Annotated in this window: 75 protein-coding genes, 9 tRNA genes and 2 riboswitches; of the genes, 74 read left to right on the top strand and 10 right to left on the bottom strand. The window is 47.9% G+C overall.

Annotated elements, in window-relative coordinates:
* Window positions 1–74: 74 nt before the first annotated feature.
* From HP568_RS21805 to guaA, 13 genes are all read left to right on the top strand, one after another.
* Window positions 75–151 (top strand) — tRNA-Met (locus HP568_RS21805).
* Between the two features lie 5 nt (window positions 152–156).
* Window positions 157–233, top strand: a tRNA-Asp gene (locus HP568_RS21800).
* A gap of 35 nt (window positions 234–268) precedes the next feature.
* Window positions 269–344: transfer RNA gene (locus HP568_RS21795), tRNA-Phe, on the top strand.
* An 18-nt stretch (window positions 345–362) separates the two neighbouring features.
* A tRNA-Thr gene (locus HP568_RS21790) sits at window positions 363–438 on the top strand.
* Between the two features lie 4 nt (window positions 439–442).
* A tRNA-Gln gene (locus HP568_RS21785) sits at window positions 443–517 on the top strand.
* A 5-nt stretch (window positions 518–522) separates the two neighbouring features.
* A tRNA-Lys gene (locus HP568_RS21780) sits at window positions 523–598 on the top strand.
* A 66-nt stretch (window positions 599–664) separates the two neighbouring features.
* A tRNA-Leu gene (locus HP568_RS21775) sits at window positions 665–746 on the top strand.
* Between the two features lie 51 nt (window positions 747–797).
* Window positions 798–873 (top strand) — tRNA-Gly (locus tag HP568_RS21770).
* A 7-nt stretch (window positions 874–880) separates the two neighbouring features.
* A tRNA-Arg gene (locus tag HP568_RS21765) sits at window positions 881–957 on the top strand.
* 196 nt (window positions 958–1,153) lie between these two features.
* Window positions 1,154–2,107: an AAA family ATPase gene (locus tag HP568_RS21760; protein ID WP_048030955.1), complete on the top strand. Its 954-nt coding sequence runs from the start codon at window positions 1,154–1,156 to the stop codon at window positions 2,105–2,107.
* Between the two features lie 14 nt (window positions 2,108–2,121).
* Window positions 2,122–3,327, top strand: coding sequence for a DUF58 domain-containing protein (locus HP568_RS21755; protein WP_048030957.1), 1,206 nt, complete (start codon window positions 2,122–2,124; stop codon window positions 3,325–3,327).
* Window positions 3,328–3,331: 4 nt separating this feature from the next.
* Window positions 3,332–5,566 (top strand): transglutaminase TgpA family protein, encoded by a 2,235-nt coding sequence (locus tag HP568_RS21750; RefSeq protein WP_048030959.1) that lies wholly within the window; start codon window positions 3,332–3,334, stop codon window positions 5,564–5,566.
* Between the two features lie 20 nt (window positions 5,567–5,586).
* Window positions 5,587–5,689, top strand: a riboswitch (purine riboswitch).
* Between the two features lie 158 nt (window positions 5,690–5,847).
* Entirely contained in the window at window positions 5,848–7,386 is a 1,539-nt protein-coding gene (gene guaA / locus HP568_RS21745; protein WP_048035672.1) for a glutamine-hydrolyzing GMP synthase, read from the top strand.
* Window positions 7,387–7,452: 66 nt separating this feature from the next.
* On the opposite strand, the gene HP568_RS21740 is transcribed toward guaA, so the two are convergent.
* Window positions 7,453–7,938 carry an NTF2 fold immunity protein gene (locus tag HP568_RS21740; protein WP_173630205.1) on the bottom strand — a complete coding sequence of 162 codons (486 nt, stop codon included), beginning with the start codon at window positions 7,936–7,938 and terminating at the stop codon, window positions 7,453–7,455.
* 137 nt (window positions 7,939–8,075) lie between these two features.
* Window positions 8,076–8,177, top strand: a riboswitch (purine riboswitch).
* Window positions 8,178–8,354: 177 nt separating this feature from the next.
* Between HP568_RS21740 and HP568_RS21735 the strand changes: the two genes are divergently transcribed.
* From HP568_RS21735 to HP568_RS21550, 38 genes are all read left to right on the top strand, one after another.
* Window positions 8,355–9,731 carry an NCS2 family permease gene (locus HP568_RS21735; RefSeq protein ID WP_048030963.1) on the top strand — a complete coding sequence of 459 codons (1,377 nt, stop codon included), beginning with the start codon at window positions 8,355–8,357 and terminating at the stop codon, window positions 9,729–9,731.
* Window positions 9,732–10,025: 294 nt separating this feature from the next.
* Window positions 10,026–11,327 (top strand): histidine--tRNA ligase, encoded by a 1,302-nt coding sequence (locus tag HP568_RS21730; protein WP_173630204.1) that lies wholly within the window; start codon window positions 10,026–10,028, stop codon window positions 11,325–11,327.
* 59 nt (window positions 11,328–11,386) lie between these two features.
* A complete protein-coding gene (locus tag HP568_RS21725; RefSeq protein ID WP_173630203.1) occupies window positions 11,387–12,883 on the top strand; it encodes a M1 family metallopeptidase in 1,497 nt (498 codons plus the stop codon).
* A 19-nt stretch (window positions 12,884–12,902) separates the two neighbouring features.
* On the top strand, window positions 12,903–14,441 hold the full coding sequence (locus HP568_RS21720; protein ID WP_173630202.1) for a M1 family metallopeptidase: 1,539 nt from the start codon (window positions 12,903–12,905) through the stop codon (window positions 14,439–14,441).
* A 181-nt stretch (window positions 14,442–14,622) separates the two neighbouring features.
* Complete coding sequence (gene purE, locus HP568_RS21715) at window positions 14,623–15,111, top strand: 5-(carboxyamino)imidazole ribonucleotide mutase (RefSeq protein ID WP_012684280.1); 489 nt, start codon at window positions 14,623–14,625, stop codon at window positions 15,109–15,111.
* Complete coding sequence (gene purK, locus HP568_RS21710) at window positions 15,108–16,271, top strand: 5-(carboxyamino)imidazole ribonucleotide synthase (protein ID WP_173630201.1); 1,164 nt, start codon at window positions 15,108–15,110, stop codon at window positions 16,269–16,271. The genes purE and purK overlap by 4 nt, the downstream gene beginning before the upstream one ends.
* Window positions 16,268–17,563 (top strand): adenylosuccinate lyase, encoded by a 1,296-nt coding sequence (purB, locus tag HP568_RS21705; RefSeq protein WP_048030972.1) that lies wholly within the window; start codon window positions 16,268–16,270, stop codon window positions 17,561–17,563. Before purK ends, purB begins: the two co-directional genes overlap by 4 nt.
* Window positions 17,564–17,741: 178 nt before the next feature.
* Window positions 17,742–18,314, top strand: coding sequence for a GNAT family N-acetyltransferase (locus HP568_RS21700; RefSeq protein WP_048030974.1), 573 nt, complete (start codon window positions 17,742–17,744; stop codon window positions 18,312–18,314).
* 277 nt (window positions 18,315–18,591) lie between these two features.
* Entirely contained in the window at window positions 18,592–19,107 is a 516-nt protein-coding gene (locus HP568_RS21695) for a sigma-70 family RNA polymerase sigma factor (protein WP_056494538.1), read from the top strand.
* Window positions 19,108–19,763: 656 nt separating this feature from the next.
* Window positions 19,764–20,462 (top strand): response regulator transcription factor, encoded by a 699-nt coding sequence (locus HP568_RS21690; RefSeq protein WP_173630200.1) that lies wholly within the window; start codon window positions 19,764–19,766, stop codon window positions 20,460–20,462.
* Window positions 20,459–21,475 carry a sensor histidine kinase gene (locus HP568_RS21685; RefSeq protein WP_048030979.1) on the top strand — a complete coding sequence of 339 codons (1,017 nt, stop codon included), beginning with the start codon at window positions 20,459–20,461 and terminating at the stop codon, window positions 21,473–21,475. The genes HP568_RS21690 and HP568_RS21685 overlap by 4 nt, the downstream gene beginning before the upstream one ends.
* Window positions 21,476–21,704: 229 nt before the next feature.
* Window positions 21,705–22,475: an ABC transporter ATP-binding protein gene (locus HP568_RS21680; RefSeq protein ID WP_007729857.1), complete on the top strand. Its 771-nt coding sequence runs from the start codon at window positions 21,705–21,707 to the stop codon at window positions 22,473–22,475.
* On the top strand, window positions 22,450–24,336 hold the full coding sequence (locus HP568_RS21675) for an ABC transporter permease (RefSeq protein ID WP_048030983.1): 1,887 nt from the start codon (window positions 22,450–22,452) through the stop codon (window positions 24,334–24,336). The genes HP568_RS21680 and HP568_RS21675 overlap by 26 nt, the downstream gene beginning before the upstream one ends.
* A 70-nt stretch (window positions 24,337–24,406) precedes the next feature.
* Entirely contained in the window at window positions 24,407–24,877 is a 471-nt protein-coding gene (locus tag HP568_RS21670; RefSeq protein WP_173630199.1) for a nucleoside deaminase, read from the top strand.
* A 243-nt stretch (window positions 24,878–25,120) separates the two neighbouring features.
* Window positions 25,121–25,597, top strand: a complete 477-nt coding sequence (locus HP568_RS21665) for an Lrp/AsnC family transcriptional regulator (protein WP_048030987.1) — start codon at window positions 25,121–25,123, stop codon at window positions 25,595–25,597.
* A gap of 119 nt (window positions 25,598–25,716) precedes the next feature.
* A complete protein-coding gene (locus HP568_RS21660) occupies window positions 25,717–27,279 on the top strand; it encodes an ABC transporter substrate-binding protein (protein WP_173630198.1) in 1,563 nt (520 codons plus the stop codon).
* A gap of 41 nt (window positions 27,280–27,320) precedes the next feature.
* Window positions 27,321–28,277 carry an ABC transporter permease gene (locus tag HP568_RS21655; protein ID WP_056494553.1) on the top strand — a complete coding sequence of 319 codons (957 nt, stop codon included), beginning with the start codon at window positions 27,321–27,323 and terminating at the stop codon, window positions 28,275–28,277.
* Complete coding sequence (locus HP568_RS21650) at window positions 28,277–29,107, top strand: ABC transporter permease (protein ID WP_056494555.1); 831 nt, start codon at window positions 28,277–28,279, stop codon at window positions 29,105–29,107. The genes HP568_RS21655 and HP568_RS21650 overlap by 1 nt, the downstream gene beginning before the upstream one ends.
* Window positions 29,108–29,142: 35 nt before the next feature.
* Window positions 29,143–30,117: an ABC transporter ATP-binding protein gene (locus tag HP568_RS21645; RefSeq protein ID WP_173630197.1), complete on the top strand. Its 975-nt coding sequence runs from the start codon at window positions 29,143–29,145 to the stop codon at window positions 30,115–30,117.
* Window positions 30,114–31,100: an ABC transporter ATP-binding protein gene (locus HP568_RS21640; protein WP_173630196.1), complete on the top strand. Its 987-nt coding sequence runs from the start codon at window positions 30,114–30,116 to the stop codon at window positions 31,098–31,100. Before HP568_RS21645 ends, HP568_RS21640 begins: the two co-directional genes overlap by 4 nt.
* A 20-nt stretch (window positions 31,101–31,120) precedes the next feature.
* Window positions 31,121–31,702, top strand: coding sequence for a chromate transporter (locus tag HP568_RS21635; protein ID WP_048030999.1), 582 nt, complete (start codon window positions 31,121–31,123; stop codon window positions 31,700–31,702).
* Window positions 31,699–32,229: a chromate transporter gene (locus HP568_RS21630; RefSeq protein ID WP_048031000.1), complete on the top strand. Its 531-nt coding sequence runs from the start codon at window positions 31,699–31,701 to the stop codon at window positions 32,227–32,229. The genes HP568_RS21635 and HP568_RS21630 overlap by 4 nt, the downstream gene beginning before the upstream one ends.
* A 323-nt stretch (window positions 32,230–32,552) precedes the next feature.
* Complete coding sequence (ggt, locus tag HP568_RS21625) at window positions 32,553–34,163, top strand: gamma-glutamyltransferase (RefSeq protein WP_048031001.1); 1,611 nt, start codon at window positions 32,553–32,555, stop codon at window positions 34,161–34,163.
* 233 nt (window positions 34,164–34,396) lie between these two features.
* Window positions 34,397–34,768, top strand: a complete 372-nt coding sequence (locus HP568_RS21620; RefSeq protein WP_048031002.1) for a response regulator — start codon at window positions 34,397–34,399, stop codon at window positions 34,766–34,768.
* 282 nt (window positions 34,769–35,050) lie between these two features.
* Window positions 35,051–36,103, top strand: coding sequence for a glycosyl hydrolase family 8 (locus tag HP568_RS21615; protein ID WP_173630195.1), 1,053 nt, complete (start codon window positions 35,051–35,053; stop codon window positions 36,101–36,103).
* A complete protein-coding gene (locus tag HP568_RS21610; RefSeq protein ID WP_173630194.1) occupies window positions 36,084–36,953 on the top strand; it encodes a GGDEF domain-containing protein in 870 nt (289 codons plus the stop codon). Before HP568_RS21615 ends, HP568_RS21610 begins: the two co-directional genes overlap by 20 nt.
* Window positions 36,919–38,706, top strand: coding sequence for a polysaccharide deacetylase family protein (locus HP568_RS21605; protein ID WP_173630193.1), 1,788 nt, complete (start codon window positions 36,919–36,921; stop codon window positions 38,704–38,706). The genes HP568_RS21610 and HP568_RS21605 overlap by 35 nt, the downstream gene beginning before the upstream one ends.
* Window positions 38,699–39,985, top strand: coding sequence for a glycosyltransferase family 2 protein (locus tag HP568_RS21600; RefSeq protein ID WP_048031009.1), 1,287 nt, complete (start codon window positions 38,699–38,701; stop codon window positions 39,983–39,985). Before HP568_RS21605 ends, HP568_RS21600 begins: the two co-directional genes overlap by 8 nt.
* Before the next feature lie 3 nt (window positions 39,986–39,988).
* On the top strand, window positions 39,989–42,253 hold the full coding sequence (locus HP568_RS21595; RefSeq protein WP_173630192.1) for a cellulose biosynthesis cyclic di-GMP-binding regulatory protein BcsB: 2,265 nt from the start codon (window positions 39,989–39,991) through the stop codon (window positions 42,251–42,253).
* 289 nt (window positions 42,254–42,542) lie between these two features.
* Entirely contained in the window at window positions 42,543–42,962 is a 420-nt protein-coding gene (locus HP568_RS21590) for a response regulator (RefSeq protein ID WP_048031013.1), read from the top strand.
* The gene (locus HP568_RS21585; protein WP_048031016.1) at window positions 42,959–45,163 is read left to right on the top strand and encodes an NAD-dependent epimerase/dehydratase family protein; all 2,205 of its coding nucleotides are present in this window, start codon (window positions 42,959–42,961) and stop codon (window positions 45,161–45,163) included. The genes HP568_RS21590 and HP568_RS21585 overlap by 4 nt, the downstream gene beginning before the upstream one ends.
* Complete coding sequence (locus HP568_RS21580) at window positions 45,156–46,154, top strand: hypothetical protein (protein ID WP_048031018.1); 999 nt, start codon at window positions 45,156–45,158, stop codon at window positions 46,152–46,154. Before HP568_RS21585 ends, HP568_RS21580 begins: the two co-directional genes overlap by 8 nt.
* Window positions 46,155–46,234: 80 nt before the next feature.
* On the top strand, window positions 46,235–48,058 hold the full coding sequence (locus HP568_RS21575) for a DUF2194 domain-containing protein (protein WP_173630191.1): 1,824 nt from the start codon (window positions 46,235–46,237) through the stop codon (window positions 48,056–48,058).
* Between the two features lie 3 nt (window positions 48,059–48,061).
* On the top strand, window positions 48,062–49,468 hold the full coding sequence (pelF, locus tag HP568_RS21570) for a GT4 family glycosyltransferase PelF (protein ID WP_048031021.1): 1,407 nt from the start codon (window positions 48,062–48,064) through the stop codon (window positions 49,466–49,468).
* Between the two features lie 5 nt (window positions 49,469–49,473).
* Window positions 49,474–50,874 (top strand): exopolysaccharide Pel transporter PelG, encoded by a 1,401-nt coding sequence (pelG, locus tag HP568_RS21565; RefSeq protein WP_048031022.1) that lies wholly within the window; start codon window positions 49,474–49,476, stop codon window positions 50,872–50,874.
* A gap of 31 nt (window positions 50,875–50,905) precedes the next feature.
* Window positions 50,906–52,630 carry a CotH kinase family protein gene (locus HP568_RS21560; protein ID WP_048031023.1) on the top strand — a complete coding sequence of 575 codons (1,725 nt, stop codon included), beginning with the start codon at window positions 50,906–50,908 and terminating at the stop codon, window positions 52,628–52,630.
* Window positions 52,627–53,361, top strand: coding sequence for a polyphosphate polymerase domain-containing protein (locus HP568_RS21555; RefSeq protein WP_173630190.1), 735 nt, complete (start codon window positions 52,627–52,629; stop codon window positions 53,359–53,361). Before HP568_RS21560 ends, HP568_RS21555 begins: the two co-directional genes overlap by 4 nt.
* 22 nt (window positions 53,362–53,383) lie before the next feature.
* A complete protein-coding gene (locus HP568_RS21550; RefSeq protein ID WP_047072385.1) occupies window positions 53,384–54,070 on the top strand; it encodes a DUF4956 domain-containing protein in 687 nt (228 codons plus the stop codon).
* Between the two features lie 71 nt (window positions 54,071–54,141).
* Here the strand turns inward: HP568_RS21550 and HP568_RS21545 are convergent, their stop codons facing one another.
* From HP568_RS21545 to HP568_RS21535, 3 genes are all read right to left on the bottom strand, one after another.
* Window positions 54,142–55,536 carry a DUF4832 domain-containing protein gene (locus HP568_RS21545; protein WP_173630189.1) on the bottom strand — a complete coding sequence of 465 codons (1,395 nt, stop codon included), beginning with the start codon at window positions 55,534–55,536 and terminating at the stop codon, window positions 54,142–54,144.
* Between the two features lie 33 nt (window positions 55,537–55,569).
* Complete coding sequence (locus tag HP568_RS21540; protein WP_173630188.1) at window positions 55,570–56,721, bottom strand: response regulator; 1,152 nt, start codon at window positions 56,719–56,721, stop codon at window positions 55,570–55,572.
* A 133-nt stretch (window positions 56,722–56,854) separates the two neighbouring features.
* Window positions 56,855–57,238, bottom strand: coding sequence for a thioredoxin family protein (locus HP568_RS21535; protein WP_235617601.1), 384 nt, complete (start codon window positions 57,236–57,238; stop codon window positions 56,855–56,857).
* 144 nt (window positions 57,239–57,382) lie between these two features.
* On the opposite strand from HP568_RS21535, the gene HP568_RS21530 reads away from it, so the two are divergent.
* The 16 genes from HP568_RS21530 to HP568_RS21455 all read left to right on the top strand — a co-directional run bounded on the left by HP568_RS21530 (window position 57,383) and on the right by HP568_RS21455 (window position 70,766).
* On the top strand, window positions 57,383–57,838 hold the full coding sequence (locus HP568_RS21530) for a prepilin peptidase (protein ID WP_048031027.1): 456 nt from the start codon (window positions 57,383–57,385) through the stop codon (window positions 57,836–57,838).
* Between the two features lie 96 nt (window positions 57,839–57,934).
* On the top strand, window positions 57,935–58,765 hold the full coding sequence (locus tag HP568_RS21525; protein WP_048031028.1) for a CpaB family protein: 831 nt from the start codon (window positions 57,935–57,937) through the stop codon (window positions 58,763–58,765).
* 3 nt (window positions 58,766–58,768) lie between these two features.
* Window positions 58,769–59,926 carry a CpaE/TadZ family protein gene (locus HP568_RS21520; RefSeq protein ID WP_048031029.1) on the top strand — a complete coding sequence of 386 codons (1,158 nt, stop codon included), beginning with the start codon at window positions 58,769–58,771 and terminating at the stop codon, window positions 59,924–59,926.
* Window positions 59,927–59,954: 28 nt separating this feature from the next.
* A complete protein-coding gene (locus tag HP568_RS21515; protein ID WP_048031031.1) occupies window positions 59,955–61,343 on the top strand; it encodes a TadA family conjugal transfer-associated ATPase in 1,389 nt (462 codons plus the stop codon).
* On the top strand, window positions 61,321–62,247 hold the full coding sequence (locus HP568_RS21510; protein WP_173630187.1) for a type II secretion system F family protein: 927 nt from the start codon (window positions 61,321–61,323) through the stop codon (window positions 62,245–62,247). Before HP568_RS21515 ends, HP568_RS21510 begins: the two co-directional genes overlap by 23 nt.
* Window positions 62,248–62,251: 4 nt before the next feature.
* Complete coding sequence (locus HP568_RS21505; protein ID WP_048031034.1) at window positions 62,252–63,187, top strand: type II secretion system F family protein; 936 nt, start codon at window positions 62,252–62,254, stop codon at window positions 63,185–63,187.
* A 100-nt stretch (window positions 63,188–63,287) separates the two neighbouring features.
* Complete coding sequence (locus tag HP568_RS21500; RefSeq protein WP_048035675.1) at window positions 63,288–63,500, top strand: hypothetical protein; 213 nt, start codon at window positions 63,288–63,290, stop codon at window positions 63,498–63,500.
* A 129-nt stretch (window positions 63,501–63,629) separates the two neighbouring features.
* Window positions 63,630–65,063 (top strand): vWA domain-containing protein, encoded by a 1,434-nt coding sequence (locus tag HP568_RS21495; RefSeq protein ID WP_173630186.1) that lies wholly within the window; start codon window positions 63,630–63,632, stop codon window positions 65,061–65,063.
* A 30-nt stretch (window positions 65,064–65,093) separates the two neighbouring features.
* Window positions 65,094–66,236: a hypothetical protein gene (locus HP568_RS21490; RefSeq protein ID WP_173630185.1), complete on the top strand. Its 1,143-nt coding sequence runs from the start codon at window positions 65,094–65,096 to the stop codon at window positions 66,234–66,236.
* Window positions 66,237–66,251: 15 nt separating this feature from the next.
* Entirely contained in the window at window positions 66,252–67,106 is an 855-nt protein-coding gene (locus HP568_RS21485; RefSeq protein WP_173630184.1) for a hypothetical protein, read from the top strand.
* An 8-nt stretch (window positions 67,107–67,114) separates the two neighbouring features.
* Window positions 67,115–67,852 carry a hypothetical protein gene (locus HP568_RS21480; RefSeq protein WP_309142234.1) on the top strand — a complete coding sequence of 246 codons (738 nt, stop codon included), beginning with the start codon at window positions 67,115–67,117 and terminating at the stop codon, window positions 67,850–67,852.
* 34 nt (window positions 67,853–67,886) lie between these two features.
* Entirely contained in the window at window positions 67,887–68,288 is a 402-nt protein-coding gene (locus HP568_RS21475) for a TadE/TadG family type IV pilus assembly protein (protein ID WP_048035676.1), read from the top strand.
* Window positions 68,289–68,957: a Tad domain-containing protein gene (locus tag HP568_RS21470; protein WP_048031044.1), complete on the top strand. Its 669-nt coding sequence runs from the start codon at window positions 68,289–68,291 to the stop codon at window positions 68,955–68,957.
* Between the two features lie 26 nt (window positions 68,958–68,983).
* Window positions 68,984–69,184 carry a hypothetical protein gene (locus HP568_RS21465; RefSeq protein ID WP_235617602.1) on the top strand — a complete coding sequence of 67 codons (201 nt, stop codon included), beginning with the start codon at window positions 68,984–68,986 and terminating at the stop codon, window positions 69,182–69,184.
* A 32-nt stretch (window positions 69,185–69,216) separates the two neighbouring features.
* Entirely contained in the window at window positions 69,217–69,417 is a 201-nt protein-coding gene (locus tag HP568_RS21460; RefSeq protein ID WP_017249694.1) for a hypothetical protein, read from the top strand.
* Window positions 69,418–69,452: 35 nt separating this feature from the next.
* Complete coding sequence (locus tag HP568_RS21455) at window positions 69,453–70,766, top strand: VWA domain-containing protein (protein ID WP_173630183.1); 1,314 nt, start codon at window positions 69,453–69,455, stop codon at window positions 70,764–70,766.
* Window positions 70,767–70,843: 77 nt separating this feature from the next.
* Here HP568_RS21455 and HP568_RS21450 read toward each other — a convergent pair whose 3' ends face one another.
* Window positions 70,844–71,413, bottom strand: a complete 570-nt coding sequence (locus tag HP568_RS21450) for a putative periplasmic lipoprotein (RefSeq protein WP_254551401.1) — start codon at window positions 71,411–71,413, stop codon at window positions 70,844–70,846.
* 207 nt (window positions 71,414–71,620) lie between these two features.
* On the opposite strand from HP568_RS21450, the gene HP568_RS21445 reads away from it, so the two are divergent.
* Window positions 71,621–72,397, top strand: a complete 777-nt coding sequence (locus HP568_RS21445) for a DUF169 domain-containing protein (protein WP_048031050.1) — start codon at window positions 71,621–71,623, stop codon at window positions 72,395–72,397.
* On the opposite strand, the gene HP568_RS21440 is transcribed toward HP568_RS21445, so the two are convergent.
* Both HP568_RS21440 and HP568_RS21435 read right to left on the bottom strand, forming a co-directional pair.
* Window positions 72,394–72,915 carry a DinB family protein gene (locus HP568_RS21440; protein ID WP_173630182.1) on the bottom strand — a complete coding sequence of 174 codons (522 nt, stop codon included), beginning with the start codon at window positions 72,913–72,915 and terminating at the stop codon, window positions 72,394–72,396. The two genes, HP568_RS21445 and HP568_RS21440, sit on opposite strands and share 4 nt — an antisense overlap.
* A 65-nt stretch (window positions 72,916–72,980) precedes the next feature.
* Window positions 72,981–73,928 (bottom strand): helix-turn-helix transcriptional regulator, encoded by a 948-nt coding sequence (locus HP568_RS21435; RefSeq protein WP_048031054.1) that lies wholly within the window; start codon window positions 73,926–73,928, stop codon window positions 72,981–72,983.
* 143 nt (window positions 73,929–74,071) lie between these two features.
* On the opposite strand from HP568_RS21435, the gene HP568_RS21430 reads away from it, so the two are divergent.
* The 6 genes from HP568_RS21430 to HP568_RS21405 all read left to right on the top strand — a co-directional run bounded on the left by HP568_RS21430 (window position 74,072) and on the right by HP568_RS21405 (window position 81,040).
* Window positions 74,072–74,947 (top strand): M15 family metallopeptidase, encoded by an 876-nt coding sequence (locus HP568_RS21430; protein WP_048031056.1) that lies wholly within the window; start codon window positions 74,072–74,074, stop codon window positions 74,945–74,947.
* 5 nt (window positions 74,948–74,952) lie between these two features.
* Entirely contained in the window at window positions 74,953–76,005 is a 1,053-nt protein-coding gene (gene vanG / locus HP568_RS21425; RefSeq protein ID WP_173630181.1) for a D-alanine--D-serine ligase VanG, read from the top strand.
* A 3-nt stretch (window positions 76,006–76,008) separates the two neighbouring features.
* Window positions 76,009–76,809, top strand: coding sequence for a M15 family metallopeptidase (locus tag HP568_RS21420; protein ID WP_048031058.1), 801 nt, complete (start codon window positions 76,009–76,011; stop codon window positions 76,807–76,809).
* On the top strand, window positions 76,793–78,946 hold the full coding sequence (vanT, locus tag HP568_RS21415; RefSeq protein WP_173630180.1) for a serine racemase VanT catalytic subunit: 2,154 nt from the start codon (window positions 76,793–76,795) through the stop codon (window positions 78,944–78,946). The genes HP568_RS21420 and vanT overlap by 17 nt, the downstream gene beginning before the upstream one ends.
* Window positions 78,947–78,988: 42 nt before the next feature.
* Window positions 78,989–80,089 (top strand): sensor histidine kinase, encoded by a 1,101-nt coding sequence (locus tag HP568_RS21410; protein WP_173630179.1) that lies wholly within the window; start codon window positions 78,989–78,991, stop codon window positions 80,087–80,089.
* 366 nt (window positions 80,090–80,455) lie between these two features.
* On the top strand, window positions 80,456–81,040 hold the full coding sequence (locus HP568_RS21405; RefSeq protein WP_173610691.1) for a hypothetical protein: 585 nt from the start codon (window positions 80,456–80,458) through the stop codon (window positions 81,038–81,040).
* A 794-nt stretch (window positions 81,041–81,834) separates the two neighbouring features.
* Here the strand turns inward: HP568_RS21405 and HP568_RS21400 are convergent.
* The 3 genes from HP568_RS21400 to HP568_RS21390 form a co-directional block, all read right to left on the bottom strand.
* Window positions 81,835–82,950, bottom strand: a complete 1,116-nt coding sequence (locus tag HP568_RS21400) for an aminopeptidase (RefSeq protein WP_048031063.1) — start codon at window positions 82,948–82,950, stop codon at window positions 81,835–81,837.
* A gap of 96 nt (window positions 82,951–83,046) precedes the next feature.
* Window positions 83,047–84,246, bottom strand: a complete 1,200-nt coding sequence (locus HP568_RS21395; RefSeq protein ID WP_173630178.1) for an iron-containing alcohol dehydrogenase — start codon at window positions 84,244–84,246, stop codon at window positions 83,047–83,049.
* Between the two features lie 93 nt (window positions 84,247–84,339).
* A partial coding sequence (locus tag HP568_RS21390; RefSeq protein WP_254551399.1) for a methyl-accepting chemotaxis protein occupies window positions 84,340–85,112 on the bottom strand: 773 nt, incomplete at its 5' end.

Below are 85,112 nucleotides of genomic sequence, written 5' to 3'. Positions count from 1 at the left end.
ATATTAATGGACAAGGAAGGTCAGCTAAAAACGCCACGTCCTGTGGCAAACTGACACTCAGTCGTCCTAACTATCGCGGGATGGAGCAGCTCGGTAGCTCGTCGGGCTCATAACCCGAAGGTCGCAGGTTCAAATCCTGCTCCCGCAACCAAATATGGAGCTGTGGTGAAGTTGGAGTTCACGCCGGTCTGTCACACCGGAGGTCGCGGGTTCGAGTCCCGTCAGCTCCGCCATTTTTCTTAAAGAATGGCGAAGATCAATCATAAATGGCTCGGTAGCTCAGTCGGTAGAGCAGAGGACTGAAAATCCTCGTGTCGGCGGTTCGATTCCGTCCCGAGCCACCACTAATTAAATTTAACAGCGCCGGTATAGCTCAATTGGTAGAGCACCTGACTTGTAATCAGGGGGTTGTGGGTTCAAGTCCTATTGCCGGCACCACCATTGGGGTATAGCCAAGCGGTAAGGCAACGGACTTTGACTCCGTCATTCCTAGGTTCAAATCCTAGTACCCCAGCCATTTGCGAGCCATTAGCTCAGTTGGTAGAGCATCTGACTTTTAATCAGAGGGTCGAAGGTTCGAGTCCTTCATGGCTCACCAGTTTTTTGTTGAATAAACAAAGCTGCGTGATAGTAACAGTAATGCCTTTTCTGTTCTAAGTAAAATGCGGGTGTGGCGGAATGGCAGACGCACCAGATTTAGGTTCTGGCGGGCAACCGTGGGGGTTCAAGTCCCTTCACCCGCACCATACTATGACAGAAAGCTTTGCCCTCAGTACAAACCACATAAGATGTAACATGCGGACGTAGCTCAATTGGTAGAGCGTCGCCTTGCCAAGGCGAAGGTCGAGGGTTCGAGACCCTTCGTCCGCTCCATTTATTTGTGCCCTTAGCTCAGCTGGATAGAGCGTTTGACTACGAATCAAAAGGTCGGGAGTTCGAATCTCTCAGGGCACGCCATATTTCATATGAAACCGAAGAGTAGGAATAGATCCTACTCTTTTTTTTATAATGACTTGTGTATTTTTGCAAATTTTAAGCATTTTTCCCTTGTATCTCCTATTTGCATCCATTACTTTAGAATTACGCTGAAAGCATGGAGGAACAGCTGTTACAAACCTGCGGAAGAATATCATGGAACAGGAGTTGTATCAACATGAACCCTATCAAATTGGAACAAGTAAATCCTGCAATAGCCAGTTTAATCGATAATATAGAAAAAGTATTGATTGGTAAACGCTCTGTAATTGAGCTGATGGTAGCGGCTGTTCTAGCGAATGGTCACGTTTTGCTCGAAGATGTACCAGGCGTTGGGAAGACCATGATGGTACGTGCATTGTCCAAATCAATCAGCGGTGAGTTTAGACGAATTCAATTTACCCCAGATTTGTTGCCAACGGATGTGACAGGGGTTGCTATCTTTAATCAAAAAAGTCTGGAGTTTGAGTTCCGTCAAGGGCCGATTTTTGCAAATGTCATTCTTGCAGACGAAATTAACCGGACTTCGCCAAAAACACAATCCGCACTCTTGGAAGCAATGGAAGAGCGATCGGTAACAATCGATGGTGCTACGTATCGATTGGCAGAGCCGTTTTTTGTGATGGCTACACAAAACCCATTAGAGTATGAAGGGACCTTCCCATTACCTGAAGCTCAATTGGACCGATTTTTCATGCAATTAAGCTTGGGGTATCCAACAGTAGAGGAAGAAATGCGGATGTTGTCCAGATTCTCTACGGCGAATCCATTGGAAGAGCTTCAGCCGGTTATAACCACAGCGGAGCTTGCGGAACTTCAACGCCAGGTATCGACGATCAAGGTATCGGAAGGAATAAAAGAATACATCGTGCGTCTGTGTCATCGTACGCGTGAGCATCATCATATTTATCTAGGCGTGAGCCCGCGCGGTTCCCTTGCTCTTTTCCGGGCTGTTCAGGCGTTGGCCTTCGTTCGTGGACGTGACTATGTCATTCCAGATGACGTGAAGGAGCTAGTTCCAGTAGTGTTTGCACATCGTATGATTGTGAAACCAGAAGCAAGACTGGAAGGAGCAACCGTAGATCGGGTGTTGGCTATGATCTTGTCTGAGACCCGTGTCCCGGTAAGCTAAGGCGGTGATTGCAGATGAGAAAGCAAAGGTGGGGTAGGCTCAAGGCAATCGCATTAGTCCTGATCACTTATGTATTCGCAAAATTTCAAGGCGGCTTCTCAAGCTGGTTTCTTTTCTATAGTAGTTTGGTGTTTCTCCTGTATGAAATTGTCGCTTATGTACTCATGTTCACGAAGCTAGAAGTCGAACGTGAACTAGATCGCAATCGTCTACAGGATGGGGAAGATGTCATTGTAACGATACGTCTACGCCGAAGAATTTGGTTTCCGCTTGGATGGAATATGATTATGGAGCCATTGCCGGCGAGACTGGCTGGTGTGTATGAGCCGCATCGACAACTGATATTCCCGTGGTTCAAAAGGGAAGTCGAGTTTCGATATGTTATACCCAATGTACCACGGGGATACTATCGTCTCGATGAATGTGTAGTGAGCGGTGGGGATTTTTTCGGATTTTTTGAGCGCCGCAAAGTTTATTCGATTTCTCAGGAGTTTCTCGTTTATCCAAAATACAAAGAATTGACCCATTGGGCCCTGGGGGATGGGAGCTTTAGTGGGACTGTGCATGTTTCCCATCGACGGTCTGATGACGTAGCAGCAGTACGCGGCGTAAGAGATTATCATCGGGGCGATCGCTTGAGCCAAATTCATTGGCGAGCTTCTGCACGGGGGACGGGTCTAAAGACGAAGGAGTTTGAGCATCAGGCGATGAATCAGGCGGTCTTTTTCCTTGATGTAGAGAAGGCGAGCTACCAAGGGAAGCCTGTGCACTTGTTCGAAACAGCAGTGAAGCTAGCCGCGAGTCTGATCGCCTACGCCAATAGGAATCAATACCATTATGGGCTCGTGTACAAGCAAGCAGAACGCATATCGATACCACCAGGTCTGTCCCATGCCCATTTCCTCAGAGTTTTTGATCAATTAGCTCGTGTCGCGCCAGAAGGACAAGAGTTATTTGCAAGAATTGTGGGAAGAGAAGCATTGGAGCAGCCTCAAGGTGTTACTTTGATCATTATTACACCGCATGTAGAAAAAACGTTGATCAGTCGTTTGGTCACACTCGCTCAAAAAGGCAGACGCGTGCAGTTGTTTCTCATGCAGAGCGAGTTAACGATTTCGCAGGAACAAAAGCAAGCGTTGCAGCTGCTTGGCGCAAACAAAGTAACATGTACGTCTATTCACATGGATGATCAAGAGTGGAAACGGATAGGAGGTGCATAGACTCATGAGCGTTTGGAAGCGTCCAACGATTTGGGAATGGGTCTTGGCCCTTCTTCTGTTCCTGATGTTAAGAGAGTGGCTTATTCCTCTACAGACATTAACCGATACGGGCGTTCTGTGGCCGTTTTATGCGATTGTGGCTGGCGTCATTATTATTGACCTGTTGATCCCTTATCGGTGGCTAACCTTGCCGATCAAGGCTATAGGGCTAATGGTGCTTTTGCATGCTACTTTATTTGACAAACCGTTTTTTGACACGGAATGGATTGGTGCATTGTACAGGCAGATGATACACGATCTTCCGTTAGCGTTTCAACAGGATTGGGCCAGCATGTCGATCTTGTCGCGGAATACCATGTTTGATCTCGTTTTGGTGTTGTTAGCGACGATGTTAACGTATCTGGTGCTGGAACAACGGCAAGGCTTATGGTTTGTCTTTTTGACGGAACTGTATTTGGCGGTGTTGGATACGTTTCTCCCGTATGATGCCAGTGCAGGGGTTGTACGGACGCTGACCATTGGTTTCCTGATGCTGGCCATTAGCCATCTGATGAAGATGACGAACATGGCGACACTGACAGGGAAGAGAAGCCGCATCATGCTCAACTCGCTGCTGGCTTCGGTGATGGTCATTATGGCTTGTATAGGCATCGGTTATGCTGCACCGAAGACAGGACCGTCATGGCCTGATCCGATCGCCTTTTTAACAGGGAAAGGAAACGATACCCCTGTTGGTGTGATGAAAAAAGTAGGATACGACAACAACGATGAACGGTTGGGCGGTCCTTTCCTGCAAGATAACACATTAGTATTTATTGCAAAGACGAACGAACGCAGCTATTGGCGTGGTGACTCGAAGGACGTGTATACGGGAGTTGGCTGGGAAAAAGGCGATAGAGAGTACGAGTCAATCCTGGACCCGCAAACCTATACATGGGAAAATACGCTGTTCCAAGGGCTTGAAACGAAGAAGGTACAAGCGACATTAGAATTTAAGGGCCCGCAGCAATTCCCGACTGTCTTTTATCAAGGTCAGCTGAAAAAGGTGAGCAACTACGCTCCACCAGAGGCAACCGTTGTTTATGACAAAATGAATCAGCAATTGGAAGTACGGGCAGGAAAAATCAACTTGGTTCAGCTGAGTGAGAAAAACGGTCGGCCAGAGTACGGCCCTAATCCGCTTTTGCTCAAACTGAATCAATACAAGGTCGAGACAGAGGTACCGATTGTCAGTGAAAAGGCCGTGACAAATGCGGGGACGAACTATCCGGATGATATCAAAGAGCGCTATTTGCAAGTGCCAGCCTCGGTGCCTCCGCGAGTGAGAGAGCTTGCTGCAACGATTACCAAGGACGCGAAGACTCCTTATGACAAAGTGAGAGCGATCGAGAATTACTTGCGCTCAAGTGGAAAATATAAGTATGAAACGAAAGACGTTCCAGTCGCCGCAGAAGGTCAGGATTTTGTCGATCACTTCTTGTTTGACAGCCTTCGAGGGTACTGTGATCATTTCTCCACCTCGATGGCGGTTATGCTGCGTACTCTGGATATTCCGACACGTTGGGTCAAGGGCTTCGCACCTGGTGAACGAGTGGGAACGGATGCGTTTAACTACGAGACTGTAGAAGTGCGTAACAAGGATGCTCACTCGTGGGTAGAGGTATACTTCCCGGGGGTTGGTTGGGTTCCTTTTGAAGCGACGAGTACATTCATGTCACCTGTTCGTTTTAATTACGATCTGGTCACCTCAAAGCCGGAGATCCCTATCCCGTTGCCAAACATGGAGAATCAAACGGACATCGATCGTGGGAATGGACGTTTCAATGAGTTGGAAGAGGGCGACAGCCCAGCAGGCAGTTGGATTAAAATTCCATGGCAAGTAAACGCGGGCTTGGCAGTAGCCGCTGTCGTGGCAGGAATTATCGCCTGGCGTCGCAGACAAGACATCCAGCTATGGTGGATGCGCAGACAACTGAATCAAGAGCGAAGCAGTGAGTTCCCGGATCGGTACCATCTGCTAATGCGAATGATGGAGCGAGTCTACACGCGCAGACAGCCAGGAGAAACGTTGCGCGAGTACGTGGGCAGGATGACCCTGCCGGCAGACAAGCGACAAGACCTGCGCTATTTGACAGAGCTGTACGAACGTACCGTGTATGGCTACAAACAAATGGAACAAAAGGCAAGAACAATAGCAGAGCAAATACTCGAACGGTTAATCCGTCAATTGAAGCCTTGAACAATGCCGTTTCATCTGCTAGAATGACGATCAATGAGACTCGTATAATGATCAGGAATAGGGCCTGAAAGTTTCTACCGCTAGACCGTAAATTTGGCGACTACGAGGAGAGCACATCGGATTTTTGTACATGCAAACCGCACATGTGTACACAAGCTGGGACGTTGCCTCCGTATTGTTTATCGGAGATAGCAGTCCCGGCTTTTTTGCAAATATGCGACAACTTCGCATGGCATGCCGACACTTGCACGTCCTGTATGTTACAGGAGAAGGGGGATATGATGGACAAGTCAATGGAAATGGTCGTCGTACTCGATTTCGGAGGCCAGTACAATCAGTTGATCGCGCGCCGTGTACGCGATCTGGGTGTTTACAGTGAATTGATACCGTTCAATACACCTGTTGAAAAGATTAAAGAGATGAATCCAAAAGGGATTATTTTCTCTGGCGGACCTGCCAGCGTGTACGAAGAGGGAGCACCAACTGTAGACCCTGCAATTTTTGATCTGGGCTTGCCTGTATTGGGTATTTGCTACGGTATGCAGTTGATGAGCCATTTGACGGGCGGAAAAGTAGAACGCGCAGGTAAACGTGAGTACGGAAAAGCTGAATTGCGTATGCAGCAAAAACACAGCTTGTACGACAAGTGGGATGCGAACGAAATCGTGTGGATGAGCCACTCTGACAAAGTAGTGGAGCTCCCAACCGGATTTGTCATTGATGCGGTAAGCGACAGCTGCCCAGTAGCCGCGATCAGCAACCCTGAGCGTCAGTTGTATGGCGTACAGTTCCATCCGGAAGTAGTTCATACGGCAAAAGGTACTGAGTTCATCGGAAACTTCCTGTTCAACATTTGTGGATGTGAAGCGACTTGGAGCATGACGACGTTCATCGAGGACGAGCTGGTTCGCATTCGTGAAACAGTCGGCAACAAGCAAGTACTGTGTGCGTTGAGCGGTGGTGTGGATTCTTCCGTAGTAGCAGCACTGATTCACAAAGCGATTGGCGATCAATTGACGTGTATGTTCGTTGACCACGGTCTTCTTCGCCAAGGGGAAGCAGAAGGGGTAATGGAGACATTCTCTGAGAAATTCTCCATGAAAGTGATCAAGATCGATGCTCGCGAGCGTTTCATGAGCAAGCTCAAAGGTGTATCTGACCCAGAGCAAAAGCGCAAAATCATCGGTAACGAGTTCATTTACGTATTCGATGAAGAAGCTGCGAAGCTGACAGATATGGACTTCCTGGCACAAGGTACGCTGTACACCGATATCGTGGAGAGCGGGACAGCAACTGCACAAACGATCAAATCGCACCACAACGTAGGCGGTTTGCCAGAAGACATGAAGTTCACGTTGATTGAACCATTGAAAACATTGTTCAAAGACGAAGTACGCAAACTGGGTACAGAGCTGGGCTTGCCAGATGAGATTGTTTGGCGTCAGCCGTTCCCAGGACCAGGCCTCGGCATTCGTGTTTTGGGTGAAGTGACGGAAGAAAAACTGAAGATCGTTCGTGAATCCGATGCGATCTTGCGTGAGGAAATTGCCAAGGCAGGTCTTGATCGGGAAATCTGGCAGTACTTCACGGCTTTGCCAAACATGACGACCGTTGGTGTAATGGGAGATGTTCGTACGTATTCTTACACAGTAGGGATTCGTGCGGTAACGTCCATTGATGGTATGACTGCTGACTGGGCGCGCATTCCGTGGGATGTATTGGAGAAAATCTCTGTGCGTATCGTGAATGAAGTAGACAATGTAAACCGCATTGTGTATGATGTAACGTCCAAACCACCAGCAACAATTGAGTGGGAATAGGAGCAAAAAATGACTCTCTTTTATTTGCGTGATTGGCGAATAAAAGAGAGTTTTTTTATGCAAAAATTATCTCGTTCCATACATCATAAGAAGCTCTCCATTTTCTTTTGCCAGAGCAATATAAATGACCCCGCCTAGCCATCCCGGAGGAAGAGTTCCTTCGATAATCCAAGCTTCTGCAATAGGGTTGAAGCTGATAGCGAAGGGAGTTTCCTCCAAAAACTGAGAATAGTGCTCCGCTAAATAGGAGAAGATTACCCTGGCAACTGCATGTTCATCTGTAAGCTCACCAAAAGCAAATTCATCTCCAAACCGATTTTGCTTGCGAAGAGTGTCGCGATCTGCGAAATAGAGTTCAAACCGCCCCAATAAATTCTCATCATACAAATCACGTTCTACCAGGCCATATTCGATGACCTTTTCCTTTTGGTGAACGTTGTGCTTGCTCTTTTTCTTATCGTCGATCCGTATGGTAATTCGATTGACTCGAAGCCGGTCACGTTCTCGTTCCTGCTCCGCTATTATTTGCTCCCAAGCATCCATAAAGCTCATTTTGGATCTCCTCCATCTAATTATGAAGTATAACACAGGCTTTCTTAGAAAATATCCGGATATTAAGCTCTTTCCAAAAATGAACGTTCGTATTTTCGTTGACATTCCCTATGTCACCTGATACACTTCTCAATGTGAGCAGGTAATATAGGAAGGTTCGTATATTCTTGAGAATATGGCTCAAGAGTTTCTACATGGTCGCCGTTAACGACCTGGCTACGAACAAAATGTCATCGGGATCTGATTTTGTTATTATATTTGGAATTATTCCCGGAGTGTTTTGTTTGATGGCCAGGCGCATGATAAGAGCGTCTGGGCCTTTTTTTTGTGAAAAACGTCTCGACGTTTTTCGTTTACGGTCGGCAAAAAACAGATAGACTGTTTTTTCAACAAGATTAGTATGGGGGGACTTATAGGTGCGGAAGTATTTCGAGTTTGACAAGCTAGGCACCAATTACCGTCGCGAAATCATCGCGGGTATCACTACTTTTTTGGCAATGGCATATATCTTGGCTGTCAATCCATTCATTCTCAGTGGGGCTGATCTGCCGCCAGATTTGAAAGCAAACTATCCTGAATTTGGGGCTGTCTTTACCGCAACGGCGTTGGCTGCTGCTCTCGGTACACTGTTAATGGGTATTCTCGGACGTTTGCCGATCGGTCAAGCTCCGGGGATGGGATTGAACGCATTTTTCACTTATACCGTCGTTCTGACGATGCAAATTCCTTGGCAACAGGCTTTGGCTGGCGTATTCCTCTCTTGTACGATCTTTTTGATCCTGTCTCTGACAGGGGTTCGTGAAGCGATCATCAAAGCGATTCCACAAAGCTTGAAATACGCAGTTTCGGCAGGGATTGGTCTTTTTATCGCGTTTATCGGTTTGAAAAACGCGGGTATTATCGTCGCAAATGATGCGACCTTCGTAGCACTGGGGCATCTGACCTTCTATCACGAGGGCATGAAGCCGGAAGCAATTTTGGCAGCGAAAAATGCATTGCTTGCTGTGTTTGGTCTGATCGTGACGGTCATTCTGCTTTCTCGCAAAGTCAATGCAGGTATCTTTATCGGAATGTTGATTACGGCGATTACCGGGATGTTTTTCGGACTGGTGAATCTGCCTGAGCAAGTCGTTTCTGCACCACCGAGCCTTGCTCCTACATTCGGTGCTGCGTTCCAATATCTCGGTGATCCATCTGCATTGTTCACCGTGAATATGCTGATTGTTGTTTTGACGTTTTTGTTTGTAGACTTTTTCGATGCGACGGGTACGCTCTTGGGTGTAGCCAACCAAGCGGGATTGCTTCGCGAAGACGGCAATTTGCCACGTCCAGGAAAAGCACTCGCTTCCGATGCGATTGCAGGTATGGCAGGTGCGGTACTCGGAACTTCTACCACTACGGCTTATGTTGAATCGACAGCAGGGGTAGCGGCAGGCGGACGCTCCGGATTTACGGCAGTTGTGACAGGGATCATGTTCCTTCTGGCGTTGTTCTTCTCGCCGATTCTCGCAATTGTGACACCAGCGGTTACAGCACCAGCGCTCATTATCGTCGGTGTTCTGATGGCTTCTCACATTGCAAAAGTGGCTTGGGATGACCTGGATGAAGCGTTCCCTGCATTCCTGACGATTTTGTTGATGCCATTGACTTACAGTATTGCAACAGGGATCGCGACAGGCTTCATCGTTTATCCGGTGATGAAGGTAATGAAAGGCAAGGCTCGCGAAGTACATCCGGCGATGTATGTGCTGTTCTTCGTCTTCCTGGCGTACTTCATCTGGTTGCGCGAATAGGATTTTTTGGGAATCAAGCTCTTCGTCCGCTGGACGGGGAGCTTTTTTTGCGCTATGATAGGAAAAATCTTTTTTCACGGAAGGATGGACCGATTCCCATGACAGGTCTCAACATGTTCCTTCAACAGCATCACCACACGTAGAGCGTTTGTATCTTCGGAAATTTTTCCGCAGGTGCAAGCGCTTCTTGTGCTTCGTGCCTGCGGTGGTGTATTTAGGAAGCCATGCGGGCAGGAAGTTGCCTTGCATGGCTTTTTTGGTTTTCTCTATCTGAAAAAAGAAAGGGTGTTATTCATGGAAAACGAAGTATTAAAAACGGTAAAAGGCACCAAAGATTTCATGCCGCAGGAGCAAATGCAACGAAACTGGATTCGACGGACGCTCGAAGCAGTATTCGAGACATACGGCTGCAAACCGTTGGAGACGCCTATGCTACAGCACTACGAATTGCTAGCATCCAAGTACGGTGGCGGGGATGAAATCTTGAAGGAAGTGTATCGCTTGAGCGATCAAGGAGATAGAGAGCTTGGGCTACGCTATGATTTGACCGTACCGCTGACGAAGGTGGTGGGCATGAATCCTGAGATGCGGATGCCGTTCAAGCGGTATGAGATCGGAAAAGTATTTCGGGACGGTCCAGTAAAAACCGGGCGCTTGCGCGAATTCATTCAATGCGATGTCGATATCGTGGGAACGACATCGGTGCTGGCTGAAGCAGAATTGCTCAGTATGGCATTTGAGGCATTCAAGCGGCTGGGGCTCGACGTGTACATTGAGGTCAACAACCGCAAGCTGTTATCTGGGGTACTTCAGGAGCTGGGAGTCACCGTAGAGCGGGCCGGGGATGTCATGCTGTCGCTGGATAAGCTCGAGAAAATCGGCGTGGACGGAGTGCGTGATGATTTGCGGGAGCGAAACGTCGAGGAGTCACTCGTTTTGGCGATTACATCTTTCCTGCACGAAGGTGTGATTACCCTGGATCTGTTGGCAGAGCGTTTTTCAGCCCCGCTTGTTCAGGAAGGGATTCGGGAGCTGCGCGATATGCTTGCCTATATAAAAGGAGCGGGTGTGGGTGGGGAGCTTCGTTTCTCGCCATTTTTAGCAAGAGGCTTAGGGATCTACACAGGGATTGTGTATGAGATCTTTTTGCAGGATGGAAGTATTACGTCCAGTATCGGCAGTGGGGGACGTTACGATCAGATTATCGGTCGGCTTTTGGATGATGGAAGAGAGTATCCCGCTGTAGGGATTTCGTTTGGCTTGGATGTCATTCTTGCAGCGTTGGCAAATCGCAATACGGAGGAGCAGAGAGCTGCCGATGTATTCGTCATTCCCCTCGGGACAGAAGCATCCAGTCTCGGCTTGGCCAATCGATTGCGCGAGAGCGGCATCAGAGTCGAGCTGGAGCTGACTGGTAGACGGCTGAAAAAAGCACTCGATTATGCAAACAAAGAAGGCTTTGCTTTTGCCTTGATCTATGGGGAAAACGAAGTGAACAGTGGGCAGGTCGTCGTCCGAGATATGCGAGAGGGAACGGAACAGCCGGTTCCTTTGGAGTTGGTTGAAAAGTGGCTGTCCGACAAGCTATCAGGGTAAAGCGGAAAGATAGTCTTTTTCTTCCATTTTTTGTACAGTAGAGAAAAGGGGGAGATGGCGTGAAGAAATGGGTCTCAATGGCCGGTTGTAGCTTATTGTTTTTGACGTGGATGTTGCCTGTAAATGCTGAGGAGGGTACTGCGCTTATGCGTAAACCACTCTATCAGGCTGATATGCGAATTGATCCTATCAAGAAAGAAGTAGCAGGAACCGTAACGATTACCTTTTGGCCAAAAGACCCTACTCGTGCCTATCTCCATCTTTACCCGAACGTATTTACAGAAGAGCATCAAGGCATGCTATGGGAGGAACTTTTAGGCAATGCCCCAATGCCTGGCTCATACACTAATAAAAAGCTCCTGGTCGATGGAGTAGCGGTTGTCGGTAAAAAGACGAACGACCTGAACATCCTCGAAGTGCCTCTAGAAGGACAGACGGGCCCACGAAAGATTGTGTTGGAGTTCGAGATGACTCTTCCGCGAAACGACGGCAGGATGTCGTACGATGACCAATCGATCTGGCTGGGGAACTGGCTTCCGGTTCTTGCGGTGTACGACAAAGAAGGATGGCATCTCGATTCGTACGAGCCTGTCGGTGATCCATTTTACAGTGAGAGCGCAGATTATGAAGTGAGCGTGACGCTGCCAAAAGACTATCAATTGGCGAGCACGGCGCCAGACAGGGCTGCGAAGCAGGTATCTGCTCGTGAGGGAGAAAAGACAATACAGCTCGGTGCAGAAAACGTGAGGGATTTTGCCCTGGTCGTTATGGATGCCTCCTATCAGCGAAGGGAAACGAAAGTGGGAGAAACAGCCGTCCGAACATGGTGGCGGAAAACAGATGATCCGGCAAGTGCTGAGCAGATTCATGAAGCAGCAGTGAAGTCTCTCGCCTATTTTCATGATCAATTGGGTGCCTATCCATATCCCGAATACGATGTGGTAAGGACTGGTGGCGCGATTAATGGAATGGAGTACCCAGCATTGGTCTTTCTCGATGGGCGTCATTTCTTTTCCGGGGAAGAAACAGGTATCGTCACGGTTGTCCATGAGACGGCACATCAGTGGTTTTACGGCTTGCTCGGAAATAATCAGGTAAAGGAAGCGTGGCTGGATGAGGGATTCACGGAGTACGTGACGCTCTCGTACTTATCTCGGCAAGACCCGCTGTTGGGAGCAGAACGGGTGCGCAGACGGCTGGAGCAGGGCACCTCTGTTCAGTATTACGTGGCAGAGGAACTGCGTCCTTGGCAAGCGCTGTCAGCATTCCCAGATAATCAGAGTTATAGCGATCTCGTCTATTCCCGACCGTCCTCGATGCTGTGGCTATTGCAGGGAGCGTGGGGGGAAGAAAGGGTACATGACGTTTTGAAGCAGTTTGTTGAGAAGTACCGTTATCAGGTTGTGACCGGAAAGGATTGGGAAGCCTTTCTATCTGAGATGGCAGGAGAAGATGCGAGTGCTTTCTTGGATTATTGGTTGAAAGTAGACATGTCCCAGCAGGAACAGGCAGCAGCTTGGCTGGAGCGCCAACGTCTCAAGCATCAGAAGAAGTAATCGAAGGCAGGGGATTACGATGTGGCGGAAGCATTGGGTGGTCATCGTGGCAGTAGGAGTCGTTTTGACTGTATTCTTGACCATCCGTCCTTGGACAGGGCAGGCAGGCTTAGATGCTCAGGAGATTGTGCCGATTGGTCAAAGGCAGGCTGCAGTCACTTACAAGGCCGACGTACAAATCGATATGAACAAGCACGTGGTGAAAGGCATGCTGACGGCTCGCTTTGTCCCACAAGATGACCAAGCTTTTTTTCATTTATATCCCAATGCTTTTTCTGCGAATGCTGCTCTCAGTGGAGAGAACTGGGAGGTTGTGCTGGGCAAACAGCGTGAGCCCGGTGGTATCAAGATAAGCGAAGTACGGGTAAACGGAAAAAGTGTCGGCGTACAGTATGCAGGAAAGACCAAAACGCTTTTACAAGTGCCCCTTCCTGCAAGAACAACGTCTGCTGAGACGGTAGTGGAGATGAATTTTCAGCTCGAGGTTCCTTATAACAACGGGCGAATGTCTTACCATGATCATGCGATGTGGCTGGGCAACTGGCTCCCAATCCTGGCGGTAAAGGATGCAGGAGGCTGGCGGCTCGATCCTTATTCTGCGATTGGCGATCCTTTTTACTCGGATGTGGCGAATTATCATTTGCGTGTGCAATTATCAGAGGGGTACCAGCTTGCTACGAGTGGATTGGAGAGCGTGGCTGTCATCACCGAGACGAGACCCCAACGGCTAAAAATCTATGAGGTGGACGCCTGGAACGTTCGGGATTTTGCCCTTGTCGTTATGGACGAAACGTACCAGCCCATATCTGGCAAGGTCGGAGAAACCATCGTACGTACGTGGGTGCAGAAAAGTGATGACCCGCAAAACGTAGAACGAATACATGAGACTGCCAGGGAGTCACTCGATTATTACGGAAAACAGTTCGGGGTGTATCCGTATAAGGAATATGATGTTGTCAAAACAGGCGGCTTCTTTGGCGGGATGGAGTACCCGAGCCTCGTTTTTATTGCCCAGGAGTATTTTGAGCGGAGCGATGGCATGGGGGAAGCGGTCGTAGCGCACGAAACGGCACATCAGTGGTTTTACGGGTTGGTCGGAAACGACGAGGTGCGAGAGGCTTGGCTGGATGAGGGGCTGACGGATTATGCGACGATGGTATTTTTACAGCAAAAGTCCCCCGCACGTTCACAAGCGTATATTCAGATGCGCCTAGGCCAAGCACGTGCAGCGGAAGGATATGCGAATCAAGGAGTCACAGCGAAGTCGTCCGTGGAGGCTTTTCCAGACTGGAGGAGCTATAATGACCTCGTCTACGGGCGAGCGGGTGCCATGTGGTGGAACTTGAAAGAAGAATGGGGGGTCGAACGACTGCATCAGGTGTTGCGTCAATATGTACGGGATCATCAATACAAGCAGGCGAATGGGGAGCAAATTACAGCGCTATTGACTGCAACTGCGGGGGCGGATGCCAGTCCCTATTTGGATTATTGGCTTCGGGTTGAGCTAGAGAAAGCCAAAGCGGCAAACAATTGGGTAGAAAAAGGCAAACACGAATAATTTTTGATCTTTCATTTTTAAATGTTCGGAAACGAGGTTGACAGGCAAACTTTCTCCCTGCTACACTGAATACGTTGAGTGAAAACGAGTTCGAATAGCCCAGGCGATGAGAGCGGCGCGAAAAGCCGTTAGTCGGTTGGGTTTTCTTCTGATGTTACAAAACGTAGGGGGCGAATGGTTCATGCTACAGCCTTTGGTAGGAGTCATTATGGGTAGTACGTCAGACTGGGAAACAATGAAGGAAGCTTGCGCAATCTTGGACGAATTGCAGGTACCGTACGAAAAGAAGGTCGTGTCTGCACACAGAACGCCAGACTTGATGTTTACGTATGCCGAGACCGCGAAAAGCCGCGGTTTGGAAGTCATTATTGCGGGTGCTGGCGGGGCAGCTCATTTGCCAGGAATGGTAGCGGCCAAGACAGAGTTGCCTGTTATTGGTGTCCCGGTGAAATCATCCAACTTGAATGGTCTCGACTCGCTTTTGTCGATTGTGCAAATGCCAGGTGGCGTGCCTGTAGCGACAGTTGCGATCGGAAAAGCTGGAGCCATCAATGCAGGGCTATTGGCTGCGCAAATTTTGGGGATCAAATATCCAGACGTACAAGAGCGGTTCGTGCAAAGACGTGATGATGTACGCAATAAGGTGCTGGAGGCTAGTGAACTCGAATGACAACCAAAGACCGTAAGCAAATCAAACCAGGATCGACCCTAGGAATACTCGGTGGAGGACAGCTTGGACGGATGATTGCTCTTGCGGGACGAGCTATGGGCTACCGTTTTGTCACAATGGACCCGACAGCAGACGCACCATGCGGCCAAACGGCAGATCGGCAAATTGTTGCCAGCTACGATGATGTAGAAGCAGCGATGCAGCTTGCCTCGGTCAGTGATGTCATCTCTTATGAATTTGAAAATGTGGATGCGCAGGTCGCTGAAGTGTTAGAGAGCCGCGCTTACGTACCGCAGGGAAGCCGCCTTTTGCGTATCACCCAAAACCGGATTCGGGAAAAGACCGCCATTCGCGAGATCGGCATCCCTGTTGCTCCGTTTTGTGTCGTGAATAGCCTGGAGGATTTGCAGGACGCCGTGCGTGAACTGGGACTGCCTGCTGTTATGAAGACGGCAACTGGCGGGTATGACGGTAAAGGACAATGGGTATTGAGAAGCGAGGCTGAGCTGGCGGAGGCGTATGAAACGTTGTCCAAAGCAGGTACAGAGCTGATCGTGGAACAATTTGTACCATTCCAAATGGAGCTGTCTGTTATTGCTGCACGCAATCCTGCGGGAGAACTGGCTGTTTTTCCTGTGTCAGAAAATATTCATCAGGAAAACATCCTGCACCTGAGCATCGTACCCGCTCGTATTTCGGCTGAAGTAGCAGCCCGTGCGGAAGAAATTGCTCGCACGATTGTAGAAAAGCTGGATGTGATCGGACTCATTGCCGTTGAGCTGTTTTTGACCGAAGATGGTCAGTTGTATGTGAATGAATTGGCACCTCGACCGCATAACTCTGGGCATTTTACCATGGATGCTTGTGTCACCTCGCAGTTTGAGCAGCATGTTCGGGCGGTTTGTAATCTGCCTTTGGGATCTACAGAGTTGCTCTCGAGCGTTGTGATGGTTAATATTTTGGGAGAGCATCTACAGCCTGTGATCGATCAGATCGACAAGCTGCCGCACACTGCCAAGCTCCATTTGTACGGAAAAGCAGAGAGCAAGGCCAAGCGAAAAATGGGGCATATCAATGTGCTCGCCCCTACTGTAGAAGAAGCGCTCACCCTGATTGATGAGCTGAAAATCTGGACGAATACATCGGAGGTATTATCATGATCGAACGTTACTCCCGACCGGAAATGCGCGCCATTTGGACGGAAGAAAACAAATTCAAAGCGTGGCTGGAAGTAGAAATTCTCGCGTGTGAAGCATGGTCCAAGCTGGGCGTCATTCCTGAGGAAGACGTGAAAAAGCTATGGGAAAAAGCTACTTTTGACATGAACAGAATCTATGAGATCGAAGAAGAGACACGCCATGATGTGGTGGCGTTTACCCGTGCGGTATCGGAAACCTTGGGCGAAGAAAAGAAGTGGGTGCATTACGGACTAACTTCTACAGATGTGGTGGATACTGCGCTGTCTTACCTGCTGCGTCAGGCGAACGAGATTTTGGAGAAGGATATCGAAGACTTCATCGAGATTTTGGCAGACAAAGCTCGTGAGCACAAGGATACGGTTTGCATGGGCAGAACGCATGGTGTGCATGCGGAGCCTACGACTTTTGGCTTGAAGCTGGCCCTGTGGCATGAAGAAATGAAGCGCAACCTGGCGCGTTTTCAGGCTGCGAAAAAAGAAGTGGCGTACGGTAAAATCTCTGGCGCAGTAGGAACATACGCAAACATCGATCCGTTCGTGGAAGCATACGTGTGCGAGAAGCTGGGACTGTCGGCAGCGCCTATCTCGACCCAAACCTTACAGCGTGATCGCCACGCCGAGTACATGGCAACATTGGCATTGATCGCAACATCTTTGGAGAAATTTGCGACAGAAATTCGTGGTCTGCAAAAGAGTGAAATGCGCGAGGTGGAAGAAGCCTTTGCCAAAGGACAAAAAGGTTCTTCTGCAATGCCGCACAAGCGCAACCCAATCGGCAGCGAAAACATTTGCGGTCTGGCTCGTGTTATCCGCGGTCACATGCTTACGTCTTATGAAAATGTTTCCCTCTGGCATGAGCGGGATATTTCGCACTCCTCTGCGGAACGCGTGATTTTGCCAGATGCGACGCAAGCGTTGAACTATATGCTGCGCCGTTTCATGAACATCGTGAAAAACTTGACGGTATTCCCTGAGAACATGAAGCGCAATATGGACCGTACCTTTGGATTGATCTACTCGCAGCAAGTGATGCTCAAGCTGATCGAAAAAGGCATGAGCCGCGAGCAAGCCTATGATACAGTACAGCCTCGTGCGATGCAGGCTTGGGAAGAGCAACGTTCCTTCCGTGCGATCGTCGAGGAGGATGCAACGGTCAGCTCTACACTGTCCAAGGAAGAGCTGGATGAGTGCTTTGATTACCGTTACCACCTGAAGCATGTGGATACGATTTTCCAACGTCTCGGATTGATTTAAATGCAAGCGCCCTCGAATTATTTCGGGGGCGTTTCTTTTTATATAGTAGCCTCGGTGGGGGAGAAGCGCAGCTTTTTGTAAAAAGCTTGACAGTGAATTCAAGACTACCTTCAATTGTCAATGAGTGGTCAAGCGGCTACTATTATTGGAAACTCATACTGATAGAAGGAGGACTAATATGAATCCACTACTGCTCTCTTTTCCGGAACACTTTGAAACTCAGCGATTATTGATTAGAGCACCGCAATGGGGGGATGGTCAATTTGTAAATGAAGCCATACGTGAGAGTGTAAATGAGATGCGCCCCTGGCTTCCGTTTGTAAAAAACCTCCCATCTATTGACGATTCGGAAGCCTACGTGCGTAAGGCCAGGCTCAATTTTCTAGAGCGCACAGACTTAGTGCTACATATATTCGAAAAGAATACAGGGCAGTTTGTGGGCAGTAGTGGGCTCCATCGCTTTGATTGGTATGTACGCAAATTTGAAATTGGATATTGGCTACGCACATCGCGTACTGGTGAGGGTCTAATGACAGAGGCAGTAAAAGGTGTCGTTGCCTTTACCATTTCAGAGTTGGAAGCTAACCGCCTTGAAATTCGCTGTGATACTCGGAATAACGCAAGTATAGCTGTAGCTAAGAAGGCAGGTTTTACGTTGGAGGGTACTTTACGCAATGTGAACCGACATGACTCAGGAGAACTGACTGATACCCATATCTTTTCATTAGCAAAAGGTTATGAATATCATTGATAACTGAGTTAACGGATGTGAAAGTATCAGTCTAATCCCCCCACCAAAAACGGTTTTGAAGACAACTTAAAAAATTCCTTAAGAAATTTTTTAAGATTTCTTTTGAAAGTTGTAACCGAAATGAAACCTCTTCCGTACCTACTTGTGCGAGCTTACAACGAGCCCATAAGTACCTTACAAAAGTGTAAGCTTCCTGAAATATAACTCGATGGTTCCTGCTTCGTTTCGACCGTACAATGAAATCAATTCATACGGATCACGAAACGGGAGATCGATTATGACAACAGCAATCATGTATCCAAAATTAAGTCACCAACAAATTTACGAAGATTACTCTGCTAAAATATATCGCTATTTCCGCTACCGGGTAAAAAACGTCTGGGATGTGGAAGACCTGACAACGACTGTGTTTATCAAGGTGTACTCCAAGCTTGAGCAGTACGATGGCCGCCATCCTTTTGGCGCCTGGATTTTCCGAATTGCGCACAATGCTTTGATTGACTATATGCGCAAGAAGCGGGAGAGTCCGGTAGATCAGGACACATTTAGCAATATGGTCGCAACAGATAAGCTGCCGGAGGAGTGCCTTCTGAATCAGGAGACAACCGAGGGCTTGTGGGATAAGGTGCACACGCTGACAAAGGATCAGCGCAATGTGATTGCCCTGCGCTATCTCGGAGATTTGCGAATGAATGAGATCGCGGAAATTTTGGGTAAGACAGAGGCTTCGGTGAAAATCCTGCACTTCCGTGGGATTAAGAAGCTACAGCAATTGATGGAGAATCAAGCATAAAGGGGGGACATCAGTCCTGCCCTTTTTTCTATTGAGGAGCTGTAGTGGAGAGAAGAATATTTCCATGCTAGGCTCCGGGCTCCGTCCTGCTGGGGGATGAGACTGTCCGCTTCGAAGGAATTCGCGGGGAAACACAAAAGTGGTAGCCGCTTCGTAGCACGGGCACGGTTGCGTTTCTTTTGCCCGCGAATCCCATCTCCGCTCAGTAGGACTCCACAAGTCACTACGCCTGGAAATATTCTTCTCTGGCGTTACTGATGGCATTCTTCAATCTATTAAGGCATTTAAATCGGATCACACGGAAAGCTCGTAGAGGAAACAGGAGAAATAAGCGAAGATCTTAGGGACACCGACCGAGACGCAATGCAAAAAGCGAAACACGCCTTTAAGCGTCCACCTCTGACACACATCCTGAGAGGACAACTTTGGACGCGGTTTCGCTTTTTGCATGGAGTCGGGCAGAGGGTCCCCCAGGGGGTGTCCCTAGAATCTGAGCGTTTTCTCCTGTTTCCTCCCCTCCACTACAGCAACGTACTAGCCGTTTTTTGAGTAGACATCTAAGTGCGAGAAACGCTAAAGGCTTGGCGTAGTCTAGTTTTCTAATGGTATAGTAAAGAATAAAATGGAGGAGACTCAAGACGAGAGGAGTATGAGTGATGTCCACAATTATGATTGTAGAAGACGACCCGAAAATCAACCGGCTGCTGCAAGAACAACTGGAAAAATACGGATTTCAAACAGTCAATGTTGAACATTTCGATAGAGTCATGGAGGTATTTACCCAAGGTCGTCCTGATCTGGTTCTGTTGGATGTGAATCTACCGAAATTTGATGGATTTTATTGGTGCCGGCAAATGCGCCAAGAGTCCAACTGCCCGATCCTGTTCATCTCAGCACGAGAAAGTAAAATGGACCAGGTGATGGCCTTGGAAAATGGGGCTGATGACTATATCACAAAGCCGTTTGACTACGATGTGGTCTTGGCCAAAATCCGCAGTCAGCTACGCCGTGCTTACGGACAATATGCTCCGCAAGAAGGGGAGCGTACAGTTGAGGTAGCGGGGCTCAAGCTGTTTTTGGAGCGAATGGAGCTGTCCATGTACGATACCAAAATCGAGCTGAGCAAAAAGGAAGCGTTACTGCTCGAAGCCTTGATGAATCAACATCCACGTGTCGTCAGCCGTGAGCGATTGCTAGAAAAGCTGTGGGATGAACAGTTTGTCGATGAAAACACGCTGAATGTCTACATCACACGCGTGCGCGGCAAGCTAAAGGACTTGGGCTTAGAGGGAGCTGTCGAGACAGTTCGCGGTTCTGGATATCGCCTACGTGCGACTTGGGAGGAAGGGCAATGAAGCTGTTCCTTCGAGATCAATGGCCATTCGCAGCGTTTTTTCTCGTCCAATTGATCTTATTGATTATGATTTTTGCGATGGATGGGTACTGGAATGAATCATTGATGATCTACGTCATGTTTTTATCTGTTTTTTTCGCGGGGGCTTTTCTCGCCATCCGTTATTTGTCTCACCGCGCAATCTATCAGCGACTGAGCAAGCCGGTAGAGTCATTAGAGGAGCTGACCCAGACATACGGGAATTCACCGTTGTGCCGCGCGATGGATGACATCAGTCAGGAGCAATACCGACTCTACAAAGAACAGCTTCATGCCTACGAAAACAAGCAACGGGACCATACGACGTTTATTCAGCAGTGGGTTCATCAGATGAAGACGCCGATTTCGGTTATTCATCTGTTGCTGCAAAATGAAGACGATCCAACAGCCGAAAGCGTCCGTGAAGAAGTGGACCGGATCAAGCGTGGACTGGAAACCGTTTTGTACATAGCTCGCCTCGACCGTTTTGAACAGGACTTCCTGATTGAGCCCGTAACGCTGCGTTCTTTGGTGCAGAATGTGTTGGCTGAAAACAAGCGGCTGTTTATTCGCAACCAAGTGTATCCTGAGGTAAAAGTGGATGAAAGTTGGCGAGTGGAATCGGACGATAAGTGGCTTGCTTTTGTACTCAACCAATTGTTGACGAATGCCGTTCGTTATTCAGCAGGGAAAAGCAACAAGGTCACCATTCGTGCGTATGAACGCGGAGCACATGCCATACTGGAAGTGCAGGATTATGGAATCGGGATCCCTAGCGAAGATATTCGTCGCGTGTTCAAGCCGTATTTTACAGGAGAAAACGGGCGCAAATACCCTGAATCCACCGGGATGGGGCTGTACTTGGTGAAAGAAATTTGCGGGCGGCTCCATCATGGGGTGGAAATGGAATCAGAAGTGGGCGAGGGGACAACCGTACGTATTGTCTTGTCTGCCGTCGTCCCAACCTTACAAGAAAGTAAGATAGCTGAAAGTTAATTCGATAGTTGCACTATGCGCACTTTCGTATAGTTGAAGAGGTAGTTCAAAAAGTCGTCTTTTGATCACGAAGTAATTAGGAAAGCTGATACGACATCGAAAGAGGTGTTCACCTTTAAAGTCCGGTGCTCATGTAGATTCCTACACTCTGCTCCTCCTTTTGCAGGTTCTCTCCTCTTTCTCGGTGCTGAAAAGACGAATTTGAAAGTGCAAGAAAGGGGAATGGCGCATGGAAATGCTTGCTGTAAATAGCTTAAGTAAAATATACGGGGGCAAGGTAACCTACCGCGCGCTGACCGATATCGATTTTTCGATTCGCAAGGGCGAATTCGTCGGTATTATGGGCCCCTCAGGCAGTGGCAAGACTACGCTATTAAACATGATCTCCACCATTGATACACCAACCTCTGGTGCGGTTCTTTTGAACGGTACGAATCCGCATCATTTAAAAAAAGATAAACTGGCTCTGTTTCGTCGCCGTGAGCTCGGCTTTGTGTTTCAAGATTTCAATCTCTTGGACACGTTGACGATTGGGGAAAACATCGTGTTGCCACTTACTTTGGACAATGAGAAAGTATCGGTCATGGAAGAAAAGCTGCAAAGTGTTGCAGAGAAGCTAGGGATTCAGGACATTTTGGAAAAGCGGACCTTCGAGGTGTCTGGGGGACAACGCCAACGGACGGCAATTGCCAGGGCGATCATTCATTCCCCATCGCTTTTGCTCGCTGACGAGCCGACAGGAAATCTTGATTCCAAGTCTTCACGCAATGTGATGGAGACACTGGAAGCGATCAATAAGAGGGACAATACCACCATGATGATGGTGACGCATGATGCTTTGGCGGCCAGCTATTGCCATCGGGTGATTTTTATTAAAGACGGACAGCTCCATAACGAGATGTATCGTGGTGAAAGTCGACAGGTATTCTTCCAGAAAATTATTGACTCATTGTCGTTTTTGGGAGGGAACACCTATGACCTTTCGACAATTCGCGTGTAATAACGTTGTACGAAATAAACGGATGTACGCTGCGTTTTTCATGAGTAGCGTTTTTTCTGTCTTAATCTTTTTCGTTTATGCGATGTTCATTTTTCATCCGGAAATTATCGGACAGGAGATCCATGAATCCGTAGCCACTGGGATGATGGCGGCTGAGTACGTCATTTTTCTGTTCTCCTTCTTTTTTCTCTTTTACTGTGTTGGCGCTTTCCTGAAAAAGCGGGAGAAGGAGTTCGGCATCCTTTTTATCCAGGGCATGACACCGTTACAGCGGAATACGCTGATATTTATGGAAAACATGCTGATTGGGATTGTCTCGATTGCCATCGGGATTGGGCTTGGGTTGGTTCTCGCCAAGCTGTTTTTCCAATTCGCGGGATTTTTGCTGGATGTAAAAGCACTCGGGTTTTACTTCCCGTGGAAAGCGATCGGTTTGACAGTGGTGGCGTTTCTCATCTTGTATGCAGCCATTTCACTGTTTACCGTCCTCGTGCTGCGAAGCCGTAGTCTGTTGGATCTGTTGCAAGGAAGTGGTCGGCCTAAGCGTGAGCCGAGGGCATCGTTAGTGCTGTCTCTGGTCGCAGTAGCTTTGTTGGGAATGAGCTATGCCTTAGCCCTCACGGCTGATGGCGTGAATGTGCTCGTGCTGATGCTTCCGGTCATTGCGCTGACGACTGTAGGAACGTATCTGTTGTTTACTCAGTTAAGCGTCATCTTCATCGATTTTCTGAAGAAGCGTCGCGTTTTCTATTGGAAAGGTACGAATCTCCTGACGCTCTCTGATCTGGCCTATCGGATGAAGGATAACGCTCGGATGTTCTTTTTGGTCAGCATCGTCTCTACCGTTGCTTTTTGTGCGATTGGCACGCTGGCAGCTTTGGCTGGATCGATTCAGATCACGGTGATGAAAACACATCCGTTTGCGTTTGAATACCAGTCCAAACAAAGCGATGCGGAGAGAGCGCAGCATCTGGCGTTAATCGAAACGAGCTTGCAGCAAAGTGGCTTTTCCTTCGAAAAATATCAAGTGGCAATGCGAGTTTTGCCAGATATGGTTCAGGAGGAAAGGGTCGGAGTAGTCAAGCTGTCTGACTACAACCGGCTGGCGGTAGCATCCAATTCGACTGTACTCGAAATGACGAATAAAGAGGCCTTCGTACTGCTCAATTGGATTGGTGATTCGGTAGCGAGCAAAACGCTGCAAGTGGGGAAGGCACAGCTCGCAGTCAAAACGGATACGAATATGACTCCATTGATCAGAGGGATTGAATTTGAGCGATTGGTTGTCGTACCGAATCAGGTGTATGACCAGCTTCCGAAAATGAAGGAAGAAAAGCGCTTTGTTTACGAGGTGCCAAGATGGAAGGAAACGCAGGATCTTAGTCTCAAGCTTCAGGAAGATATTCCTCATTTCGAAGAAAATTATTCGTTTTCAGCTCGTGCGCCCTACTACCACACCATGAAACAAATGGCGAATATGGGACTCTTTATCGGATTGTTTGTGGGCGTGTTGTTCTTTGTAGCCGCAGCAAGCTTTCTCTATTTCCGTCTGTACACGGATCTGGAATACGACAAGCGGCATTATGGAGCGCTTTCCAAGATTGGACTCACGGATGCGGAATTGACGCGGATCGTCACGACCCAGGTTGCCCTGTTGTTCTTCGTGCCGATTGTGGTAGCCATTATTCACAGCATGGTGGCGTTCGTTTCCCTGCAAAGCTTGTTGAAGCTAATTCTTGTCGCGTCTGTGGTCAAACCGACCGCGATTGTCCTATGCAGCTTCGTTGTTGTTCAAGGTGTGTATTTCTGGATCATTCGAAACCGTTACTTGTTCCATTTAAAGCAATCAATGAACCGCTAATGACTTTTCCATCATGTCCAGATGCGCATGGACATAGGATAAAAGGAGACGGATGCGAGGGGGCAGGCGGATGGAACAAGAGGCATGGATGGGTCAAGCCGTACAGATTGCGTTTGAAAATGTACGTGATAAAATAGGCGGACCGTTTGGAGCCATTGTCGTGAAGGAGGGGCAGATCATCGGGCGAGGGCGCAATGAAGTGACGACGAGTAATGACCCTACGGCACATGCTGAAATTCAAGCAATTCGGGAAGCATGTCGTCATCTCCAAACCTTTCAGTTAAACGATTGTGACCTGTATACGAGCTGTGAGCCGTGTCCGATGTGTCTGGGAGCCATCTATTGGGCCAGACCGCGCAATGTCTATTACGCTTGCACGAAAGAAGATGCGGCGCATGTCGGTTTTGATGATCAGTTTATTTATGAGCAGATAGTTCTCCCTCATGAGGAGCGCAGCATTCCTTTTCAGAGAATCAATCTTGCAAATAGACAGAGTCCATTTGAAGCATGGTCTCTATCTCAGGACCGTATCGAATATTAATAAAGAGCCTCTCCTGTGTGGAGTAGGCTCTTTTTCTTCGTTTTATTTATAGCAAGAATAGATGGAAAGAAAAAAATAAAATGAAAATGCTTTCAAAATGAAATTTTCAGATAAAGGTATTGCACTATGTCGAAAATCGTATTATAGTAACAACAATCATTATGGAATTCGACCTATTTTCATAAAATATAGCTGTAATAAGGTTGGATTATGCTGAAAAAAGACGAATAAAGGTGTGTTTATATGGAAGAAACTTTTCGAAGATCACTTTATCCTGATTTAGATGACATCGACTATGGGATCATTCGGGCCTTGCAAGGAAATGCGCGCTTGCCGTTTACACAGATTGCGAAGGACCTCGGGGTCACGGAAAAGACGATTCGCATGCGCGTTCAGCAATTGCAGGACGAAGGCGCCCTGAGTCTGGTCGGTATTGTCAATCCAGTCAAGGCAGGGTTTCACGTACAGGCGATGATTCAAGTGGCTGTGGATGCGGAAAAGCTGGACGATGTGGTTGCTGCGTTAACGGAAACCGTAGAGATCAGGCTCATCGTACTCACTTCTGGTGAATATCAGCTTTTCACACAGGTGCTCGTAACAAGTAACGAAGAATTATCGCAATTTTTACTCAAAAAGCTACACAAAATTCCTGGTATCTCCAAAACGAATGTCATTAACGAACTGAAAATACTGAAGTCCAAGTATAACTTTATCCGTTAAGCACGAGTGACCTTGGAAGGGGGAATGCCATCGGACGAAAATCCGCTGGGATGATGAAATGAATGACGAACGATTCTGAGAAGAGACTAGAGAAAATATGAGAGAAAAGGGGTCATCCTATGTTTTCGACCAAAGTGAGCAAAGCGATGCTCAGTGCTGTTCTGGGGACAGTTTTATTGGTAACAGGCTGTGGAGGAGGAAATAGTGCGACTACAGATAACGGTAAAGCTGCAACAACAGCACCAGCCTCCGGCAAAAAAGTACTGAATATTGGGTTAAAGGCAGACCCGCCATCAATGGACCCAAACACTTCGACTTCGCTGTACGACCGTCAAGTATACGCGAGCCTCTATGACAAGCTGTTTGATATCGACTCAGAAGGAAAAATAGTGCCAATGCTGGCGGAATCGCATGAAGTAACGCCAGACGGCAAGACCTATACATTGAAGCTAAAGCAAGGCGTGAAATTCCACGATGGCACCGAGTTTGACGCTGAGGCCGTGAAATTCAACTTCGAGCGCAACATGAACGATGAGAAGTCTCGCCGGAAAGGCGAATTGAAATTCGTAGATTCGGTTGCCGTAGTGGACAAGCATACCGTAAAAATCCAGATGAAAGAGCCTTTCGCTCCATTCTTGTCCGTATTGACTGACCGTTCGGGCATTATGGTATCGCCAAAAGCAGTGAAGGAACATGGCGATCAATACCTCAATCATCCGGTTGGTACAGGCCCATACGTATTTGTAGAGCAAGTAAAAGGCGACCACGTGACGCTGAAGAAAAATGAAAACTACTGGAATGGTCAAGTGAAGATCGATGAAGTGAACTACAAAGTATTCACGAATGGAACAGCGAAAGTACAAAACCTGCGCTCCGGCATGCTGGATATCATCGATGATACCCCTGTAAAAGAAATCCCTGCCATCAAGGGCGATGCGAACCTGCAATTGGTTGCGGAATCCGGCATGGGTTACCAAGGTCTTTACTTGAACAACTCTCGCCCGCCGTTTGACAACAAGTATCTCCGTCAGGCTGTGGATCGTGCTATTGACCGTGAAGCCCTGGTAAAAGTACTGTTTAACGGCTATGCGGCACCAGCTCGCACAGCATTTACAAAAGGCAGTCTGGCTTTCAATGAAGCACTGAACACACCGAAGCCGCCGGATGCAGCGGAAATCAAGGATTTGCTCGCGAAGGGCGGTCAACCAAACGGATTTAACTTCAAGCTGTACATCTCTACTTCTCCGGAGAATGAGCAACTGGGTGCGGTATTGCAAAACATGCTGAAACAACACAACATCAACGTGACATTGGAAAAATTGGAATATGGACAATTGATCGAAACAGGCGATAAAGGCGAATTTGAAGCGATGCAATTGGGTTGGTCTGGACGTCAGGACCCTGACCAAAACTTCCATGACTTCGTCGTAACGGATACATCAAACAACGATGGCCGCATTTCCATTCCGAAGCTGGATGAACTGGTCATTAAAGCACGTGGTGAGCTGGACGAAACAAAACGTAAGGCGCTGTATGACGAAGCTGCCACATTGCTGCAAGAAGAAGCGGGCTATGCCTACATGTACCACCAATATGTACTGATTGGCATGAACAAGAAAGTAACCGGCTTTACGTATGTCCCAGACGGTTTGATCCGTACAGCCAATTTGGACAAGCAATAGGTAACGCAACACTATAACAGCAAGAGCAAGGAGGAATTGTCATGATGTTCATAGTCAGGCGTCTATTGCTGACAATCCCGATTCTCCTGCTGGTGTCGATTATGACATTCTCTTTGATTCATATGATCCCGGGCGATCCTGCCCGGGTCATTTTAGGAGAGGAAGCGACACCGGAAGCCTATACGGCACTGCGAACTGAGCTGGGATTGGATCAGCCGATTGTGGTGCAGTATTTTTCCTGGTTAGGAAAAGTGGTAACGGGTGATTTGGGAATATCGATTACAGACCGTGTACCGGTCGCAGACTTAATAATGCAAAGACTCCCGGCTACCGTGGAATTGACGATCGGAACATTCCTGGTAGCGATTCTGATTGCGTTTCCTGCGGGAATTCTCGCAGCAGTGCGACGTGGGACCTGGATTGACTATACAAGTACTTTTACTGCGCTAGGCGGTATGAGTATCCCCAGCTTCTGGCTGGCGATGATGATGATTATTTTCTTTGCCGTGGAAAACCAGTGGCTGCCTTCATCTGGTTATGTACCGTTTTCCGAGAATCCTACACAAAACCTGATGGCCATGATTCTGCCCTGTTTGGCAACGGGCTTGCGGGAATCTGCCGTATTGATGCGAATGCTGCGTTCTTCTTTGCTCGATGTCGTGAGCATGGACTTTATTCGGACAGCGAAAGCGAAGGGATTGAATGAGGCTCGCACGATTTTGGGGCATGCGCTGAGAAATGCGATGGTTCCAGTGGTAACGACCTCGGGTTTGATGATCGCAGGCTTGTTGGGTGGTCTGGTGATTACCGAGTCGATTTTTTCGATTCCTGGCTTTGGCCGTCTGATTGTGGAATCTGTCTTCAAACGTGACTACGTAACGGTTCAAGGAGCCATTCTTGTTTCTGCGGTTCTCGTTGTCTTGGTAAACCTGATTGTCGACATTTTGTACGCTGTCATTGATCCGCGCATCAAGGCTGGGAAAGGAGCAGGTGAGTGATGAAAACCGTGGGCAAATTTCTCCGGAATGGTTTGGGCGTCATCGGAGCGGTGATTATCCTCGGATTGATCGTGGTGGCGATTTTCGCGCCGCTGATCGCACCCTTCGACCCCAATGCACAAGACTATAACAAAATTTTGATGTCGCCAGATGGTGAGCATTTGTTTGGGACCGATGATCTCGGTCGGGATATTTTCTCCCGTGTTGTTTACGGGGCGCGCATCTCCATTCAGGCAGCGCTGATCTCTGTTGGTATTGCGATGCTGATTGGGGTGCCGATTGGACTCTTGTCAGGTTACTACCGCGGCTTTTGGGATGAGTGGATCGTCATGCGAAGCGTCGATGCGATGCAGGCCTTTCCGTTTTTGATTCTGGCTCTGGCGATTTCGGCGGTGCTCGGTTCAGGCTTCGGGAATGCCATGCTGGCGATTGGGATTGGTTTTGCCCCTGCTTTTATACGGATTACACGCGGTCAGGTTCTTTCCCTTCGAAATATGGAGTATATTCAAGCAGCACGTTCGGTTGGGGTAAAGGATGCACGCATTATTTTCCGCCACATTTTGCCGAACGCCATGAACCCGATTGTGATTCAAGCGACGTTGGCAATGGCATCCGGGATTATCGCAGAAGCATCCTTGTCCTATCTCGGATTGGGTGTACAGCCGCCGACTCCCTCCTGGGGCAGCATGCTAAACCAAGCACAAACGCTTATGTCCGTCGCCCCCTATGCGACGTTTTATCCGGGGATTGCTATCTTCTTAGTTGTGCTGGGCTTCAACTTGTTGGGGGATGGTCTACAGCAAGTTCTGGACCCACGCGCACGTAAATAATGAATGCCCTACACGGGAGAAAAGGAGTGGAGCAGATGACGACCATCTTGGAAGTGGAGCAACTGAGAACCCGTTTTCGCACGGACAGCGGTGTCGTCAGTGTCGTGGACGGCGTCGACTTCTTTATCCGTGCTGGTGAAACGCTTGGCGTCGTGGGCGAATCGGGCTGTGGGAAGAGTGTAACCAGCCTGTCGATCATGCGCTTGCTGCCGCCCAACGGAAGCACGGAAGGATCGATTCGCTTCAATGGGAAGAACGTGCTTGCGCTGTCGGAAAAAGAGATGCAAGGTGTACGCGGTAATGAAATCGCGATGATTTTTCAAGAGCCAATGACATCCCTCAATCCGCTGCATACCGTAGGCAAACAGATTGAGGAAGCAGTCATGCTACATCGCAAGGTAACGAAGGCAGAGGCAAAGGACCGGGCGATTGCGATGCTAAAAGCAGTCGGAATGCCTCGTGCCGAAGAGATTTACGGAGAGTTTCCGCATCAGCTCTCAGGAGGGATGCGCCAGCGTGTAATGATTGCGATGGCGATGTCCTGCGATCCGAAGCTGATTATTGCAGACGAGCCGACAACGGCACTGGATGTGACGATTCAGGCGCAAATTCTTGATTTGATGCGCGATTTAAAAGAGAAGACTGGAACCTCCATCATGCTGATTACGCATGATTTGGGTGTGGTAGCCGAGATGTGCGACCGTGTTATCGTCATGTATGCCGGACAAGTCGTTGAGGAGACTGATGTCGATACGCTGTTTGACAGTCCAAAGCATCCGTATACGATCGGGCTGATGAACTCGATTCCTGAGCTGGACGAAGAGCGCGAATATCTGGAAACCATTCCGGGAGCAGTTCCTTTGCCTTATCAAATGCCAGTGGGCTGTCGTTTTGCCCCGCGCTGTTCGCAAGCCATTGCGATTTGTCACGAAAAGCCCCCAGAACTCTTGCAACTGGACAATCAAAAATGTCGCTGCTGGCTGTATACGAAGGAGGGAGAACAGGCATGACGACACCTCTCTTAGAAGTAAAAGGGCTGCAACAGCATTTTCCCATCAAGGGTGGCTTTTTGAAGCGGACGACGGGACATGTCAAAGCAGTCGATGGTATTGATTTGACAGTGTATCCCGGTGAAACACTTGGCATTGTAGGGGAATCGGGCTGCGGCAAGTCTACGACGGGCCGAACGATTCTACGCCTTTTGGAGCCGACAGCAGGAGAAGTCTGGTTTGATGGCAAAGATTTAGCGAAGCTTCCCAAAGAAGAAATGCGCATCATGCGCCGAAACCTGCAAATGATTTTTCAGGACCCATACGCTTCACTGAATCCACGGATGACGATCAAGCAGATTTTGATGGAGTCGCTGATGGTACACAACATCGGGACAAAGGCAGAGCGGGAAAAAGTCATCGAGGAGATTATTCAGGTCGTTGGCTTGCGAAAAGAACATCTGAACCGCCATCCACACGATTTTTCCGGCGGACAGAGGCAGCGGATCGGAATCGCCCGCGCACTGGTCGTAAAACCAAAGCTGATCATTGCCGATGAGCCCGTATCTGCATTGGACGTATCGATTCAATCACAGGTACTCAATTTGTTGAAGGATTTGAAAAAAGAATTCAATCTGACCCTGATGTTCATTTCGCATGATTTGTCGGTCGTGAAGCACTTGTGCGACCGGATCGCGGTGATGTATTTGGGACGGATTGTAGAAATTGCTGACAAGCGGACGCTATTTGAGAACCCGAGTCATCCGTATACACGGGCGCTTCTCTCGGCTGTTCCAGTAGCGAAACCACGGCAAAAGCGCGAACGGATCTTGTTGACAGGCGATTTGCCGAGTCCCGCAAATCCACCGAGCGGCTGCACGTTTCACCCACGTTGTCCGTATGCGACCGAGATTTGCAAGACACAGGTGCCCAGTCTGTCAGACATCGGCGACGGCCAATTGGTATCCTGTCATTTGGTGCAATCGGGCGAACTTTTCCGCTAGGCAAGGACGGAGGTACAGCTATGATTTACTGGCAATTATTTCTCGCCTTTTTCCGCATCGGAATCTTCGGGTTTGGGGGAGGACCTACGATGGTTCCTCTCTTTTACACCGAATGCGTGAAAAAGTATAAATGGGTGACAGATGAGGACTTTTCCGACAATCTGGCGCTAGGCAACGCTCTTCCAGGGCCCATTGCGACCAAGCTGGCCGCCTTTATCGGCTATCGGGTAAAAGGCTGGAAGGGTGCATTGGTGGCAAACATCGCAGTAGTGATGCCAATCGTGCTTGTGATGATCGGTTTGCTGCAAGTCATCTATCAATGGAAGGATGCGCCGGGTGTATACGGCATGATCCAGGCAATCGGTCCGGTAATCGCAGTCATGACAGGCGTCCTTACGTGGGAATTCCTTTCAAAGGGCTGGAAGGGAGCGTCCAGCAAAGCAGGTGTGAGTCTTTCCCTCGCCCTCTCACTCGTAGCGTTGCTCTTCCTTGATTGGCATCCGGGCATCGTCGTAGGGATTGCGCTGGCCGTTTCATTTGCCTACTCTACATGGTCTGTCCGCAAGCGCAAGGACAAGGACGGCAAGGAGGGAGTAGCATGATCTATCTGCAATTATTTTGGGCCTTTTTCATCTCCAACATTTTGGGGTACGGGGGAGGACCACCGAGCATCCCTTTGATCCAAAATGAAGTGGTTGACCATTACCAGTGGATGAGTGTACAGGAATTCGGAGAAGTGCTGGCGGTAGGAAATGCCCTGCCCAGCCCAATCGCGACCAAGCTTGCTGGATACATTGGCTATCAGGTAGCGGGCGTACCGGGTGCAGTAGTCGCATTATTTGCAACGGTTGCTCCGACAGCGATTGCGATGGTCTTATTGATGGGTTTTATTAACTTATTCCGCAGTGCTCCACAGGTAAAAGCGATGACCCAATCGGTACGCCCAGTCGTTACTGTCTTGCTCGGAACGATGACGTATCAATTCCTGATGGGTGCAGTCGAGGGAATCGGCTGGATGCAAACAGGGATTTTGACAGTGGCATCCTACCTTCTGCTCGAAACATGGAAGATCCATCCCGCTTTTGTCATTCTGGGAGCGATGGTGTACGGGTTTGTTTTCATCGGCTAGGAAAGTTTACGTAAGCTGGTAAGAAGAAAAAGCACAGGGCTCGTAGACCTTGACTAAGCCTACCCAGTCGGAACTTCCAAAAGGGGACCCGCTTGTCGAACACGTCTTCCCTGAGAAACTTCCGCCCGTAGGGTGGCTTTGGCTCGACGGTCCCCTTTTGGAAGTGGAGACGGACAGTAAATCCCAGATGCTGGCGTGTCAGTGTCGAAGAGAACTGTGCTTTTTCTTCTCCTCCACTATGTTGACTCAAACCAAAAGGACCTTCAGTGCATCTCTTATGGTCTTTCTTATCGGCTAAACGAACGATTTAGGAGGCTTGAATCATGGTTAATTATGACGCAATGGAATACCCATACGCATCGAAGCGTGTGACGACTTTTGCCAAGAACGGCATGGTAGCGACCTCGCAGCCACTGGCGGCACAAGCTGGTCTCGATATATTGAAAAAGGGCGGAAATGCAGTGGATGCTGCGATTGCAACGGCTGCGTGCCTGACTGTAGTAGAACCGACCTCGAACGGCATCGGGGGAGACGCGTTTGCCCTCGTGTGGATCAAAGACGAGCTGCATGGACTGAATGCAAGCGGGCCTGCACCACAAGGAATCTCCATTGAGGCATTAAAAGCAAAAGGTCTGGAAGAAATGCCGACCTACGGCTGGACACCTGTTACTGTACCAGGAGCTCCTGCTGCCTGGGCCGCCTTGTCCGAGCGTTTTGGACGCCTTCCGCTGACAGAGGTTTTGCAGCCAGCGATTGATTATGCGGAAAATGGCTATCCGGTATCGCCAACATTGGCGCATTATTGGAACGCTGCACACAAAAAGTTTTCCCAGCAATGCAAAGGGGAAGAGTTCGCTCATTGGTTCTCCACCTTTACGCCAGATGGCAAGGTGCCAAAAGCGGGCGACATCTGGAAGTCGCCGGGTCATGCTGAGACGCTGCGTCAAATCGCGGAAACAAATGCAGAGAGCTTCTATCGTGGAGAGCTGGCAGACAAGATCGATGCGTTCTCCCGGGAGTGTGACGGCTATTTGCGCAAAGAAGACTTGGCTGCCTATGCGCCGGAATGGGTGAAGCCGATCAGTGTCAACTACCGCGGCTATGACGTGTGGGAGATCCCGCCGAATGGGCAAGGGATGATCGGTCTAATGGCGCTGAACATTTTGAAGGGCTTTGATTTTGACGCAAAAGACACGACGGAAACATATCACAAGCAAATTGAAGCGATGAAGCTGGCATTTGTCGATGGATTGAAATACATCACAGAAGAGAGCAAAATGAAAGTCTCCAAGGAAGCATTGCTGTCTGAGGAATACGCTGCCACTCGCCGTGCACTGATTGGTCATGAAGCCTTGACGCCAGAGCCGGGTCAGCCGAAAACGAGCGGCACGGTCTATTTGGCGACTGCTGACGGTGAGGGCAACATGGTTTCCTTTATCCAAAGCAATTACATGGGTTTTGGTTCCGGGGTAGTTGTGCCGGGGACAGGGATCGCCATGCAAAACCGCGGTCATAACTTCTCGCTGGACCCTGCTCATGACAATTGCTTGGAGCCAGGCAAAAGAACGTTCCACACCATTATCCCGGGCTTCTTGACGAAGGACGGAAAAGCAGTGGGGCCATTCGGCGTCATGGGCGGCTTCATGCAGCCACAAGGACATGTGCAGGTGGTCATGAACACGATCGACTTTCACCTCAACCCACAAGCCTCACTTGATGCGCCGCGTTGGCAGTGGATGGAAGGCAAAACGGTGGAGCTGGAGCGTCATTTCCCTGAGCATTTGGCACAAGCTTTGGAGCGCAGGGGCCATACAATCAAGTGGGCACAGCTCGGCAATTATTTCGGGCGTGGACAAATCATTTGGCGTGATGAAAATGGTGTGCTGAGCGGTGGTACGGATATGCGTACGGATAGTTGTATTGCAGCTTGGTAGGAAAAAGAGAATCGAATAGAAGAGTGAATTCAGCCGAAGCAGATGCTTCGGCTTTTTTTGTTTGCGGTTCTTTGTGCCTGTTTTTTCTTTTGGTGATGTTCTCTTGTTCAGAAGTTGTCTAGATGTTCCGAGTAGAATGTAGAAAATGATCAGATTATGTCGTTTTTGCGTATAGTAAACCTCTTATGGCGGTTCGAAAGTCGTGGTATAAAAGATAGGAGAAAACAATTTGGATGAATAGCATTTTAATTGTTGATGATACAGCGTTTACGAGACTCGTGCTGCGAAACATGTTTGAGAAATTAGGTATTAAGGTAGTTGCAGAAGCTGATTCAGGGGAAGAGGCTGTTAGAAATTATTGTTTGTATCGACCGTCACTTGTCATGATGGATATTACCATGCCAGGCATGAACGGTTTGGCTGCTTCCCGAAAAATCATGGAGCTGGATAAGGATGCGAAGATCATTATTTGTTCCGCAGTTGCACGACGCGACACTGTCATCAAAGCGATCCAGGCAGGTGCACGTGATTTCATCGCAAAGCCCTTACAGTTCGAGAGGATTGAATGGGCTGTTCAACATTTGTTGGAAACAGATACTAGGTGAAACAAACTAGCAGTGATGTTAGTATGGAATTTTGATCACAGGAAGTTATGGGTTCATTGTTGAGTGAAGGCGGAGTCCTCTCTACCTTTTTAACGGATGGATTATAATAGGAAGTGCGACATCTTTCGCTGGGGTACATGGAAACTGGATGAATCGTAGCGAGATAGAAACTTATGTTAAAAAGGCGTGAGCATGTTGAAAGATTTTCGCTTTCCCATTATAGCAGTCTCCCTACTTGTCCTCATCTTGAGCGGATGTTTTTTTCAGGGGGTGCCGTCTGCCATGAAAACGGAACAGAATACCATTGGCTCCAAATACGTCAGGCTTTTGCCGGGCGAGCTCTTTATCAAGGAGCATTTGACGAACGACGATCTGACCTTGAAAACGAATATGAAGCCCGCTACATCTAATGACCCGAATGTTGCAAAAGGGACAGAGACCCTTTCGGAATCGCTGGGTCTGTGGATGCTGTACGCAGTGGAAAAAGGGGATCAATCCCTCTTCGCTCAGAATGTAGAGGTCTTGAAAGCCTATGATTATCAGGATGGTTGGATTGCCTGGAAAGCGGGTGGAGAGAATGAGACTCCAGTCGCGACCAATGCATTGGTAGATGACCTGAGGATCGCAGAAGCTCTTTACATGGCAGGCGAAAAATGGGGAGACGAGACCTATATTCAATTGGCCAATGAAGTTGGACAAAGCATCGTGAAGAACCAGAGTCGAGAGGGACTGCTGGTCGATTTTTACGATCGCCATTATAAGGTAGCCAGTGATTCCCTGACACTCTCCTATTTGAATGCTGCTGCCGTTCAATTGATGGAGAAGCATCAACAGGTGAGCAAAGAATTGAGCAATCAAGTACATTCCTTTCTGAACACGTTGCCGACCCAAAACGGTTTTTTTCCATTTTCTTATCAGTTGGGCAGCAAGGAGTATGTCTATCATCAGGAAGTGAATCTGATCGACCAGTTGTACATCGGCTACCATCGCGCACAAGTAGGCATATCATCTCCAGAGCTGTGGACGTTTCTCAAAGATGAGTTTGCGCGTAATGGACTATTGTATGGCAGATACGATGCCAGTACCAAGAAACCGCTGGTAACGTACGAGTCTCCAGCCGTGTACAGCTTGGCGATTTTGACAGCAAGCGAGCTTAAGGATTACACGTTTGCCCGTGATCTATATGAACGGATGGTTCGTCAGCAGATTCGGCGTCCAGAAAGCGAGTTCTATGGCGGTTACGTGGACACGAGTCAGATGGACACGCATTCGTTTGACAATCTGCTTCCACTGCTCGCAGAAAGGAGGCTGTTCAATGAGGGAACGCTTCAGTAAAAACAGTAAATTTATCAGCTATCAAGTGTTGTTTTTGCTTTTCATCATTATGCTCGCCCTGTTCGCGGTGGGTATGCCTGCTCTGCCGCTGGTTCCAGCCTTACTGTTGGTCTGGACACTGGTCATTAGCCTGACGGGTATCATTTTTGGGCTGTTGGCTAGCCTGGGGCTCTCCCTGATCAGCTTGTTCGCTTTTGGCAGTATGATGATTTGGGGTATGTTTGCCGGATGGACGATTTCCTTTTCTTTCTCTGACATCGTCATCTGGATGGGACTCTTTCTCGGTGCTGCCGTTCTGACCGGCTTGATCCATCGCTTGGTGAGGCAGACAGTGGCCGAGCATCAGGAGATGGCTGGGAAGTTTGATGAGCTGGTGACGATCGATGAAGTGACGGGTTTTTCCAATGAGAAACGACTACTCTTTGATTTGGAAGAAGAATATAGCCGCTCTCGCCGGACAGGCATCCCTTTTTCGCTGATGCTCATTGAAGTCCTGTATCTCGATTCCTTCTATCGCTTGTACGGACCCAAGGAGGGAGATTATCTGCTCAGCTCGCTCTCAACCATTCTACGCAACAACACGCGATTGACAGACCGCAAGTTTCGTCTCGACCGCGGGGAGCAGGGCTCAGGAACTTTCGCTGTTATTTTGAGCAACAGCCATGAGGAAGGGGCGGAAGTAGTCGTCAAAAAGATCGAAAGGCTCCTATCCGTCCACAATTTGGAGAATGACAAAAAGCAGGTCACACTGACGATCGGGTTTGGAATCAGTCATTACGCAGAAGATGTAAGTGACCATTTGGAGATGGTGCAACGTGCCAAACAAGAGCTGGAACAATACATTCAATAATCGCTGCCGCATAGTCGTGTCTATGCTCATGGTGCTCTTGCTGCTGACTGGAACAGGGGATAAGCTGTACGCTGCGGAGGGAGCGGGACAAGAGCCAGAGGTACTGATTGTCTACTCGACCCAAGACGGAGCCTTGACGGATGAAGTGCGCATGCTTGACATGGTGCTGGGACATTACAGCTCAAAGCTCACCTATGTGGCGGATGAGGTATTGACCGAGCGAGATTTGGATGGAGTCACACACCTCGTCTATTACGGTAGCATCTCGAAAGATTTAAGCAGTTCTTCGAGGCAAATCATGCAACGCTTTCCTGGCACTTGGCTTGCGATTGGCAAAAACGTGGAGCAGTTGGGAGCGCGGTTTTCCTTTTTCCAGGTGAACGGACAGGTGGATATCCAGAAGGTATCTAAGCCGCAGGGTGTTGACCAAGTCCTGCTAAATGATAACTATTTGGTAGGGCATATCTCGCTATCTAAAGGAGATGTTTTGCTTGAGGGCTGGAAGGGGATGTATACATATCCGTTGATGGTTCAGAACGGAAAGACAGCGTATTTTGCCAGCTCCAATTTCACTTCGCCCTTCTCCCTCTTTGTGTCAGAAGCACTGCACGAGGTTTTCAAGCAGCCGCATGAAGCGGGGCGTTACGCGTTGATCCGTCTGGAGGATGTACACCCTCATTCTGATCCGAAGCTGGTCTGGGAGGCGGGGAGTTATTTGGCAGACAAGGGGATTCCTTTCGTCATTGCGCTTATCCCGGTGTACGAAAACTCCGAGACGCACGAGATGGTCCATCTGAAGGATCGCCCAGAGATGCTCAAGGTGCTGCGGGAATTGCAAAAAAGAGGAGCAAGCATCGTATTGCACGGATATATGCACCACTATCGCAATTCAGAAACAGGGGAAGGGTCTGAGTTTTGGGACATTGAAAACAATACGCCAATCTCCAAAGCTCCGGAAGATGAGACGCCTTTGAAGAAAAGATATACGTTCGCATCTCAGGCCGAGTATGAGACTTATCAGCAGTCGCTGAAAGAATATGAGGAGCATTATATACAGACACGCATGGAGACAGGAATCAAGGAACTGACCGAGTTGGGGCTTGCTCCTGTCGCTTTTGAAGCTCCGCACTATACGATGAGCCAAAAAGGGTACGAGGTCATGGCTCGCTACTTTCCTTATGTCCTTGGCCAGCTTCAGTTTAATGACAGGGACTGGGTACACATGGGAGCACCTCCTTTTGTGTCGAAGCCGGCCTTTTTGCACGGAATGACCCTCCTGCCGGAAACAATCGGGTATTATGATCCCTCCTCTTCTACCCCGATGCAGGATATCAAGGACAAATACAGAGAAGTCAGCTTTGTACGAGATGGCATGGTCAGCATGTTTTTTCATCCATATTTAGGAGTAAAGCCTTTAAAAGAAATGATTGCCTACGTGGAAACCCTGCCTGATGTGAAGTGGATAGACGTCCGCGGGCTGAGTGGACAGGAAATCAGTCTGGATAGCGGTCAGGAAGCCAGTGAGCCAACTATCCTCGCCGAGTCTTTAGAAGAGCAGGGTACGACGTTGAAGGCCACGGATATTTACCAAAATCTTCAGGATTTCCTGCGTGAAAATGGGTGGGTACAGCTCGTGCTATGGGGCATTGCCGGACTCGTGTCTGTCATGGTCATGCTGTTTATGCTGTATACGTGGCGCAATCGGGCTAACCTGCGCAAACAACTATTTATGGAGCGTGATCTCGATGGCTAATGCTTTATTTTATCTCTCCCTGTCTGTCATCTGGATTATGCTCTTGTACCATATGTTCTTGATGCAGGGTGGGTATTTTCACTACCTGCGATATAGACGCCCTATTCCAGAGTGGGAAAAAAACCAGCATCCGCTGCCAAAGGTAAGCGTCCTGATCCCCGCTCACAATGAGGAAGTCGTCATCGAACGGACCATCAAGGCGATGCTGAGGTTGGATTATCCGAAAGACAAGCTGGAGATTGTCGTCATCAATGACAACTCGCGTGATCGCACGGGGGAAATCGCCGATAAATACGCCAGCAAATACCCGTACGTGAAGGTGGTCCACACCAAGCCTCCTCATGCCGGAAAAGGAAAATCGGGTGCGCTCAACCAGGGCTTGGCTCATTCCACAGGAGACGTCATCGTGGTCTATGACGCTGATAATACGCCAGAGCGCAAAGCCGTCTACTACCTCGTTCTGGCACTGTTAAACGATCCAAAGGCAGGGGCTGTTGTTGGCAAGTTCAGGGTGGTCAACGCCGCCACGAATTTGCTTACCCGTTTTATCAACATCGAGACGATCTGCTTCCAATGGATGGCGCAGGCAGGACGATTTTTCTGGTTCCGGGTGACGACGATTCCGGGGACCAACTTTGCCATTCGCCGCAGCCTGGTTGAGGAACTGGGTGGCTGGGATGAAAAAGCTCTCGCGGAAGACACCGAGCTGACGATCCGTGTCTACAATGAGGGCTACTATATTCGTTTCTTCCCGGCGGCGATCACCTGGGAGCAGGAGCCTGAAAGCTGGAAGGTGTGGTGGAAGCAAAGGACGCGATGGGCGCGAGGGAATCAGTACGTTGTGCTGAAGTTCATGTGGAGAATTTTCTCTTTGCGAAAGAAAAGCATCATGTTTGATTTGATCTACTTCTTCTTCACCTATTTCCTGTTCTTTATGGGTGTAATCGTATCGGATGTACTTTTTGTGACGAATATGTTCGTTGATTTGCATTTGCAGGTAGGCATTGTCGCTATGATTCTCTGGATTTTGGCTTATTTCCTGTACGTCACGGAAGTAATGATCGCACTTAGTATTGAACGGACTGAATTGAATGTAAAAAACTTCTTGATTGTATTGTTGATGTATTTTACGTACTCGCAGCTCTGGATTGTCCTGGTTGTCTATGCCTTGTACCTGGAGTTCAAGCGGGTTGTATTTCGACAGGAGCTTAAATGGTATAAGACAGAGCGTTTCGCGGCAGATAAGAAGTCCGCACCGCCAGTAGAAAGACAGGTGTAAAACATGAAGAGAAACAATTGGAAACCGGCGTTTGCGCTATTGACCGTAACCGCCCTCCTTTTTGGGCAAGGCGTGGGTACGATCTACGCTCAAGGTACGACAGCACCGACACAAGCCGGGGCAACTGCGCTATCGGGACAGGCGATACGCCAAGCTGTGTTTACCTTTTCAAACCTAGCCAAGCAAGCAAAAACGACATACGCATCCAATGGAATTGACAAGACACCAGGAACTGTTTTGCGTTTTACGAGCGAACCGGTCACATTGGATGGGGTCAACGAGTCCTTTGCCTACTTCTACAGTGTTCCGCGTGCAACCATTGGAAGCAACAACTATCTGGAAATCTCATTTAGTCACTCCGAGCTGCTGAACGGCACACGTTCTACTTTGACGGTAAGTGTCGACGACAAGCCGTTGAAAAGCGTGTTTTTAACCAAGGAGACTGCCCAGCAAGGGAAAATCAGAATACCGCTGGGAGCGGACGAGACGGCGCTCGGCTTCCACAAAATTACCATCACCAAGCATAGCCTGCTCACCGACAACATTTGCGACGATCAGAACGATCCTGCGAACTGGGTAAAAATCGATAAAAGCTCCTTTGCTTTTCTGGATACGCAGGCCGTAACCTCGTCTGCCGATCTGTTGAGAGAGTACCCGGTACCGTTCGTAGAGCCGGGCAATTCGACTGAAGTGTTTACCAAGATCGTCGTTCCTGATGCCGCCGATCAAGATGTGGTAGCAGCCGCACTGAAGGTAGCCACATCCTTGTCTGCCCAGACAGCTACGAAACGCCCGATCCCGATCATGACAGAGAGCGAGTGGAAAGCAAAGGGAGAATTGGGACACGTCATCGCGCTCGGCAATCCGGAAGGCTGGACTGGCCCGCTTAAAACACTGGTTGCTGAAGAGGGGATTGCAACCAGGGAACAAAAGCTGGGGCTCGATTACTATCAGATGAGAGTGAATCAATCTGCTGAGGCCAAGCTCATGCTCTTGGTGTCGAGAGGCAAGGAGACAAACTTTGCCGAGACGATTCATCTGCTGACAGATAAGGAAATGAACAAGCAGTTGGCAGGGAATCAACTGACTGTCAAGCAGGTTCCCCGTGTACAGGCAGCAGAGCAAAGTCCGATTTCTCTGTCGTTGGCTTCAGGCGGATATTCGCATGTGATGCTTGAGCACGGAAGCAGCCGTACCGAGCAGGTGACCTTGAAAATTCCGTCTCATTGGAAGATTACCGGAGACGTCACGCTTGATTTGAAACTGAAGATTTCCCCACTGCTCATGCAGAAGTACGAAGGGGAAGATAAGCCACAGCACCAGTTGACTGTAACGGTAAATGGCGTACCTTATACGGTCATGCTCCAGCAGTTGAAAGCAGTGGACGATAACGATAACTACCACGTGAGTATTCCCATTTCACAGTCTGTCATCAAAGAGGCGAATCATGCTCTGACGGTCTCTTTCTCGGCTTCGATGAACCAGAAGGGGGATGTGTGCGCGCCTGAGAACAACATGGGACGTTGGGTGTTTGTGGATAAGGAAAGTAGCCTGAACGTGCCACACGAGGTACCTGCACAGCGCAGCTTCCGATACTGGCCCGCTCCTTATGTGCAGGATGCAGGATTGAAGGACACCGCCTTCCTGCTGCCGGAAAAATGGACAGGTTCCTATTTGTCCCAGTTTTCGATGCTAATGAATAATATGCTGTCGGAGGTAAGCAATCAGAAGGGAAGCTCCTTCGTTATTTTCCAGGAACCGCTGAACGAGAAGGCCTTGCAGGAGATCGCCTCGTACAATGTGATTGCAATGGGGGATATTGAGCAGTACCCGAGTTTGCAGAAGGTTCAGGGACAGCTTTTGATCAATGAGGCCAAGCAGTTGAACCAATACCACGTCATTAACGAGACGAGCCGTTATGTGGCCTGGGTCCAGCCCTCGATCTGGAATCAAGAGCGGACGTTGAGTGTTTTCCAATCCGCAGACAAGAGTAAGGCTAGTCAGGGAACCTTCCTTCATGCTGATCTACTTGAATATCTGAAGAATTCCAACGAAGATGGGCAAATTGTTGTGATGAGCAAATCAAACGAGGTTCTCTCTATTCAGCTCGAAGATCATGAAGAGAAGCAGACAAGAGGCATAAATGAGGTAGTAGGCAATATCCCGCTCTGGTTAATCGGAGTGATTTTGGTGGTATTCCTGATTGTATTGGTGATCTTTATTCGCTTGTTGAAAAAAGAGAAAGAAAAGTCTCGTAGACGAAAATAGTGTAAAAACATGAAGAAAAACAGGGATCAGATGCCGCATAGGTAACTGTCCCTGTTTTTCTTTTTAAATAGCAGGGGAACGGAGACATCTGATTGTCTTTTGACTGTTGTTCAGAAATTGTTGAGATGACCCTAGTAGACTAGGTAAAGCTACATGTCGGAGGTCTTTATGCCTATGGAAATAAAAGTTACGAGACAGTAACTTTGGTTGGTAGTGAAAATAGGAATATATTACTATAATAAAATAGTCCGAAAGGTATGGTTGGATAGGATGGGAGATAGCGTTTTGGATGAATAGCATTCTGATTGTTGATGATACGGCGTTTACGAGACATGTGCTGCGCAGCATATTTGAGACATTAGGACTGCATGTCGTTGCGGAAGCTGCTTCGGGAGAGGAGGCTGTTAGAAATTACTGCTTGTACAAACCATCACTCGTCACGATGGATATTACCATGCCCGGCATGAACGGTTTAACTGCTTCACGCAAAATCATGGAGTTGGATAAGGATGCCAAGATCATTATTTGCTCAGCAGTGTCTAGGCACGATACCGTCATTAAGGCGATTCAGGCAGGTGCGCGGGATTTCATCGCGAAGCCGCTGCAGCTGGAGCGAATCGAATGGGCTGTCCAAAAAGTGCTGGGAACAGGGGTAGATATTCGTCGTAGGGATAGACATGTGAAACAAATAGCTGAGGTGTTAGTATGAAAGTTTTGATCACAGGTGGTTATGGGTTCATCGGTTCTTTTGTCGGGGAGAGATTTTATAAGGAAGGGTATAAAGTTTTTATCCTCGACAATCTCAGCTCAGGCAATCAGAAGAATGTCACATTTCCGCATAAGGCATACGAGCTGGATGTAGCGGATAAAAAATGTGATGAAGTATTTAAAAGCAACAAGTTCGATGTCGTCATACATTTAGCGGCCCAAGTGAGTGTTGCTGCATCCATGGAGGACCCCCTGCTGGATTCGAATACGAACATTCTTGGACTCGTGAATATGCTGAAGCTATCGAGCAAATATGGTGTGTCCAAATTTATTTTTGCGTCATCAGCCGCCGTTTACGGCATGAATGAAAATACACCGTTACTCGAAGATTCAGCGTGTGATCCGGTATCTGTTTATGGAATAAACAAGCATATCGGCGAGATGTATTGCCGCAAATGGACGGAAATGTACGGTTTGCGAACGGTAGCCTTTCGCTTGGCGAATGTGTACGGCCCCAGACAAAGTTCAGTAGGGGAAGGCGGCGTTATCTCTACTTTTTTAACCCAGATCAACAATGGGAAAGAAATAGTTTTGCATGGGGATGGCAGCCAAACAAGAGATTTTATTTATGTAGAGGATGTAGCTGATGCTATTTTCCGTTCCGTTACCGCGGATGATACCGGTGTGATGAATTTGTCTACGAATCAGGAAAGCAGCATTAATGAGCTGATTGACGTTCTCGGGGCTAACCAGCCTCTCCAGGGAATCTTACGAAGGGAAAAACGCCCAGGAGACGTAGATAAGTCGGTTTTGGATAATACGCGGGCAAAGAGAAGGCTAGATTGGATCCCGATGTATTCATTAGCGGAGGGGCTGGAAAAAACGGCGCAGTGGTATCAAGAGACCATCGCAGAGAAAGAACAAGAGCAAGAGAGCGAAGCGAAGAAAACGATCCTTTGGTTCCGTTCATGGGATGCAAGGCCGTACATAGAGAACATTCTTGCTTTCGTTCTGGTGATTTTCGCCACAGTTGGAACGGTTAATAGCGGTGTCTTTGATCTCAAGCTGATTTACATCGTGTTGATTGGCGCCATTTACGGAACGAAGCAATCCCTCTTGTCTGTTATCCTTGCTTGTGGACTTTTCATCGGAGAAAGCCTGCATAATGGACGCGATGTCGTATCGCTCTTATATGACGCGAATGTTCTGTTTCATATCGCTGTCTATTTTATTATCGGGATTGCTGTTGGTTATTCGATCGACAAACGAAACAGGGACGTACTGTCAAAGGAGCTGCAAAGGCAGGCCATTGAAGAAAAGTACGATTTTTTAAAGGACATTTACAATGATGTACTGTTGGTCAAGCAAGAATTACAGCAGCAGATCGTGAATTCGGAAGACAGCTTCGGAAAAATCTACAACATCACCAAAGAGCTGGACAGCCTCGAGCCTGAACGGGTATTGCAGAAATCGGTCAAGGTACTGGAAAGAATCATGAAGTCCGATGAGATCGCCATTTATACGATGAATCAAAATGGCTCTTTCTTGCGATTGATGGCCAAATCGAATAAAGCGGGCTTTGATCTGCCACGATCATTGAAAATGAGTGAGCATGCTTATCTTACTGAATTAATGACAATGAAGAAGATCATCGTGAATAAAGAGCTACGTCACGACATGCCCCTTATAGCAGCTCCTATTTTTGACAAGGGAAAAATGGTCGCGGTGGTCACATTGCAACAACTCGGATTTGAAAATTTTACAATGTACACTCAAAACCTCTTCCAAGTCGCCGTTCAATTGATCTCATCCGCTTTGTCCCGTTCTCTCCGATACTTAAACTCTACACAAAAGGACCGATATCTTGAAGATACCTCTATCCTGATTCCTGCTTATTTTTCAGCAATGGTGAAGAACAAAAGGGATGCCAAGCAACAGTTGAACACTGACTTTACCCTTTTGGCAGTGGATTCAGCGCAAATGGACCATCATACTCTTTCTGCCTATATCGCCAGTTCTCTTCGCGAAGCAGATTATATGGGAATGGACGAAGCAGGAGATGTCTATATCATTCTCTCCAATTCCAACGAGGAAGAAGCCAATATCGTGATTGATAGACTTGGTAGACTCGGTATTGCATCGAGAATTGTGCAGGAGAAAGACCAGGATCGCTTCTCCCTGAAGGATGGCGTCTATGCTTAATCTAGTCCTCCTCCATGTCTTGGTGTCTGTTGGTTACAGTTGGATGCAAAGCCGCGGCAAAAACAAGCAGGTGCTTATTATGCGAATGCTTGTTGCTGGCTTTCTTCCCATTTTTGGCCTCCTGTTATTGGGGATTACGGATGTGTACAAACGAACATCGAAAAAGAATGCGAATGAACTGATGCTAGAAAGCGATTTGCTGAAACTAGCTGAGGGATCGAATATTTTCCGAAGAGCGGACTTGGAAAAGGAAATGAACATCGTACCGGTGGAGGACATTTTGTTTTTGAACGACACGAGCACGCGCCGAAAGATGCTGATCGATGTCTTGAAAGAGCAGACCATTTGGCAGATCGGCACATTGGAGACAGCCTTGCAAAACGAGGATTCGGAAACGGTCCACTACGCGGCAGCCGCTCTAACGGAAATGCGTCGCAACCTTCAGCTCCAATTGCAGGATTTATCAGTGAAATACGAGGAGAACAAGCAGGATCTTGAGGTTTTACGCGCCTACGCAGACGTATTGAAGAAGTATCTGGACAGTTCACTCATTGATCAACGCACCTTTGTGAAATACAGCTACACGTATTCGTTTGTTCTGGAGTCATTATTGGACATTTATCAGGAAGAAGAAAGCTATTTTGTGGACAAAATCAATTGCGAGCTGGTGAACCAGTCCTATGAAAAAGCCGCACAATACTGTCATTTGTTTCATGAGTATCATCCGGAAAGCGAGCAGCCATATGTCATGTCGCTTAAGCGCTTCTTTACGATCAGAGACTACGCAGGTTTTGTGGCAGAAATGAATCGGTTAAAAAGCTCGTCGGTTAAAATCTCCCACGCTACGCTGATGATGATTCGCTACTGGAACGATGAGCAAGACAAGAGTATTGAGCATTGGCATGACGATGAGCAAGACGGCGATTGGGAGGAAGTCGCTGTTGCACAGGAAATAGGTACGAATTTGAAAGAGATGAGCGATACAAAATGAGAATGACAAGGTTCAGGAGAAGGAAAAGAGACAGGGAAAATGACAGAGAATGGAGCAAGTCGAGGTCCAACGATATTCCCGTGAAAAAAAACATCTACATCATTCTGATCTTTGTGGCGATTCTGGGGATCACCATAGAAGCTACCCGATCTCAGTTCATCCTTCAGGTGAGCAGTAATAAGTCAGGAAACTCGGGAGTGCAGACTGACGAGCCGAAGCAAAACGCGATCAGTCAAGAGGAAATCGCCAAGCTAGTAAGGGAGAAATTCCTCATTCTGCATGATCCCAAGGATGAGAGCAGCATGGCAATCGCGAGGAATGTGGAGCAAGTGCTGCGGTATATGAAAAAGGAGTACGATCTCGCTGACGTTAAGCAGTTCTCGCAGCCTGATCCACAATACATGACGGTCTTTGTCACCATAGAAAATCTGGGCATGCTAGCCAATCTCGATGGGTTGATGCAATATGCGCACAATGGTGGAAATGTGTTCTTTTCACGTACGCCTGAATACAATGACAGCTTGTACCGCATATACCGAAAACTAGGGATCAATTCCATCAATCTCCCTATCGTGACAAACGGCATTCAGATGACATCCAATCTCTTGATTCAAGGAGAAGATGCAAAAATCGGCGCAGATTCCATTGTTAATTCCTCGATTCCCGTAGAGCTGGATAGGCAAGCGAAGGTTCACGCAGTTTCTGCCGACAATATGCCGTTGCTATGGGAGACTCGGTATGGACAGGGAAAGGTCATGGTCTATAACGGGACGAATATGCAATCTGCAATGAACAGAGGACTGATTGCTGGTGGCATCAGTTTATTGAATCAAGATTTCATGTACCCCATTTTCAATATGAAAATCATGTATATTGACGATTTTCCGGCCCCTTTTCGACAGGGGATCGAGCCGAGTATTTACCGCGAGTACCGCAAAGATATTCCCAGCTTCTATCGGGATGTGTGGTGGCCGGACATGATCAGGCTTGCTGCCGATTACGATGTGACCTACACGGGAGCTATTATCAAAACCTACAATAACCGAGTTGCCCCGCCCTTCACTGATGAGGAAGGAACGGATTCGAACAATTTGATTACGTACGGCAGGGATTTGTTGAAATTAGGTGGCGAATTGGGCATCCACGGATACAATCATCAATCACTGGTTACCGATCAAGCGACGGCGAGCCATTACGAGTATAAGGCTTGGCCTGATGAAGCAAGTATGGCTGAGTCACTAACGTATCTGGACAATTATATCAAGAAGGTCTTCTCGTCATATGACATACAGGTGTATGTCCCGCCTTCCAACGTGTTGGGAGAGGAAGGGCGTCGAGCGCTGAAAAAGTCTTTCCCTGATCTGAGAGTCATTGCCTCCTTGTATGCGGAATCAGATAGCATGCACGAATACATTCAGGAGTTTTCCGTGGCCGAAGATGGCATTGTAGAGCTGCCGCGTATTACCTCAGGATACAGTCGCACAGACATTCATGATTGGTACATAACGAATGCGATCACATCCATCGGTGTTTTTTCTCATTTTGTTCACCCAGACGATGTGTTGGACAAGGAGAGAAGCAATAACAAGTCGTGGTCGGAATTGGTAAAAGACTTCCAACTCATGATGGAAGAACTTTACCAGCAGTATCCATGGCTGCGTAGCCAGACTGCTTCCGATGCGGCAGCAGGTCTTGAGAGCTATATGCAGACGGATGTATATATCTCGCATACGGATAAAAAAATGACAGGCTACATGAACAATTTCTCCGAAGAAATGTATTACATCTTGCGGACAAACAAAAAAATGACGAGCTTGGTCAATTGCACGGTAGAAAAAATAGAGGAAGGCGTCTATCTCGTGCATGCAACGGGTGCAAAATTTGAAATAGGACTGGAAGAGTAAGCGATGAAAATTTGTCTGATTGCCGAAGGATCTTACCCTTATATTACAGGGGGAGTCTCTAGCTGGATTCATTCCTTAATCGCTAGCATGCCAGAGCATGAGTTTATCATTTATGCGATTGGTGCAGAAGAGAAAAACAGGGGGAAATACGTCTACCAGCTCCCCCCGAATGTGGTGGAAATCAAAGAGGTATTTCTGGATGCCTATCTGAAAGAAGAGGCTGCACCGGGCAAGCGTCTGGGTCTGACTGAGGATGAGCAGCAAGCGTTGCTTTCGTTGCTCGATGGCAGCAAAGGCGACTGGCATGCTCTGTTTTCCGTGTTGTCGGGGAGTAAGGTGCCATCCGTAGCCGAGTTGCTAACGAGCAAGGACTTTTTCGAGGTCATTCAACGTCTTTGCGAGCAAAAATACCCGCAAATTCCTTTTACCGAAATGATCTGGATGATTCGCTCGATGGTGTTGCCGTTATGTCTGATCATTCAAAACGGCATGCCGCAAGCGGATTTGTATCACAGTGTTTGTACAGGATATGGCGGTGTAGCAGGGAGTCTCGGGAAGTATCTGCATGCGAAGCCGTTTTTGCTGACGGAGCATGGAATTTATACCCGCGAGCGGGAAGAAGAAATTATCAAGGCAAACTGGATCAAGGGTCACTTTAAAGATATTTGGATTGATTATTTCCATAATCTTTCTGCATGTGCTTACTCCTACGCGGATGAGGTAATCACATTGTTTGAGCGAAACAAGGAAATTCAGATCGAGCTAGGCTGTGATCCTTCCAAAGTCTCAGTGATCCCGAACGGTGTAAAAGTGAGTGATTATGCTGACATCGTGGAGGAAAAAAAGAACGACACAATTACCATTGGCGCTGTCGTCCGCGTCGTACCTATCAAGGATATTAAAACAATGCTGCAAAGCTTCGGGCTCGTCAAAGAACAAGTGCCACACGCAACCTTTGTTATCATGGGCCCGACGGATGAAGACGAGGAGTACTACACAGAATGCCTGCAATTGGTCGACAGCCTGCAACTGGAGGATGTTACGTTTACAGGTGCGGTCAATGTGAAAGAGCATCTCGGAAAAATGGACATGCTTGTTTTGACCAGCATCAGTGAAGGCCAACCGCTCGTTATTTTGGAAGGGATGGCATGCAGAAAGCCCTTCGTCACAACGGACGTGGGAAGCTGTCGGGAATTGTTGTACGGAAATGGTGACAACTATGGCAACGCAGGGATAACGGTACCCGTTATGCATTTTACCCAAATTGCCCAAGCGATCATTACATTGTCTCAAAACGAACCATTGAGACGGCGTATGGGCAGATGCGGATTCCAGAGAGTGTCAGCTATTTACACACATGAGAACTTCTTGGCGGGATATCGCAATATGTATCGGAAATACGAGGTGTAAGAAACATGGCGGGCATTGGCTTTGAACTGAAGAAAATGTTTCGGAATAAAGGGTATTTGTCCAGTGTGAAGGCGTATGCATTTTCTTCGCTGGTCACAGTCGGACCGATGCTGATTTGTATGGTCATGATCACGGTGCTACAGCAAATCCTGCTTCAATTGAATGTCAGTTATTTGGAGCGGATGTCTTTTTTAGCCGCTGTCGTTTATGCATTCGTGTTTTCGCTGTTAATTACCTGCGGTTTTTCCATGGTCATTTCTCGCTATATTGCAGACAAAATTTACTTGCGCGAGTACAACGACATCATTGCGTCTTTGTATGGAGTTATCGCTGTATGCCTGGGCTTGGGGGGAATTCTCGGCGGTGCTTTTTACTGGCTTGCACCTTTGCCGTCTGGCTTTAAGCTCGTAGCCTACCTTCTTTTTGTGGAACTGATTGTCGTATGGCTGCAATCCGCCTATTTGTCCGCATTAAAGGATTATATGCGCATTATTCGCGGGTATTTGGCGGCTGTTGCCGTTACGCTTCTGGCTGCGTTTCTGCTGTTGAATCTGACTGAATTGGAAAAAGGAATCGCAATGCTGATTTCTTTGGATCTTGGCTTTTTTACAATGATCGTTCTGTCGATGGTTCATCTGGAGAGCTATTTTCCAAAGCGGGAGAGGAACTACTTTGATTTCCTGAAGTACGTGAAAAAATACCCAAGCCTGCTGGGGGTGGGTCTCTTTTGCTCTCTCGGCTTCTATGTACACCATTTTATTTACTGGCTGGGGAGTCCGCTTCAAGAAGTCGTGGCGAATACATACGTGATTGCGCCATTTTATGACGTGCCTGCGTTCTATGCCTCCTTGAGCATACTGCCTACCATGGTCATGTTTGTTGTATCAGTGGAGACCGCTTTTTATGAGAAGTATCGGGCGTATTACGGGACGATATTGGGCACAGGCTCGGTGCAGGATATCAAGCGGGCAAAAACAGACATGGTCCAAACGTTGATGCAAGAACTTAGCTTCATGATGGAAGTGCAGCTGTTCTTTTCCTTCGTTGCATTGGCTCTGGGAATTACGCTGCTTCCGCACATCGGTTTTACGTCCGAGCAGATGGAGCGGTACAACATCCTGGTTATCGCGGGATACTTGTACGCTGTTATGTTTGTGATCGTGCTGATGTTGCTCTATTTTGACGATCGGAAGGGAGCGCTTGCGGTGACGACCTTATTTCTCATCAGTACGGTTGTCATCACCATAGCGATGCTGCCCCTTCAGAACTACGGTTTTTCATTTTTTATGGCTTCGTTTCTTGCGCTGGTAGCCGGTCTCGGCAGGCTGATCTATTACTTGAAAAATATCGATTATTACACCTATTGCCTACAGCCGCTCTTTGTCAAAGGAAAGCGAATGGAATAGATGGGGACTGATGGATTGGGGAGGACTTAGGTTGAAGAAAAAACGATTCATACTGAGCCTGCTCGTAGCATTAGGAGTTGTATCGACTGGTTGTACACAGGATGTACCTGAACCGCCAGTGTCAGACAACTCGTCAGCAACGAGTCAGGTGGCGCCAACTCAGCAGATGAACGAGGGGCTAATTGAGAATAGAAGCGTATACGATCAGGATGTGGATGGGAGCATCGTCCATTTATATGTGACGATAGTCAACGAAGAAAATTCAAAACTGAAAACAACCACCTTTTCGGAACTCAATCTTGCTCCTAGCGGACGGAATGAAAAGGGAGAAGATCTCCAGGCCAAAGTCATTATGCAGGAAGGGACGGAGGAGGGGCCGATTCAAGGCTACTTTGGTTTTGGCGAGACGAGAGCGAACGGAACGATTGAGCTACGGGGGGAATCGAGCAGGAGAGCGGAACAAAAATCGTACAAAATCCGTTTGTTCGAAAGTGCAGGATACTGGCGGGATCAGCGCAACATCAACTTAAGCAAGCACAAGTCTGACATGACGCGTGTTCGACAAAAGCTTAGCTTTGATTATTTCGAGCAGATGCCGAATATGACCAGCTTGCGGACGCAGTTCGTTCAGGTGAAAATCAAGGATTTGACCAAAAAAAATCCGGACCGGGACTTTGTTGATTACGGTTTGTTCACTCAAATTGAACAGCCAAACAAAACATTTTTGCAGGCACACGGATTGGACCGGAATGGAAACTTATACAAGGCTATTGATTTCGAGTTCCATCGCTACGAGGATCAGATCAAGCTGGCGACCGATCCTACCTACGACAAGAAGGCATTTGAGAAAATTTTGGAGATCAAAGGTAGCGAGAACCATGAAAAGCTCATTGCCATGCTAGAGGATCTCCATAATCCTGCAATGAACACGCAGGACTTTTTGGACAAGCATTTTGATCGGGAGAACTACTATACATGGCTGGCATCCAACCTATTGATGGGGAATCACGACACGGCTGTTCACAATTTTTATTTATACAGCCCAAGCAACTCGAACAAATGGTATTTCCTCCCGTGGGACTATGACTCAACATGGGGATTTTTCGAAGAAGAGCTCAAGCGCAGTCCAGAAAAAGGACTCGGTCAATGGCAGTTTGGCATCTCCAACTACTGGGTGTCGAACCTGCATCGCCGCATTTTCAAAGACCCGGAAAACGTCAAGGCGCTAAACGAAAAGGTTGAGGAAGTCAGCAAGATCATTACGAAAGAGCAAACGGAAAAATACTTGAAGAGTTATTATCCGATTGTGAGCAAATACGTGCTGCAACTACCTGATTTATATAATTTGCCGCTGGATGTCTCCTATTTTCACAATGAGCAAGCGCTTCTCTCTGGTGAACCAGAGCGTAACAAAAAGAGGTACTATGAACGCCAAGAGAATCCGATGCCCTTTTTTATGGGAGAGCCAAGAAAAGAAGGAGATAGACTCATTTTTGCTTGGGACCATTCCTATGACCTGCAAGGAGACGATCTGACCTACGATTTTGCTGTCAGTTACGATCCTGCGTTTACGAAGATACACGCGCAGGCAAAGGGGCTGACAGGAGTCCAATACACGATAAACGATCCGGGGAAAGGTCGCTTTTTCTGGAGGGTGATTGTACGCGACAGCAAAGGGAACGTACAGACGGCATTTGACAGAGTAGAGCCGGAGGATGCGATTTATCATGGGGTGAAGGAGTTCGTGTTGAAATGAAAGGAATACAGAGCACGGGCATCCAGCTCGGCAACAAGCGATTACGGCATGAGTTGAAGTATTATCTTCGGCTGAGTCATTACGAGCCGCTACGGCAGAAATTGCGTCTGATCGCGACTCCTGACCCTCATTCTGTAAGTGAGGAAGGGTATCATATTCGGAGCCTGTATTTTGATGACTATCACGACACGGCTCTCTATGAAAAAAACTACGGGGTTTTTCAAAGAAAAAAGTATCGCATCCGCATTTACAACAAAAGTGATGCGGTCATCAAGATGGAGCGAAAGAGCAAGTTCGGCGGATACATTTGCAAAGAATCAGCGTCGATTACGCGAGATGAGTATGAACGGATTTTGGCAGGCGAGGTTGATTTTTTACGCGAGACGGAAAGTGCTGTGCTGCGAGATTTTTATTTGTCGTGCAAGAATCATCTGTTTCGGCCTCGTGTCATCACGGATTATGTTCGAGAGGCGTATTTGGTGAGAGAAGGGAATGTCCGAATTACGTTTGATAAGTACTTGAAGGCAAACGTCAATTCGCTTGATATTTTTGACGAACACATCATGATGGTCAGAGCGATTCATCAGCCCATGATGATCATGGAAGTGAAGTACGATCAATTCCTGCCATTCAATATTAGACATTTGCTACAAAACCTGAGTAATCAGCGGTCGGCTATCTCCAAATATGTCATTTGCAGAGAGGAAACGAAAAAGTACTATAATCTTTAGTGTGAGGAGAAGTCGAGAAACTATGGACACGACCAATACGATTAATTTTCAAGATATTATCAAAAAAAGCGTCTTAAAAATGGACCAGTTCGCCAGCATCTCGATCATCGATACTATCATAGGTCTTGTGCTGTCGGGATTGCTTGGTTTGTTCATCTACTATATTTACAAGAAAACGTTTCGTGGCGTTGTCTATACGCACACCTTTAACATCACGCTGGTGGCCATGGCCATGCTTACTTGCCTGATTATCATGACGATTAGCACGAATATCGTACTTTCTCTTGGGATGGTCGGCGCCTTGAGTATTGTGCGGTTCCGTACCGCCATCAAAGACCCGTTGGATATTGTCTTCATGTTTTGGTCGATCTCGGTAGGTATTGCGACCGGGGCAGGTGTGTACCCGGTTTCCGTCCTAGGATCATTGGTGGTGGCGGCTGTCATTGTCGTATTATCCAAGCGGCAAATGAGAGATGTTGCTTATCTGCTCATTATTACCTATCAGGATCAAGCCAATGACGGGGTCAAATACCAGTTGAACAAGCTAAAATACACCCTGAAATCAAAGACAGTCAACAAAGAGATGGTGGAATTGATTGTAGAAGTAAAAATCAAAGGAGATAATACGGCATTTGTTCAAGATATTTCAGAGGTAGAAGGTGTGAAAAACGTATCATTGGTTAGCTACGATGGCGATTATGCACCATAGCTGATTCTACAAAAAATCCCTTTCTGACGACTCCTTTACAGGCTGTCAGGAAGGGATTTTTTCTTTGATGATCAGTCTCGTACTTGAACCTTGCCGAGTGTGTATCTTCCGTCCGCTCTTTTTCCTTCCATGGCAAATTGAATACCCGGTTCTTCCGTATCGGGATCGAGGATCGCTACACAGAGTGTATATGTTCCTTCTGGAAGATCATCGGGGATTTCCAAGCTTTGCTTGACGGTTTTCTTGCCAGGAAGCCATTTGCGGATGTCTTCGTCCGTTTTGGTCTTGGCTACGATCTCCCCATCTTCATCCGCGAGTGACAGCTCGAGAATCCACGGGAAATAAAAAGGAGCGACACCGCGGTTTTGCCAATCCATGGTCACAGCGAGGCTTTCTCCGGGCTCAACTGCTTTGGCATGTGTCTCTTTGGTGATGGAGAAGCGGTAGCCAATCGTGTTTAAAAAGCGGTCCAAATATTGTTGTTGTTCGCCATCTTTTTCGAACCGTGCAGGGGTATTGGGGCCAAGCCAGCTAATATGCGAAGCTTTGGCTTGTGAGATCACCTGGTTAATGGAAGAGCGAGTAAAATAGCTGTTTAACGAATCGGATGGAGAGAACTCCCCACCGCTCGGTGCATATTTCCAAAAGTCAGGCATGGCAGGCATTTTCTCTTTGGTCAGCCAGGATACATAGCCCTTCTGTATCCAGGACAGGTAGCTGTCTGTATCATCTTTGTTGCCGAACATGTCGTTAAACAGCCCCAGTTTGTACTCCTTGGCGACTGGATGTGGTCTTCGCATCAGTAGCATGGAATCAGGGAAGTTATCCAGATACGGTTCGACGTACTGATCCGTGATTTCTGTCGCAGGGAAAGGAATAGACGTATCGGTGTGCCATTCTCCCCAGTGACCGAGGCTTCCTAGCTGTATGAAAGCAATGCGGGGATCGTCCTTGTAACGCTCTCCCAGAGCGTCAATCAACTGTTTGTGGTATTGGATGACCAATGGATTGCTGTAGTTGGGACTATAGCCTTTGCCATAGTCGTTTCGATACCACTCGCCATCTTCAAAGTTGTCATTGTCCCCGCCGATCTCGTTGTATAGCCAATCCGGTATCTCCATGTCCGATTTTTTATGGGGAATATCCATAACGATACGGAGGATGAACTTGACATCCTTTTCTGTCCATTCTTCAAACAGGATCGCATCTTCGACCTCATCAAATGCATAATCCCCTTTGGTGGGCTCGAGCATCCTCCAGGTAAGATTGGCATAGACGAGGGTGTGTTCTTGCTCATTATTACTTGTCCGTGAGTCGGGAGCCAGTCCCATATACGGGTTTTGGAGCACGTCTTGAGTTTGTTTTGGTGAATAGGTTGCCGTTCCATAACTGGAGGCGGCGGCAGAGGAAGGTAGAATGCAAAAAGCAGCGAGAAGTACGCTGTATAGACCACATCTGATCTTCATGAGTGCCCCCCTAAATCTAGTGAGAGAGTATTATTACTTTTGTTCAGTCTCCTGTTTCCATATGTGATACCACTTGGTAATATGTTCGTTTGCAGCAGAGCCGAGTTCAGTCTCCCACCGAGAGGTCAAGAGTTGATACTGTTCTTCTACTGCCGCATAATCGTCCAAAGAAGCGTACAACTGCATCAAGATCATGTAGCTGTCCTCTTCAAGCGGGTGCAAATGCTGAATGCGTTGGTTGACGTTGATCGCTTCTTGTACTCTGCCGTGTCCCAAATAGAAGCTGCTCATCGTTTTAGCGAGCTGTAGCCACATTCTGCGGAGTCTTTCCCGCTCGTACTCTGCCCACAAATAGTCGTAGTCTCCGAAATAATCGCCTGTATACGTCGCTAGCATTTGCTCATACTCCTGCATATTGGCAAGAGAGAGGGGGAGTAATTGTTTGAGACGATTCTCCCATTCCTCCACATCGATCGTAGCTGAATCAATCGTCAGCTTATAGCCGCCTTCTAAATTGCCTTTGTTGATCGATATCGTTTGGAGACCATAGCGTTTCAAGGTTTGCCGGATGAGGTAAATCGTCGTATATAGCTGGGTCACGCCTTTGCTTCCATCATAGTCCGGCCACAAAAGCTCGATAATCGAATCCTTGTCAATCATTTTGTTGCGATGATGCAACAAATACGCAAACAGCTCGCGGGCTTTATTCGTGCGCCACTTGATCTCCTGCGGCTCCTGATTTGACTGGTGAAACAAAATACTGTTGAAGCATTGGATGGAAACGACTGATTCTTCTTTAACAGGCTCGGCTTCCTGCGCGGACTTGATTCTCTCACGCAGACGGTCCATTGTCTTTTGCAAGCGTTGAAGCTGTACGGGCTTCATGATGTAATCCAGTGCGCACAGCTCAAAAGCATCAACGGCGTACTTATCGTACCCTGTGACAAATACGATCTCCGGGGAGTTATCGATTCCTTGCAGACGTTCTCCGATCTCCAGTCCACTGATGCGCGGCATATTAATATCCAAAAATACGACATCTGGTTGAAGGGATATTGCTTGGTCGATCGCTTCGAGAGGATTGGTGTAGGCTCCGACTACCTTAACGCCGCCAACATCTTTTTCTAGCAATCGTTGCAGATGCATCAAGGGTAGTTGCTCGTCGTCTACCAATAAGGCTCTCATCCACTGTCTCTCCTTCAAAAAACGATAAAATGCAACAGAGTGTCTTCTTACCACTCTGATTTGTCCATACTCTCTACTCTATCATCAAAAGAGAGGTTATCCAAACCTTTACAGTGAAAGGAAATGTGAATTTTTAGCAAGCGATGGAGGTCAGAACACGCTCAAGCTCGTCAAATGATACAAACCGGGCTTGCCGAAATACTTCTTTTCCGTCCATAAACAGCAGGATAGCTGGAGCAGTAAATACGAGATACTCTCCGGAAAGATTGGGTATTTTCTCCATAGATACCACCATACTTTTCACTTGTGGATATTGTTTCAGAAGTTCTACCGTTCTAGCGTAGGTGACATCGCAAACACCACAGTTTGCCGTTTTTATAAACAACAGACTCGTCGGATGACGTTCAATCTCTGCAAGTAGTTCAGTCAGTTCGAGATACTCCTGCATGGTTCGGTATACCCACCTTTCGTCGCCGTACATTTCTACTAGAATAGCATAAAAAAAAGTTTGCCTCATGAAACGACAACGGAGGTAATCTCCAAGGGAATGAAAGCGCTTTTCCAAAAAAACATTAAAAAAGTTGGATATTTTTGCAACAATTTTCCCTAATGCACAGTCTGTAATGGTGAAATTTTCCTCAAAAAGCAGGAAGGAGGACATATGGTGTTATCTTGGTATGTCATCATTCCCATTCTTTTCGTAATGGCAGTCGCTATGTATACCGACCTACGCCGCCGTCTCATTTACGACTGGCTGACGCTTCCGGGAATTGTATATTTTCTCGTTCTGCATGCATACCTTCATCCAGAGAAATGGCTGACTTATGCGATGGGAGTTATTGTGCTGGGGGGAATTTCATTACTTATGGCGGTGATCAGCAACGGTCAGATGGGCGGAGGAGATATTAAGCTGCTCGCTTTGGTCGGCGCGGCGGTTGGATGGCAAGCGGGGTTGGTCGTGCTCGTGCTTACGTATCTGCTTGCGGGAGTCAGTGTGCTTCCCATGTGGGCCATCGCCAAAATGACAGGCAGGATGAAGCTCGGACGAGAGATCCCGTTGGCTCCATTTGTCGCCGGTGGGACCAGTATCATGTTGGTCATGATCATGTATTCCTAGTGCCTTTCTCATGGGCTGGTGGGTTCAGAATCTTGGCAATAAAACGACAAAGTATGAACATGAATGGATTTTTCGGAAAAGAGAGGGAATCTTCTGATGTTGGAATCAAAACGTAGGGCAATTATTTTTCTTGTATTATCGTTCCTACTTGCTGCACTTGCGGGCTTTCTGTTTCTGCAAAAAATCAAGGATTTGAATGCGCAACTGGGTGAAATGGTGGAAATATACGAAGCAAATGCAGATATTCCATCTCGGGCACTGATTCAACCCGACCAATTGACGGTAAGGGAAATCCCCAAAAAGTACGCGGATGATTCGTACGTTATCGATAAAGCCAGTTTGAAAAATCAAGTTACGATCGTTCCCTTGTCAAAGGGAGACGTCATCACCAAAAACATCATGAAGCCAGCCAATGTTGTGCGGGACCAGAACAACAGGCTCGTAACGGTGTTTTCATCGAGCAATGTCGTCTTTGACCAGGAGCTGGAGGCGTTAGATCGGGTGGACATCATCATCTCGCATGAGGTGAACGGGAAGCCGGTGACGGAAGTGTTCATGAAAGACGTGCCAGTCGCGATGGTGGCCAAATCGGAGAACAGCTTCAAGGGGGTAGCTCTTGAGCTGCCGTTTGAGGAAGCGCCGAAATTCATTCACCAGCAGCATTATGCCCAGATGGTTCGCATTTTAAAAGCGAATGTGGGCAAAGGAGACTTGGGTATTCCCGATCCGTTTGTGGAGCCCAAGCCGGAACAAACAAAACCGCCTGGCAAACCTGCTGAAGCCAAGCCTGCGACACCGCCTGTCACACCACCAGCAGCAGGGCAGCCGGCAGTACAGACACCACCGACGGTTCCGGCCCAGCCTCCAACGAAACCAACTTCGGTACCACCACAGCCAACTAATCAACCACCGAAAACCGGAGGGTAAGTCATGAACAAAGATATGAAGATTCTCGTCGTTGCGGATTACGACTCTGTAAAAGACATGCTGAGGGACATTTTGACCCCGTATGAGCAAGTGCGCTACACGACTTCCATCGAAGTGAAAAAAGAAATTGACCGGATTGGACCCGATGTCGTTTTGCTTGTGCAGCCAGAAGACGGAGCGGGAGTAGAGTTGGTGCAGTACATACAAGGCGAGCTCCCGGAGGGCATCCTCATTTATCTCACGGAAAAACAGGACTTTGTCCTGCTGCGAGATGTCGTTCGCGCGGGTGCGGTGGAATACATCGTGATGCCTGATGAGCTCAACCTGTTATCCGATCGTCTCGACAAAATATCAGATTTATCCCAGATCAAACAGAGAAAAAAGGGCACAGATGCATCCGGCAAAGCTTTCGTTCGAGGGCGGGGAAAGGTGTACTCCTTTTACAGCGGAAAAGGGGGAAGCGGACGAACCCAACTAGCAACGGGCTTTGCACAAGCGTTGAAGCTGGAATCTACGGCCAGTGTGCTGCTCATCGATCTCAATCTTCAATACGGTGGAATCGAAACCTTCTTGTCCTTTGACAACAACCGTACATTGGGCGATCTCATGCCGGTTATGGACGAAATCAACGAATTTCATATTCGCAACGTAGCTCAGAGGGAGAACCATTCCAAGCTGGAGGTGCTCGTCAGCCCGCGTGATGCCGAGACGGCGGAGAATATGTCCGAGGCATTTGTCACCAGGTTGATCCGCGCTAGCCGCCGCAGCTATGACTTTGTCATTATCGACCTGCCAACACACATGAACGAGCTTACCTTTGCCGCTTTGTCAGAGTCGGACATGATTTATTACGTGATGAATCTGGATACACCGTCCGTTCAAATTTACCGACTCGTGGAAGACTTGTTCCGACGTCTGCGAATTGATACCGCAGGCAGGCTCGAAGTGGTCGTCAATCAGGTGGGAAGGGATAACGAACTGAATGTGTCTGATTTGAAAGGATTATTCACCGCACCGATTACCGCTGAAATCAGTAGAGATCATCAAGGAGTGCAAGCTGCTGTCAATCAAGGCCGACCGTTGCAAAAGGAAGCGAATGAGAAGAAGCTCTCTCCGGCTGCGAAAGACATCCGAAAATGGGTACTCAAAAAACTGTCATAAAGAGCAAGTTCAAAAAGGTGGGAGTTAGATGGCTTTATTCCGACGAAAGCAAGAGCAGACAGCGCCAGGGGATGAGGCAAAGCAGACGACACTCGCTGCCACATTAGCAGCTCCTTCCTTCAATCCGTACATCGACGAGCTGGCTGAGCACTACAAGACCCGACTCTTGCGGGAGACCAATCTGGAGAGACTGACCAGCCTTCGTTCAGATGAGATGCGTCTCGCAATCGAACGTCTCGTCTCCCAATACATGTCGGAAGAAAAAGTAGTCATTCCGCGAAATGAAAAGGATATCCTGCTTACTCGTTTGATCAATGAATCGGTGGGGCTTGGTCCACTTGAACCGCTGCTCGCCGATCCGGAAATCACGGAGATCTCGATTAACGGACACAATCTGGTATACATCGAGAAACGAGGAAGGCTGGAATTAACCGATTTAAAATTTCGCGACGAGGAACACTTGCGGCATATCGTGGACCGGATTGTGGCACCGCTTGGACGACGAATCGATGAAAGCTCGCCGATGGTCGACGCCCGGCTGAAGGATGGAAGCCGCGTGAATGCCGTCATCCCTCCGATCAGTCTCAATGGCACACTTGTTTCGATCCGTAAATTCCGCAAAGAGCCTTTCTTGATGGATGATCTGATGCAATTTGGTTCATTCAGTCAAGCGATGTCTCAGTTCATTCAAGCCGTGGTGGAAGCAAAAATGAACGTGCTGATCTCTGGCGGTACGGGTAGTGGTAAGACGACGCTGCTGAATGCGACAGCAAAAGCTATTCCGCACTATGAACGTGTCATTACCATTGAGGATTCGGCCGAGTTGAAGCTGACTCACCCCAACTGTATCGGGATGGAGGCACGCCCGCCCAATATGGAGGGAACAGGGGAAGTCACGATCCGTCAGCTCGTGCGAAACTCCCTGCGGATGAGGCCAGACCGCATCATCGTCGGGGAGGTACGGGGTGCAGAGGCATTCGACATGCTGCAGGCCATGAATACCGGGCATGAAGGATCGCTGACCACTGTCCACGCCAACTCACCACAGGATGCCTTTAACCGTTTGGAAGGGATGGTCGTTATGGCCGGGATGGATTTGCCCTCCACGATTGTCCGTGAATATATCGTCAGTGCGCTGGATATCATCGTCCAGGTCACACGCCTGTCAGACGGAACACGTAAAATCGTTTCGATTTCGGAAGTAGCGAAAACGGAAGACAAACGAGTGGAGGTCAACGAGATTTTTCGTTTCCAGCGGAAGGGGATTGGCGCGAAAGGAGAAGTCCTTGGTTACTTTACGGCAACCGGGGTAATCCCGCGGTGCTTGGAGAGGCTCCAAGTTTTTGGAATCAATCTGGATGAATCCATATTCAGGGCGGAAGGAGGGAAGCAACGTGACCATGCCCATTCTGTTTAGTCTCGCGGTGTTGTTTGGCATCTGGGGCATCTACGAGTATCTCGGTTATCGGGCCAAGAAGACCGAATGGAAAAAGAAAGCGGAAGAATGGTTCGAAGTGAAGGGAAAACGAAAAAGCGTCGTCATTGTTTGGGGAGATAAATTTGACCAGACGCCCTATGCCAAAGAAATCCAAAAAAAGCTGATTAAAGCGAACTTTCCGCTTGCTCCCTCAGAGTTTTACGGAATTTTGATCGTAGGTACCATGGTGCTCGCCTTCTTGCTCAGTAACATCGTGAATATTTCTTTTCCTTTTAACATCATGATCGGGGCAGCGGTGATGTATCTCATACAGAACGTGCTGTTCTTTGTCCGACGCAACAAGTACCAGGAGCGATTGAATGAACAGTTGTCTGAAGTGTGTCGCCTTTTGGCCAACTCGCTGCGTGCAGGTCTTACGCTCTCGCAGGGGATTTCACTGGTAGCCAAGGAGATGAATTATCCCGCTGGTGATGAGTTTAGTCGTATGGCGCGTGAGCTGCAGCTAGGCGTCAGCTTTGACCGGGCGCTCTCTGATATGGAAAAACGAATTCCGACGCGAGAATTCCGTATCTTTACTGCTACCCTGCTGATTCAACGGCGCGCAGGGGGGAATTTGAGCCAGGTGCTGCAAGAAATGGCGGAGACATTGGAGGATCGCCGCATCGTGAATCAGGAAATCAAGACGATGACGGCAGAACAGCGATACGTCTCTATCTTGGTGCCAATCATGCCAGTTGCCCTGGTGCTGATGATGAACATGATGAACAAAGGCTTCATTGATCCGTTGTTTTCCGGATTTGGTCTTTTTCTTCTGGGGTTGTTTGTAATCGGAACACTCCTGTCCTATATCCTCGTAAAGAAAGTGACCAACATAAAGGTGTGAAAACATGGATGCTCTCATAATTACATGCGTGTTCTTGTTTCTATTGCTGTTTGCCATCTGTTTGAAGGAGTGGTATCGGTACTCCATCGAGAAGCAAAAACTGCTCGCACATGTCCATGAGATGAGCGGGAACAAAAACTACGGTGTGCGCAAGCAGGAAACCTCATCCGAGCGCCTGGTCAAACGATTGCTTCGGTACGGAGACGACTATGCTGTCATGGGGCAGCGCATCAACTTTTTCAGTGAGTCGCATGAGGTTGAGGATTGGTTGCTAAAGGCTGGGCGACCGCTAGATTTGACCGTGGCCCAATTCCAAGGGGTCAAAATTTTCATGGCTCTGCTCGGGATCATTGCCGGCACACTGTTTTTCATTCTTCGCTTTCCCTTCTCGCATCTAGGGTTGATCGCTTGGCCGTTGATTGGCTATTTTTTACCCATCCTTCTGTTGAAGAAAAAAGCGCGCGATCGTCAACATCAGCTTCGCTATGACCTGCCTGAATTTCTCGACACCGTAAGCGTGACTCTTCAGGCGGGGGTGAGTCTCGATCAGGCTTTGCGCGAAGTCATCAAGTTTTTTGAAGGGCCGATTCGGGAAGAGTTTTCCCGATTCAATCAAGAACTGGATCTCGGTGTGCAGAGGGAAAAGGCGTATGAACAATTGCTGCGAAGAAACGACAACCCGGAGTTTCAAATGCTGATCAAAGCGCTCATTCAGGGAATGCGCCTAGGGGTGCCCATTGCCGTCACGTTCAAGGCACAGGCGGAAAACATGCGGAGAATCCGCAAAGAGCTGATCAAGGAAAAGGCGGCCAAGGCGTCGCCAAAAGTAACCCTGATCACCACGTTTATCGTGACTCCTACAGCGATTATCCTGATTGGCGGTTTGATGGTATTGAATATTTTGCAGAACTTCAGCTTATTTTCCGACATCATGCCATGATCCATGGCTTCACTTCTAGGAGGTGATGCCCGTCAGCGAGATGGGAGTGCACAGTTCTTTATTTTTTATTTATCCAAATCATGAAGGGAGTAGATTTTATATGAAAAGCATGATGCTGAAATGGTATGTAAAAGGTCAGGGAGCTCTTAGAAACGAAAAAGGAGCACAGGCGATTGAGTGGATCGCGTTGGCAGGTGTGGTCATCGCTGTGTTTGGTGCGGTGATCGCCTACTTTGATAAGGACCCCGCACTCGTTGGAGAATCCATTGGGGATACATTGAGCAATATCATCAAAAAATTAGACGGAAATTAATCAACGATTGAATGCTTTTTGGGTGATGAGCATATGGAAAAGAGGTGGTGAAGGAATGCTTCTTCACCACCTGAACCATATGGCGCTTCATACATAGCAAGTCGAAATCAAGCAGGAGGTAACACTTTGATGAGACTCGTGAAGGGAATAATTGCAGTGATCCTCCTGTTGAGCCTGTTAACGGCGTGTTCGCAGGAGGCAGATACACCTCAGAACACAGAGGGCCAAAATCCTTCTGTTCCACCAAGCACGGAAACACCGCCTACGCAAAGCCAACCGCCAGACCAAACAGGGGAACCAAATGCCGAGATGACGCGAGAAGAAAAGGTAAAAGCGTTGGAGGCAATGGCACAGGAAGGAATGCCGCTAAAGCGGGAAACGACAGAGGACTTCGTCAATTCGCCGCCAGGACGTTTTTCCGGTGTTTCGTATGACAACAACAGGGAAGAAGTATTGCCTGAACTTAAAAAGTTCCCTACTGTTGAAAACCCGGACGAAGAAATGATTAACAAATACTACCTTGCCTTGTTGGGGCTGTTTGCACAGAGCTACCCTGATCCGCAACAAATCATGGATGAACTGAAGATGGCCTCATTTGGGAATCCGGACATCGATGATCCGCGGTTCAAGTTTAAAGAAAGCTACAATGTGGAGATTATCCTGGACGCGAGTGGCAGCATGGCCGCAAAAGCGAACGGCAAGACGAGGATGGATGCTGCCAAAGAAGCGATTCAAGCCTTTGCTGAATCTTTGCCGGAACAGGCGAATGTCGCACTGCGCGTATACGGGCACAAGGGCAGCGGGAAAGAGTCGGATCAAGCACTATCTTGCGGCAGCAGTGAACTGGTGTACGGGATGCAGCCTTACAACAAAGAAAAGCTGCAGCAATCTTTAAATCAGTTCCAGCCTACCGGATACACTCCGATTGCCTACTCTTTGCAGGAAGCGAAAAAGGATTTAAGCAAATTACCGGGAGATAAGAATACCAATATGATCTTCCTCGTCAGTGACGGAATCGAAACGTGCGATGGTGACCCTGTCGAAGCTGCCAAACAGTTGGCCCAATCCGAGATTACGCCGATTATTAACGTGATTGGATTTGGTGTAGACGGTCCCGGGCAGCAGCAGTTGAAAGAAGTCGCAAAGGCAGCAGGCGGCCGCTATGTTCTGATTCAAGATCAGAAGGAGCTGCAGGACGAATTCAATCGCGGGAAAGAAATCGCGAACAAGTGGAAAGAGTGGAAAGCCAATGCATCCTACGAAGCCGTATCCACTCGTAGTTCTCGATCGATCGACATTAGTCACTTTGCTTTGAAATGGAGCCGTATCGCCAAACGGGAAAATCATGATCTAACATCTGTGATCATGACCATGGATGCAAACAACATGATTTCAGATGAGTTCGCCGATCATCTGCGGAAGTTGAACGATGAGCAGCTAGAAATCGCGCAGAAAAAGGCAGATGAACTGGAGCAATTCCTGGATACCTTGAACGAGAAGTCCTATAAGGAAGCCGTGGATGCGATCAACCAGAAGTTTGCACAAAACACGAAAACAAACTAGAGACGAAATCTCCAAAAGGAGGTTTGTAAAGTGAGGAAATGGTTAAGAGGCCCAGTGGCAGCGGCTACTTTCGCTTTTCTGATTCTTATGATGAATCTGTTTCCGCTGGTGGGCATGGCAGCCTCCATGCAGTATCAAGGACTGCAATACGAGGCCCCGAAGTGGGATCAGCCGAATCTGGAGTCGCCACAATGGGAGCAGCTCAACCCACAAGCGCCGCAGTGGGAACTAAACCCGCAGGCTCCTGATTGGGAAAAGCTAAATCCGCAGGCGCCGAACTGGGATCGGACGAATCCGCAAGCACCAAATTGGGATCAGATAAATCCGCAAGCACCTGATTTGCAGGGGCCAAACGTCAATTACTCGAACCCGCAAGCGCCAAATGCAACTGCACCGGCACCGAATGTACAGATGCCTTCTTCTCAGCAACCCGGCGTTGATCCCGATAGCCCGAAGCCGATGACGGAGACGCTTGAATACGGTGCAGTCAAATGGACGTTCAAGGACGTCATGGGCGGTACGCTGGCATACAGCGCTGATTTGCTCATGAATGGCGAAGTAGACATGGCAGCGGGACTTCGTGGCAAAGGCTTGTTCTTGGGAGATTTGGCGATAAAAGGCCTTGATCTTGCCTTCAAGAATACGCCGTATGTAAACACAGTAACAGGATTGGGTGTCGATTCACTCGACGGGATGAACGCGTGGGCCAACTATCAATTTGTGTTGGCGCAATTGCCGAATAACAGTTTTCGAGATATTTTCCAAGGTGGTCAGCTCACAAATTCGGCAAATCCATCCGGCGTCAGAATGCCGGGGATCGTAAAGGGCTTAAATGTGGGCGTAGCAGCGATCAGCCTTCCGTTTGACATCATGGATACGTTCGGTAGTTTTGGCATGGCGTTTGATCCGAGCCAGAATGAAGCTACACAAAATGAGAAATTTGTGGATGGCGTCGGTAATTTTGGCAGTGTGCTGATGGATGCAGGGGTCATTGCTTCTGTCATCCCAGGTGGGCAGGCGGTAGGCGGTGTGCTTGTTGTCACTGGTGCGGTTTTGTGGGGATTGAGCAAACTCGTGAAGTACGCTGACAAGCTAGCCGGAGGAGCGATTACCCGTGGAATCCGGGATGGGGTCGGTAAAGCTGTTGGCTGGGTAAAATCCTTATTTGCGTAACGGAGGTCCTTGCTTATGAAAGTCGTGAATACACCACAGGTTCAGGCTCAGATCGAGCGGAATAAGCGTTTTTTAGAGAGGACAGAGCTGTATAATTACCCGGCCTACGTTGACGGAGAATATTACTACCATGTGGCGTACTGGAAATGGGGCAAAAAAGACGCTGTCGGGTACTTGGTGTTGCGACCGGATGGTGAAGTGGTTCGCCGCCATGAAGCAGAGCCCGTAGTGAAACTGTTTTTGGTGCATGCACATGCGGGGCGCAAGATTAAGAACAATCTGGCCATTGATAAGGATAAACCCATCGAGATGTACGAGCAAAAATACGAGTATCTGAGGGCGCTTTTGCCCAGTTACCAGGATAAGATGGACACGGTGCTTCGGCAAGATGCAGAGAAGCTGATCGACGTTTGCAAAACCATGATGGAAAGCCGGGACCAGCTACGTGTCATTTATGATCGAGGGATGGATCTGCTCAATCAATTTTTCGCGCGCAACTACATCATCGCGGGAGAAGAAACGGCATTGCGGGATGTGTTATTTGAATCCGACTACATTTTGTATGATCGCATTCGCAAACAGGTGCTGATCAAAGACTCGGTGGATCGGCTTTACCAGTTTTTTCAAGCGGATCAAGTAGAACTGGATCGGGTACAGGAGCAGAAACGAAAAAAGCTGAGCGACTTGCTCTCTGCTTATAAAGACAAAACGCTGCGGAATATTGCCAATGAATCCGTGAAGAGCTTTGAGACGCATACGACAGGGAAACATGAGTCTTTCCATTCGGTTGAACAGTTGCGGGAGGCCCACGAGAAGCTTAATATGACCATCTTGGAAAACGGGCTGATGGATAAGCTGCGAAACCCTTAACAGGAAAGGTGAGAGAAACCCATATGCATCCCTTCAAAGAAAGCATTCGTTTTTATGCACGGAACATCGAATCGTTGCTGCTCTTGTCCGCCGTGCTCGTGGTTCCGTTTTTTATCATCCACAACTTTACGCTGAACTACCTGAATCTGATCGCCGCGATCACGGGCGCCAAATTCGTCGCTAGCTTTTTCAATCTGTTTTTACTTCTTCTGTTTTTGCTGATCCTCCAGATCCCTTTTGCCCAGTATGTCCAAAGTGATCTGGATGGCGATGAGCGTCCGATTCGAAAGGCATTTCGGGCATTTTTTGAACACAGCTTTTCCGTGTTCGTATTTGGGATCGTGTTTAGCTTTCTTGTCTCTACAGGAATGATGCTGTTCATGATACCCGGGCTGATTCTGATGGTCTTGTTCTATTTGACGCCGTTTTTTGTAGTGCTGAAAAAACAATCGGCTTGGCGCTCTTGGCGAGCTGCCATGGAAATGGGCAAAAAGCATTTCTTCCAAATCTTTGGCCTGTTGCTACTGGTGAGTGTGGTGGAATGGCTAATCAGTATGGCGGGCTTGTTCCTCGTCACGTCGATTACAGCGACCTTCGGGGCGGTTATGTTTATTGAGTTGTTGCTCAATGTGATTGTTCTTCCGTTTTTTGCGGTCATGTTCATGATGTACGTCAATAAATGGAAGGACGAGGCGGCAAGAGCGGAAGCAGCTATAGCAGGGGGATTGCTGCTCGATGAAAGGTAGCTTGCAAATAAGTTCGAGAGGAGATGAGCGAAGAATGCGCCTGAAGAAGATCGTTTCCAATGAAAAGGGCTCGGTCACCGTAGAGTTTATCGCCATACTGCCGTTCGTCTTTCTGATCATGCTGATTTGCTGGCAGTTTCTTGTGGGCGTCTACGGCGTCATCATCTCTCAGTCGGCAGCAAATGAGGCGGCGAAGGTGTATGCCATAACGGGGAATTCGGGTGAAGCCATACAAGCTGCCAGAAACGTGGTGAACGCGGCAGGAGGCTATATTTCCTTCAGTGACGGCGATATCAGGTGGGATGGTGACGGATATTTTACAGCCAAGGTCGGCGTGCAGATGGAATTGGGGTTCCTTCCTGATTGGCTTTATATCAAAAAGGAGGACCGATATATCTCTTTTGATCGGGAAATAAAGAGCAGGGTGATGAACTAGATGGCACGTATACTGCGTCACTTGCAAAATGAACGTGGAAATATGACGATCTTCACCCTGACGATTTACTGGTTTATGTTCATGTTGGTGTTTGTTGCGCTTTTCAACTTTTCGACCATTTTTGTAGACAAGGAGCAGGCGTCGAACAGTGCGCAGCAGGCGAGTATTGCGGCGGTGAAGGATATTTATGATGAGATGGAGTGGGCTATTAAAATACATGATGCGTCACCCCAGCGGTATTATGACCAAAATTATCTCACGCTCAAACTAGGAGCTGCCAAGAGCCAGATGAGAGCATCGCACGCCGATTGGTCTCAAAGTGAAATTGAATATGGCGCGATTGACTTGGTATTGAGCAACGAATTGCCAAGCAATGTTGAGTTGCAAACTTATGTCTACGCTGGCTTGCAAACGGCAACAGCAAAAATTACTGGGGTGGTTGCCAAAGTGCTATCAGACAACAATGCAACGCTCAGCGGCTCGTCCGTCCAATTGTTCAACAGTGACAATCGGATTGAAGTAACAACTTCTGTAAAGTACGAATCGGAATCGATGGGCTTTGACTTCATTCCTGCCTATTCCGAGCAAATCTACCAGACAGGGGAAAGCAGACGGATCGGTTTTATTGATGAAGTAAGCGGATGGGCGAATCTGCATATCCCTATGTAGGAACGGGGAGCATTGGAGGAAATGGCATGACAAGAAAGCTACAAAAAATGCAGCGGTTCTGGAATGGAATGACGGTGATCATCTATGGCGTTTTCCTGCCGCTGTCCTGTCTGTTCATGGCGTTGGGTGAAAAGCTCCCATATGCACTGCTCTTTTTTATGTTTGCTCTTCCTTATATTGAACAGGCTGGCATGGACCATTTGCGTCGAAAAGAAATGAGTCGGTGATGATCAAGTGGATGAGAAGGAAGGAGTAGGCCATGTCCAGACAAGAACGAAACTGGCAGCGCTTTTGGCGATACATGATGATTTACTTTTACGCCCTGATCGTACCGGCTACGGTCATCGGTGCATTTTATCGAGAAGAGTTTCCGTTGCAACTGCTCATACTCGCCATCGGTATGCCTTTTATCAAAAGAAACCATCTGGCGTTCATCCGAAAGAAAAACGCGGCGATCTGATCAACAGGGCAACAAGGCAAGGAGGATATGACCGAATGCGTAACACTAAAATACGGATGTCGCTCTTGATCAACAGCATCATGATCATGCTGCTGCTTTCTGGCTGTTCAATGGGCGCAATAGGAGCGGGTACAGGGATCGGGCAAAATCAATGGCCGCAGACGACACAGGAATTGATTGCTTCACAGCCTGGGCCGCTTGCTGGTACACAATTTTTCCACGCAGCTTATCCGCATCGAGCGGAGATCATACAGGTTTTGGATAAAATGCCTACCCTGGTCGACGGGATGAATGATGCTTATTTGGATTTGTACTGGAATCAGTTGCTCACTCTGTTTTCTGAGGATTACCTCAGTCCCCAAATGGTTGTAGACCGCTGGAGAATGGCTTCGTATGGCAGTCCTGACATCGAGGACGCCCGCTTTCAGTTTCGGGAGAATTTCAACGTAGAAATCATTCTGGATGCAAGCGGCAGCATGGCTGGGAAAATTGGGGACAAAACGAAAATGCAGCTCGCCAAGGAAGCGATTCAGGAATTCGCGGAAGCACTGCCTGAAGAGGCGAGAATCTCGCTGCGCGTGTATGGACATAAGGGAAGCAATGCGAATGAGCATAAACAGCTCTCCTGCGGCAGTAGCGAGATGGTCTATCCATTGCAAGCCTACGAAGCGAAAGGTCTTGAGCAAGCACTTGGCATGTTTGAGCCGACGGGCTGGACATCCATTGCCCACTCCTTGCGTCTCGCTCAGGAGGATTTGGCGGGATTCGAAGCGGATAAAAATACGAATGTTATCTATCTGGTCAGTGACGGTATCGAGACGTGCGATGGCAACCCGGTGGCAGTAGCCAAGGAATTGTCCCAGTCCAAAATTATGCCGTTGTTGAACGTCATCGGCTTTGACGTGAATGCAGATGGGCAGAAGCAATTGAAGGAGATTGCCCACGCGTCAGAAGGTCTGTATGCAAATGTGACGAACCGCGAGCAGTTCAAGCAAGAGCTGGAACGCGCGAAAGAAATTGCTCAGAAGTGGGAGCAGTGGAAACGGGATGCTTTGACAGAAGCAGACGCTGTGCTGATCGACCGCAAAAAATGGGTGGATGCTTACGACCGGGACTGGTACGAGAAAAACTGGCGGGAGAGCCTGAACATAGGAATGGCGATCGAGCATTTGTCTGCGAGTGGCAAGATTGGCAATGAAGCGAGGGAGTACCTTACTGGGAAAAGGCAAGAAAGAGAAGCGTTGGCTACACAGTCCAAGGAGGAGCTTACCAATTACTTGGTGAGTCTCACAACCGAGACCTATCAGGAAATGAGAGAGGAAATTGAGGATAAATACAGCGGAAACTAACAGCAATGGGTTCCCCGTTACAAAAGCGATTGCAGTCGCAACGGAGAACCCACTGTAAATGTAAAGGGGAGGGAGCATCAATCATATGTGAACGTAACGACCTGTTGCAGGCCTGGGTCCACTCCGACTGCCACATCATTTAGGCCATCTGTGTAATAAAAGTAACGTTTGGCGTCATTGGAATGAGCGTCAGAAGCTTTCACCAATTGGAAGTCGTTCGTCGCAAGCAGGTTTTTCGAGCGGATGAAATCCGATGCCGTCTTTTCCAAATCTGCTTCTGTCATCGTTTTTGTCGCCATTTCTCCGTTTATTCCAATAACGTCAATCGACAGGGAAAGAATTTGCTTGGACTTCGGTTCGATGATGGCGTGAAAGCCATGGACATCGCCACTCACAGGTTCGCGTTTCAGTACGGCGTGAACAGGGACTCCTCTATATACCGAATTGGTTGGGTCCTCCAGCGTGATTTCCCGATCAGTCGTATCAACATCCATCTGATAATATTGTCTAACAGCGGCTGCAGCGATTTGCGCCGCTTCTTCTTTTCCGAGCCCATGTACGGTATCTGGTGAGCTGGAGGAGCATCCCATTAACAAAAAGACGAGAAGCGCCGTACCCAGCCATGCGAACTTTTTCATTGTGAACATTGTGAACCCTCCAGCCATCCCAAGTCATACGTGTAGTCTTTTTTTATCCTAACAGGGATTGTTTCGACTCCCTATCGATTAACCTTTCCATTACCTTACGATGTTGTAAGCTTCGAGAAAAATAGAGGGAGTGACAGGACTTTGGGCAAAAAAGACGAAAAATTCAGATCGTAGGCAGTGTATGTGAAAAACGAGGGGGTAAATGGAATGAACGCTATCGAGCTGAATCAAGCGCTTCAAATGTATGTCAGGACCGAGACCTTTCCTGTAGGAGTTAGCATCCGAAAAGAAGAAGCCGCTCTGCCATCAAAGGCAAAGCGACCTGTCCGTGATCTGGGGTATCCGATTACCATTTGCCAAGCTGTCGGTTTTTCACGGCGTTATGGCTGGAGCATTGCGATGAATGGAGCCGATTTGTCCTGTCCGATCGCACAGGTGGCTTTTGGGTATGAAGAGCAGCCGGCGTTTTATTCAGAGGGGCATCTCGCCTGTGGGATGTATACAGATTCATTGGAAAATGGGGCGAAAAGTGAGGAGGATGTCCCGAAATTTTCAGCAGAAGAAAGCGGCTACTACGTATCGTTTCCGCTGGAGCGGGCAGAGATCGAGCCAGATGTCGTGGTGATTTACGGCAATGCGGCACAGGTCATGCGATTGGTGGCGGGGATGCTGTACAAGCGCGGTGGATCGATTCCTTCCACCTTTTCCAGTCGGGCCGACTGTGCGGACATTGCGATCAAGCCGATCCAGACGGGACAGCCACAAGTGATCGTACCGTGTTATGGCGATAGATTGTTTGCCCAGACACAGGATCATGAGATGGCCTTCAGCTTTCATTTTCGCGATGCCGCCGAGCTGGTGGAGGGATTAGTGGGAACGCAAAAAGGCGGAATCCGTTACCCGATCCCGTCCTTCTTGCGTTATCAGGCAGAGTTTCCGCCGACCTATCAAAAGCTTGCGGGGATGTTTGGAGAAAAAAACTAACCCTTCAGTCGGGTGAGCTGGAGCAGGTGATGGCGATAGTGCATTTCTACGACAGCAAACCATTCCTTGGCCGTCAGCGGTCCGAAGGCTGGGTGAGCCACCGTGTGATGCGCAGGAATTTCGTCCAGAGTCGGTTCCAGCTCTTTCATTTGTGAGAGCACGCTGATGAGTCCATCACGCAATTGCTCCTTGCTTTCTGGTTGTGCAGGTGTGTACTGTGGGGAGGCAGGGACTTTCACGCGAATGGGAGGCAAGGAGCCTTGAGCAAATATCGTCTGTCCGATCTCGGATTTTTCGGTACCTGCTTCTGTGACAGCAGGACCTCCTTGTCTACACTTCTCAAGACTTCCCAGTTGAAAATAGCGGGCAGTTTGGATCAAGTGAAGGTACATTTGACCGATCGACCATTCCTCTTCACTTGGTTTTTGCAGGAGTTGTTCCATGGTGAAGCCTTCTAATTCATGCAGGTAGTGGTTTGTCACATCTTCAAATTTGTTCACGATTTCCTTTGTATTCATGGGCGAATCAGCTCCTCTTGGTTTTCTTGCTTTTATCATATTCGAACGCTCCTGACAGCAGTATGTCAGTAGCGTTCGAATAATTTTTGGGCTTCTTCGCGAATTCGGTTACGCAAGGACTCAGGCGTAAGAACAACCGCATCTGCCCCCAACCCCAGTACCCAAGACAATATTTCTTCGATTTGTCTGACGCGCAATCTGACGAGAAAGCCGTCCGGATGTTCCGTAATCTCTTCGATAAAAAAATAGCCCGATTCTTTTACCCGATCAGCGATAGTTGGTCTGATGACGATTTGCACCTCCAGGGACCGATCGTCGAGAGGCTTGTAATCAGCAAAATGGAAATGGTCAGGGACGATAAAGCGGTCTTCCAATACAATCAGGCCGCTCATGCGGGACAGGCGGAATCGACGAATATCCTGTCGCAGATCACAATGTGCGAGCAGTATCCAAGAACCCCGAACTAGTACCAGACCATATGGAGCAACGTCACGCACTGTTTCACGATCATCCCCCTCGCCGGGCGTCCCCCTCCGATAGCGGAACCGCACCTTCCGCTCATTGATGATCGCATCGTGGAGGAGTTGTGCATGCGCTTTTTCCTGCTCGCGCAGATTGTTTGCTCTGGGGCTTACGAGGCGAAAGGTTGAGCGGATACGGCTGGCTTGTTTGCCTACATCCGCAGACAGGATCGCTTCTACTTTGCGCTGTACAGCTCTTGCGCTGTTGCCAAAGTTTTGGTCAAATGCTTGCTCGACCAAGTCCGCTCCGATCAGGAGTGCAACGGCTTCTTCTACAGAAAAGCTGACGGGCGGCAAAAAATACCCTTCCATTAACGAATATCCCTGACCCGGTGCCCCAACGATGGGAACGCCTGCTTCGCTCAATGCCTGCATATCACGATAAATCGTCCGGACACTCGTCTCGAAGGTCGCGGCCAAATCCTCTGCGCGCAACGTACCTTTTCGCTGTAGCTCCAGAACGATTGCCAACAAACGGTCTGTTTTATTCATGCTAGGCTGCTGACCTCCTCTCTATCAGCTAAGCAACTTTATAAAAATGATTGGACATCTTTAAAATTATTTTAGATTTACCCTACTTTTTATTTTAACAGTTTTCCCTATCCTACATGTGTAAGTGAAGGAGGAAGCTGTGAATGAAAAAGAGGGTTTTTTGGCTTGTCATTTTATCGCTGTTTGGATATATCGTTTTTCAAAAAATTACAGAAGGACCACCTAATGCTGGAGGACATATGGAAACAGTGGGAGAGGCTACCGGTGTGGAGTACCAATCGATACAAATAACAAAAGATCAAATTTATCAGGGAGACCTTCTCTTGGTCAATAAAGACTATCCGGTTCATGAGGCAGGGGTAAAAAACGATGTGGTTCGGTTGTCTGAGCATGAAGAACTGTTACAAGGCTATACTTTGCTCGATCATAGACTCGAAGTGTCGGAGCGTGTAGCCAAAGTATTCTTGGAGATGGTCAAAGCTGCGCAACAAGATAACGTGAGCCACTTTATCCTGAACAGCGGTTATCGAGGTAAGGAAGAACAAGAGAAGCTGTATGAAGAAATGGGGCCAGCGATCGCGATGCCAAGCGGTTATAGCGAACATAATGTAGGTTCTGCGCTGGATATTGGATCGACGCAAATGAAAATGGAGCACGCCCCTGAAGGCAAGTGGCTGGAAGATCATTCGTGGAAATACGGTTTTATTTTGCGCTACCCGAAAGACAAGGTAGCCATTACAGGAACGGTATTCGAGCCCTGGCACTTCCGGTATGTCGGTTTGCCGCATAGCGCGATCATGAAGCAGAATAACTTTTCGCTGGAAGAATACCTGGATTACGTAAAAGACAAAAGAAGTATCTCCGTGACAAGCGATGGGAAGATCTATGAAATTAACTACTACCCTGTCGATCAAGAGATGACGATCAAAGTACCGATTTCGAGCAACTATGAGATTTCGGGTGACAACATGGGCGGCGTGATTGTGACAAGCTACGTCAACGAGGAACAGAAGGAGTGAATCTAATGAAGAAATTGACTGTCGCGATTTTGTTTGGGGGATGTTCTTCGGAGTATGAAGTATCCCTTAAATCGACGAGTTCGGTGCTAGAGAGTTTGTGTCTGGAAAAGTACGAGGTGATTTTGCTAGGAATTACAAGGGAAGGGCAATGGCTGCAATATACCGGCAACATCGAAAACATTCGGAATGACAGTTGGCATCAAAGTGAGTCGTGTGTACCTGCCTTTCTCTCTCCTTGCAGACAGGTGCGGGGAATCGTAACACAGGAGAACGGTGCCATGATGGTCAGGAAGGTTGATGTGGTGTTCCCGATTTTACATGGCAAAAACGGAGAGGATGGAACGGTGCAAGGGCTATTGGAGCTCGCCGGAATTCCTTTTGTCGGTTGTCACACGCTATCCTCTGCTATTTGTATGGACAAGGATATTGCCCACACGCTGGCGGAGTGCTCCGGTATCAAAACGCCAAGATCCATTACCGTTTATCCAAATACGGATCTGGCAACTGTTCAATCTGCCACCGAAGCACTGGGATTCCCTTTGTATGTCAAACCGGCAAAGGCAGGGTCTTCGATTGGGATTACGAAAGCATACAGCCCATCAGAATTGGTTTTCGGGATAGAAAACGCCCTGCTGCATGATGACAAAGTAGTCATCGAGGAAAACATCGTGGGATTTGAGGTAGGCTGCGCGGTTCTAGGAAATCGTGAGGTCATTGTGGGGGAAGTGGATGAGATCGAATTGCTCCAAGGCTTCTTCAATTATACAGAAAAGTATTCATTGGAGACTGCCCATATCCATGTCCCGGCAAGAATTGACGACGAACTCGCTCATAAAATCAAGCAAACAGCCACCCATCTCTATCAGGTTTTTGACTGTCGTGGCTTCGCTCGCGTGGATATGTTTGTCACACCGGACGGAGACATTGTGTTTAACGAAGTGAATACGATCCCCGGCTTTACCTCGAAGAGCAGGTATCCAAGCATGCTGCGTGCTGCGGGGATTTCCTATAAAGAGCTTCTGGATACGTTGATTATGCTAGCGTTGGAGGAGGACTAATCGATGACACAACCTCACGTCTCGACGATTTCTTTGAACAGCGACAATCTGCATCACGGCCATCTGATTTTGGTGAATCGTCAGTACCCGATCCGCTGGCAAACAGACGACGGTATCCTGCTGAACCGCATGCGGCTGATTGACGGAGCACACAACCATATGATGCTGGAAAACACGGCTGCGAAAATGTTTGCCAAACTGCTGAAAGCCTGCAACGCGGAGCATACAATCGTGCCAGTCAGTGGCTTTCGCAGCGAGGCGGAACAAAAGGATATTTATGATCAATCCTTGCTCGAAAATGGACAGCTGTTTACCAGTCAATTTGTCGCGCGTCCGAATGAAAGTGAGCATCAGACAGGGCTTGCGATAGATGTAGGGGAAAAGAAGGAGGAGATCGATTTTATTTGCCCTTCTTTTCCCGATCATGGCGTATGTCGAATGTTTCGCCAACGCGCCAGTCAATATGGGTTTATCAAACGCTACGACAAAGACAAGGAGCAGCTGACAGGGATTTCGGATGAGCCTTGGCATTTTCGATATGTGGGCTATCCGCATGCTGTTTTGATGGAAAAGCTTCAGTTTTGTCTGGAAGAGTATATCGAGTATGTGAAAAACTACGAATTCCATCAGGAGCATTTGCTAGTGGATGATGAGAGCATGGAAATCTACTATGTAAAGGCTACCGATACAGTTACGCACATCCCGATTGTTGCTGGTGAGAGCTACGAAATATCGGGTAACAACGTGGATGGATTTATCATTACGGTGTTTCGTCAGGAGGCACGTAATGAACGCGGGGAGTGAAAAGCAGTATGGCGGGCTAGATCGATTTCGAATCATGGCAGCGATCCTTGTCATCGCAATCCATACTTCTCCCCTGCTGTCCATAAGCGAATGGGCTGACTTTACACTGACACGAACAATAGCCAGGGTTGCGGTTCCGTTTTTCTTTATGTGCACGGGATTTTTCTTCTTGCAAAAGCTTGGCACAGATAGCCACCGAAATGCGTCTATGCTGAAGCAGTTTTTATGGAAGGTAGGGAAGCTTTATTTGCTTTCGATTCTTCTTTATCTTCCCGTGAATGTGTACGCAGGGTATTTTACGGATCAATTTACCGTATTTTCAGCAGTGAAGGACCTCTTGTTTAACGGGACCTTGTATCATCTGTGGTATTTCCCTGGCATCATGCTGGGGGTGTGTATCAGTACTTTTTTGTATACAAGACTATCCGCATGGAATACGTTTTGGGTGACTTTGCTGTTGTATGGCATCGGGCTATTGGGAGACAGCTACTTTGGATTTGCACAGATGAATCCGTATGTGGACAGTATCTACCAATCGATGTTTACCCTGTTTGATTACACGCGGAACGGTATATTTTTTGCCCCTGTGTTTATTGTCATGGGAGGGATGATTGCCAATACCCGCAGACGGAAAAAGAAAAAGGTCGTACCGTATGCTATCGGACTTGGATTGTTCGGAAGCATGCTGGTAATGGAAGGTTTGCTTTTGCACGCTTATCAACTGCAACGCCATGACAGTATGTACATTTTTTTGATACCGTGCATGTATTTTCTCTTTCAACTTCTGTTGTTCGGGAAAGGCAGTAATCGCCCAACCTTACGAAAGCTGAGCCTGTATGTGTATGTCATTCATCCGCTGTGTATTGTGCTCATTCGCGCAGCGGCCAAGGTAACGGGACTGACACCGTTGCTTGTTGAAAACAGCTTGGTGCATTTTACGCTGGTCATGGTACTGTCGTTTGTTCTTTCTGTGATGGCGATAAAGGTGATCCAGCGCATTCGAGGTAAGAAACCGGATCAAACCGGGCGAGCATGGGCTGATATCCATCTTCCTCATCTCCAACATAATGTAAGGGAATTTCAGCGGGTTCTCCCGAAGGATTGTGCAGTGATGGCAGTCGTAAAGGCGCAGGCATATGGCCACGGCGGATGGCAAATCGCGAGGTTCTTAAACAAGCTCGGGATTGATCACTTCGCAGTTGCCACAATCGACGAAGGAATCGAGCTAAGGAAGAAGGGCGTAAAAGGGGAGATTCTGGTGCTTGGCTATACCGATGAACGACGGATACGCCAAATCGCCCGTTTCAGATTGATGCAAACCGTAGTAGATGACGAATATGCCCAAAAACTCAATGGCTACAACGTGAAAATCTCTGTTCATATCAAGATCGATACGGGGATGGGGAGACTCGGGGAATCTTGGGACCACACGGAAAAAATTGCGGCCATGTATCGATATAAAAATTTGCAGGTATGCGGTACCTTTACGCATCTGAGTGTGGCTGACAGTTTGGAAGCTTCGGATATCGAATACACGACAAATCAAATCGCCCGTTTCCAGAAAGGGATCGAACAGCTGAAAGAAAAGGGGATCGATCCACAAAAGCTGCACGTTCAGAGCAGTTACGGCGTGCTGAATTACGGGGAGCTGCAATACGATTATGCTCGGATTGGGATTGCTCTCTTCGGAATGCTGAGCAAGCAGGGAGACAAGGTAAAAACAAGTGTCGACCTACGACCTGTGTTATCACTGAAAGCAAGAGTTGTGCAGGTGAAACAAGTGGAAAAAGGAGCATCCGTGGGCTATGGACGTGCCCACACAGCACAGAAAGACAGTAAGATCGCCATCGTATCCATTGGATATGCAGATGGGGTTCCGCGCATGCTGTCAGATGCGGGCGCTACCTGCTTGATCAAAGGAAAAAGGAGACCGATTATTGGCTTTGTCTGCATGGATCAGCTTATCGTAGATATTACAGATATAGAAGAGGTGCAAAGAGGGGATGTTGTGACCTTTATCGGCAGAGATCAAGAAGAGGGGATTACTGCCGAGGAAATGGCCCAACCGTGTAAAACCATTACGAACGAGCTGGTAAGCCGTTTGGGAGAACGTGTCACAAGAGTCTATCATAATTGATCTTTTGGACGAAAACGAGCATAGGGAGTGGTTTATTTTTTCATGGCGAAGGGGAGACATAGCTTTCGTTCCAAAATGCTTGGGCTTCTTGGGTTTGGCATGCTTCTGTCCGGTATCGTAACCTATCTGCTCTATAAAGTACTCCAGTTTTACTATCGGGCGGGGGTTAAGTACGAAGATCCGCTCGCCCAGGTTCGCTATTTCATCAGGGAGATGGGGGATATCAATTTCTTTTTGATTGTTTTTGCTCCCATTGCGATCTTGTTTTTCTATCTCCTGACCAAACGGTATGCTGGCTACTTTCGGGAGATTTCTACGGGCATTCATTATCTCGCGAGTGGAGACTTTACACGGCATGTCCATATTCCATCCAATGATGAGTTTGCAGAAATTGCCAAGGATATCAATCTAGCAAGCGAAATGCTGCAAAAGGCGGTAGAAAGAGGAGATTTCGCCGAAAGCAGCAAGGATCAGCTTGTTTTGAATCTGGCGCATGATTTACGCACACCACTGACATCTGTTCTGGGTTATCTGGATCTCATTTTGCGAGATGAGCAGATAACACAAGAACAAATGCGGCATTATGCGACGATTGCTCTTACCAAGTCGCAACGATTGGAAAAGCTGATTGATGAGCTCTTCGAAATTACGAGAATGAATTACGGCATGGTCAACCTCGAGCAAAAGGTCATTGATTTGAGTGAATTGCTTGTTCAGTTAAATGAAGAGATGTATCCTTCCTTTGAGAAAAATGAACTGGTCGCGCGGTGTACGATTGCTGCTCATTTAGTGATCGTGGGAGATGGGGAGCTGTTGGCGCGCGTATTTGAGAACATCCTGACCAATGCGATACGCTACGGGGGAGATGGTCAGTTTATCGATTTGAACGCTTATCGTGAGGGAGATGAAGTGGTTGTACAAATCATGAATTACGGTGACCAAATACCCGAAGAGGCGCTTCCGCATATTTTTGAAATGTTTTTTACGGGCGACAAAGCGCGAACGCACCAAGGGGGAGGCACAGGACTCGGCCTGTTTATTGCGAAAAATATCGTCGAGAAGCATCGGGGAACGATTTCTGTTCAAAGTGATTTGATTCGTACATGTTTTGAGGTCAGGTTGCCGTATGGGACAATCATTTAATAATGCTGTTGACTCGCGAGCAAAAGGGTGCACGTACAAGAAAAACGATTTGTCACAAATGCCGAAATCGCTGTGATTATTCTGATATGCCACGTAAGTCTCTTCATCATAGGAGGCTTATTTGTGCTTGATACCAAGTTGTTTGCGGGTTAAGAGTTTGGTCCACCTTGCTGAGAGAAAGACTGTTGCCAATTGCTCCGACTGAAATTGGATTTCGAAAGTCGATTCATGTTGTGGTTATCGGCAACATCACGGGTAAATTATACGAAATTTTAAAGTGTTCAAAGTTTCAACAAAAGTAATTTGACGAACTATATTTGGTGAAATAAACTAAAATATGTAAAAACGCAAAAAGGTGATCTTATTATGAATAAATACATTAAGTGTTACCTAGTTGTATTATTAAGTTTTTCTCTATTAATGTTAGCAGCTTGTGAACCAAGCAATACGAATGCACAAGTTACCAATAAGATTGATGTGCAAACGTTCAACTCAAAATTCTCACTTTTAAAAGAGAATTTTAAACCGGAGGGTTATGTTGAGGTAACTGAGGATTGGAATATTAGAAATATTGTACCAGCTATTAATGATGAGCCTAAAGAGTCACTGGATCAATTTCATGATAATAATAAAACTTTAGTTTATAAAAATGAAAAAAATGGTGTAGTAATAATGCTTGGTGTGGCACCAGGTCCTGAGGGAGATTTTCAATGGACTAATTCAGTTAGTTATTCCCCGAATTTTTACAACTCCAAGGACGAAAATAATGGTATTACTAGGGCGTATAGTGATAAATTTCCTAATACTTTTGTAAATGTATATAATTTTTCGGGAAATGGGCTATCCGTTAGCATGGTTGCTATGACGTTAACATCACAGGATGTAGATGTTCAAAAATTATACTCAGAATTCTTAATGATGTTGCTGAATTATTTAAATAAGAAATCTTAATTTGGTTTTATAGCCTAGTAGGTTATGAAATGTATGGACTTTGGCGGACTGATTATGGCATTTAAGAGAAAAGCGTTATCTACCTTTATTTTAGGATTTTCTCTCCTATCATCTAGTATTTTACCAACTACTCAAAGAGTATATTACAGTTACGGATGGTACTGAATTAAGTGCAAAATATACATCGACTGTAAAAGAAACTGTTCAGAGTACTCATGATTGGGCAGTTGGTGTAGAATTTCCCATAAAATTAGTAAAGGTCGATTTGGGATACAAGTTTGTTTCATCACAAACACATGAAGTCGTAAAAGGACAAGAAATTAATGCTACCTTTAAAAAGCCAGGTTCGTATGTTATCAGACTGTGGGCTGTTGCTGAGGTATACAATATATACGCGGATTGGCGTGCTAAAGTTTATCCAGGAGAAGATACAGTGGTAAAACAAAGGCGTATTGGAAGGATTAAAGTGCCGACACCATTTACACACACAGAAGTGAAAGAATCAAAATAGGGGTTATTTAATGTGCGGAATTTACAAAATAAAAAGTGATCTCCCTATTTACTAAGGAGATCATCTTTGGGAAAACTGAGTATTTCTCATTCTGAGAATGACTCAGTTAGATCGTTGACTACCACCTCAACAATCTAAACGTTATTTTACTGATTTATTGTTAGTTAGTTAGTTAGTAAAGTCACCCCGTTAGATCGTATGTAAGAAATGGGGTTCGTAGTGAATCTTATTCAAAAAAGGGCAGGGAGCCTCGTCCCTGCCCTTTTCGCTATTATGGTACTTTTTAAATCAAATTCTCCGGGTTCAAGCCTTCCAGCTCTGGCAACACAAAGCGCCCGTCTTTTCTGATCAGCACATCGTCAAACCAGATTTCGCCGCCGCCGTATTCAGGGCGTTGGATTTGGACCAAGTCCCAGTGAATGGAGGAGCGGTTGCCGTTGTCTGCTACTGTGTAAGCATTCCCTGGCGTGAAGTGGAAGCTGCCCGCGATTTTTTCGTCAAACAGGATATCCAGCATTGGGTGGAGGATGTGCGGGTTGAAGCCGATCGCGAATTCTCCGATATAGCGTGCGCCCTCGTCCGTGTCGAGGATATCGTTCAATGCTTTGGTATTGGAGCTGGTCGCTTCCACGATCTTGCCTTCTTTGAAAGTGAACTGAACATCATTGAAGGTAATGCCATTGTAGATCGATGCCGCGTTGTAGAAAATCGTTCCTTCAACGGAATCGCGTACAGGAGCGGTGTATACTTCGCCATCCGGGATATTGCGTTTGCCGTCGCACTTGATGGCATTGATTCCTTTAATGGAGAAGCGCAGGTCCGTTTTTGGACCGACGATGCGTACACGATCAGTGCGCTCCATCAGCTCTTTCAACGGAGTCATGGCAGCGGACATTTTGGCGTAGTCCAGATTGCAGACGGAGAAGTAGAAATCCTCAAAGCCCTCGAGACTCATTTTGGACAGTTGCGCCATCGACTTGTTCGGGTAGCGCAGTACAACCCAGCGTTTGTTCGGAACGCGCTCGTTCGTATGTACAGGTTGATACAGGACGCGAGCGTAAATGCCCATTTTGTCTTCCGGTACGTCGGCATACTCGTTGATGTTGTCGTAGGCGCGGATAGCGATGTAAGCGTCCATGTCCTTCATCCGGTCATATTCGTATTTTGCCATCAGGGACATGTGTTCTTCGCTCGTGCCTTGATAGAGTGCACGCATGATTTCCTGGTCTTTCAAGGTGACCAAAGGCAGAGCCCCAACTGCAAATGATTCACGCACAAGTGCACGAACGAGTTCAGGTTGCAGGCCTGTATTTTCGATCAGAACTTTTTCGCCTTTTTGCAAATGGAGTGAGTAACGGACGAGACGGCTTGCCAGTTCATTAATGCGTGGATCTGCCATAGGTGGTAACCTCCGTAGTAAAATAATTTTGATTAATGATTAATTTGTATTATTACACAACTGAACGAGGGCTCGCCAGTGTGTTTGATGCTTGGATTACAGGCAAGCCTCGTAAATCGCGATCACATCAGATTCATTCAATTTTCGTGAGCTAGGCAGATACCCGATTCCGCGTCCGCCGATGCGAACCGCTTCTTCCGCCATTTGCGCCAGCGATTGTTTGGTCACGCCGAAGTCAGACAGACATTCTGTGATTCCCATGCGCTCATACCAACGGCGAACGGCTTCAATCGTTGCTCGTGCTGCTTCGCCCTCGTCCTCCACGGTAACGCCAAAGCAATGACGTCCCATACGGGCTAGTCTCTCGGGCCGGTCTTGCAAAATCACCTGTTCGAAATAAGGAAGGGACAGGATCGCCAGTCCACGACCATGAGCCATATCGTAGATCCCGCTCAGCGGATGTTCAATTCCGTGCAACGGCATACCAGCACCGCGACCGCCAGCAGCGAAGGGACTGATGCCCAGCGTGCTCGCCCACAAAAGGGTGGATCGTGCTTCTGCATGGTCTGGTTGCTGGATCGCTGTGATGGAGTGCTCGACGACGAGACGAATGAGTGTTTCGGAAATCCCGTCCTGAATGTGGGTACCTTCCGCGCTGATCAAATAGTTTTCAAACAGATGGGAAAAGATATCGGCGCAAGATTCCGCTGTGACGCGAGCCGGAACGGTAAAGGTAACAGACGGGTCAAGAATGGCAATCTTCGGGTAAAGAGCGGGACCGTTGATCGAAGATTTTTCATGCGTGTCCCAATGAGTCAGGACGCTGATATGGTTGGCTTCCGAACCTGTAGCGGCTACTGTCGGGACGGTCATGATCGGCAGTGCTTCCTGAACGGGTACCAGCAGTTGACCAGAGCCACTCGGATTTCCCCGCATGTAATCATAGATCGGGCGTCCAGAAACGGCTGCTGCTGCAATCGCTTTGGAGGCATCCATTACGGAGCCGCCACCGATAGCCAGAATGAAGTCACACTGATGCTCACGAGCAAGAGCAGCTCCGGCATCAACCGTTGCCGTACGCGGATTCGGTTCGATTTTGTCAAAAACAAGATACGCCACTTGAGCTTCCTGCAACAGAGCCTTGGCGCGGTCCAAAAGTCCTGTACGTTTGGCCGCATTGCCGCCTGTGACGAGCAATGCTTTTTGGCCCATCGATTTTGCTTCTTGGCCCAAACGCTCCAGTTCGCCTATGCCAAAGTAAATCTTGGTAGGAAAAGACACTTCAAATGGAAACATCTGAAATTCCTTCTTTCACGTATTGGTTGTACCACTGACAATTTTATCATAAACAAAAGAAAAGAGCCTGCCCGAGGGGAAGGCTCTGCTCGTTCATGCAACGCGAAAGCGATCACTGATTTCTTGCAACCGCTCAGATAAGGATAGAAGCTCTGTAGCCAGTTGACGTGATTTCTCAATGGAAGTGAGCTGTTCGCGCGAGGCGACCAGCATTTCTTCTGTGCTGCTTTTGGTCTCTTGGGAAATGGCAACAAACGCATCCAATGCCATGTCTACCGTGTGCAAGCCTTCGGTTATGTCGGATAACCCCTCGTTGGCTATATGCAGCTCTCCCGTTGTCTGATCGACAGCTTGTCGAAGCTCAAGAAAAGCAGAGGCGGCATCTGAGAGCTTTTGCAGGCTTTGCTGAAGCTGTTCGGATGCTTGAGAGGTTTCGGAGGAAATCGCATAGGTTTGTTCCTGAACAGCGTCCATCAGCCGCGTGATTTCTAAAGTGGCGTTTTCCGACTCATTGGCAAGCTTGGCTACCTCGCTGGCCACGACTGCAAATCCACGCCCGTATTCTCCAGCGCGGGCCGCTTCAATACTCGCGTTTAAAGCGAGAAGCTTGGTTTGCTTCGCCACGTTTTGGATCAGATGAACAACATCTCCAATGGATTCTGATTGTCGACGCAGTTCAGTCATGCGGGTGTCGACCTGTGCGTACGTGTGGGAGAAGCGGTTGATCATCGTGTTCAAATCATCGATACGATCTTGTCCATTATGGGTGACTGTCTGCATCTTTTTACCGGCTTCAATCACAGAGAAAATACGCGCGAACAGTCCGTCCATCGATTGCTTGATGTGCTGAAAGGAGGCGCTGGCAC

The sequence above is a fragment of the Brevibacillus sp. MS2.2 genome (assembly GCF_013284345.1).
Taxonomy (GTDB): Bacteria; Bacillota; Bacilli; order Brevibacillales; family Brevibacillaceae; genus Brevibacillus; species Brevibacillus brevis_C.
Note: the sequence above shows the minus strand (reverse complement) of the source record. Positions and strands in the feature narration are given on the sequence as shown.

What these genes read in the sequence shown, in the direction of transcription:
- HP568_RS21535 (WP_235617601.1), bottom strand. Translation starts at nt 57,238, where the DNA reads ATGAGGCAAACTTTTTTTTATGCTATTCTAGTAGAAATGTACGGCGAC.
- HP568_RS21435 (WP_048031054.1), bottom strand. Translation starts at nt 73,928, where the DNA reads ATGAATAAAACAGACCGTTTGTTGGCAATCGTTCTGGAGCTACAGCGA.
- HP568_RS21660 (WP_173630198.1), top strand. Translation starts at nt 25,717, where the DNA reads ATGTTTTCGACCAAAGTGAGCAAAGCGATGCTCAGTGCTGTTCTGGGG.
- HP568_RS21455 (WP_173630183.1), top strand. Translation starts at nt 69,453, where the DNA reads ATGCGTAACACTAAAATACGGATGTCGCTCTTGATCAACAGCATCATG.
- HP568_RS21750 (WP_048030959.1), top strand. Translation starts at nt 3,332, where the DNA reads ATGAGCGTTTGGAAGCGTCCAACGATTTGGGAATGGGTCTTGGCCCTT.
- HP568_RS21665 (WP_048030987.1), top strand. Translation starts at nt 25,121, where the DNA reads ATGGAAGAAACTTTTCGAAGATCACTTTATCCTGATTTAGATGACATC.
- HP568_RS21410 (WP_173630179.1), top strand. Translation starts at nt 78,989, where the DNA reads ATGGCGAAGGGGAGACATAGCTTTCGTTCCAAAATGCTTGGGCTTCTT.
- HP568_RS21405 (WP_173610691.1), top strand. Translation starts at nt 80,456, where the DNA reads ATGAATAAATACATTAAGTGTTACCTAGTTGTATTATTAAGTTTTTCT.
- purE (WP_012684280.1), top strand. Translation starts at nt 14,623, where the DNA reads ATGCTACAGCCTTTGGTAGGAGTCATTATGGGTAGTACGTCAGACTGG.
- HP568_RS21540 (WP_173630188.1), bottom strand. Translation starts at nt 56,721, where the DNA reads ATGAGAGCCTTATTGGTAGACGACGAGCAACTACCCTTGATGCATCTG.
- HP568_RS21695 (WP_056494538.1), top strand. Translation starts at nt 18,592, where the DNA reads ATGACAACAGCAATCATGTATCCAAAATTAAGTCACCAACAAATTTAC.
- vanG (WP_173630181.1), top strand. Translation starts at nt 74,953, where the DNA reads ATGAAGAAATTGACTGTCGCGATTTTGTTTGGGGGATGTTCTTCGGAG.
- HP568_RS21755 (WP_048030957.1), top strand. Translation starts at nt 2,122, where the DNA reads ATGAGAAAGCAAAGGTGGGGTAGGCTCAAGGCAATCGCATTAGTCCTG.
- HP568_RS21655 (WP_056494553.1), top strand. Translation starts at nt 27,321, where the DNA reads ATGATGTTCATAGTCAGGCGTCTATTGCTGACAATCCCGATTCTCCTG.
- HP568_RS21620 (WP_048031002.1), top strand. Translation starts at nt 34,397, where the DNA reads ATGAATAGCATTTTAATTGTTGATGATACAGCGTTTACGAGACTCGTG.
- HP568_RS21610 (WP_173630194.1), top strand. Translation starts at nt 36,084, where the DNA reads ATGAGGGAACGCTTCAGTAAAAACAGTAAATTTATCAGCTATCAAGTG.
- HP568_RS21630 (WP_048031000.1), top strand. Translation starts at nt 31,699, where the DNA reads ATGATCTATCTGCAATTATTTTGGGCCTTTTTCATCTCCAACATTTTG.
- HP568_RS21460 (WP_017249694.1), top strand. Translation starts at nt 69,217, where the DNA reads ATGTCCAGACAAGAACGAAACTGGCAGCGCTTTTGGCGATACATGATG.
- HP568_RS21615 (WP_173630195.1), top strand. Translation starts at nt 35,051, where the DNA reads ATGAAAACGGAACAGAATACCATTGGCTCCAAATACGTCAGGCTTTTG.
- HP568_RS21440 (WP_173630182.1), bottom strand. Translation starts at nt 72,915, where the DNA reads ATGAATACAAAGGAAATCGTGAACAAATTTGAAGATGTGACAAACCAC.
- HP568_RS21400 (WP_048031063.1), bottom strand. Translation starts at nt 82,950, where the DNA reads ATGGCAGATCCACGCATTAATGAACTGGCAAGCCGTCTCGTCCGTTAC.
- HP568_RS21760 (WP_048030955.1), top strand. Translation starts at nt 1,154, where the DNA reads ATGAACCCTATCAAATTGGAACAAGTAAATCCTGCAATAGCCAGTTTA.
- HP568_RS21500 (WP_048035675.1), top strand. Translation starts at nt 63,288, where the DNA reads ATGAAAAGCATGATGCTGAAATGGTATGTAAAAGGTCAGGGAGCTCTT.
- HP568_RS21485 (WP_173630184.1), top strand. Translation starts at nt 66,252, where the DNA reads ATGAAAGTCGTGAATACACCACAGGTTCAGGCTCAGATCGAGCGGAAT.
- HP568_RS21530 (WP_048031027.1), top strand. Translation starts at nt 57,383, where the DNA reads ATGGTGTTATCTTGGTATGTCATCATTCCCATTCTTTTCGTAATGGCA.
- HP568_RS21445 (WP_048031050.1), top strand. Translation starts at nt 71,621, where the DNA reads ATGAACGCTATCGAGCTGAATCAAGCGCTTCAAATGTATGTCAGGACC.
- HP568_RS21395 (WP_173630178.1), bottom strand. Translation starts at nt 84,246, where the DNA reads ATGTTTCCATTTGAAGTGTCTTTTCCTACCAAGATTTACTTTGGCATA.
- HP568_RS21470 (WP_048031044.1), top strand. Translation starts at nt 68,289, where the DNA reads ATGGCACGTATACTGCGTCACTTGCAAAATGAACGTGGAAATATGACG.
- HP568_RS21495 (WP_173630186.1), top strand. Translation starts at nt 63,630, where the DNA reads ATGAGACTCGTGAAGGGAATAATTGCAGTGATCCTCCTGTTGAGCCTG.
- HP568_RS21720 (WP_173630202.1), top strand. Translation starts at nt 12,903, where the DNA reads ATGTGGCGGAAGCATTGGGTGGTCATCGTGGCAGTAGGAGTCGTTTTG.
- ggt (WP_048031001.1), top strand. Translation starts at nt 32,553, where the DNA reads ATGGTTAATTATGACGCAATGGAATACCCATACGCATCGAAGCGTGTG.
- pelG (WP_048031022.1), top strand. Translation starts at nt 49,474, where the DNA reads ATGGCGGGCATTGGCTTTGAACTGAAGAAAATGTTTCGGAATAAAGGG.
- vanT (WP_173630180.1), top strand. Translation starts at nt 76,793, where the DNA reads ATGAACGCGGGGAGTGAAAAGCAGTATGGCGGGCTAGATCGATTTCGA.
- HP568_RS21685 (WP_048030979.1), top strand. Translation starts at nt 20,459, where the DNA reads ATGAAGCTGTTCCTTCGAGATCAATGGCCATTCGCAGCGTTTTTTCTC.
- HP568_RS21690 (WP_173630200.1), top strand. Translation starts at nt 19,764, where the DNA reads ATGTCCACAATTATGATTGTAGAAGACGACCCGAAAATCAACCGGCTG.
- HP568_RS21650 (WP_056494555.1), top strand. Translation starts at nt 28,277, where the DNA reads ATGAAAACCGTGGGCAAATTTCTCCGGAATGGTTTGGGCGTCATCGGA.
- HP568_RS21420 (WP_048031058.1), top strand. Translation starts at nt 76,009, where the DNA reads ATGACACAACCTCACGTCTCGACGATTTCTTTGAACAGCGACAATCTG.
- HP568_RS21740 (WP_173630205.1), bottom strand. Translation starts at nt 7,938, where the DNA reads ATGAGCTTTATGGATGCTTGGGAGCAAATAATAGCGGAGCAGGAACGA.
- HP568_RS21645 (WP_173630197.1), top strand. Translation starts at nt 29,143, where the DNA reads ATGACGACCATCTTGGAAGTGGAGCAACTGAGAACCCGTTTTCGCACG.
- HP568_RS21680 (WP_007729857.1), top strand. Translation starts at nt 21,705, where the DNA reads ATGGAAATGCTTGCTGTAAATAGCTTAAGTAAAATATACGGGGGCAAG.
- HP568_RS21675 (WP_048030983.1), top strand. Translation starts at nt 22,450, where the DNA reads ATGACCTTTCGACAATTCGCGTGTAATAACGTTGTACGAAATAAACGG.
- HP568_RS21640 (WP_173630196.1), top strand. Translation starts at nt 30,114, where the DNA reads ATGACGACACCTCTCTTAGAAGTAAAAGGGCTGCAACAGCATTTTCCC.
- HP568_RS21525 (WP_048031028.1), top strand. Translation starts at nt 57,935, where the DNA reads ATGTTGGAATCAAAACGTAGGGCAATTATTTTTCTTGTATTATCGTTC.
- HP568_RS21430 (WP_048031056.1), top strand. Translation starts at nt 74,072, where the DNA reads ATGAAAAAGAGGGTTTTTTGGCTTGTCATTTTATCGCTGTTTGGATAT.
- HP568_RS21635 (WP_048030999.1), top strand. Translation starts at nt 31,121, where the DNA reads ATGATTTACTGGCAATTATTTCTCGCCTTTTTCCGCATCGGAATCTTC.
- HP568_RS21595 (WP_173630192.1), top strand. Translation starts at nt 39,989, where the DNA reads ATGAAGAGAAACAATTGGAAACCGGCGTTTGCGCTATTGACCGTAACC.
- purK (WP_173630201.1), top strand. Translation starts at nt 15,108, where the DNA reads ATGACAACCAAAGACCGTAAGCAAATCAAACCAGGATCGACCCTAGGA.
- HP568_RS21550 (WP_047072385.1), top strand. Translation starts at nt 53,384, where the DNA reads ATGGACACGACCAATACGATTAATTTTCAAGATATTATCAAAAAAAGC.
- HP568_RS21450 (WP_254551401.1), bottom strand. Translation starts at nt 71,413, where the DNA reads ATGTTCACAATGAAAAAGTTCGCATGGCTGGGTACGGCGCTTCTCGTC.
- HP568_RS21730 (WP_173630204.1), top strand. Translation starts at nt 10,026, where the DNA reads ATGGAAAACGAAGTATTAAAAACGGTAAAAGGCACCAAAGATTTCATG.
- pelF (WP_048031021.1), top strand. Translation starts at nt 48,062, where the DNA reads ATGAAAATTTGTCTGATTGCCGAAGGATCTTACCCTTATATTACAGGG.
- HP568_RS21580 (WP_048031018.1), top strand. Translation starts at nt 45,156, where the DNA reads ATGCTTAATCTAGTCCTCCTCCATGTCTTGGTGTCTGTTGGTTACAGT.
- HP568_RS21505 (WP_048031034.1), top strand. Translation starts at nt 62,252, where the DNA reads ATGGATGCTCTCATAATTACATGCGTGTTCTTGTTTCTATTGCTGTTT.
- HP568_RS21700 (WP_048030974.1), top strand. Translation starts at nt 17,742, where the DNA reads ATGAATCCACTACTGCTCTCTTTTCCGGAACACTTTGAAACTCAGCGA.
- HP568_RS21475 (WP_048035676.1), top strand. Translation starts at nt 67,887, where the DNA reads ATGCGCCTGAAGAAGATCGTTTCCAATGAAAAGGGCTCGGTCACCGTA.
- HP568_RS21590 (WP_048031013.1), top strand. Translation starts at nt 42,543, where the DNA reads ATGAATAGCATTCTGATTGTTGATGATACGGCGTTTACGAGACATGTG.
- HP568_RS21555 (WP_173630190.1), top strand. Translation starts at nt 52,627, where the DNA reads ATGAAAGGAATACAGAGCACGGGCATCCAGCTCGGCAACAAGCGATTA.
- HP568_RS21520 (WP_048031029.1), top strand. Translation starts at nt 58,769, where the DNA reads ATGAACAAAGATATGAAGATTCTCGTCGTTGCGGATTACGACTCTGTA.
- HP568_RS21600 (WP_048031009.1), top strand. Translation starts at nt 38,699, where the DNA reads ATGGCTAATGCTTTATTTTATCTCTCCCTGTCTGTCATCTGGATTATG.
- guaA (WP_048035672.1), top strand. Translation starts at nt 5,848, where the DNA reads ATGGACAAGTCAATGGAAATGGTCGTCGTACTCGATTTCGGAGGCCAG.
- HP568_RS21670 (WP_173630199.1), top strand. Translation starts at nt 24,407, where the DNA reads ATGGAACAAGAGGCATGGATGGGTCAAGCCGTACAGATTGCGTTTGAA.
- HP568_RS21515 (WP_048031031.1), top strand. Translation starts at nt 59,955, where the DNA reads ATGGCTTTATTCCGACGAAAGCAAGAGCAGACAGCGCCAGGGGATGAG.
- HP568_RS21585 (WP_048031016.1), top strand. Translation starts at nt 42,959, where the DNA reads ATGAAAGTTTTGATCACAGGTGGTTATGGGTTCATCGGTTCTTTTGTC.
- HP568_RS21545 (WP_173630189.1), bottom strand. Translation starts at nt 55,536, where the DNA reads ATGAAGATCAGATGTGGTCTATACAGCGTACTTCTCGCTGCTTTTTGC.
- purB (WP_048030972.1), top strand. Translation starts at nt 16,268, where the DNA reads ATGATCGAACGTTACTCCCGACCGGAAATGCGCGCCATTTGGACGGAA.
- HP568_RS21465 (WP_235617602.1), top strand. Translation starts at nt 68,984, where the DNA reads ATGACAAGAAAGCTACAAAAAATGCAGCGGTTCTGGAATGGAATGACG.